Annotated in this window: 115 protein-coding genes (2 of these 115 only partly in view); 37 read left to right on the top strand and 78 right to left on the bottom strand. The window is 39.9% G+C overall.

Annotation, left to right across the window (positions count from 1 at the left end):
• Positions 1-859 carry the 5' portion of a TolC family protein gene (locus BLR37_RS06385; RefSeq protein WP_090766562.1) on the bottom strand. It extends 500 nt beyond the left edge of the window, so only the first 859 of its 1,359 coding nucleotides appear in the window; the start codon lies at positions 857-859; the stop codon falls past the left edge of the window.
• Between the two features lie 73 nt (positions 860-932).
• Here BLR37_RS06385 and BLR37_RS06380 point away from each other — a divergent pair, with 73 nt between their 5' ends.
• The 4 genes from BLR37_RS06380 to BLR37_RS06365 all read left to right on the top strand — a co-directional run bounded on the left by BLR37_RS06380 (position 933) and on the right by BLR37_RS06365 (position 7,914).
• Positions 933-1,589 carry a polysaccharide deacetylase family protein gene (locus BLR37_RS06380; protein ID WP_090766015.1) on the top strand — a complete coding sequence of 219 codons (657 nt, stop codon included), beginning with the start codon at positions 933-935 and terminating at the stop codon, positions 1,587-1,589.
• A gap of 157 nt (positions 1,590-1,746) precedes the next feature.
• Positions 1,747-2,376, top strand: a complete 630-nt coding sequence (locus BLR37_RS06375; protein WP_143009545.1) for a hypothetical protein — start codon at positions 1,747-1,749, stop codon at positions 2,374-2,376.
• 298 nt (positions 2,377-2,674) lie between these two features.
• Positions 2,675-5,440 (top strand): bifunctional aconitate hydratase 2/2-methylisocitrate dehydratase, encoded by a 2,766-nt coding sequence (locus tag BLR37_RS06370; RefSeq protein ID WP_039478958.1) that lies wholly within the window; start codon positions 2,675-2,677, stop codon positions 5,438-5,440.
• A 194-nt stretch (positions 5,441-5,634) separates the two neighbouring features.
• Positions 5,635-7,914, top strand: coding sequence for an aconitate hydratase (locus tag BLR37_RS06365; RefSeq protein ID WP_090766010.1), 2,280 nt, complete (start codon positions 5,635-5,637; stop codon positions 7,912-7,914).
• A 220-nt stretch (positions 7,915-8,134) separates the two neighbouring features.
• Here the strand turns inward: BLR37_RS06365 and BLR37_RS06360 are convergent, their stop codons facing one another.
• On the bottom strand, positions 8,135-8,578 hold the full coding sequence (locus BLR37_RS06360; RefSeq protein ID WP_090766007.1) for a putative signal transducing protein: 444 nt from the start codon (positions 8,576-8,578) through the stop codon (positions 8,135-8,137).
• A 107-nt stretch (positions 8,579-8,685) separates the two neighbouring features.
• Positions 8,686-10,023, bottom strand: coding sequence for a GH1 family beta-glucosidase (locus tag BLR37_RS06355; RefSeq protein ID WP_090766004.1), 1,338 nt, complete (start codon positions 10,021-10,023; stop codon positions 8,686-8,688).
• 100 nt (positions 10,024-10,123) lie between these two features.
• Here BLR37_RS06355 and BLR37_RS06350 point away from each other — a divergent pair, with 100 nt between their 5' ends.
• Positions 10,124-12,664 (top strand): PKD domain-containing protein, encoded by a 2,541-nt coding sequence (locus BLR37_RS06350; RefSeq protein ID WP_090766001.1) that lies wholly within the window; start codon positions 10,124-10,126, stop codon positions 12,662-12,664.
• Positions 12,665-12,687: 23 nt separating this feature from the next.
• Here BLR37_RS06350 and BLR37_RS06345 read toward each other — a convergent pair whose 3' ends face one another.
• The 5 genes from BLR37_RS06345 to BLR37_RS06325 all read right to left on the bottom strand — a co-directional run bounded on the left by BLR37_RS06345 (position 12,688) and on the right by BLR37_RS06325 (position 20,147).
• A complete protein-coding gene (locus BLR37_RS06345) occupies positions 12,688-13,185 on the bottom strand; it encodes a hypothetical protein (protein ID WP_090765995.1) in 498 nt (165 codons plus the stop codon).
• A 20-nt stretch (positions 13,186-13,205) separates the two neighbouring features.
• Complete coding sequence (locus BLR37_RS06340; protein ID WP_090765992.1) at positions 13,206-14,600, bottom strand: c-type cytochrome domain-containing protein; 1,395 nt, start codon at positions 14,598-14,600, stop codon at positions 13,206-13,208.
• Between the two features lie 7 nt (positions 14,601-14,607).
• A complete protein-coding gene (locus tag BLR37_RS06335) occupies positions 14,608-15,540 on the bottom strand; it encodes a sugar phosphate isomerase/epimerase family protein (protein ID WP_090765990.1) in 933 nt (310 codons plus the stop codon).
• A 346-nt stretch (positions 15,541-15,886) separates the two neighbouring features.
• Positions 15,887-17,398 carry a DUF1501 domain-containing protein gene (locus BLR37_RS06330; RefSeq protein WP_039474997.1) on the bottom strand — a complete coding sequence of 504 codons (1,512 nt, stop codon included), beginning with the start codon at positions 17,396-17,398 and terminating at the stop codon, positions 15,887-15,889.
• A 10-nt stretch (positions 17,399-17,408) separates the two neighbouring features.
• A complete protein-coding gene (locus tag BLR37_RS06325; protein WP_090765987.1) occupies positions 17,409-20,147 on the bottom strand; it encodes a DUF1553 domain-containing protein in 2,739 nt (912 codons plus the stop codon).
• 218 nt (positions 20,148-20,365) lie between these two features.
• Between BLR37_RS06325 and BLR37_RS06320 the strand changes: the two genes are divergently transcribed.
• Positions 20,366-21,250 carry an AraC family transcriptional regulator gene (locus BLR37_RS06320; protein ID WP_090765982.1) on the top strand — a complete coding sequence of 295 codons (885 nt, stop codon included), beginning with the start codon at positions 20,366-20,368 and terminating at the stop codon, positions 21,248-21,250.
• Between the two features lie 102 nt (positions 21,251-21,352).
• Here the strand turns inward: BLR37_RS06320 and BLR37_RS06315 are convergent, their stop codons facing one another.
• Positions 21,353-23,167 (bottom strand): MutS-related protein, encoded by a 1,815-nt coding sequence (locus BLR37_RS06315; RefSeq protein WP_090765979.1) that lies wholly within the window; start codon positions 23,165-23,167, stop codon positions 21,353-21,355.
• 42 nt (positions 23,168-23,209) lie between these two features.
• On the opposite strand from BLR37_RS06315, the gene rlmH reads away from it, so the two are divergent.
• Together rlmH and BLR37_RS25645 are read left to right on the top strand one after the other, a co-directional pair.
• Positions 23,210-23,683 (top strand): 23S rRNA (pseudouridine(1915)-N(3))-methyltransferase RlmH, encoded by a 474-nt coding sequence (gene rlmH / locus BLR37_RS06310; RefSeq protein WP_090765976.1) that lies wholly within the window; start codon positions 23,210-23,212, stop codon positions 23,681-23,683.
• A 67-nt stretch (positions 23,684-23,750) separates the two neighbouring features.
• A complete protein-coding gene (locus BLR37_RS25645; protein ID WP_279615730.1) occupies positions 23,751-23,876 on the top strand; it encodes a hypothetical protein in 126 nt (41 codons plus the stop codon).
• A 60-nt stretch (positions 23,877-23,936) separates the two neighbouring features.
• Here BLR37_RS25645 and BLR37_RS06305 read toward each other — a convergent pair whose 3' ends face one another.
• Both BLR37_RS06305 and BLR37_RS06300 read right to left on the bottom strand, forming a co-directional pair.
• Positions 23,937-24,476, bottom strand: coding sequence for a DUF5606 family protein (locus BLR37_RS06305; protein ID WP_039475015.1), 540 nt, complete (start codon positions 24,474-24,476; stop codon positions 23,937-23,939).
• A 135-nt stretch (positions 24,477-24,611) separates the two neighbouring features.
• Positions 24,612-25,073 (bottom strand): peptidylprolyl isomerase, encoded by a 462-nt coding sequence (locus BLR37_RS06300; protein ID WP_039475018.1) that lies wholly within the window; start codon positions 25,071-25,073, stop codon positions 24,612-24,614.
• Positions 25,074-25,307: 234 nt separating this feature from the next.
• Here BLR37_RS06300 and BLR37_RS06295 point away from each other — a divergent pair, with 234 nt between their 5' ends.
• The gene (locus tag BLR37_RS06295; protein WP_090765973.1) at positions 25,308-26,489 is read left to right on the top strand and encodes an asparagine synthetase B; all 1,182 of its coding nucleotides are present in this window, start codon (positions 25,308-25,310) and stop codon (positions 26,487-26,489) included.
• Between the two features lie 284 nt (positions 26,490-26,773).
• Complete coding sequence (locus tag BLR37_RS06290) at positions 26,774-27,505, top strand: outer membrane beta-barrel protein (RefSeq protein ID WP_090765971.1); 732 nt, start codon at positions 26,774-26,776, stop codon at positions 27,503-27,505.
• A gap of 85 nt (positions 27,506-27,590) precedes the next feature.
• On the opposite strand, the gene BLR37_RS06285 is transcribed toward BLR37_RS06290, so the two are convergent.
• From BLR37_RS06285 to lpxK, 3 genes are read right to left on the bottom strand one after another with little or no spacing between them, the layout of a single operon-like run.
• A complete protein-coding gene (locus tag BLR37_RS06285) occupies positions 27,591-29,600 on the bottom strand; it encodes a putative porin (RefSeq protein WP_244154607.1) in 2,010 nt (669 codons plus the stop codon).
• A gap of 1 nt (position 29,601) precedes the next feature.
• Entirely contained in the window at positions 29,602-30,417 is an 816-nt protein-coding gene (locus tag BLR37_RS06280) for a purine-nucleoside phosphorylase (protein ID WP_039475029.1), read from the bottom strand.
• A complete protein-coding gene (lpxK, locus tag BLR37_RS06275) occupies positions 30,389-31,450 on the bottom strand; it encodes a tetraacyldisaccharide 4'-kinase (RefSeq protein ID WP_090765968.1) in 1,062 nt (353 codons plus the stop codon). Before lpxK ends, BLR37_RS06280 begins: the two co-directional genes overlap by 29 nt.
• 189 nt (positions 31,451-31,639) lie before the next feature.
• Here lpxK and BLR37_RS06270 point away from each other — a divergent pair, with 189 nt between their 5' ends.
• Positions 31,640-32,779 (top strand): sterol desaturase family protein, encoded by a 1,140-nt coding sequence (locus BLR37_RS06270; RefSeq protein WP_090765966.1) that lies wholly within the window; start codon positions 31,640-31,642, stop codon positions 32,777-32,779.
• Positions 32,780-32,836: 57 nt separating this feature from the next.
• On the opposite strand, the gene BLR37_RS06265 is transcribed toward BLR37_RS06270, so the two are convergent.
• From BLR37_RS06265 to BLR37_RS06245, 5 genes are all read right to left on the bottom strand, one after another.
• A complete protein-coding gene (locus BLR37_RS06265) occupies positions 32,837-34,000 on the bottom strand; it encodes a carboxypeptidase-like regulatory domain-containing protein (RefSeq protein ID WP_090765963.1) in 1,164 nt (387 codons plus the stop codon).
• A gap of 316 nt (positions 34,001-34,316) precedes the next feature.
• The gene (locus BLR37_RS06260) at positions 34,317-37,364 is read right to left on the bottom strand and encodes an efflux RND transporter permease subunit (RefSeq protein ID WP_090765960.1); all 3,048 of its coding nucleotides are present in this window, start codon (positions 37,362-37,364) and stop codon (positions 34,317-34,319) included.
• Positions 37,365-37,474: 110 nt separating this feature from the next.
• Entirely contained in the window at positions 37,475-38,527 is a 1,053-nt protein-coding gene (locus BLR37_RS06255; protein ID WP_090765957.1) for an efflux RND transporter periplasmic adaptor subunit, read from the bottom strand.
• Between the two features lie 4 nt (positions 38,528-38,531).
• Positions 38,532-39,893 carry a TolC family protein gene (locus BLR37_RS06250; protein WP_090765954.1) on the bottom strand — a complete coding sequence of 454 codons (1,362 nt, stop codon included), beginning with the start codon at positions 39,891-39,893 and terminating at the stop codon, positions 38,532-38,534.
• A gap of 22 nt (positions 39,894-39,915) precedes the next feature.
• Positions 39,916-40,554 carry a TetR/AcrR family transcriptional regulator gene (locus tag BLR37_RS06245; RefSeq protein ID WP_090765951.1) on the bottom strand — a complete coding sequence of 213 codons (639 nt, stop codon included), beginning with the start codon at positions 40,552-40,554 and terminating at the stop codon, positions 39,916-39,918.
• A 284-nt stretch (positions 40,555-40,838) separates the two neighbouring features.
• Between BLR37_RS06245 and pruA the strand changes: the two genes are divergently transcribed.
• Complete coding sequence (pruA, locus tag BLR37_RS06240; RefSeq protein WP_090765948.1) at positions 40,839-42,473, top strand: L-glutamate gamma-semialdehyde dehydrogenase; 1,635 nt, start codon at positions 40,839-40,841, stop codon at positions 42,471-42,473.
• Positions 42,474-42,623: 150 nt separating this feature from the next.
• On the opposite strand, the gene BLR37_RS06235 is transcribed toward pruA, so the two are convergent.
• Together BLR37_RS06235 and BLR37_RS25085 are read right to left on the bottom strand one after the other, a co-directional pair.
• Entirely contained in the window at positions 42,624-43,385 is a 762-nt protein-coding gene (locus BLR37_RS06235; RefSeq protein ID WP_090765945.1) for a response regulator transcription factor, read from the bottom strand.
• 73 nt (positions 43,386-43,458) lie between these two features.
• Complete coding sequence (locus BLR37_RS25085) at positions 43,459-43,683, bottom strand: hypothetical protein (protein WP_143009544.1); 225 nt, start codon at positions 43,681-43,683, stop codon at positions 43,459-43,461.
• Positions 43,684-43,732: 49 nt separating this feature from the next.
• Between BLR37_RS25085 and BLR37_RS06225 the strand changes: the two genes are divergently transcribed.
• Positions 43,733-44,455: a DUF3667 domain-containing protein gene (locus BLR37_RS06225; RefSeq protein WP_090766556.1), complete on the top strand. Its 723-nt coding sequence runs from the start codon at positions 43,733-43,735 to the stop codon at positions 44,453-44,455.
• Between the two features lie 70 nt (positions 44,456-44,525).
• Positions 44,526-44,786, top strand: coding sequence for a hypothetical protein (locus BLR37_RS06220; protein ID WP_090765940.1), 261 nt, complete (start codon positions 44,526-44,528; stop codon positions 44,784-44,786).
• 57 nt (positions 44,787-44,843) lie between these two features.
• Here the strand turns inward: BLR37_RS06220 and can are convergent, their stop codons facing one another.
• The 3 genes from can to BLR37_RS06205 all read right to left on the bottom strand — a co-directional run bounded on the left by can (position 44,844) and on the right by BLR37_RS06205 (position 47,525).
• A complete protein-coding gene (gene can / locus BLR37_RS06215; protein ID WP_090765937.1) occupies positions 44,844-45,500 on the bottom strand; it encodes a carbonate dehydratase in 657 nt (218 codons plus the stop codon).
• A 2-nt stretch (positions 45,501-45,502) separates the two neighbouring features.
• Positions 45,503-47,110 carry a SulP family inorganic anion transporter gene (locus BLR37_RS06210; protein ID WP_090765934.1) on the bottom strand — a complete coding sequence of 536 codons (1,608 nt, stop codon included), beginning with the start codon at positions 47,108-47,110 and terminating at the stop codon, positions 45,503-45,505.
• Positions 47,111-47,234: 124 nt separating this feature from the next.
• Positions 47,235-47,525, bottom strand: a complete 291-nt coding sequence (locus tag BLR37_RS06205; RefSeq protein WP_233603735.1) for a hypothetical protein — start codon at positions 47,523-47,525, stop codon at positions 47,235-47,237.
• A 318-nt stretch (positions 47,526-47,843) separates the two neighbouring features.
• Between BLR37_RS06205 and BLR37_RS06200 the strand changes: the two genes are divergently transcribed.
• The 5 genes from BLR37_RS06200 (at position 47,844) to BLR37_RS06180 (ending at position 52,832) form a co-directional block, all read left to right on the top strand.
• Positions 47,844-49,385: an acyl-CoA carboxylase subunit beta gene (locus BLR37_RS06200; protein WP_208599608.1), complete on the top strand. Its 1,542-nt coding sequence runs from the start codon at positions 47,844-47,846 to the stop codon at positions 49,383-49,385.
• Between the two features lie 88 nt (positions 49,386-49,473).
• Entirely contained in the window at positions 49,474-50,661 is a 1,188-nt protein-coding gene (locus BLR37_RS06195; RefSeq protein WP_244154606.1) for an MFS transporter, read from the top strand.
• Positions 50,627-51,061 (top strand): GNAT family N-acetyltransferase, encoded by a 435-nt coding sequence (locus BLR37_RS06190; protein WP_244154605.1) that lies wholly within the window; start codon positions 50,627-50,629, stop codon positions 51,059-51,061. Before BLR37_RS06195 ends, BLR37_RS06190 begins: the two co-directional genes overlap by 35 nt.
• Positions 51,062-51,125: 64 nt before the next feature.
• On the top strand, positions 51,126-52,241 hold the full coding sequence (locus tag BLR37_RS06185) for a M42 family metallopeptidase (protein WP_090765924.1): 1,116 nt from the start codon (positions 51,126-51,128) through the stop codon (positions 52,239-52,241).
• Positions 52,242-52,430: 189 nt separating this feature from the next.
• Positions 52,431-52,832, top strand: a complete 402-nt coding sequence (locus BLR37_RS06180) for a PAS domain-containing protein (protein ID WP_090765920.1) — start codon at positions 52,431-52,433, stop codon at positions 52,830-52,832.
• Between the two features lie 15 nt (positions 52,833-52,847).
• On the opposite strand, the gene xth is transcribed toward BLR37_RS06180, so the two are convergent.
• On the bottom strand, positions 52,848-53,624 hold the full coding sequence (xth, locus tag BLR37_RS06175) for an exodeoxyribonuclease III (RefSeq protein WP_090765917.1): 777 nt from the start codon (positions 53,622-53,624) through the stop codon (positions 52,848-52,850).
• Positions 53,625-53,783: 159 nt separating this feature from the next.
• On the opposite strand from xth, the gene BLR37_RS06170 reads away from it, so the two are divergent.
• Both BLR37_RS06170 and BLR37_RS06165 read left to right on the top strand, forming a co-directional pair.
• Positions 53,784-54,239 carry a sigma-70 RNA polymerase sigma factor region 4 domain-containing protein gene (locus tag BLR37_RS06170; RefSeq protein ID WP_039475098.1) on the top strand — a complete coding sequence of 152 codons (456 nt, stop codon included), beginning with the start codon at positions 53,784-53,786 and terminating at the stop codon, positions 54,237-54,239.
• The gene (locus BLR37_RS06165; RefSeq protein ID WP_090765914.1) at positions 54,229-54,720 is read left to right on the top strand and encodes a hypothetical protein; all 492 of its coding nucleotides are present in this window, start codon (positions 54,229-54,231) and stop codon (positions 54,718-54,720) included. The genes BLR37_RS06170 and BLR37_RS06165 overlap by 11 nt, the downstream gene beginning before the upstream one ends.
• Positions 54,721-54,879: 159 nt before the next feature.
• On the opposite strand, the gene BLR37_RS06160 is transcribed toward BLR37_RS06165, so the two are convergent.
• The 5 genes from BLR37_RS06160 to BLR37_RS06140 form a co-directional block, all read right to left on the bottom strand.
• A complete protein-coding gene (locus BLR37_RS06160) occupies positions 54,880-55,398 on the bottom strand; it encodes an RNA polymerase sigma factor (RefSeq protein ID WP_039475102.1) in 519 nt (172 codons plus the stop codon).
• Between the two features lie 125 nt (positions 55,399-55,523).
• The gene (locus BLR37_RS06155) at positions 55,524-56,174 is read right to left on the bottom strand and encodes a response regulator transcription factor (protein ID WP_090765911.1); all 651 of its coding nucleotides are present in this window, start codon (positions 56,172-56,174) and stop codon (positions 55,524-55,526) included.
• Positions 56,175-56,214: 40 nt separating this feature from the next.
• Positions 56,215-57,291, bottom strand: coding sequence for a PAS domain-containing sensor histidine kinase (locus BLR37_RS06150; protein ID WP_090765906.1), 1,077 nt, complete (start codon positions 57,289-57,291; stop codon positions 56,215-56,217).
• A gap of 336 nt (positions 57,292-57,627) precedes the next feature.
• The gene (locus BLR37_RS06145) at positions 57,628-58,749 is read right to left on the bottom strand and encodes a Gfo/Idh/MocA family protein (RefSeq protein WP_090765900.1); all 1,122 of its coding nucleotides are present in this window, start codon (positions 58,747-58,749) and stop codon (positions 57,628-57,630) included.
• A 165-nt stretch (positions 58,750-58,914) separates the two neighbouring features.
• A complete protein-coding gene (locus tag BLR37_RS06140; RefSeq protein WP_090765898.1) occupies positions 58,915-59,340 on the bottom strand; it encodes a helix-turn-helix domain-containing protein in 426 nt (141 codons plus the stop codon).
• A gap of 281 nt (positions 59,341-59,621) precedes the next feature.
• Here BLR37_RS06140 and BLR37_RS06135 point away from each other — a divergent pair, with 281 nt between their 5' ends.
• The 7 genes from BLR37_RS06135 to BLR37_RS06105 all read left to right on the top strand — a co-directional run bounded on the left by BLR37_RS06135 (position 59,622) and on the right by BLR37_RS06105 (position 67,832).
• Positions 59,622-60,038, top strand: a complete 417-nt coding sequence (locus BLR37_RS06135) for a DUF1801 domain-containing protein (protein WP_039475113.1) — start codon at positions 59,622-59,624, stop codon at positions 60,036-60,038.
• A gap of 132 nt (positions 60,039-60,170) precedes the next feature.
• Positions 60,171-62,588, top strand: a complete 2,418-nt coding sequence (locus BLR37_RS06130) for an alpha/beta hydrolase family protein (protein ID WP_090765896.1) — start codon at positions 60,171-60,173, stop codon at positions 62,586-62,588.
• A gap of 291 nt (positions 62,589-62,879) precedes the next feature.
• The gene (locus BLR37_RS06125; protein ID WP_090765893.1) at positions 62,880-63,773 is read left to right on the top strand and encodes a DnaJ C-terminal domain-containing protein; all 894 of its coding nucleotides are present in this window, start codon (positions 62,880-62,882) and stop codon (positions 63,771-63,773) included.
• Between the two features lie 5 nt (positions 63,774-63,778).
• Positions 63,779-64,084, top strand: coding sequence for a chaperone modulator CbpM (locus BLR37_RS06120; RefSeq protein WP_090765890.1), 306 nt, complete (start codon positions 63,779-63,781; stop codon positions 64,082-64,084).
• A 95-nt stretch (positions 64,085-64,179) separates the two neighbouring features.
• A complete protein-coding gene (locus tag BLR37_RS06115; RefSeq protein ID WP_090765887.1) occupies positions 64,180-65,754 on the top strand; it encodes a helicase HerA-like domain-containing protein in 1,575 nt (524 codons plus the stop codon).
• A 111-nt stretch (positions 65,755-65,865) separates the two neighbouring features.
• On the top strand, positions 65,866-66,765 hold the full coding sequence (locus tag BLR37_RS06110; RefSeq protein ID WP_090765884.1) for a nucleotidyltransferase family protein: 900 nt from the start codon (positions 65,866-65,868) through the stop codon (positions 66,763-66,765).
• The gene (locus BLR37_RS06105; protein ID WP_090765881.1) at positions 66,756-67,832 is read left to right on the top strand and encodes a phosphotransferase enzyme family protein; all 1,077 of its coding nucleotides are present in this window, start codon (positions 66,756-66,758) and stop codon (positions 67,830-67,832) included. The genes BLR37_RS06110 and BLR37_RS06105 overlap by 10 nt, the downstream gene beginning before the upstream one ends.
• 414 nt (positions 67,833-68,246) lie before the next feature.
• Here BLR37_RS06105 and dnaK read toward each other — a convergent pair whose 3' ends face one another.
• Positions 68,247-70,148 (bottom strand): molecular chaperone DnaK, encoded by a 1,902-nt coding sequence (dnaK, locus tag BLR37_RS06100; RefSeq protein WP_090765877.1) that lies wholly within the window; start codon positions 70,146-70,148, stop codon positions 68,247-68,249.
• Positions 70,149-70,625: 477 nt separating this feature from the next.
• Between dnaK and BLR37_RS06095 the strand changes: the two genes are divergently transcribed.
• Together BLR37_RS06095 and BLR37_RS06090 are read left to right on the top strand one after the other, a co-directional pair.
• Positions 70,626-70,985: a DUF1304 domain-containing protein gene (locus tag BLR37_RS06095; protein WP_090765874.1), complete on the top strand. Its 360-nt coding sequence runs from the start codon at positions 70,626-70,628 to the stop codon at positions 70,983-70,985.
• Between the two features lie 102 nt (positions 70,986-71,087).
• The gene (locus BLR37_RS06090) at positions 71,088-71,663 is read left to right on the top strand and encodes a murein L,D-transpeptidase catalytic domain-containing protein (RefSeq protein ID WP_090765871.1); all 576 of its coding nucleotides are present in this window, start codon (positions 71,088-71,090) and stop codon (positions 71,661-71,663) included.
• Between the two features lie 183 nt (positions 71,664-71,846).
• On the opposite strand, the gene BLR37_RS06085 is transcribed toward BLR37_RS06090, so the two are convergent.
• On the bottom strand, positions 71,847-73,049 hold the full coding sequence (locus BLR37_RS06085; protein WP_090765868.1) for a class I SAM-dependent methyltransferase: 1,203 nt from the start codon (positions 73,047-73,049) through the stop codon (positions 71,847-71,849).
• 289 nt (positions 73,050-73,338) lie between these two features.
• On the opposite strand from BLR37_RS06085, the gene BLR37_RS06080 reads away from it, so the two are divergent.
• Complete coding sequence (locus tag BLR37_RS06080; RefSeq protein WP_090765866.1) at positions 73,339-75,075, top strand: GMC family oxidoreductase; 1,737 nt, start codon at positions 73,339-73,341, stop codon at positions 75,073-75,075.
• 12 nt (positions 75,076-75,087) lie between these two features.
• The gene (locus BLR37_RS06075) at positions 75,088-75,720 is read left to right on the top strand and encodes a gluconate 2-dehydrogenase subunit 3 family protein (protein WP_039475164.1); all 633 of its coding nucleotides are present in this window, start codon (positions 75,088-75,090) and stop codon (positions 75,718-75,720) included.
• Positions 75,721-75,857: 137 nt separating this feature from the next.
• Here the strand turns inward: BLR37_RS06075 and BLR37_RS06070 are convergent, their stop codons facing one another.
• From BLR37_RS06070 to BLR37_RS05905, 34 genes are all read right to left on the bottom strand, one after another.
• Entirely contained in the window at positions 75,858-78,827 is a 2,970-nt protein-coding gene (locus tag BLR37_RS06070) for a glycoside hydrolase domain-containing protein (RefSeq protein WP_244154604.1), read from the bottom strand.
• Positions 78,828-79,062: 235 nt separating this feature from the next.
• Complete coding sequence (gene rplQ, locus BLR37_RS06065) at positions 79,063-79,602, bottom strand: 50S ribosomal protein L17 (protein ID WP_039475167.1); 540 nt, start codon at positions 79,600-79,602, stop codon at positions 79,063-79,065.
• Positions 79,603-79,706: 104 nt separating this feature from the next.
• Positions 79,707-80,699 (bottom strand): DNA-directed RNA polymerase subunit alpha, encoded by a 993-nt coding sequence (locus tag BLR37_RS06060; RefSeq protein WP_025145205.1) that lies wholly within the window; start codon positions 80,697-80,699, stop codon positions 79,707-79,709.
• Positions 80,700-80,784: 85 nt separating this feature from the next.
• Positions 80,785-81,393 (bottom strand): 30S ribosomal protein S4, encoded by a 609-nt coding sequence (gene rpsD / locus BLR37_RS06055; RefSeq protein ID WP_039475172.1) that lies wholly within the window; start codon positions 81,391-81,393, stop codon positions 80,785-80,787.
• A 62-nt stretch (positions 81,394-81,455) separates the two neighbouring features.
• Positions 81,456-81,845 (bottom strand): 30S ribosomal protein S11, encoded by a 390-nt coding sequence (rpsK, locus tag BLR37_RS06050; protein WP_039475175.1) that lies wholly within the window; start codon positions 81,843-81,845, stop codon positions 81,456-81,458.
• A gap of 166 nt (positions 81,846-82,011) precedes the next feature.
• Complete coding sequence (rpsM, locus tag BLR37_RS06045) at positions 82,012-82,389, bottom strand: 30S ribosomal protein S13 (RefSeq protein WP_010599886.1); 378 nt, start codon at positions 82,387-82,389, stop codon at positions 82,012-82,014.
• Between the two features lie 70 nt (positions 82,390-82,459).
• On the bottom strand, positions 82,460-82,576 hold the full coding sequence (rpmJ, locus tag BLR37_RS06040; RefSeq protein WP_010599887.1) for a 50S ribosomal protein L36: 117 nt from the start codon (positions 82,574-82,576) through the stop codon (positions 82,460-82,462).
• Position 82,577: 1 nt separating this feature from the next.
• On the bottom strand, positions 82,578-82,796 hold the full coding sequence (gene infA, locus BLR37_RS06035) for a translation initiation factor IF-1 (RefSeq protein WP_010599888.1): 219 nt from the start codon (positions 82,794-82,796) through the stop codon (positions 82,578-82,580).
• Between the two features lie 71 nt (positions 82,797-82,867).
• Complete coding sequence (gene map / locus BLR37_RS06030; RefSeq protein ID WP_090765863.1) at positions 82,868-83,653, bottom strand: type I methionyl aminopeptidase; 786 nt, start codon at positions 83,651-83,653, stop codon at positions 82,868-82,870.
• Positions 83,654-83,661: 8 nt separating this feature from the next.
• Complete coding sequence (gene secY / locus BLR37_RS06025; RefSeq protein WP_090765861.1) at positions 83,662-85,002, bottom strand: preprotein translocase subunit SecY; 1,341 nt, start codon at positions 85,000-85,002, stop codon at positions 83,662-83,664.
• 7 nt (positions 85,003-85,009) lie between these two features.
• Complete coding sequence (gene rplO, locus BLR37_RS06020; RefSeq protein ID WP_039475451.1) at positions 85,010-85,456, bottom strand: 50S ribosomal protein L15; 447 nt, start codon at positions 85,454-85,456, stop codon at positions 85,010-85,012.
• Between the two features lie 105 nt (positions 85,457-85,561).
• On the bottom strand, positions 85,562-85,741 hold the full coding sequence (rpmD, locus tag BLR37_RS06015) for a 50S ribosomal protein L30 (protein WP_039475181.1): 180 nt from the start codon (positions 85,739-85,741) through the stop codon (positions 85,562-85,564).
• A gap of 4 nt (positions 85,742-85,745) precedes the next feature.
• Positions 85,746-86,264: a 30S ribosomal protein S5 gene (rpsE, locus tag BLR37_RS06010; RefSeq protein ID WP_039475184.1), complete on the bottom strand. Its 519-nt coding sequence runs from the start codon at positions 86,262-86,264 to the stop codon at positions 85,746-85,748.
• A 17-nt stretch (positions 86,265-86,281) separates the two neighbouring features.
• Positions 86,282-86,635 carry a 50S ribosomal protein L18 gene (gene rplR / locus BLR37_RS06005; protein ID WP_039475186.1) on the bottom strand — a complete coding sequence of 118 codons (354 nt, stop codon included), beginning with the start codon at positions 86,633-86,635 and terminating at the stop codon, positions 86,282-86,284.
• Between the two features lie 5 nt (positions 86,636-86,640).
• Positions 86,641-87,198 (bottom strand): 50S ribosomal protein L6, encoded by a 558-nt coding sequence (gene rplF, locus BLR37_RS06000; protein ID WP_039475188.1) that lies wholly within the window; start codon positions 87,196-87,198, stop codon positions 86,641-86,643.
• A 19-nt stretch (positions 87,199-87,217) separates the two neighbouring features.
• Positions 87,218-87,616, bottom strand: coding sequence for a 30S ribosomal protein S8 (rpsH, locus tag BLR37_RS05995; RefSeq protein ID WP_039475190.1), 399 nt, complete (start codon positions 87,614-87,616; stop codon positions 87,218-87,220).
• Between the two features lie 152 nt (positions 87,617-87,768).
• The gene (gene rpsN, locus BLR37_RS05990; RefSeq protein ID WP_039475193.1) at positions 87,769-88,038 is read right to left on the bottom strand and encodes a 30S ribosomal protein S14; all 270 of its coding nucleotides are present in this window, start codon (positions 88,036-88,038) and stop codon (positions 87,769-87,771) included.
• Positions 88,038-88,604 (bottom strand): 50S ribosomal protein L5, encoded by a 567-nt coding sequence (gene rplE, locus BLR37_RS05985; RefSeq protein WP_086003386.1) that lies wholly within the window; start codon positions 88,602-88,604, stop codon positions 88,038-88,040. Before rplE ends, rpsN begins: the two co-directional genes overlap by 1 nt.
• On the bottom strand, positions 88,601-88,939 hold the full coding sequence (rplX, locus tag BLR37_RS05980) for a 50S ribosomal protein L24 (RefSeq protein ID WP_039475195.1): 339 nt from the start codon (positions 88,937-88,939) through the stop codon (positions 88,601-88,603). The genes rplE and rplX overlap by 4 nt, the downstream gene beginning before the upstream one ends.
• A gap of 1 nt (position 88,940) precedes the next feature.
• Positions 88,941-89,309 (bottom strand): 50S ribosomal protein L14, encoded by a 369-nt coding sequence (gene rplN / locus BLR37_RS05975; RefSeq protein WP_008244575.1) that lies wholly within the window; start codon positions 89,307-89,309, stop codon positions 88,941-88,943.
• A 1-nt stretch (position 89,310) separates the two neighbouring features.
• A complete protein-coding gene (gene rpsQ / locus BLR37_RS05970) occupies positions 89,311-89,565 on the bottom strand; it encodes a 30S ribosomal protein S17 (protein ID WP_010599901.1) in 255 nt (84 codons plus the stop codon).
• Between the two features lie 13 nt (positions 89,566-89,578).
• The gene (rpmC, locus tag BLR37_RS05965) at positions 89,579-89,791 is read right to left on the bottom strand and encodes a 50S ribosomal protein L29 (protein ID WP_039475207.1); all 213 of its coding nucleotides are present in this window, start codon (positions 89,789-89,791) and stop codon (positions 89,579-89,581) included.
• A gap of 72 nt (positions 89,792-89,863) precedes the next feature.
• Complete coding sequence (rplP, locus tag BLR37_RS05960; RefSeq protein ID WP_010599903.1) at positions 89,864-90,286, bottom strand: 50S ribosomal protein L16; 423 nt, start codon at positions 90,284-90,286, stop codon at positions 89,864-89,866.
• Between the two features lie 40 nt (positions 90,287-90,326).
• Positions 90,327-91,163, bottom strand: coding sequence for a 30S ribosomal protein S3 (gene rpsC, locus BLR37_RS05955; protein WP_039475210.1), 837 nt, complete (start codon positions 91,161-91,163; stop codon positions 90,327-90,329).
• Between the two features lie 7 nt (positions 91,164-91,170).
• Complete coding sequence (rplV, locus tag BLR37_RS05950) at positions 91,171-91,533, bottom strand: 50S ribosomal protein L22 (RefSeq protein ID WP_039475213.1); 363 nt, start codon at positions 91,531-91,533, stop codon at positions 91,171-91,173.
• Positions 91,534-91,540: 7 nt separating this feature from the next.
• Positions 91,541-91,807, bottom strand: a complete 267-nt coding sequence (rpsS, locus tag BLR37_RS05945) for a 30S ribosomal protein S19 (protein WP_010599906.1) — start codon at positions 91,805-91,807, stop codon at positions 91,541-91,543.
• Complete coding sequence (gene rplB, locus BLR37_RS05940; protein ID WP_039475216.1) at positions 91,807-92,631, bottom strand: 50S ribosomal protein L2; 825 nt, start codon at positions 92,629-92,631, stop codon at positions 91,807-91,809. The genes rpsS and rplB overlap by 1 nt, the downstream gene beginning before the upstream one ends.
• A 20-nt stretch (positions 92,632-92,651) precedes the next feature.
• Complete coding sequence (gene rplW / locus BLR37_RS05935) at positions 92,652-92,942, bottom strand: 50S ribosomal protein L23 (RefSeq protein WP_025145221.1); 291 nt, start codon at positions 92,940-92,942, stop codon at positions 92,652-92,654.
• A 1-nt stretch (position 92,943) separates the two neighbouring features.
• The gene (rplD, locus tag BLR37_RS05930) at positions 92,944-93,573 is read right to left on the bottom strand and encodes a 50S ribosomal protein L4 (RefSeq protein ID WP_090765858.1); all 630 of its coding nucleotides are present in this window, start codon (positions 93,571-93,573) and stop codon (positions 92,944-92,946) included.
• A gap of 4 nt (positions 93,574-93,577) precedes the next feature.
• Positions 93,578-94,195: a 50S ribosomal protein L3 gene (rplC, locus tag BLR37_RS05925; RefSeq protein ID WP_090766547.1), complete on the bottom strand. Its 618-nt coding sequence runs from the start codon at positions 94,193-94,195 to the stop codon at positions 93,578-93,580.
• Positions 94,196-94,367: 172 nt separating this feature from the next.
• Positions 94,368-94,763 (bottom strand): DUF1634 domain-containing protein, encoded by a 396-nt coding sequence (locus BLR37_RS05920; protein WP_090765854.1) that lies wholly within the window; start codon positions 94,761-94,763, stop codon positions 94,368-94,370.
• Complete coding sequence (locus BLR37_RS05915) at positions 94,763-95,596, bottom strand: sulfite exporter TauE/SafE family protein (protein WP_090765850.1); 834 nt, start codon at positions 95,594-95,596, stop codon at positions 94,763-94,765. Before BLR37_RS05915 ends, BLR37_RS05920 begins: the two co-directional genes overlap by 1 nt.
• A gap of 185 nt (positions 95,597-95,781) precedes the next feature.
• Positions 95,782-96,465 carry a hypothetical protein gene (locus tag BLR37_RS05910; RefSeq protein ID WP_090765848.1) on the bottom strand — a complete coding sequence of 228 codons (684 nt, stop codon included), beginning with the start codon at positions 96,463-96,465 and terminating at the stop codon, positions 95,782-95,784.
• Positions 96,466-96,609: 144 nt separating this feature from the next.
• Positions 96,610-97,866, bottom strand: coding sequence for a prephenate dehydrogenase (locus BLR37_RS05905; protein ID WP_090765845.1), 1,257 nt, complete (start codon positions 97,864-97,866; stop codon positions 96,610-96,612).
• Positions 97,867-98,037: 171 nt separating this feature from the next.
• Here BLR37_RS05905 and BLR37_RS05900 point away from each other — a divergent pair, with 171 nt between their 5' ends.
• Positions 98,038-98,649, top strand: a complete 612-nt coding sequence (locus BLR37_RS05900) for a hypothetical protein (RefSeq protein WP_090765841.1) — start codon at positions 98,038-98,040, stop codon at positions 98,647-98,649.
• A gap of 282 nt (positions 98,650-98,931) precedes the next feature.
• Here BLR37_RS05900 and BLR37_RS05895 read toward each other — a convergent pair whose 3' ends face one another.
• The 4 genes from BLR37_RS05895 to dgt all read right to left on the bottom strand — a co-directional run bounded on the left by BLR37_RS05895 (position 98,932) and on the right by dgt (position 104,437).
• Positions 98,932-99,819, bottom strand: coding sequence for a PorP/SprF family type IX secretion system membrane protein (locus BLR37_RS05895; RefSeq protein ID WP_090765838.1), 888 nt, complete (start codon positions 99,817-99,819; stop codon positions 98,932-98,934).
• 4 nt (positions 99,820-99,823) lie between these two features.
• On the bottom strand, positions 99,824-100,327 hold the full coding sequence (locus BLR37_RS05890; protein ID WP_090765835.1) for a T9SS type B sorting domain-containing protein: 504 nt from the start codon (positions 100,325-100,327) through the stop codon (positions 99,824-99,826).
• A 5-nt stretch (positions 100,328-100,332) separates the two neighbouring features.
• A complete protein-coding gene (locus tag BLR37_RS05885) occupies positions 100,333-102,813 on the bottom strand; it encodes a hypothetical protein (RefSeq protein WP_090765832.1) in 2,481 nt (826 codons plus the stop codon).
• Positions 102,814-103,093: 280 nt separating this feature from the next.
• The gene (gene dgt, locus BLR37_RS05880) at positions 103,094-104,437 is read right to left on the bottom strand and encodes a dGTP triphosphohydrolase (RefSeq protein ID WP_090765830.1); all 1,344 of its coding nucleotides are present in this window, start codon (positions 104,435-104,437) and stop codon (positions 103,094-103,096) included.
• A gap of 137 nt (positions 104,438-104,574) precedes the next feature.
• Here dgt and BLR37_RS05875 point away from each other — a divergent pair, with 137 nt between their 5' ends.
• Positions 104,575-105,222, top strand: a complete 648-nt coding sequence (locus BLR37_RS05875) for a hypothetical protein (RefSeq protein WP_090765827.1) — start codon at positions 104,575-104,577, stop codon at positions 105,220-105,222.
• An 89-nt stretch (positions 105,223-105,311) separates the two neighbouring features.
• On the opposite strand, the gene BLR37_RS05870 is transcribed toward BLR37_RS05875, so the two are convergent.
• Entirely contained in the window at positions 105,312-106,082 is a 771-nt protein-coding gene (locus BLR37_RS05870; protein WP_090765824.1) for an SDR family NAD(P)-dependent oxidoreductase, read from the bottom strand.
• A gap of 17 nt (positions 106,083-106,099) precedes the next feature.
• The gene (locus tag BLR37_RS05865) at positions 106,100-108,709 is read right to left on the bottom strand and encodes an MGH1-like glycoside hydrolase domain-containing protein (RefSeq protein WP_090765822.1); all 2,610 of its coding nucleotides are present in this window, start codon (positions 108,707-108,709) and stop codon (positions 106,100-106,102) included.
• A gap of 152 nt (positions 108,710-108,861) precedes the next feature.
• On the opposite strand from BLR37_RS05865, the gene BLR37_RS05860 reads away from it, so the two are divergent.
• Positions 108,862-109,242, top strand: coding sequence for a hypothetical protein (locus BLR37_RS05860; protein WP_143009543.1), 381 nt, complete (start codon positions 108,862-108,864; stop codon positions 109,240-109,242).
• A gap of 11 nt (positions 109,243-109,253) precedes the next feature.
• The gene (locus BLR37_RS05855) at positions 109,254-109,448 is read left to right on the top strand and encodes a hypothetical protein (protein ID WP_039475258.1); all 195 of its coding nucleotides are present in this window, start codon (positions 109,254-109,256) and stop codon (positions 109,446-109,448) included.
• A gap of 315 nt (positions 109,449-109,763) precedes the next feature.
• On the opposite strand, the gene BLR37_RS05850 is transcribed toward BLR37_RS05855, so the two are convergent.
• The 5 genes from BLR37_RS05850 to rpsL form a co-directional block, all read right to left on the bottom strand.
• Complete coding sequence (locus BLR37_RS05850; RefSeq protein WP_143009542.1) at positions 109,764-110,057, bottom strand: hypothetical protein; 294 nt, start codon at positions 110,055-110,057, stop codon at positions 109,764-109,766.
• Positions 110,058-110,105: 48 nt separating this feature from the next.
• A complete protein-coding gene (gene rpsJ, locus BLR37_RS05845) occupies positions 110,106-110,411 on the bottom strand; it encodes a 30S ribosomal protein S10 (protein WP_008244591.1) in 306 nt (101 codons plus the stop codon).
• Between the two features lie 141 nt (positions 110,412-110,552).
• Positions 110,553-112,667 (bottom strand): elongation factor G, encoded by a 2,115-nt coding sequence (gene fusA / locus BLR37_RS05840; protein ID WP_090765813.1) that lies wholly within the window; start codon positions 112,665-112,667, stop codon positions 110,553-110,555.
• A 129-nt stretch (positions 112,668-112,796) separates the two neighbouring features.
• Positions 112,797-113,264 carry a 30S ribosomal protein S7 gene (rpsG, locus tag BLR37_RS05835; RefSeq protein ID WP_025145241.1) on the bottom strand — a complete coding sequence of 156 codons (468 nt, stop codon included), beginning with the start codon at positions 113,262-113,264 and terminating at the stop codon, positions 112,797-112,799.
• Between the two features lie 17 nt (positions 113,265-113,281).
• On the bottom strand, positions 113,282-113,695 hold the full coding sequence (gene rpsL / locus BLR37_RS05830) for a 30S ribosomal protein S12 (protein WP_008244597.1): 414 nt from the start codon (positions 113,693-113,695) through the stop codon (positions 113,282-113,284).
• Between the two features lie 336 nt (positions 113,696-114,031).
• Between rpsL and BLR37_RS05825 the strand changes: the two genes are divergently transcribed.
• On the top strand, positions 114,032-114,970 hold the full coding sequence (locus BLR37_RS05825) for a DUF6438 domain-containing protein (protein WP_090765810.1): 939 nt from the start codon (positions 114,032-114,034) through the stop codon (positions 114,968-114,970).
• Here BLR37_RS05825 and BLR37_RS05820 read toward each other — a convergent pair.
• Positions 114,954-115,343, bottom strand: partial view of a hypothetical protein gene (locus BLR37_RS05820; protein ID WP_090765807.1) — the 3' portion only. It continues 66 nt past the right edge of the window; 390 of the gene's 456 nt are visible here — the last part of the coding sequence; its start codon lies beyond the right edge, outside the window; the stop codon is at positions 114,954-114,956. The two genes, BLR37_RS05825 and BLR37_RS05820, sit on opposite strands and share 17 nt — an antisense overlap.

Raw genomic sequence — 115,343 nt, 5'->3', positions numbered from 1 at the left:
GTGAATATGCACCTTTTGCTACGGCAATGCCCTGTTTTGCGGCTAGCGATCTTAAATTAGCCAGCTTAATATCCGGAAAAATATTTAATGCATTATTGTAAATTTCTTCTGCACTCACGGCATTCGAAGCTGCTTTAATATTATCAATTAAAGGCGCTTGCACCACAAATTTTTGACTGGGTTGCATTTCCATTAACTGCCCTAAGGTTAGGTAGGAAATAGCAAGTGCATTTTGGGCATTTGTTAGGTTAAGTTCTGCAGTAGCAGCCTGAGATTTAGCCTGAGAAACATCGGCCAATGTTTTATTACCTGCATCAAGCAAAGCATTTTCGCGGGCCAGGGTTTTTCTGGCAATATCCAATTGTTCTTTAGAAGCACGTTCCAGATCGGTATTATACAACACCTGTAGGTAGGCATTAACAACATTTAAAATCAAATCATTTTTAACCTTTTCTATGTTGCTTTTATCGGCATCCAAAAGAATTTTGTTCTGTCTGATCTGGTTTATTTTCGTGAAACCCTGAAATACATCAACATTTGTACTTAAGTTACCACTGGTATATAATGATGTTTGATTGGTAACCTGGAAAGTTGTTTGATCCAAACCACGTCCAAATGTTAAATTCGGATTTACACTGGCGTTTAAATTTGGATAAACTGAATATTTTGATTGTGTTAAATTTTCCTCAGAAATAGCAGCGCTGAATTGAGCTTGTTTAATTGTCAGGTTATTTTTTAAGGTATTTTCAACAGCTTGCTGGATGGTGATTACTTGTTGGGCATTGACAATATTGACAAAACCGAGCGCAGCAACAAAAGTAAAACCGGTAATTAACTTCTTCTTGGTAAACATCTTCATAATTTGTTTCAAATCTATATAAACAACTTTAATAATTTCAATCTGTACAGGCATTTACTAACTTTGAGCTTAAATGTACCTGATCAAATCACCGCTTCTGCTAAAATGGTATTATCCATCATTGTTATGGAATAAATCCCGCACCGAAAAAGTTATTTATCTGACCTTTGACGATGGACCCATACCCAATGTTACAGATTTTGTATTAAAAACTTTAAAAGTCTTTAACGCAAAAGCTACATTTTTTTGCATCGGCGATAATATTGTAAAACATCCCGAAGTTTTTGAACGCTTAAAAGCCGACGGACATGCCATTGGCAACCACACTTTCAACCACTTAAAGGGCTGGAAAACCGACAATAAAACCTATCTCGAAAACACGCTAAAATGCCAGCAACTTACCCAAACCAATCTCTTTCGTCCACCTTACGGGAGAATCAAAAAGAGCCAGGTTCGGAGTTTGGAGTCGTTAGTTTGGAACCTGAACCCCAACGCCAAACTCCAAACTGAAAACTCCCAACTGCAAATCGTAATGTGGGACGTACTCAGCGGCGATTTCGACGTTAATCTTTCGCCCGAAAAATGCTTCCAAAATGTGATTAAACATACCGAAAATGGTTCTATAATTGTTTTTCACGATAGTTTAAAAGCATTTGATCGTTTGGCATACGCACTTCCAAAGGTTTTAGCCCATTTTACCGAAAAGGGTTTTACATTCGCTACGCTTTAGCCATTGCTATGCCAGAAGTTGCAGCGCTTACGCTAATGAGCTATAACAGGCTTTTAACCAGCTCATCAATTTTCTGCTGTTCAAAAACGGACAAAACTGTACGGAATTGAACGGTTATGGAAATCTACCACTTCAGGCATCAAATAAAAAAAGATTTATGAAACAATTTCGATTAATGCTTTATGTTTTAGTGTCCTCTTTTTCAATTTATTTTTTATCATGCCAAACTAAGCCGGATAAAAGTTTTGAACGCATTCCGGATAAGCTTTTAAAAACTGAAGATCTGATTAAGGGTATTTTACCAACAAGGCAATATGAATACTGGGCATGCTTTCGCCAAGATATGGGAGGAGTGCGTAATCCACAAACTGAAATCATTACTTCAAAAGGTAATATCTCAAAATTAATGAACATCAAGTTTAATACACCTAAATCTGGTTTCAAAAATCAAATGTGGCGCGGTTATTATTACATTGCATATATAGAAAAAGACAGCGTAAATTTAGTGACAAATGAGAAGCAGTTGATCCGGTTTCTGACTTCTGTCAACTCAATTGAAGAGGCATTACTTATTGCCAGCATTAAAGGCTTTGATGTCGATCATAACCGCCCCATTGGCAGCTCTTTCAAAAAAGTTAAAAACGGTTACGAATTGTACCTCGTAAAATTTCATAAATGCACAGTAAAAACTGAACCATTTAAAGTTTACATTGATACTCTGGGGAATTTAAAAGCAAAAAGCCTGGGCTTTTATTATGATGTTGATAGTAATACCTGTTTAGATTAATCATTCTTCTACTTTACAAAAGTTAAGATGAGGTAATAAATTTGATTGATTTTCCCAGAAGGTTTATCGTTTTTTATGACTTGCCATTAACATCAATTTTCGTAGTTTAGAACAATTCCAAATTGCGCAATTACCTGCTTTAATTCCATTTAAAGCTTGCTTTTTATTATTTTTGTTTTATCCAAAAATTCATTTTTTTGGGTTGATAACCACAAATTAATTACAAATAATAGTATTCTTTTGGGAAAGGTGTATTTTATTACGCAAAACTTAGCGAAAAAAGAATAAAATATCTAAGATGAGTATTTATAACGATTATATCCAGGAGATTGAAGAGAGAAAAAGCCAAGATCTTCACCCTAAACCTATTGATGGCGCCGAATTATTGAGCGAAATCATCGATCAGATTAAAAATGTAAATAATTTTAACAGGGCAGATGCTGTTAATTTTTTCATATACAATACCCTGCCGGGTACCACAGCTGCAGCGGGTGTTAAAGCCCAGTTTTTGAAAGAAATTATTGCAGGTGAAACTGTTGTTGCTGAAATTACACCTGATTTTGCTTTCGAACTGTTATCGCACATGAAGGGTGGTCCTTCTATTAAAGTTTTATTGGACATCGCTTTAGCTGACAATGGCGATAAAGCTAAAAAAGCAGCTGATGTGCTTAAAACACAGGTTTTCTTATACGATGCAGATACCGATCGTTTAAAAGAGGCTTACAACAATGGTAATGCCATTGCCAAAGAAATATTAGAAAGTTACGCAAAAGCCGAATTCTTTACTGAATTACCTGCTGTTGCCGAAGAAATTAAAGTAGTAACCTTTATTGCTGGTATTGGCGATATTTCTACCGATTTATTATCTCCGGGTAACCAGGCGCACTCACGTTCTGATCGTGAGTTACACGGTAAATGCATGATTACGCCAGAAGCACAACAGGCCATCAGAGACCTTCAGGCACAACATCCTGATAAAAGTGTAATGCTGGTAGCCGAAAAAGGCACCATGGGTGTAGGTTCTTCGCGTATGTCGGGTGTAAACAATGTGGCTCTTTGGACAGGTAAACAATCAAGTCCGTATGTTCCCTTTGTAAACATTGCCCCAATTGTGGGTGGTACCAATGGTATTTCGCCGATTTTCTTAACAACAGTTGATGTAACCGGTGGTATTGGTATCGACCTTAAAAACTGGGTAAAGAAAACTGATGAGAACGGCAATGTGGTACGCAATGAAAACGACGAACCGGTTTTAGAAGAGGTATATTCAGTAGCAACCGGAACTGTGCTAACGATTAATACCAAAACCAAAAAATTATATAACGGAGATCAGGAGCTAATTGATATCGCGAAAGCATTAACTCCTCAAAAAATGGAGTTTATCAAAGCCGGTGGTTCTTACGCTATCGTTTTCGGTAAAAAAATCCAAACATTTGCGGCCAAAACTTTAGGTATCGAAGCTCCGGTTGTATTTGCTCCGGCTAAAGAAGTTTCTGTTGAAGGACAGGGCTTAACAGCTGTAGAAAAAATATTCAACAGAAATGCGGTAGGTTTAACACCAGGTAAAGTACTACATGCTGGTTCTGATGTGCGTGTAGAGGTGAACATTGTAGGTTCGCAAGATACTACCGGTTTAATGACAGCTCAGGAATTAGAGGCCATGGCTGCTACAGTCATTTCTCCGATTGTTGATGGTGCTTACCAGTCAGGTTGCCACACTGCATCTGTTTGGGATAAAAAAGCGCAAGCCAATATTCCTAAACTGATGAAGTTTATGAATGATTTCGGTGTAATTACTGCTCGCGACCCTAAAGGTACTTATCATTCAATGACCGATGTTATTCACAAAGTATTGAACGACATTACTATTGATGAATGGGCAATCATCATCGGCGGTGACTCGCATACCCGTATGTCAAAAGGTGTGGCTTTCGGTGCCGATTCTGGTACTGTAGCATTAGCACTGGCCACTGGCGAGGCTTCTATGCCAATTCCTGAGTCGGTGAAAGTAACCTTCAAAGGTGCCATGAAAGAGCACATGGATTTCCGTGATGTGGTTCATGCTACGCAATTGCAAATGTTGCAGCAATTTGATGGCGAAAACGTATTCCAGGGCCGTATCATCGAGGTACACATCGGTACTTTACTGGCTGACCAGGCCTTTACCTTTACCGACTGGACTGCGGAGATGAAAGCCAAAGCATCTATCTGTATTTCTCAGGATGATACTTTAATCCAATCGCTGGAAATTGCTAAAAACCGTATTCAAATCATGATCGACAAAGGTATGGACAACCATAACCAGGTGCTTCAGGGATTGATTAACAAAGCAAACAAACGTATTGAAGAAATTAAAACGGGTATTAAACCTGCTTTAACACCAGATGACAATGCTAAATATTATGCCGAAGTAGTAATTGACCTGGATTTAATCAACGAACCGATGATTGCCGATCCGGATGTAAATAACGCCGATGTATCTAAACGTTATACTCACGATACCATCAGAGATTTAACTTACTACGGTGGCGATAAAAAAGTAGACCTTGGTTTCGTAGGTTCTTGCATGGTACACAAAGACGATTTAAAAATCGTTTCTCAACTGTTAAAAAACGTAGAGAACCAAACCGGTAAAGTAGAATTTAAAGCGCCATTGGTAGTTGCTGCTCCTACTTACAATATTATTGATGAGTTGAAAGCAGAAGGCGACTGGGAATACTTACAAAAATACTCTGGATTTGAGTTCAGCGATGCACTTCCTAAAAGCGTAGCCCGTACCGAATATGAAAACATCATGTATTTAGAGCGTCCGGGTTGTAACTTATGTATGGGTAACCAGGAGAAAGCTGCTAAAGGCGATACCGTAATGGCTACTTCTACACGTTTATTCCAGGGTCGTGTGGTAGAAGACAGAGATGGTAAAAAAGGTGAGTCTTTACTGGCTTCTACACCAGTAGTTGTACTTTCGGCTATCTTAGGTCGTATTCCAAGCATCGAAGAATACAAAGTAGCGGTAGAAGGCATTAACTTAACCAAGTTTACCCCTATCTCTACAAAACAGTAGGAAACAAAAAAACATATTAATTGTTAAATAACAGAAGAGGCTATCCGAGACAATCAGGTAGCCTTTTCTTTTGCAGAAAGTATTGCATAGAATGGTTTTAAATAACAGATTATGACAAATCTTAAAAATAACTGTGTTTAAAATTGTTTAATTTAGATAGTACCTTATTGACAATAATTATAAAAAATTAAAGTATGGCTTTTGATATAGACATGATTAAAAAGGTGTATGCAAACTTTGGTAGCCGCGTTGAGGCGGCACGTAAAGTTGTAGGCAGACCTTTAACCTTATCTGAAAAAATATTGTATGCACACCTTTGGGATGGAGATCCTAAAACGGCATTTAAACGTGGTGCTGACTATGTAGATTTTGCACCAGACCGCGTAGCGATGCAAGATGCTACAGCCCAAATGGCTTTATTGCAGTTTATGCAGGCGGGGCGCCCGCAGGTTGCGGTTCCTTCAACCGTGCATTGTGATCACTTAATCACGGCTAAAGAAGGTGCTGCCATAGATTTACCTCATGCCAGAACAGAAAGTGCAGAAGTTTTTGATTTCTTATCATCTGTATCCAATAAATATGGTATCGGTTTCTGGAGACCAGGAGCAGGTATTATCCACCAGGTTGTTTTAGAAAACTATGCTTTCCCCGGAGGGATGATGATTGGTACCGACTCGCACACGGTAAACGCCGGCGGTTTAGGCATGGTAGCCATTGGCGTTGGTGGTGCCGATGCCTGCGATGTAATGGCTGGTTTACCATGGGAGCTAAAATTCCCTAAGTTAATTGGGGTAAAGCTAACGGGCAAATTAAACGGCTGGACTGCCGCAAAAGATGTGATTCTGAAAGTTGCGGGTATTTTAACCGTAAAGGGCGGTACCGGAGCAATTGTTGAATATTTTGGCGATGGTGCTACATCAATGAGCTGTACCGGTAAAGGTACCATTTGTAATATGGGGGCCGAAATTGGTGCAACCACTTCTACTTTTGGTTACGACGAAAGTATGGAGCGTTATCTGCGCGCCACAAACAGAAACGAAGTAGCAGATGAGGCCAACAAAATTGCAGCTTATTTAACCGGCGACCCTGAAGTTTATGCCGATCCTGAAAATTACTTCGATCAGGTTATTGAGATCGATTTAGATACTTTAGAACCTTATTTAAATGGTCCTTTTACACCAGATTTAGCTACTCCGGTTTCGCAAATGAAAACTGAAGCGGAGAAAAATGGCTGGCCTTTAAAAGTAGAATGGGGCTTAATTGGTTCTTGTACCAACTCTTCTTACGAAGATTTATCGAGAGCAGCTTCTATTGCCAACCAGGCTATTGCCAAAGGTTTGGTAACCAAAGCTGAGTTTGGTATTAATCCAGGCTCTGAGCAAGTACGTTACACTGCAGATCGCGATGGTTATTTAAAAACTTTCGAAGATTTAAATGCGACGATCTTTACCAATGCCTGCGGACCATGTATTGGTATGTGGGACCGTACAGGTGCAGAGAAAGCAGAAAAAAACACCATTGTACACTCGTTTAACAGAAACTTTGCTAAACGTGCAGATGGTAATCCGAATACTTATGCTTTTGTAGCTTCGCCAGAAATGGTTGCCGCCATTGCCATTTCGGGTAATTTAGGTTTTAACCCACTAACCGATACTTTAACCAACGATAAAGGTGAACAGGTTAAATTAGACCCTCCTACCGGTTACGAGCTACCAACCAAAGGTTTCGCTGTAGAAGATGCAGGTTTCCAGGCACCGGCTGCCGATGGTTCAAAAGTACAGGTTTTGGTTTCGCCCACTTCGCACCGTTTGCAATTGCTGGATCCGTTCGCTCCATGGGAAGGTACCGACCTTAAAGGCCTAAAACTATTAATAAAAGCTAAAGGTAAATGTACTACCGACCACATTTCGATGGCTGGTCCTTGGTTAAAATTCCGTGGTCACCTGGATAACATTTCTAACAACATGTTAATCGGTGCAGTAAATTATTTTAACGATAAAACGGATACTGTTAAAAACGAATTAACCGGTGAGTACGGACCTGTTCCGGCTACACAGCGCGATTATAAAGCCGCTGGTTTAGGTTCAATTGTAGTGGGTGATGAAAATTACGGTGAAGGCTCATCACGCGAGCATGCAGCAATGGAACCTCGTCATTTAGGTGTACGTGCGGTATTGGTTAAATCTTTTGCCCGTATCCACGAAACCAACCTTAAAAAACAAGGTATGCTGGGCTTAACCTTTGCCGATAAAGACGATTACGATAAAATCTTAGAAGACGATACGATCGACATTTTAGGCTTAACGGAGTTTGCTCCTGATAAACCGTTAACATTGGTATTGCACCATGCTGATGGCACTACCGAGCAGTTCCCGGTTAACCACAGTTACAATGCGCAACAAATAGACTGGTTTAAAGCTGGTGGTGCGTTAAATATCATCAGGGCTGAAGCTGCTGCAAAAGCTGCACTTTAGTCGGAAAGTCTGGAGTCGGAAGTCCGAAGTCTGGATGTAAAATATCAATCCCGTTCTGTTAAATCAGAACGGGATTTTTTGTTTTTGGTCAGTAAAAGAAGTAGAGCAAATTAAACACCCCGTCCTTACGGACACCCCTCTTGCAGAGGGGAATTACATCGCGCATAAAAAAGCAGTCATTCACGCTCTGCGGTTAAATTGACGGTGTAAAAAAATAGAATTACACTCTTTCAAACTCATTTCCACAATCATAACAGTGGTAACATTTATTGGCCTGAATTGGTGTAGTAAGGGTTAAAAAAGCCAATATAGTTGCCCATACACTGTGTTTTTTATTGGTAGCCATGCCATAGCTTACGTTTTTAGATCCGCAATTGGTGCAGTCAACAGCGCTTACTTCTTCTTCTGTTTCATCAGCTTCATCTGCATATTCGTAAACCATGTTGCTGTGATCTTCGGCCAGCAAAGTATTAATGGCTTCCACATCACGCTCAAAAACAATCAGTTTAACGCCGCCTATGGCCTGGTTATAAAGCGGCTGAATGGTAGAAACATTTTCATCGGCCAGAAAGCATGAAAAACCACTGTCTTCCAATCTGGCTTTAATAATATTGGCCTCGATGGGATTGTAATAGGTACTGTAAACTATGGTTCTGTCGTTCATGAGTGAGTTTTATGGTTAGCGAAAATTTTAAGTCTCTGTTAAGATAAAGATTTCCAGCATTTGTTACCAAAAACTTACTTGTAATATTTAGATAGCTTCCCAAAAGTCTAAACTTTTAAAAACTCCTGCCACCAATAGCCAGAGTACTTTATCGTTCGTTTCTGGGTATGAAAATCGGTATAAACCAAACCAAAGCGTGCATTAAAACCTTCTGCCCACTCAAAATTATCCATCAGTGTCCAGGCCATATAACCGGTAATGTTAATGCCTTCGTTTTTAGCCTTTAGCAGTGCGGCCAGGTAAAGTTTAAAATAATCGATGCGCTCAGCATCAACAATATTTCCATTACTTAGCTTATCGTGATAGGCCGCACCATTTTCGGTAATCATGATGTTTTTAATATTGGGATAGCTGGCAAACTGTTTTACAATATTGTAAAAGCTATCGGCATTTATTTCCCAACCCATAGCGGTATGCGGCTTTTTCCGGCCTTTGGCTTTCACTTCCCAGGCCTGTATTACCGGGATAAAGGCATTGTATTTTACGGTTAAAGGAAAATAATTTTGCAGGCCGATAAAATCAAAATCAAACTTCATCCTGTCCTGCAGTCGCCAGGTACCATATTCCATCTGAAATTTCTCGAGCACATCCCAATCGGCAGTTGGAAAGCCCACGCCCTGGGCAGGCTCAACAAATAAACGGTTCATTAAACAATCTACCCTTTTGGCAGCCAGTATATCGTTATCACTCTGGGTATAGGGAAGTATTTCGGAGCAGGAATAGGTTGTACCAATATTGGCTTTGGCTACCTCAGCACGTAAAATTTTACCACCTTCGGCCTGTGCTAAGGCGGTATGCAAAACTGCGGGAAAGAAATTGCTTAGACCCGTTTTACCAGGCGCATGTACACCCAGCATATAGCCCAGAGAAGTGTAACCAAAAGGTTCGTTCAGTACAATCCAGTTTTTTACTTTATCGCCATATTCAAGTGCACAAATGCTCACAAAAGCATTAAAGGCAGCATTAATGCTAAAGCTGGTCCAGCCGCCTTCATCTTCAAGCGCCTGGGGTAAATCCCAATGGTAGAGCGTAACATAAGGAATAATGCCCTGAGTAAGGCATTCATCAATCAGGTTATGGTAAAAGCGAATGCCTTCCTGATTAATTTCCCCCCTGCCCAGTGGTAAAATCCTCGACCAGGCAATTGAGAACCTGAACACCTTAAAGCCAAGCAGTTTTACCAGTGCAACATCCTCCACATAGCGGTGATAGAAATCGCAGGCCGGATCTAATTTATGGTTTCGTTTTATTTTACCGCTTTTTGCCGCAAAGGTATCCCATATAGAAGGCCCTTTGCCATACTGGTTTGTTGCACCTTCTATTTGTGCCGCAGCCGCAGCCACACCCCAGGTAAAGTTCTGACCAAAATCGCTTGCCTTAATCATTTGCTATGCATTAGTTGCCATAAGTTGCAAGTTTAATATTAACAAATCATTAACAATCAAAATGATTCGAAATGAATGCAATTTTTAATATTTTTACGATATGCGCTTTTCATTACTTCTCACGTTTTTGGTATCACTAAATCTTTCTGTCTTTGGAAAGTTTGCACCTCCTGTGAATGATGAACTGATAAACGCCATCAATATTACCAATACAAGTGCTTATTGTAGTGGTGATGCCGAATTTAACAATCTGGAAGCCACTTCAAGTAACTATAATAAAGCTTTAAGCTGGCCTGCCGTTGGCAAAGATGTTTGGTTTAAGTTTACGGCATCTAAATTCGATGTAAATATTTCTGTTACCGGAAAAATCAATGCTAACGATGCAAATACTTTAGTTAATCCCCTGGTTGCCCTGTACTCATTTGATGCCACAACAGGCTCTATAAGCGAGCTCCCCGGCACGGTGGCCACATCAAATAATGTTAGTTCGTTATACAAAGGCGCTTTAAGCGTGGGACAAGTTTATTATGTTAGGGTAAGCGCGAATAATGATGCGACCGGTACTTTTAAACTTTGTATCGATAATTATTTCCCACCCATAAAACCAGGACAGGATTGCGGAACGTTTTCGGTACTGTGCACAAAAGAAACCTTTACCCAGTTAAATGTTAGCGGTACGGGAGCAAATAATCACGAATCAGCCGGAACTTGCCTGGGTACAGAATCTAACTCTGCCTGGTATATGTTTAAGGCCGCCAAACCCGGCGATTTTACTTTTGTAATAACGCCAACAGTTACCACGAACGATATTGACTGGATTTTTTATGATTTAGGAGTGAATGGCGATTGTAGTAAAATAAGTGCCGCAACTGCCATACGTTGTGCATCGGGTAGTGGCGTAACTTGTAGCCCTTCTTATTATAAAACCGGATTGAGCATGACAGAAACCGATTTAACCGAGTCATCTGGCTGCCCACCCGGTCAAAATGGTTTTGTAAAATATGTCGAGCTTGAGCAAGACCATGTTTACGCCATACTTATTGATAATTTTTCTTCAGGAAACAATGGTTTTACCTTAGAATTTGATGGTACCGCTGATTTCGCAGGCCCAACTGCCGAAATTGATGTTCAGAAAATAAATCCCTGTACGGATAGTCAGGCCTATATTTTTGAAAGTAAAGCCACTAATTTCGCTTCCTTAAAATGGTCGTTTGGTGAGGGGGCAAGTTTGGCATCGGCTAACACAGCCGGTCCTTTTACCATCACTTATAATACCCCGGGAGAGAAGGTTGTAGTTTTAGAAGCAAAGGGTACAAATGGCTGTAATGTAGTAACTACCCAAACTTTTATTGTAGCAAATACACCTGCTAAACCAGCGATAACCGCTTCAAAGGTTAATTTATGCCAGGGAGATGTGTTAAAGTTATCAACGCCGTTTTTAAATTTAGCTACCTACCACTGGTCGGGGCCAAATGGTTATACTTCTGAAGTTCAAAACCCCGAAATTCCGGCCACAGGACCGGAAATAATTGGCACATATAAGCTTTACGTTCAGGTTGGGGATTGTGTGAGTGAGGTAAATTCTGTCGATATTTTATCTGTCGATTTAAAGCCTGAAGCCGAATTTTCAATTGTTGTTAACAATAAATGCGAGCCAGATCAGACCTTCTCGTTCGTTAACACTTCTAAAAATTATACAAAACTCACCTGGGATTTTGGCCCGGACATAAAAAGCCAGCTGGCCACCGCTAACGACAGTAAAATTTTAACTTTTGCATCAACCGGGCTTAAAACAATCACTTTAACGGTTGAAACCAATAATGGCTGTATTTCTACGGTTAACAAAGATATTTTGGTTGAAATAAAGCCCGAAAAACCTGAGATTAGCATGAATCAACCTTTATTTTGCATTAAAGATGTGATCAGGTTATCGGTACCCGAACAGGCTGGCATAACTTATGCCTGGAGCGGACCAAACAATTATAGCGCAACCACAAATGCGATAGAGATTCCCATTACAGACTTTAATCAGGCAGGAAGATATGAGGTTGTATTAACCTCAGGAACCTGTAGCTCCGACCCTGCCAGTATTATTGTTCCACCTATTGCCAAAATTCCGGTTGCTAATTTTTATACCGACCCCACCTTTAATACCAAATTTGCGGCTCCCATCCCTATAACGTTTACCAATACATCGCTTTATGGCGATTTTTTTGAGTGGAATTTTGGCGATGGCCTTATTTCAACAGAACAAAACCCTACACATATATTTCAAAGTGAAGGAGTATTCAGCATTACTTTAACTGCATTTTCTAAAAATGGCTGTTCAAATTCAGTTACCCAGGGCGATTTAACCATCAAAAAAAATGCATCTACATTTGTTCCAAACGCTTTCTCTCCAAATGGCGATGGGATTAACGATGAATTGATTATTGGTATAACCAACCTCAAGAAATATTGTGTTCAAATTTATAACCGTCTGGGTAACCAGGTTTTCTTTACCGATAACATATTTGAAAACTGGAATGGTACTTTTAAAGGCAATCCGCTACCTGTTGGTGTGTATTATTACGTAATACTTGGCACTAACATCGCCAATAACAGTGTTAAATATTCGGGTTCGGTAACGTTGATCAGGTAATCAGATTTAATCAGTGACACAGTTTATTGAATAAACCCACCTTTTAATACCTCAGAGCTACCTTTTAATACCCCGGAGGTACCTTTTAATACCTCAGAGATACATTTTAATACCTCAGAGATACATTTTAATACCTCAGAGATACATTTTAATACCTCAGAGGTACATTTTAATACCTCGGAGATACCTTTTAATACCCCGGAGGTACCTTTTAATACCTCAGAGCTACCTTTTAATACCTCAGAGATACATTTTAATACCTCAGAGGTACATTTTAATACCTCGGTGATACCTTTTAATACCCCGGAGGTACCTTTTAATACCTCAGAGCTACCTTTTAATACCTCAGAAGTACCTTTTAATACCCCGGAGGTACCTTTTAATACCTCAGAGGTACCTTTTAATACCTCAGAAGTACCTTTTAATACCTCAGAGGTACCTTTTAATACCCAGGAGGTACCTTTTAATACGTCAGAAGTACCTTTTAATACCTCGGAGATACCTTTTTTGCCGGTTTTCAACCGGCAAGGTTATCAAATAACTATGGGGCTTTAATCACAGCTGTATCTTGTGCCAGCATGGGTACTTTATAATTACCGCTATCTAAACTTACTTTAGGCAATAGTTGCTTTATTTTCAACAAATCGGCTTTGTTTACATTGGTTTGGTACAAGTAGAGAAACTTCAGGTTTTTGAGCTTCTTAAGTTGATTAATGCCACTTAAAGTAATCTTTGTACCTACGAGACTGAGCGATTGCAGCTGATCTAAATCTTTAAGCTGCGCTAATCCGGCATCGGTAACGGCCGTATAGTTTAAGCTCAGCCGGGTTAAGTTTTTACAATCTTTAATTACTTCGAGTGTTTGATCGGTAACCTTTCCATTTTCTAATTTAAGCCAGATTAACTGCTTTTTTATCAATTTGATTAAATCCTGAACCTCTTTGCCCATCGAAGTGGCATTGATAAAGTTGGCAGATAGGTAATTGGTATTTTGGGCCACGGGGAAAACCGAAATGCCCAGATTGGTAAATTGCTGTAATACTTTGCTATCAACTGCATCTACCTCTTCAACCGGGATTTCGCTTGCTTTAACTTCTCCACCCACCGTTTCGCCTTTTTGCAATGCCGCCAAAACAGGTTTTATCATTTCGGGTTGAGGCAATTCTTTAAATTTCTTTTTAAAATCTGCCCCATTATCAATCCACCATTTTAATAAGGTAATTTCGTTGGGCGTAAGTTGTGGTTTCTCTTTTGGCGCCATGTGGTCTTCATCTGTCAGTGGCAGCAGTAACCTTTTAATCAGTTCGCTTTCATCGGCTTTGCCCTTTACCAGTGTATGTCCGTCTTCGCCACCTTTCAAAATAAATACTTCCTGATCGAGCCTTAATTTGCCTTTTTGTTTTTCGCTTCCATGGCAGCTGTAACAACGGCTTTTAAAAAGTGGTTGAATGGCATGCTGATAAACAAAAGCTTCCTGCACATTGGCAATAGGTGGAATAGCTGCACCACCTTTTGCACCATCTGATTTTAAGGGCGCAGTTAAATAATCGGCGCCATGGGTTAAAGAGCCACCTAAATGCCCGGTAATAGAAATCAGGATGATTAAAATGCCGCTAATGCTTCCCAGCACCATGTTAGATTTTACCTTCCGGTAAATAATTAGCAAAATGAGTGATAAAACTGCCACACTAATGCCCATCCATTGGTGATTGCTCACAAGTTTGCCGTCGTAATCTCCGCCATTGGCCAAAAAATATCCGGTAAGACAGGAAACAACAGCGCTAAGCATGCCCAGCAAAAGCATGATGGGGAGTGCAGGCCTTAAACCGGCGAATTTCGTCTTAAATGACAAAATGATACAAATACAGGCAAGCAGTAAGATCCCGATTGGAAGGTGTACAAAAACCGGGTGAAAGCGACCGAAAAACTCTAGCATCTTTTAATTATTGGTATCTCTTTCTTAATAAATTCATCATGTGCACATTAATTGCCCATTGATCGGCAACAGGTTGGCGGGTATAGGGCAAGGTAGGCATATAATCGGCCGGACCAAACTCGGTTAGTATGGTCATACGCTCTCCATTTTGTTTTTTACGCGCAATCACCTTATCCCACCAGGCCAAATGGGCTTCCAATACTTTAGTCCATTCGGGTGCCCGCGGATCGTTAACCTGTGGTCCTTCAGGATGGCCAACACGTGAATGGATATGATCTGTTTTCTCTAAAATAAAGTCGATAGTTTCTTTCTGATCGCTCAGTAAACTTTCGTGTACGTTACACCAGTGCGAAATATCTAAAGTAAATCTTACTTCCGGATTTTTTTCTGCAAAATTTCTAGCAATAGGCGCTGCAAACATCATCCGGCCACGGTGCGTTTCGTGGTAAATGGGAAGACCTGTAGATTTTCTTTTGGCGGTTACATAATCAATAATTTGTTTATTTTCTTCGTAACTGAAATAATCTTTACCCGAATGGCAATTGATATACACCGGCTTTTGATAGGTGTTTGCACAAATGGCATCCAAGCTGCTTTTGAAAGAAGCTAAATGCTCTTTAATATTGGTTTGCGATCCGGCACACAAAAAACCTATTTCTAATTTATGCTTTTTTACGGCATCGAAAAGTTCTTTTACAGCATTGGCTTCGCCTGGCCACCAAACCTCAATGCCATCATAACCTTCTTTTTTGGCTGCAGCACAAAATTCATCTCTTGTACCTGCAAAGCCCCAATCGGTTTGCATAAACAATAGCTGGTAACCTGCCTTTGCATTTACGCGCGTAGCTTCGCTTGCATGGATGTTATTAATAGGCGCCAAAAATGAGGCTGCAGTTACAACCGCCGTATTTTGTAAAAATTTTCTTCGGGTTTGAGACATATTTTATTGGTTCATTTGTTTAGTTGTTCATTGGTTCACTTTTATTCGTTCACCAGTTCATTAGTCATTAGTTCATTAGTCATTGCAAATTGCTTATTGATTATTGGTACTTACAAACTGTTAATTGCCAACTGAAAACTGGTAACTGCAAATTGCTTATTGATCATTATCCCTCCCATCGTCATTGCGAACAGAAGGGTTGGAGTATGTGCGTAGTGTGAAGTAATCTATTATTCGTTCACTAGTTCATTAGTCATTGGTTCATTCGTTATCGCCCTATTGAATATTGGTTATTGATTATTGGTAGTTGTTAACTGTTAACTGTAAATTGTTAATTGGTTACGCCCTAGGCCACAATCTCCGAAATCACTTTCCCCCCTACATCGGTTAGCCTGAACGGGCGCCCCTGGAAAGGATAGGTAAATTGCTCGTGGTTAAAGCCCAGCTGGTTTAAAATGGTAGCCTGAATATCAAAAGCATCAACCTTACCACTGATAGCACTGTAACCAATTTCATCAGTTTCGCCGTGGGTAAAGCCTTTTTTTATACCGCCTCCGGCCATCCAGATGGTAAAGGCTTCGGTATGGTGATCTCTGCCTTTAAACGGATTTTGTATCCCGTTGCGGTTTTCCATCATTGGCGTACGACCAAATTCGCCGCCCCAAACCACCAGCGTTTCTTCTAAAAGACCCCGCTGTTTTAAATCGAGTAGCAAAGCTGTAATTGGCCTGTCGATACTTCTGCATTTATTTTTAAGCCCGATGTTGAGTGAGTTATTCGGATTATCGCCATGCGCATCCCAACCCCAATCGAACAGCTGAATGTAGCGTACACCTTTTTCTACCAGTTTACGTGCAAGTAATACGTTATTGGCAAAACAAGATTTTCCGGGTTGTGTACCATACATTTCGTGAATGTAAGCTGGTTCATCGTTAATATTCATCACTTCCGGTGCCGAAATCTGCATACGGTAAGCCATTTCATATTGAGCTATCCGCGATAAAATTTCAGGGTCGTTATATTCCTGATATTGCTGTTCGTTGGCTTGATTGATGGCATCTATAGAGGCTTTCCTCAAATCGCGGTTCATACCATCGGGGTCTTTAATAAACAGTACCGGATCGCCCTCGCTCCGGCATTGTACGCCCTGATAAACGGAAGGCAAGAATCCACTGCCCCAAACGCTTTTTCCGGCATCGGGGAAACTGCCACCACTGGTAAGCACCACATAACCGGGCAAATTCTGATTTTCAGAACCCAAACCATAAGTTACCCAGCTACCAATACTTGGCCTGCCCAAACGTGGCGTTCCGGTATGCACCAATAGTTGCGCGGGCGCATGGTTAAACTGATCGGTTTTTACCGCTTTTAAAAAGCTAACATCATCAACCATGGTAGAAAAATGCGGCAGGTTATCGCTCACCAAAGCACCAGACTGACCATGTTTGGCAAAGTTGGCTTGTGGCCCAAGCATTTTAGGTACACCGGTAATAAAAGCAAATTTCTTTCCTGCCAACAACGATGGCGGGCAATCCTGGCCATCCATTTTCATCAGTTCGGGTTTAAAATCGAATAACTCTAACTGCGAAGGTGCGCCAGCCATGTGCAGGTAAATTACACTTTTGGCCTTGCCCATCATGGGTGGCGATTTTGGCAACAGCGGATGCGCGGGGTCGTAAGCAATTTTAGTTTGCGGACTGGAAAAAAGATTACCACAACTACCCAGCAGCGAACCCATGGCTAAAGCCCCTAAACCCATTGCGCTTTCTTTTAAAAAATGTCGTCTCGAATGCAGTCTCGCATTGGCCTCTTGTGCCTCTTTAAGTAATCTGTGTGCGTTTAGCTCGTCTCTTGTCATAACCGGTCACTTAATTTTTGGTAACTACCTCATCCAGGTTTAACATGGCATTGGCCACTAAAACCATCGCAGCTTCTTCTGGTTTAAATTTCTTCTGCTTATCGCCCATAAATGCCGATGCATCTGTTGCATTCTTTCTAAATGCCTGAAGAGCTTTTGCATACAATTCTTCAAATACTTTTAACCTGTTTTGCGGAATAGTTTTATACAACATCAATTCATATCCTTTCGAAATTTTGGCTGCATTGGTATTTCCGCCTATTTTTTCCATCCGCAAGGCTAGTTTTCTGGCCATATCGATATAAACGCTATCGTTTAGGGTTACCAGAGCCTGCAACGGCGTATTGGTGCGAATACGCCTTGGGCTGCAAACCACTCTCGATGCGCCATCGAAAGCAATAGCTGATGGATATGGTGCGGTACGTTTCCAATAAGTATATATGCCCCTACGGTACTGATCTTCACCTCCGCTGGTGCGCCATTTTGCACCGTTGTATGGCGAAAACCATATCCCTTCGGGTTGCCATGGCATTACCGGCGGACCATACATTTTATTGCTTAATACACCACAAACAGATAAACTCTGATCCCTGATCTGTTCGGCACTCAACCTCACCCGCGAACCACGGGCATAAAACTTATTAAAAAGGTCTTTTTCTTTTAGCTCTTCAGTTACTTTACTATCCTGGCGATAGGTAGCCATCATCACCATTTCTTTGAGCATCTTTTTAACACTCCAGTGGTATTGGTGCATAAACTGATAAGCCATAAAATCGAGTAATTCCTGATGGGTGGGTGCCATACCCTGCGTACCCATATCTTCTAAGGTTTCTACTAAACCCGCGCCGTACAACTGCTCCCATAAGCGGTTTACCATGGTTCTCGATACCAGCGGATTTCGTTTATCGGTAAGCCACATGGCAAGGCCCATTCTGTTATCGGGTGCATTTTTAGGCATGGCAAAAGCCAGTGAATTAGGTACTCCTACTTTTACTTCTTTACCTTTCGAAGTCCACGCTCCGCGTTCGAACACATAGTTTTTACGCTTCATGCTTAGTGGATTTTCGACCATAACAGGAGTTGTGGGTACCTGTGCATCCATCAAATCGGTAAAGGTTTTCTTTCTGGCTAAATATTCTGGTTTATCTTTTCCGGGAAACTGTTTGGTAAAATAAAACCAATCGAAGTAAACCATAAACTCATCGGGATTTTTTACCGAAGCATTGCTGTATTTCAGATATACATCGTGTACCCCACTTTGCTTAGGAAAATCGACAGTTACATTTTGGTAGCCCTGACTTTGCGGCACTTTCCACGATTTAAGCTCAGGCCCATTGGGTGAACCCAAATGCAGGCTCATGGTACCACCTGGCTTACTGCAGTTGTAACGCAATATCAGTTCATCAACACCTTCGAGGTTAACCGATTTTAACCTGGCCGATGAGCTATTTTTAAAGAACAACGCAATGTTATGATTACCAATTACCGAATTCATCAGCTCATCGGCCGTGGTAGAGTTAATGGCTGGCTGTCCGGTTTTTAAAAACAACTCAACCTCAGCGGCCCTTTCTTTACCGGCTACCGTTTTTACCCAACTGGTTAGCTGATTGAGTTCATTTTTCAGACTGTCGTTAAAATTTTTAAGCAAAGGGTATTCTGCCGATACATCTTCATCTCTCGTATTGTTAAAGTAGGACATGAATTTATAATATTCATCATGCTTAAAAGGGTCGTAAGGATGGCTGTGGCATTGTACGCAAGAAAAAGTGGTACTCATCAATCCCTCCCAGGTGGCATTTACCCGATCCAGCACCGCCGCAGTTCTAAATTCTTCGTTATTGGTTCCGCCTTCATCATTAGTTGGGGTATTGCGGCTAAATGCAGTAGCGATATATTGTGCATCAGTTGGATTGGGAAATAAATCGCCCGCAATCTGATCAGTAATAAACCTATCATAAGGCATATCTGCATTGTATGCTTTAATTACCCAATCGCGATAGCTCCAGATATTCCGGTTTGGATCGCTTTCGTAACCTTTAGTATCTGCATAGCGGGCAACATCAAGCCACATGGAAGCCCAGCGTTCGCCAAATTTTGGTGAGGCCAGTAAGCTGTCGACCAAAATATTGTAAGCTTTTTCTTCATCTTTGCTGTTCAGGTAAAATTTGGCCAGTTTATCCGACGGATAGGTACCAATCAGGTCTAAACTTACTCTACGGAGTAAAGTAGCCTTATCAGCAGTTTTGGCTGGTTTCAGCTTGTTTTCTTCGAGTTTGGCAAAAATAAATTTATCCAGATCATTGCGTACCCAGTCATTATCTACATCAGGCACTTCAGTTGGTTTTACACTAATATAGGCCCAGTGGTTACCCCATTTTGCTCCTTGCTTAACCCAGTCGCTCAGTATGTCAATTTCATCGCTATTTAAAGCAGGGTGTTTGTAAGGCATCCTTTCTTCCGGATCGTTAGATTTCAGGCGTTTAATAAATTCGCTGTCTTCCGGATTACCGGGGATAATGGCTGGTTTACCACTTTTGGTTTTAGCCAAAGCCTCTTCTCTAAACAGCACGCTGAAACCACCCTGTTGCTTAACGCCACCATGGCAGGCTATGCACTTTTTATTGAGAATGGGCTTAACCTGCGAATTAAAATCGATTGCTTTCTCAGCAGAAAAAAGTGAAAAAGCAATTAAACCGATCACAATTAGCGTAAAAGCTGATGCAAATAGTATTTTCCTCTTCAATAACATTTGTGTGTGTATTTAATACAGAAACTTATCCGCGGTAAAGCCTGCCGTTTAAATAGCTGAAATTACTATGGGAACTTATATCTGGTTAAAATAAATAAGGGCCTAATCCCTTTTAAATCAAAGGTCAATATAAATATAAAATACAAAAATGCATTAACTTGCGCAAAAGATGGATTATATTACTTTTGTAAAGCCAAATCAATGCCTTCAAATACCTGATGAAAAAACAACCGATTAGAAAAAAAGATGGGTTTGAGGACCAAAAATCTATTATTGTTCCGCGAAATGTGTTAGCTAAACAATGTATTGGTAATGAGATTATCAACAATCTTTATATTACCAATATTGGATATTACCCCAAAGCACAGAACCATTACCGGAAAAGAATTAACGGAGCCGAACAGCACATTCTGATTTATTGTTTTGAAGGCAAGGGAAACGTTTGCCTGGAGCAGGTTAATTATCCCGTTGAAGCCGGTAATTTTATCGTTATTCCGAAAAAAAAGGAACATGTTTACGAAGCCGATCCTGTTTTACCATGGACAATTTACTGGTTTCACTTTTCGGGCCCAGGGGCCGATCTGCTGGTAAGTCAAATGCAAAACCCTAAAGCTTATGGTGGTTTTAGCGAAGAAAGGAATACCCTTTTCAATACCATTTACAGCCGTTTGGAAAGAGGCTTTAGCCGTGAGCATATGATTTATGCCAATTTGTGCTTTCATCAGTACATCGGCGAGTTTATTTATGCCGACAAACACCTTGCAAACGATAGGGAGCTTGTACCGGATAAAGTGGAAGAAACCATCGATTTGATGCGCAACAATATTGAAAAGATGATGAGTTTGAAGGAAATGGCACTGGCGGTTTGCCTCTCCCCCTCACACTTATCGGCCATTTTTAAAAAGAAAACCGGCACCTCACCTATTGATTATTTTAACCAGCTCAAAATCCAGAAAACAACACAATACCTGCTTTTTACCAACCTGAGAATTAATGAAATTGCACAGAAAATCGGTATTAACGATCCCTACTATTTTAGCCGGCTTTTTTCGAACGTGATGGGAATTTCGCCCAAACAATACCGTGATAACAGGTTTAGCTAATCATGCTGTTAGCGGTTATTTATACTTTTCTGCCCCAGATGTTATTAATGAATCATTACGAATAACCAACTAAACTACAGACAATTAGCAAATCACACCACGTTAATCTAAAGTAAGCCCAATCTGTTTGAGTAAAATGGCCGCGTTAAAGGTTTTGCATGGGCCTTGTTTCAGCAGGTAGTCAAATTTCATTTCGCCATGGCTAATCTGGATATCGAAATGGAAGTTGCGTACCGTAGTTGGATAATCGTTAATCAGATCTGCCAGCTGTAAATCGTGCGTAGCAAAGAGTGCTGGTGTTTTTTCGGCAATCAGTTTTTCAACAAAAACTTTCGAACCCAGATATTTATCACGGCTGTTGGTTCCGCGCAGCATTTCATCAATCAATACCAAAGTATCTTTATCGCGCACCACATTTTCTAAAATCATTTTCAGGCGATTTAGCTCTGCTTTAAATGTCGAGGTGCTTTCGTTCAACGAATCTTTAATCCGCATGTAGGTGTTAATCGAAAAAACAGATAACTGGAGGTTGGTGGCACAAACCGGTGCACCCGAATAGGCCAAAACCATATTAATACCCAGCGTACGCAGGAAAGTACTTTTACCAGCCATATTCGAGCCGGTTACAATATCAACCGTTGGGTTTTGGTTTACATGAAAATCATTATCTACCCTTAACTCGCGACGGATAAGCGGGTGGCCTATCTGTTCGGTTTTTAAGGTAAACTGCTCCATTACTTCAGGGAAAATCCAATCTGGCTGGTTATAAGCGGTAGTAGCCAGTGAAATCAGTTCTTCAAAATCGCCCAGGTGGTTCAACGCAGCAATTACATCTTTTGATGAAGATTTATACCAAATATCAAGATTGATGCAGCATTTTAAATCCCACAGTAAAAGTGCATTCAGTATACCTCCTACCAGGATATTGAGGCGGGCATCAAAGTTCTGGATAATTTTAGACAGGCTTTTAATTTCCTGGCTTACGGGAATACGCGAATCAAATAAATCTAAAATGTAAGCACTTTTCCAGTTTTGATTTTCTGTCCACAAAATGGCACTGGCATAGCCATTTAACAAGCCGGAACTGCCACCGAAACTATAAAATACCTTATTAATTTTTGCGCTAAGCAATACATTCCAGCCGGTGTGGATGACAAACACCAATGCCAGTATTTTCCAAAAAGCACTGCTGATGATAATGGCAGCCAAAATTAAACCAAAAGTAACAAAGGGTACCAGCTTAACATAAAAGCGCAAAAATTTACCTTTCGCAAATTCCAGTTGTGGCCCCAGCTGCAGTTTGAGCTGTAGTTTAATTTGCTCTATTTTATCGGGATCGTAACCATGCAAATTGGCCCTGAAACTATAGGTCTCCTCAATTTTAGTGATTATTTCTTTTACCGCTTCTTGCCGGCTTAAAATGTTATCGCGTGTCGATTTATTGGCCAGTTTTTTCGCCAGCACATCGTTACCGTTTTTGGTACTGCAGCGATTTAAAAGCGCAAATAAAGATGCTTTCCCAAAAATATCGAGATCAGAAGTGTATGGGTGGGCTTCAGACTCGAATGCTGTACCATGATCGTAACCGTTCTCCTGACCGTTTAAAACATTCCATTCGTTCTGATACACCCACAATAATTGTTTTTTGTAATCAATTTCGAGATCGAGCTTGCTTTGCTTACGTACCACATAAGCAAAAGCAATTACAGGTAACAATAAGGCGATCTGTATCAGGGTTCGAAAGCCATCATCAGCAGAACGCACCAATAAAACAAAAAATAAGATCTCGGCCAGGAACAAACCTACCCGTACCAGAGAAAGTTTGTCGATTAATTTTTTGGTCTGATTGATACCATCAGTAACCGCCTTAATTTTTTCACTGTAACCCGATATGATCTGCGCTTGTAATTTTAACATTATATTTGAATCTCGAAATTCTAAAGATAGGGAAAATATTAAATGAAGATTACACTCATCGCCATCGGCAAAACCGAAGATAAATATTTAATAGAGGGGATTGATAAATACATTAACCGCTTAAAACATTACATTAACTTCAGTTTTTTGGCAATACCTGATGTAAAAAATGTAAAAAACCTGAGCGAGGCGCAACAAAAAGCCAAAGAAGCCGAACTGCTGCATAAACAGATCAACAATAGCGATATGGTAATTTTGCTGGATGAGAAAGGGAAGAAATACTCGTCGGTTGAGTTTTCCAATTATTTAAACAAACAGATGATTGGCAGTGTTCAGCATTTAATCTTTATTATTGGCGGGCCTTACGGATTCGACGAGAGTATTTACAAGCGGGCAAATGGTTTAATTTCGCTATCGGATATGACTTTCTCGCACCAGATGATCAGGTTGTTTTTTGTAGAGCAACTTTACCGCGGATTTAGTATTTTGAAGGGCGAGCCTTATCATCACGCTTAAAGGAAGATGAAAAGGTGGGTGAATATGGAAAAAGGAAATAAAAATCATCATTAAATAAAAAGAAACAATGTTACTAGATAAATATAAACGGGAATACAGGTACAAAAGTAACCAGGGCGGCAGCAACAAATACTTATGGATCAGCATTATTATTTCGCTGATTATCGGTGGTTTAATCTGGTATTTCGGGTAAGCGCATAAAAAAACACCAGACAAAATGCCTGGTGTTTCTTATCCTTTTGCAATAAAAAGCTTAAACGCCTTTTTTGCTGGTCATATTTGCTTTTTTAGCCGGGGCCGAAGTTTTAGTAGTTGCTTTTGCACTGGCAGATGCCTTAGCACCGGTAGCTTTTACTTTTTTATCAGCTGTTTTTTCTTCAGCTAATTTAACCTCTGCAGCTGTTCCTGGTGTTTCAGGAGCTTCTTCTGTAAACAAAGGAAGATCTTTAAGCAAGTTATACCAGGTAATAATTTTCTTCATATCCGAAGCATAAACTTTCTCCTGATCGTGGCCTGGGGCTACTTCAAGAAAATAAGCACGTAAATCGCCTTTTAAATCAGGTGTGCTTCCTTTAGCCGAAATTTTGGCAAAAATATCAGCCAGTTTAATTTCTTCTTCTTCACCATAAACCGTAATATCTTCTAACGAAGCTAATTTGGTGTTGGTGATGTTGGCTACAATTTTAGTTTTTTGCGCATCTAAGCTTTCTAAAATGTAACCTACTTTATTTTGTCCAACCAGTTTAAATAAACCCGGTCTGCCAGATACGGCAACAATTCCTCTTAAGTTCATATGTGTATGTGTTAAGCGGCCAGCGGTTGGCGTGTAGCGTTACAAAACTTCAGACCAAACGCTTAACGCGTTAATATTTTGCTTGGTGCGAAGTGCAGAGAGCGCTATGCCCAAAGCACTTGGCGCTTTGCTTTCTTAATCTTCTAAAACTTCAATGTTTACAATCTTATCGCCCTGACGGATATCATCAACAAGATCTACATTTTCGATAACTTTACCAAAACAAGTGTGGTTGCGATCTAGGTGTGCAGTGTTTGTTCTGCTGTGGCAGATAAAAAACTGTGAACCACCGGTATTGCGGCCAGCGTGTGCCATTGATAAAACACCACGATCGTGATATTGGTTATCGCCATCTAATTCGCAATCAATTTTGTAACCCGGACCACCAGTACCAGCTAAATGTGCAGTAGCAGGGTCTTTTGAATTCGGACAACCACCCTGAACCACAAAGTTTGGAATTACACGGTGAAAAGTTACTCCATCATAAAAGCCTTCTTTAGCTAATTTTTTAAAGTTTGCAACGGCTTTTGGCGCATCGTTATCGTAGAATTCTACGGTCATTTCGCCTTTTTCTGTTTTTATTATTGCTTTACTCATCTTAATATCGGTACTAATTTTTATAAATCTGTCCACTTAAAAGCACGAAGTTTTTTAAGTAGAGGGCAAAAATAACAAAATTGTATAACTTATAACACCATTAAATTTTTCTATCCAGTATAAATGAGGTATTTTAGTATTTTAAGTAATTCGGTTTTGGCAAAGAAATATTATATCCTCCTCATCTGTCTGCTCTTCGCTACGGGGCTTAAGGCTTCATCGTTGTTAATTTACATGGATGAAGACCAGAAGAACCACCTTAAAGCGTATGGTATAGCTTATTGGACCATTAGCAAACAAGTTGAAGTAGATTGGCTTTTAAATTACCGTGGAGGCAGTTTTCTGATCAAATACAATAAAGCTGTAGAGGATGAACTAAAAATCAGAGGCGTATCTTACGAGGTAATGGCCGATGGCAAGGTGGTGAGTCTGTTAAATGAAATCAGCGATCCATCAGTTAATATGGAAATGGTAAAACTGGAGAAAACCCCAAAAATTGCCGTTTACTCGCCCAAAAGTAAATTACCCTGGGATGATGCTGTTACCCTGGTTTTAACTTATGCCGAAATACCCTACGATGTAATATACGATGATGATATTTTGCAGGATAAACTGAGCAAATATGATTGGCTGCACCTGCATCACGAAGATTTTACAGGTCAGTATGGCCGTTTTTGGGCCAATTTCAGGTATGCCACCTGGTACCAGGAAGATGTAAAAAACCAGGAGGCTTTAGCTAAACGGATGGGCTATAAAAAGGTATCGGAAATGAAACTGGCCGTAGCCAAACACATTAAAGAGTATTGTGCCGGCGGTGGTTTCCTTTTTGCCATGTGCTCGGGTACCGATAGTTTTGATATTGCACTTGCCGCCGAAGGGGTGGATATTTGTGCCCAGATGTTTGATGGTGATGCCGCCGACCCAAATGCGCAATCGAAACTTGATTTTAACAAGGCATTGGCTTTTCAGAATTTCAGGCTCGACAACAACCCGATGAATTATGAATTTTCGGACATTGATGTTACCCAAACGCGCACGCTAAATCAAACCAACGATTATTTTACCCTCTTCGATTTTTCGGCCAAATGGGATTTGGTGCCCACCATGCTTACTCAAGACCACGACAAGGTAATTAAGGGATTTATGGGACAAACCACTGCCTTTAAGAAAAGTCTGGTTAAAACAAGTGTAACCGTTTTAGGCGAAAATAAAGGTGCTGCAGAGGTTCGCTACCTGCATGGCGAAATTGGAAAAGGCCAGTTTACCTTTTATGGTGGCCATGATCCGGAAGATTACCAGCATGCTGTAGGCGATCCGCCAACCGATTTAAATCTGCACCCCAACTCGCCCGGATACCGCCTTATTTTAAACAACGTACTTTTTCCTGCGGCTAAAAAGAAACCGCAAAAAACATAATTTCTGCAATAAGCAATTCTGGCATTATCCAATTCGGGCTTTAAACTACTTGCTTTATGCCCCGTATTCCTATTCTGTATACAATAGGGAACAAAATTCCTTTGCGTAGCGCAATACCGTAATTATACCAAATCATCACAAATACCATACTGTAAACCAACACCTTACAAACCGAATTGTAACACACTTGATACTTTGGCACAGCTTTTGGAAATGAGGTTAGTAATTAACAACAGGTAAAAAGCCTGATTTTTTAAACAAGATCTTTCTAAAAGAAAAATATTATGAAAAAGTTATTATTAAGTGCATCGGTTATTTTATTGGCAACTGGTGCTTTCGCACAATCAACTACGGGTACAACTTCAAGGTTCGGTATTAAAGCCGGAGTTAACTTAGCTAAAATTCATTCAAGTGGAGATAATGAATCTCTCTACAATGACAATGCTAAAAACAATGTTGGTTATAACGTTACTGCTTTCGGAGATTTTGGTGTGGCCAATAACTTCTTTATCCAGCCTGGAATTTCGTTGCAAAACAAAGGGGTTAAATTTGAAGGCACCAGTAGTGCAACTGTAGGATCTACTACTACAACTACTACTTCATCCGTAAAAACAAATGTAATGGCTATTGAAGTACCGGTTAATGCGGTATTTAATATTCCAACCGGCGATGCTGGTGCAGTGCAAATCAGTGCAGGTCCTTACATCGGATTTAATATTTCTGGTAAAAACAAAGGAAATACCACCACTACCACGGTAAATAACAACACCAATTCGAGTGTAACCAGTACCAGCAGTAATGACAGGGATTTAAGCTTCGGTAGCGCAAATGATAAAGATCAGAGCACTACAGATTTCGGAGCAAACTTTGGCTTAGCTTATCGTACTTCATCAGGTTTCTTGGTAGGTGCTAACTATGGTTTAGGTTTATCTGATCTGACTCCAAAAGACAGACAGGCTAACAGCAATAAATTTACCAACCGTGTGCTTGGATTTACGGTAGGTTATTCTTTCTAAGCAATAAAAAAATACCTATGAAAAACAAAAAACCTTCCCGATGTAATGTCGGGAAGGTTTTTTTTATGCTTTTTGATCGGGTTGCCTAATCGTAAAAGTTCCAGCTTACACCAAATTTCAATAAGGCATCCTGCATGGGGTAACGATTTACGGTAAAATACCCTTTTTGGAAAAGACCTTGATTTACGAAATCGTATTTAACAAAAATATTAGCCCGCCGTAAATTGGCCTTAAAAAAGACATCCACAATAGGCTTTGATGGCAAATTAACCGGATTAGCTTCATCAATATAAAATTGCGCAGTAGCCGGCGAATATAAATAATTGGCATACTCAGAATTATACCTTACATCAAAGCCAATATTTGCTTTCAGTACCTTAAAAAAGGTATTATTGAAATAAATACTGTTATAAGTATAAATTTCAGGCGTTCTTAAAACAGCGTTTTTATCTGTTTTTTGGTAGGCTATATAATTCTCTAATGCGAATTTACCAAAACGCCATTTCTTTGATACATCAATTCTGATTAAACTGATATCGGCAGTAGCCTGTTTAGGTAGGATAGCAGTTGTTCCGTTACTGTGATCGGCACCAAAATACAGGTAATTACTGGTTAAGAAATATCTTGCACCGGCAATAAGGTCGTATTTATCGTTAATGTAGTTGAAAGACAGGTTCAGGATTTTAGTATTTTTAAAATCGTTATTCGTCCATTTGTAGTGGTTTCCGTGGTAATAATCGTAAATCGCAGCTGGGCTTTGGTTTTGTGCATAAGCCCCCAGCTCTATGCGGCCAATGGTTTTACCCAAAAGGATTTTACTTTTGGCTTCATACAGATAATCGCCTGCATTTTCGCCCTGCAGAATTTGCTGTAAATCTAAATTAAAATCGACGTTGGTTGAGAAACGATAGCCCGCAGCACCCAAAACGGTAATGTTCTGATAGTAGGCACGGCTTTGCTCATAGCTGGTACCATCCAGTTTAAGCCCCAAAAATTCATGCTTGAAATATTCGTGCCTGATCCCTGCATCAACCTTTAGCTCATTTTTAATTACCGATGAGTTTTTAGGTCTTAAAAAGAAGCTGTAAATAAACTCATTTTTAATGTGCAGCACACGGGTCGAATCGTTGGTAAAAGTAGTGCTGGCAATTCCAGGGGGCAACACATTATTTATGTCACTTTCATTTTTTAAAAAATCGTAGGTATTGTTATTGTATTCAAAAGTGTGGGTAACCTTGTTGGTGGGTAAAACAGCATTATTGGCATTGGCAGAGGTATCGATGCGGCCAACATAATAGGTCTGCTTTAAAAACAAGGTGTTTTTCTTGTAAATATTTCGCGATGCTGAAAGATTTACCGGCTCGGCCTCCCTGCTGATTGTTGCATAATCGGGATTAAATATCTGATTGGCAGAAGTTACCGATCCGTTTTCATAAGCACGCATGTTATTAAAAATTGCCGAAGCCCACATGTTATAGCGTTTGCTTGGCGATTGGTACCAGGAGAATACGGCCACATTTAAGTTATCGCCCCGTTGCCTGGCATAAAACCCTTTCGAATCGGCGCGGTTAAAGTTTACACCCACATTCCAGTTGCGCTTAATATTTTGTGTATGAATAGCCCTGAAAAGCTGTTCTTTCTGTCCGGCACTTACAAAATACAGGCTGGTAAAGGGCGTCCGGGCCTGATAGTAGATGATATCTTCGGGAGTTAAGGCGTAGTAATCGAGCGAATGGAAACCTGCATCGAAACCTATGCGCTTGCTGGGCTCAAAAAGCAGCGGTCGGGCAGCAAGCCCCATGTTACCATTGCTAATGGTTGGGTGGGTGGGCTGTAAAAGCGGACTGTAATTCTGAATGTTTACCGTTGATGTATCCAATGGCAACAGGACAATGCTATCTTTAGTTAAAGAAAGCTTGGTAAAACGAATATATTTCGCTGTAAAAACTACCGTATCGTTACCCCCATCCAGCTTTTTCCTAACCGAATCAAGTTCTTTATTGGTACCTACGCTCGTTTTTAAATCTTGTGCAAAAGCTTTATTGATGCCCAAAAGCACTACAATCAAAAAACAGATCTGAACAATATTACGCATTTTACAGTTCGGCAATTAAGCGGGTTAAAATTTCGGTCATTTTAGGCTCGGCTTTAGCTGCAGCCTCTAAAATTTCGTCTAAGTTAAAAGGTTGTAAATCTTCAGGGAAACCTTCGTCGGTTAATACCGAAATGGCAAATACGGGTAAGCCGGCATGGTTGGCCACGATTACTTCGGGCACTGTGCTCATTCCTACGGCATCGGCACCAATTAAACGCAGGTACTTATATTCGGCCTTGGTTTCTAAATTAGGGCCAGAAACGGCTACATAAACACCTTTATGGCATTTAACATCTACATCTTTGGCAATTTCTAGAGCTTTAGCAATGATGGCGCGCTTATACGGCTGGCTCATGTCTGGAAAACGTGGCCCCAGTTCGCTTTCGATCAAACCCCTTAGCGGGTTATCTGGCTGCAGGTTAATGTGATCTTCAATAATCATCAAATCGCCCTTTTTAAACTCGGGGTTTAAAGAGCCCGCAGCATTCGAAACAATCAGGTTTTCGATCCCTAATCCTTTCATTACACGCACAGGAAAAGTAATTTGCTGCATGCTGTAGCCTTCGTAATAATGCAGGCGACCTTGCATGGCTACAATTTTCTTTCCGTTTAAGGTACCAAAAATGAGTTTACCGCTGTGAAACTCTAAAGTAGAAATCGGAAAATTAGGGATATTGGAATACATGAGCTGGTGCTCTACCTCAATATCTTTTACCAATCCGCCTAAGCCAGTGCCTAAAACAATGCCAATTTCGGGTTTAAAGTTCTCTGTTTTACGTTTTATATATTCAACGGTTTCTTCTATTGCTCTTAACATAATTTAAAATGAGTTCGTCAAAGGTAATCTTATCTTCTTCAAATAATTCAACCTCGATGGGTAAATAATATACAGGTAAATTTACCAGTAAATCCTCAAATCCGGTAGCTCTTAAACGTTTGCTATCCTTTTCTGTTGTGATGATGATTTTTTCTTTTTTTGTCACAGCCACAAAAGCTGTTTTTAACTTGCTGATATCGGCTTGCTTAAAAGCGTAATGATCGCGAAATGCTTGATGCTTGATAGTCTGTGTGTATTTTTGCAGTTCTTCGATCAAAGGTTCGGGATTGGCAATACCGGTAAGCAGAAAAACTTCAAAATCTTTAATCGATTCAAGCGGCATGATTTCTTCGTGGTACAGGTGCTGTAACTGGCCATATTTTAAATAAGCATGCAGCACAGGCTGGTTATTATCGGGTTGTAATTCGTTTATCGATGCTTGCTGGGCAACATGTAAAAAGGGCACCGGAGATTTGGTAACCAAAAGCACATCGGCTCTTTTGCGCGAAGCGAAAACATCCCTTAAATTCCCTGCAGGCAGCAAAAACTGTAGGGTGCCCAGTTTCCTGAACTCAAAAAGCAAGATATTAAAACCCGCTTTAATGGCGCGATGTTGAAAAGCATCATCCAGAATAATAACATCGTGGTTATTTTGCAACTGCCTTACTCCTGCCACGCGATCTTCACACACTGCTACGGTAACCTGCTTAAATTTTTGGTAATATTGTAAAGGTTCATCGCCAATGGTTTCGGCTGTAGCGCGGTGATCAGCCAGAATAAAACCTTTCGTTTTACGCCCATAGCCCCTGCTTAAAATAGCCACGTTATAACCATCCAGCAGCCTTATTAAATATTCGGTTGTTGGCGTTTTTCCGGAGCCGCCAACAGCCAGGTTGCCTACACAAATTATTGGCAAATTGAACGATACACTCCGCATAATGCCCCAATCATAAAGCTTTTTCCGGAGTATAACGGCCATAGCATAAACCCATGAAAAAGGAAGCAGCAGAAGACGTAAATAATTAACTAGCATAGTGTCGTGTTTTCAAAAATACTGATTATTTAAAAAAGAACTGCATTGCTTTTGGCAATGCCTGCTAAATGAACCTGTGGTGGTTAAAAATGTTTGCCAAATCTCACCCATTTTTGAACACAGGTGTGATTTAAATTGATAAGCCTGAATTTTATTTTTATACTTGTTGTTCTATCAAAACATAAATAAATGTCTCCAAATAAACGCTTAGTAGTTGGTCAAGGTCAGATTAGCGGCTACATTTCTATATTTTTAGCCGTTTTGGCTTTACTCGGCATCCTTTGTTTTCATTATCCCGAGAAATTGACAACCCCCGAATTCCGAGAAATTTACACCAAAGACAGTGTCGAAGTTATGATGCTGGGCGGGGTAATTGCGGCTTTCTTCTTTTCGGCACTAAGTATCGTTTTAAGCAAAAAACTAAAGTGGGCCTGGCCTGGTTTTTTACTGGCTGCTTTTGCTGTATTATTGGGTGCCGTGACTGTTGAAGGCCGGGATGTTGCCAAATCAAACTGGCATTTTGGCCTAGACTGGATGATTTTGGATTTACTGTTAATGGTGGCTATTTTTGTTCCATTGGAATTGTTTTTCCCAAAAAACACCAACCAGACTAAATTCCACGAAGAGTGGCGTACCGATCTAACCTATTTTGTAGTCAGCCATTTATTTATCCAGTTTTTTGGTATTGTTACGCAAAAACCTGCGGTGTTGTTTTTTGGCTGGATGGGTTTAGATAAAATCCATACCTGGGTGCAAAGCCTGCCATTTGCCCTGGCCTTGTTCCTGGCGTTCTTCAGTACCGATCTTTTCCAGTATTGGGCGCACCGTTTTTTCCATACTAAAGTAGCTTTGTGGCGTTTTCATTCTATTCACCACTCTACCCAGAACATGGATTGGCTTGCCGGAAGCCGCACACACTTTATCGATATCTTTTTTACCCGTGCCATGACTTTCATCCCTTTGTATATCCTGGGTTTTTCGTCAACTGTGTTTAATGTTTACATCATTTTTATTGCCATTCACGCGGTTTTAATTCACGCCAATACGCGCATTAATTTTGGTCCGCTCAAATATATCTTCACCACACCGCAATACCACCACTGGCACCATTGCGAAGACCCCAAATATTATGGGCATAACTTCGCTTCGATATTTCCATTTATTGACATGATTTTTGGCACCTATTATTTACCCGGAAAAGAATGGCCAGCCGGAACAGGTGTGCATGAAGCGGCCTACCCGAAAGGATTTGTGAAACAAACCATTTATCCTTTTACCAAAAGCCCATTCGATACGGATTTGAATATGGAAGAACGGAGTGACAGATAAGCTTATTGCATGATTAATGTGGTGGGGTGCAGACACCAACCGCTAAAGAAGTAATAACTAAAACTGCAATTCAATAGGTTTATCTGATTTATAGGTTTCAACAATAATTGCCGGAATGCTTAAATGGTGCCTTTGGTACAGTGCCTGCCAAAATTCTGCGTCATTTTTCTTTGGGTATTTATAAAAATCCTGCCTTAATTTAACTGTTGAGAAATTATTGCTGTTCTTCTGCAAGGGATCAATATCATCTAAAAAAATAAGTTCCATTTCTGCCGAGGGCTCTCCCATTGAGAATAATCCGGCCACTACATTACATTTTAAATAGGTAGAAGCCAGGTACGACTGGCCATTTTTCAGATCATAATTTTGCCTGTTTATCCAAATCATGCTTTTATTAATGGTTGCCACATTACTTTCCATACCTTTGATCAAGTGTCCGTCGACAGTAATATACACCCAGCCATTACGGCTCCTGTACGCCAGATTTTTGACTTTATTGAAATAAATTTTATAGCACTTTACACCTTCATATTCTACCTGACCTTCAATTTCATATTCGTTATCTTCATTTAAAAGATTATCGTTTAAGTTGGTTACAAAATAACACTTAAGTTCAACCCTTAAGTCAACCGCGTAGTTAACCTGAAAATTACCTGAAGTGCCTCCCCTTAATTTATCGAGTCTTCTTAATCCGTTTAATTGTAAGCGTATGTCATTTTTATACTCATCGGTATGTAGATCAAAAACACCTTCGGCAAAGGTTTTGTATTTTCCATCTCTGACCAGGTATTGCCTGCAAATCAGATTTTTGCTTACTACACCAGTATCGCCCAGGTGAGCTACAGCGTTTTTAATCAAAGTTTGCACAAAAGTTGGTGAGTAGATTTCTACATCGTTTAGCCTAATATATTTATCTTTTAATTTAACTATAAAATCGGCGTTAGCTGTACTTTCATCAACCCTCACTGAGTGGTTCTCATAGCCCACAGAACTAAAAGAAAGCAACTGACCTTTGCCTAGCGAATCGATTTTAACACTAAAATTACCCTCATTATCGGTTAACGCAATCAATATCTGATGATGATAGATAGACACTGATTCGAGACCTTTATTACCTGCGTTAAGCACACGACCCTTAATTACCTTTTGGGCAAAAACATTACTTAAGCAAAAAAATAAAAACGAGAAAAATAGCAGGAAGTATTTGGAGAGGTGGCGCATTTAGATTTTAATTTAGTTTCCCTAAAGTATCAATAATTTAGAGATATGCACTTAATTATTTGCCGTTTAACTTACAGCCGCCCGATCTCGACATTGCTTATCACACATCATTTCCCTGTAGTTACTGGAGTGGTTTAAACCCGGTTGAAGCGGAAATACTTTTTGTTCCGCTGGTATTAAAAGAATACTTCTTCCCCCTACATTATCAATAACGCTCAGAAAAGCACTTAAACAAAAAGATTGAAGCAAAAAACGGGGCTGACATTCCTATAAAATGCCAGCCCCTGCTTTTCAAAATATATTGAATTACACTCTTTTAGCTTTCTACCTTTGGCGGCATTAATTTATAAACCACCGGTGTTACAATCCGCGATAAGAGCGTAGAACTGATTAAACCACCAATCATTACGATGGCCAGTGGCGAAATAAGCGGGTTGCTGGAAAGTGCGATAGGCAACAAACCCCCGATAGCTGTAAAGGTAGTTAAGATGATGGGCAGGAACCTGATCTCTCCAGCTTCTTCAATGGCCTGGTTTAAAGGCATTCCTTCGGCGCGCAACTGATTGGTAAAATCGACCAGCAAAATTGTGTTTTTCACTTCAATACCCGCCAAAGCCACAATACCGATAGTTGCCACAAACGACAAGGAATTGCCTGTAACCATTAGTGCCAATACAGCCCCCACAATACCCAGTGGAATAACCGAAAGTACAATAAGCGTACTTTTAAAGGTTTTAAACTCTAGCACCAGCACCGCAATAAAAAGAAAAAGGGTTACCAGCAATATACTGCCAAAACCTCCAAAAGATTGGTTCCGGCTCTCAATTTCGCCGCCCATTTCGAAGGTATAACCATCGGGCAGTTTAAGGTTTTTCATCTGCGCTTCTACATCCTGAATCACTTTATCATTTAAAAAGCCTTTCTGTACAAAAGCATTTACCGAAATGGTACGGGTTTTATTGTAATGGTTAATGCTTAAAGGCGAAGTTTCGAGTTTTAACGAAGCCACCTGCAGTAACGGAATGGATGTGCCCTGGTTGTTATTGATGTATAGGTTATTGAAAACAGTTAAATCAGGATAAGATGGACGTTTGGTGGTAAGCAGGATATTGTAATCGTCGCCGTTAGATTTAGGATTGATAAATTTGCCTACTTCCAAACCGGCTACTGCCATCCGAACGGTACGGTCGATATTAACGGTAGGAATGCCCAGTGCCTGTGCTTTGTCTTTATTGATATCGACTTTAATATCAGATTTTAAGTTTTTAAGCGGATTGTTTACATAAATGGTGCCGGCAGTTTTAAGCAACATATTTTCAACCCGGCCACCAATACTTCTTAAAGTATCTAAATTATCGCCCAGTAAACGTACTTCAACCGGTGAAATAATAGGCTGTCCCTGTTCAAAATCTTTAACTTCTACTTTTGCACCCGGGTATGGCGTCCATTTTTTGCGTAGCATTTCGATAATCTCAATTTTACGATCGGATTTAATATCAGGTTGCAGCAGCACAAAAAGTTCGGCAAAATCTGTTCTTTCATTTTGAGGCAATACGTTATAATAAATCCGTGGATTACCTTTCCCCACATTAGATGCAAAATACCTGACTTCAGGAATCTTTTTCAATTCCTTTTCAATGGCTTTAGTAACCGAATCGGTATAATTGAGGTTCGATTGCAAAGGGGTAGAAATATTGATCAAAAACTGTGGTTTTTCTGATGCCGGAAATAAGCTAAAACCAATAACGGGAATAAGCATAATAGAGCCTGCAAAAATGGCTACCGCAATTACAATGGTTAAAACAGGTTTAGCAAGTGCCTTATCGAGTAATTTGGAATATGAGCCGTGGATAATTTTCTGTAAAGTGCGCAGAAAAATATTGCCATTGGCATCGGCATGTGGTTTTAACAGTTTGCTCGATAAAAAAGGTACTACGGTTAATGCCACTAACATTGAGGCAATAACCGAGCAGATTACGGCTACGGGTAAACTCCTGATAAATTCGCCCGAAGCTTCGGGTAAAAACATCAAAGGCATAAAAGCGATAATGAGCGTGGCGGTACACCCCATTACAGCCATTCCAATTTGTTTGGTGGCTTTCAGTGTAGCTTCCAACCGGCTATGCCCGTCGCGCATCCATCGTTCGATATTTTCGACTACCACAATACTATCATCAACCAGCAAACCCAGCGATACCACCAGGCCAACAATACTCAACTGGTTTAAACTAAAACCCAAAACACTCAACAAAACCACACCGATTGCTAAAGAAAGTGGAATAGAAACCATTACCACAATTGAAGCCCGAGTACCCAAAGGTAAAAGCGTAACCAAAACCAATAAAATGGCAATCATAAAATCGGTACCTAAACCACCCAAACGGCTGTTTACATTATCGGCCTGATCGAACACTAACTGCTGATCGATATTGGCAGGCAAAGTTTTCCTGAATTTCTCGATTACCGGCAAATAGGCTTTTTGGGCCGCGGTAATGTTTCCACCCGATTTTTGTGCAGCTACCACAAAAACACAACGGTGTCCGTTTAAGCGGGTAATGTCTTTTTCCTGCGAATAATCGAAATACACATTGGCTACATCTTTTAAAGCCGTGTTTTTACCGTTGCCACTAAAAACCACTGTATTTTTAATTTCATCGATATTCTGATAGTTACCGCTGGTTTTAATGTTGAACGATTTGGTGCCAGCGTTTACACTTCCACCGGGGATATTGGCCACTTCACTCTGAATGGCACTGGCAATAAAGGTGACCGGAATGTGCAACTGCGCCAGTTTTTCGAGGTTTAAATCTACCCGAACCAACTGATCTGGCAAACCCATAATTTCTACATTTTTCAAGAACGGGATTTTCTCGAGCTCCGACTGTAAATCTTCGGCTTTTGCTTTCAGTTTATCGCGCGAGGCATTTTCCGATACCAGTGCTATCTGCAATACATTTACATCAGAAGGGGAAACTTTTTGCACCTCCATGCTATAAATTTCCTGAGGAAGATTGGCACGCTCGCTGTTTACCTCACGTACCAGTTCCTGGTATTTATCGTCGACATTTACGGCATATTTATACTCTACAAAAAGTACAGCCAAGCCGTCGCGGATAGTAGTTTTAATGTTCTTGATATCATCCAGGCCATAGATGGTTTTCTCTAAAGGCTTTACTACCAGCTCTTCCATATCCTTCGGACTTGCCCCAGGATACACCACCACCACAGGATAATTTGGTGCATTCATATCGGGATCTTCCGACCGTGGCATGTTGAATATAGTGGTAATGCCCAGCGCCAACACCATGAGTACCATGATGAGCGTAAACTGGTAGTTTTTTACAGCGTATTCTGATATTTTCATCTTCTTAGCTATGGTTTATATTTCTTTTCCGTCGTAAGGGTGATTTCACAGATTTGAGTGATTACACCGATTTTCAGATTGCTTTCAGCTTTGGTCTTTAGTCCTTCAGCTTATTTTACCACCTTAATCTTCGAACCATCGGTTAAATAAGCACTACCCGAAACAATTAAGCCAGCTGCATTTTCTAAACCTCCGGTAATACTGATTTTATCGTTCTGGATAGCTCCTAACTGAACCTTTACTTTTTGGGCCGTTTTATTATCGTTTGTAATAAAAACATAGCCTTCATTTTCGCCACCATCTAAAAGGGCATCATAAGGAATGGTGTAGCCGCTACTTCTTTTGGTTGGAATAATGGTAGCCTTACCGAACAAACCTGCGGCAAGCCCCTGAATTTTTGCATCGCTTAAACTCAGCTCTACGCCAAAAGTTCCACTTTGGGGGTCGATGCCCTCCGCCTTACGACTTACTTTTGCAGCTAAACTTTTGTCAGGTAAAGCATCCGTAGTAATGGTGGCATCATCGCCTGTTTTTAAAGCTGCCCATTGCGTATCGCTTAAACCAACTTTTAAAATCCATTTACTTTGTTTTGCACCGTTTATTTGTAAAACCGGGGTTCCTGGTCCTACTATCTGACCATCGTTAGCCAGTTTTTTAAGCACATAACCACTGCTTGTAGCTCTGATTTCGGAATAGTTTTGATTAAATTTTACGGCATCCAATTGTTGTTTAGCTACCTGTAGTGCAGTTTTGGCATTTTGCATTTGCTCTAAAGTAGCCACACTATCTTTATACAGTTTGCTTGCCCGGCTGTAATCACGTTCGGCTTTTTGGTAAGACAGGTTAACCTGCTGCACCTGCGCCGAAATTTCCGTCTGATTTACTGTTGCCAGCAACTGTCCCTGATGCACAGCATCGCCTTCTTTCACCAGAATCCGGTTAATGATGCCTCCGTTTTTAAAAGACAGGAAAGTTTCATCGTTGGTGGTAAATTGTCCGGAAGCTGCAATGGCATGACTGGCATCTTCTACCTGAAGCGGCATTACTTTTACAGGAACAGTATCCTGATTACCAACACCGGCAGTATCGGTTTTATGGTTACCGCAGGCACTTATGGTGAAAACCGCAGCAAGCAGGGTTGAGTAAATAAAGATCTTCTTCATAAAATTAATTTATTGAATAGGTTGCGGTTTCGCGTTCCACATCGGCCATTGCCGACAAAACTTTATACCGGTTTATATTAACTAATAATTGGGCCGCTGTGTATTGGTTACGGGCATCGATGGTTTCGATAAATGAGTTTGTACCCGCTTTATACCCTTTTTCAATGAGGCGCTGATAACTGGAAGCCGCCTCGAACTGTTTGAGCGAAGACTGATAAGTTTGGTAAGCAGCCTTTAAATTATTTTGTGCTGTTTTAGCCGAAAGATTGAGCTGTTGCGCAACTAAACTGGCATTTAGCTCGGCATTTTTAAGATCGAGATTGCTTTGCCTGATTTTAAAATTATTGCGGTTTCCGGTAAAAATCGGAATATCGAGCTGCAAGCCAATCATATAATAACGGGTATTGTCGTTAAAATGAAAACCTTCCGATTGTGAGCCCAGATCCACAAAACCACCCAATTTTGGCACTGCAAATTGCCGGTTCATTTTAAGTGCGGTTCTATTGATGCTGATGAGCTGATCTAAAGCCTTTAATTCTTCTCTTCCACCGGTTACCGATAAATCGGCAATGAGTGCTGTGGCTTTGTTCAAATCTGCCTGGTTATCAAAATTTGCATCAATCTTTTCGCCACCATCGCGGTTTAAGAGGAAATTAAAATACATGCAGGCATTGGTTACCTGCTGCTCAGCGGAAACGAGTTGGGCATTTACATTTTCTACCTCGCTCTTTGAACGCAATACATAGGCTGGTAAACCTTTGCCTCCATCGAGTAATTTTTCGTTTACCCGCAAACCTTCGCTGGCCAGTTGTAAACCCGATTTATAAATATCAACCGCCTGCAAGGCATTCTGATAATTGTAGTAGGCCGTTTTAATGCTGCGTACCAAATCGCGTTTGTAAATCTGCACTTCAAATTCCTGCAAGCTTACCTGCTGTTCTGAAATTTGTTTGTTATAACCCAAATCGGTATTAATAATGGGCACCGTTGTACGCACTTTAGCATCATAATAATTCTTGGGTAAGAAGTTGATGCTCTGGTTTTCCAATAGCGGAAAATTATTTGTTTTGGTTAATTGATTCAGCGTAGTATAAACGGGATTTAACAAATCGCCGAGTGGCAGCGGGATGTTACGACCACCATCAGCGGTAGACCATGTGGTAGAAAAAGCAACAGTTGGCAGATATAAACTCCTGGCTGTTTTTAACGCCAGTTGAGCTTTATCCAGCGAAATGTTTTTCTGTTGTAAAACAATGTTGTTCTTAAAAGCTTCGGCAACATAACCATCCAGCAACTGTTGCGCATTAGCCTTCGAAACACAAACCATAACCGAGAAAAACAGCAAACTAAATAACTTCGTTCTCATAATTAACAGTGTTAATTTAATGTTATTTTAAACTATTCAACATAGCGATAAAGCCCTCAAAAGTTTTCTCCAGCCAGTCGCCTTCCTCTAATATATGGGCTTTAGTAGTAGCCATGTGATCGAGGTGCCCCTGCAACTTTAAGCTGCACAAACCATGCATTAACGACCATACATTAAGCGCAAAGGTGGTGGTATCGAAACTGGTAAAGTAACCTGCAGCCTTGCATTGATCAACCGTCATAATTAAGGCAGTAAAGGCTTGCTCGCCCTCCTCCCACTCTTCGTCATGGCAGTGCGCCTTAACAAATTCGATGGGTTCCTTCATGATAAACATGAGTTCATAAAAGTCGGGATTGTTTAGCGCAAAGCTCATATAAACACGCCCCATAGCCTTTAAACGCTCAAAAGGCTCACTTACATGCTGCAAAACGCCAAACTGCGAACCCAATAATTTAAAGCCTTCCTGATGCAGGGCATACATGATATCGGCCTTGTCTTTATAGTACAGGTAAATGGTAGTCGGGCTGAATTCTATTTTCTCCGCAATCTTTCTGATTGAGGTGGCCTCGTAGCCATCCTTTAAAAAAAGTTCCTTCGCCGCATCCAAAATCCGCTGACGTAAATCTTCCTTATGCTTCTCTTTACGCTCTTTTATTCCCATGATAAAACAATTACAGTGCAAACATAATTAACACTGTTAATAAAATGAAATTATTTTAGAAATATTTTTATTTGAGAAAGAGTCGGTTGAAATATTTAAGCCATCAAATACTGAATCCGACACACCATTACACCATTAACTAAATCTTAACCAAAACTCCTATGAATTTAACCCGCTCTTAATCCACCTCCTTTACTCAAACGTTTGCCCTATTTTCTTTACAGAATAATGGAATGGCCTATGTTAAAAAGCAGTATCTTTGCGCAACTCATAAAAAATACACTATGCTTAAAGGATTTTTTAACGTACCTACCCCGGTAAACGAACCCATTTTAAACTACGGACCAGGCAGTAAAGAGCGTGCTCTTTTAAAAGAAGCATTGGCCGAAGCCCGCGCACACCAGCAAGACATTCCGATGTATATTGGTGGTAAGCAGGTTCATACTACCAAAAAAGGTAAAGTTGTTCCACCTCACGATCATCAACATATTTTAGCCCAATACAGCATTGGCGATAAAACGCACATTGCACAAGCTATTGATGCTGCTTTAGCTGCTAAACAAGACTGGGAAAACCTGGCCTGGGAGCACAGAGCTGCAATCTTTTTAAAAGCTGCCGATTTAATTGCCGGTAAATACCGTTATAAATTAAATGCAGCTACTATGCTTGGCCAAAGCAAAAATGCTTATCAGGCAGAAATTGATGCCGCTTGCGAGCTGATCGATTTCTTACGTTTTAACGTAAGCTACATGGCCGATATTTACAAGCAACAACCTCCGGTGTCGCCACGCGGAAGCTGGAACCGTGTGGAGCAACGCCCTTTAGAAGGTTTCGTATTTGCCCTTACTCCTTTCAACTTTACTGCAATTGCAGCGAATTTGCCTGCTTCTGCAGCCATGATGGGTAACGTAGTAGTATGGAAACCTGCCGATACACAAGTATATGCAGCTAACCTGTTGATGGAAATTTTCCGCGAAGCAGGCTTACCTGATGGTGTGGTAAATTTGGTTTATGCCGACGGACCAGAAACCGGTGATGTAATTTTTAACCACCCTGATTTTGCAGGTATTCACTTTACAGGTTCTACCAAAGTATTTCAGGAAATCTGGAAAACCATTGGTACCAACATTCATAAATACAGATCGTACCCACGCATTGTAGGCGAAACAGGTGGTAAAGATTTTATCCTGGTTCACCCATCTGCACAAACTAAAGTAGCCAGCACAGCTATTGTTCGTGGTGCTTTTGAATACCAGGGACAAAAATGTTCGGCAGCTAGTCGTGTTTACATTGCAGAAAGCCTTTGGCCTGAAATTAAAGAACAAATGTTAGCTGACCTGGCTACCTTTAAAATGGGTGGTACAGAAGATTTCACCAACTTTATTAATGCGGTAATTGATGAGCGTTCGTTTGATAAACTGGCTAAATACATCGATCAGGCTAAAAAAGACAAAGGTGTAGAAATTATTGCGGGTGGTAACTACGATAAGAGCAAAGGTTATTTTGTTGAGCCAACTATCCTTGTGGTTGAAGATCCAAAATACACCACCATGTGCGAAGAATTGTTTGGCCCGGTATTAACGGTTTATGTTTATGCCGATCAGGATTTTGATTCGATTTTAGAGGTAATTGATACCACTTCACCATACGCTTTAACAGGTGCCTTAATTGCACAAGACCGTTATGCAATCGAGAAAGCAAGCCATGCATTACGCAACTCAGCTGGTAACTTCTACATTAACGATAAATGTACTGGTGCAGTAGTTGGTCAGCAGCCTTTTGGTGGTGCCAGAGGTTCTGGTACAAACGATAAAGCGGGTTCGATGATCAATTTATTGCGTTGGGTTTCTCCACGTACGATTAAAGAGGTTTTCGAATCGCCTACTGATTACCGTTACCCATTCTTAGCTGAAGATTAATTCAGGCTAAGCATTACATTATAAGAAAACCTCCGGAAATCCCGGAGGTTTTTCTTTTTATTAATGTGTCATCCTGAGCTTGTCGAAGAATCTTTGCTAAATTTCAATGCATCAAGTGAAGGTTACCAAAAATTACCTCTCATCCAAAAATCAAATCACCTTATTATTTACCGCGTAAGAAAGCGCCTCAACAATATTACTAACCCCAAAATTCTCAAATATCCGCCTCCGGTAATACTTAACGGTATCAGGAGATACAAATATTTTATCAGCAATCTGATTAATGGTTAAGCCCTGTGCGTACAAACGTAAAACCTCAAGCTCGCGCTCTGTAAGCTGCGGTTTTACCTGCTTTTTCCACAGCTGGCTGTTTAAGTCCAAATGCCAGATCTGATCGGAGCCCTGTTTATGGATTGCCGCGTTGCCTGCTGTTTTATTAGCAGAAATGGAGACTACGCAAAACGCTTTCCACATTTTCCCTTCTGCATTGAGAAAAAGTGGCGTAAGTTTATGATTGATCAATGTGGATTTGCCGTTTTTATTCTGCAAATGAAAATCGTAAGTGATGCTGTATTGCTTTTTTTCGCCAATGGGCAATTTCTCAAAAAAATCGAATCCGGTTTCGTTAATCAGATCAAGCAATTGCAGATCTTTTTCAGGCACGTTGTTAAAATAAAAACCATACCCCATTTCCATTACTTCGGCTACGGTATGGCCACAAAGAAAAAGCGGATTACCCGATACATATTCGAATTTCATTTCGGCATAATCGATAACATATACGCTTTGGTAAGTTAGCTTTTCGAATGCACTAATGGCTTCCAGATAGTTCTCCAGCTGGAGCTTATCTTCGTAGCTTACCTTTTCTATTTTATTTTTAGTCAGTAATCCTGTATGGTTATCGGCTTTCATGGAACATCTAAAGTAACAAAATTACACTAAAGTGTAGTCTCGAATCGGTTTACATTGCTGAATTTTGTGCTTATTACAATCTCATTATGGCAACCGAAGAATCAACTAAACTAACCCTTACCGAACTCAGTAAAAACAAAGCAAAATTAAAGGCAATACTTGCTGCAGGTGCAATTGTCTGGCTGTTTTTGTTGTTAGCAGTAATATACCTTTTCATATATAAATCTAAATCGGCTATCCCATTTTTACCTATCCTTATTGCTGTGCCGCTTACATTTTTACCGGCAATGAACAGCATGGCTCAGATTAATAAAGAAATAAAATCACGCAATCAAAACTAATTGGCCATGATAGCGATTTGTACCAGCTGCCAGCAGGACATACCCGAAAATTACTGTACCAAATGCGGTGAACCAGCAATCCTTAAAAGAATTGACCGGCAATACATTCAGCATGAAATAGAACATGTGCTGCATTTAGAAAAGGGAATATTTTATACAATTAAAGAATTATTGATCAGGCCAGGACAAACTATCCACAATTTTATATCCAATGACAGGAGCAGATTGGTAAAACCGGTTGTATTTGTTGTTGTAACTTCTTTAATTTATACGCTGATCAATCACTTTTTCCATATTGAGGAAGGTTACTTTAATTTCGACAAAACCACAACTGCAGCCATAAACCCGATTAATGAGTGGGTGCAGAGTCATTATGGTTATGCCAATATGCTTATGGGCATATTTATGGCCTTATGGCTGAAACTCTTTTTCAGAAAATATGATTATAATTTCTTCGAATTACTCATTCTTCTGTGCTTTTTACAGGGAATGGGCATGCTGATTTTTGCCATTTTTGCGGTACTTGAAGGGCTCACCCATGTTCACCTTTTGCAATATTCGGCTATGCTTTTTATGGTTTACTTTTCATGGGCCGTAGGGCAATTTTTCGATAAACACAAATACATTAATTACCTAAAGGCACTTGGCGGCTATATTTTAGGGGTAATTACTTTTACAGGCTGTACGCTGTTGTTAGGAGTGTTGATATACGCGGTTACCAAACATTAAGCCTGCCAGCAGGAATATAAAACCAATCTGTTTTTGCAGTGTTTTGATATAAACACCTCAGCTACAGATCATGGAAAAGCAAAAAGAAAAAAACGAAAATCTCGGCAATAAAAATATCGATAATACGGCTGATAAGAGCAATATGCCCAATCAACAGGTTCCCCGCCACCGCAGCAACGATAAAGAGAAAAAGAATACGGTTGAGACCGAAGCCGGTAACCTGGGCCGCGATTTCGGAATGGGAGATTTTGGTTCTGAAGAAGCCAGAACTGATGCCGAAAAAGGCAATAAAGGTCATGCAGGTAATATGCCTAATACTTCAAAAAAATAAAGCCCGGATAAATCCGGGCTTTCCTAACAACTAAAAAATAACATCTAAAAGATGCTTTTAACTTACCTTAAAAGCAGCCGCCACATCATCAAGACCTGTGCTGGTTACTTTAAGATCTTTAATTAGTCCTGTTTTTAAGCTGTACACCCAGGCATGAACGGCTAATTCCTGGCCATTTGCCCACGCACTTTGTACAATAGAAGTGTTCATCACATTCGATGCACCTTCAATAGCATTTAACTCTACCAAACGGTCGAAACGTTGGTCTTCATCTTTAATGGTAGACATTTCGCGTTCGTGTGTACGATAAACATCGCGAATGTTTCTTAACCAGTTATCAATAATACCTACTTGTTTGTTGCCCAGGGCAGCCTTAACACCACCACAACCATAATGACCACACACAATTACATGTTTAACTTTCAAAACATTAATCGAATAGTCCAGTACCGAAAGTAAATTCATATCGGTATGCACCACCACATTGGCAATGTTACGGTGTACAAAAACATCGCCTGGTTTAGTGTTTGTAATCTGGTTTGCGGGCACACGGCTATCCGAGCAGCCAATCCACAATACCGGTGGGCTCTGTCCTGCCGAAAGTTTATCGAAAAATGAAGGATCATTATCGATCATATCTTTAACCCAGTCTCTGTTACCCTGTAACAGGCTATCGTATGTTATATCTTGTGTTTCAATTGTTTTAGCGCACATAATTATAATTTATTTATATCTTCTTCTACTTTAATATTTAATTTTGGAACAGCGTAATGCTTCTGAATGTTTTCGAGGGTTACAATAATCCCTTTGGTATAGGCATTATGCTTGTAATTGAATATCGTTTCCAAAACATCCGGATCAATAAAACGGGCATTGGTACCATCAATAATTACATCTGTTTCTTTAGGGATATTTGTTAAAACTACCTGTATTGCAGCTTTATTTAAAAAAGAAACCTCTTCGGCCAGTTTAATCCTGATATGCTTTTTGTCGCCTTCGTTGGTAACGCGGTAGAAAAACGGATTACGCATATTGGTACGCAATAAATAGAATACCGAAATTAACATACCGATAGCCACACCTTTAAGTAAATCGGTAAACAGAACGGCTAAAATAGTTACTACAAACGGAACAAACTGATCCCATCCCTTGTGGTACATGTGTTTAAATAAGCTTATTCTGGTTAATTTATAACCGGTCATTAAAAGAATAGCAGCCAAACAAGATAAGGGGATCATATTGATTAATTGCGGAATAAACAATACCGAAAGCAACAACCATGTTCCGTGGAATATCGCCGACATTTTGGTTCTTCCACCTGCATTTACATTGGCCGAACTTCTCACAATTACTGCAGTTAATGGTAAACCGCCCAGCAGCCCGCTGGTCATATTTCCAACTCCCTGGGCAACCAATTCCCTGTTGGTTGGCGAAACACGTTTAATTGGGTCAATCTTATCTACCGCTTCTATACTCAGTAAAGTTTCTAAACTCGCCACTACTGCAATAGTTACAGCCACAATGTAAACATCCTTATTGGCCAGCGCAGAAAAATCGGGCATGGTAAATAAACCCAAAAACTCAGAAAAACCATTTACTACAGGGATTTTTACAATCTGATCGGGTCTTAACTGATAAGCCGTTCCGGAGAAAATAAGGCTTGCAATTACACCCATAACCACTACGAGTAAAGGCGCAGGAATGATGCTAAGTTTCTTAAACTTTGGCCAAAAGAGCAGAATGGAAATAGATAACACACTAATGACTACCGCGGCCAGACTAAAATGGCTGAGTGCAGCAGTTATAGCCGAAAAAGTATTTTCGTGGTCTTGTTGTAAGAATCCCTCGTCGCCACTAAAGTCAGAATCTACGCCTACAGCATGTGGAAGTTGCTTAAGGATCAGAATCAAACCAATAGCAGCTAACATTCCTTCAATCACACTCGAAGGAAAATAGTTACCAATCGTTCCGGCTTTTATTAAACCCAAAATAACCTGCAGTGCCCCGGCAAGAAAAACAGCCAGTAAAAAGGTTGGATAACTGCCCAAAGAGGTTATTGCCCCTAAAACAATTACAGTTAAACCTGCGGCGGGTCCGCTTACGCTTAACTGAGATCCACTAACGGATGCCACTACAATACCACCTATGATTCCGGTGATTAAACCGGCAAACAAAGGGGCACCTGAGGCAAGCGCAATACCTAAACACAGCGGCAAAGCCACCAAAAAAACTACAATACTCGAGGGTAAATCCTTCTTTAAATTCTTTTTAAGAAAATATTTCTTCACATCCGTGCCTGAAAAGGCCGGGTTAAACTTTTGCATAACAATAAAATTATCTGGTAAATTTTAACGAATAAAATCGTGTGGAAAACCAAAATGCTATAACCTGACCACTACCTAAATGCAGCCTGCATCAGGTAATGTAAAATGGTTTATCCTGAAAAAACTAGATAAAGTTAGGTGGAGGTGTTGGAACAGTTGGGTGATATGGATCTACATACCGCTTAAAATGCTCTATAAAACTGCTCTTCAAAAAGAAATGGCTTGAAGAGAACTCGTAAGCAAAAATAGGATGATTAAGTTCGATAAGTTTGAAATCGGTAAATTTCGCAGTGTCTTTGGCGGCATCCTTTCCGCCTTCATGCTCTAACTCAATTTGCATGATTACTGCGTTCATAATTTCCTTATCAATGCTTGTACAAAATACCGGCGCACCAGAAATGCCCATCTTCGCCATGAAGATAAACATGAATGAGGCAACGATTAAATATTTGTACTTCCTTAAAAACATCGATTGATTTCTAATCTTATTCTAATGTGATGTTACAAAAATAAACGGATATTTGGTTTTTCAATGCTTAAAGCTGTAAAAAAAATGTAATATACTAAAAATTGACGGCTGTTTTGTCGTAATCTTAAACCTTACAGACTTTAAAAACCTGAAGATTTAATTATTCTTCAGCCCAAAACAACGCTGGCATTTCTATAAAATTACATGCTCCTACCCTTGCAATACCGGCGTTAATTTTTAAATTTAAAATCTCATCGTATGGCAATGGATAAAAAAATAGCATTACTTCAGGATAAAATAAAACAGGCAAACCTTGGCGGCGGACAAGCCAGAATAGACAGTCAGCATAAAAAAGGTAAACTTACCGCCCGCGAGCGGATTCACTTTTTATTAGACGAAGGCAGTTTTGAAGAAATTGGTATGATGGTTACCCACCGAAGTACCGATTTTGGTATGGAAGCCGAAAAATACCTGGGTGACGGTGTGGTTACCGGCTATGGCACCATAAACGGACGCTTAATTTATGTATTCTCTCAGGATTTTACCGTGTTTGGCGGATCTTTATCCGAAACACATGCCGAGAAAATCTGTAAGCTGATGGATATGGCCATGAAAAACGGCGCACCTTTAATCGGCTTAAATGATAGTGGTGGTGCGCGTATCCAGGAAGGTGTGGTTTCTTTAGGTGGTTATGCCGATATTTTTTATAAAAATGTTCAGGCATCAGGGGTAATTCCTCAGCTATCGGCCATTATGGGCCCATGCGCAGGTGGTGCGGTATATTCGCCTGCCATAACCGATTTTATTTTGATGGTTGAAAATACCTCGTACATGTTTGTTACCGGCCCCAATGTAGTTAAAACTGTAACGCACGAAGAAGTAACTTCTGAAGAACTGGGCGGCGCAAGTACGCATGCAACAAAATCAGGCGTTACGCACTTTGCCTGTGCCAACGAAATTGATGCCATTAACCATGTAAAAAAATTGCTCAGCTATATGCCTCAAAACTGCGAAGAAATAGCCAGTCATTTGCCTTACCAATCTGCTGATGAAACCCGCCCGGAACTCAATAACTTTATGCCGGAGAATGCTTCGCAACCTTATGATATGCGCGAAGTCATTTCAACCGTGGTTGATCCTGATAGTTTTTTAGAAGTACATGCCGCCTATGCCGAAAATATTGTAGTGGGTTTTGCCCGATTGGCTGGTCGCAGTATCGGTATTGTAGCCAACCAACCTGCCTATTTAGCTGGGGTATTGGATAGCAATTCTTCTAATAAAGCTGCCAGATTTGTTCGCTTTTGCGATTGCTTTAACATTCCGCTACTGGTATTTGAAGATGTACCAGGCTTTTTGCCTGGAACCGATCAGGAATGGAATGGCATTATTAACAACGGAGCTAAGTTATTGTACGCCTTTAGCGAAGCAACCGTCCCACGCATTACCGTAATTACCAGAAAAGCTTATGGAGGCGCTTACGATGTGATGAACAGCAAACATATTGGAGCAGACATGAATTATGCATGGCCAAGTGCCGAGATTGCGGTAATGGGTGCAAAAGGTGCTGCAGAAATTATCTTCAAGAGAGAAATTACCGCATCAGAAAACCCCGAAGAAAAATGGCTGGAGAAAGAAAAACTTTACTCTGATATTTTTGCCAACCCTTACCGCGCTGCCGAACGTGGTTTTATTGATGAAGTAATTGAGCCAGCCCAGACCAGGGCAAAGTTGATAAAAGCTTTTAAAATGTTAGAAAATAAGGTTGTCAATAATCCGAGGAAAAAACACGGAAATATACCTTTGTAAAATAGTCCATCGTCATAAGTCCATCGTCTGATAATACATTCATACAGATCCTTTAGGCTCAAGACATAGGGCTTAAGATTTAAGACTAATGGAGATTAATCAAAAATTATCAAGAACCGACATTATCCTGATGGCCTTTTGTACAGGCCTTATTGTTGCCAACATTTATTATTGCCAGCCTCTGGTCGTATTAATTGCCAAAGATTTTAACCTTACCGAAACAGTAGCGGGCCGGATTACTTATCTTACCCAAATTGGTTACGCTTTAGGACTTTTTCTGCTTGTACCGCTTGGCGATATGTTTGAGCGAAAAAAACAGATTCTCCTCATTACTGGCCTTGCTATTTTTGCTCTGTTACTCGCTGCCGTTTCGCACACTTTCTTTGTGCTGGAAATTGCCTCTGTACTCATTGGTGCCTGCTCCATTGTACCGCAGCTTATTTTACCTTTGGCAGCAAACCTGAGTAGCGACGAAAACCGGGGCGCAAACATTGGCATGATTATGAGCGGTTTGCTGGTGGGCATCCTGGCATCAAGGGCCGTTAGCGGAAGTATTGGCTATTGGTTAGACTGGCGGGCAGTTTATTACATTGCCGCAGCCATTTGCGCTTTATTAATCATACTCATGGCCAGGCGTTTCCCCCAGAGTTACCCTAACTTTAAAGGTACCTACCGGGAATTAATGCGCTCTATGTTTGGCTACATTAAAAGCCAGCCTGCTTTAAGAGAAACCTCCATTATTAACTTTTTAGCCTTCGCTATTATCAGCGCCTTTTGGACCACCATGGTATTATTCCTGGCCAATCCGCCATTTAACTTTCAAACCTTACAAATTGGTTTGTTCGGTATTGCCGGTGCTGCAGGTGCTTTAGCGGCGCCGCTTGTTGGTAAATTAAGTGATGGCGGCAATCCACGTAAAAACCTGATGATAGGCTTTATCCTTCAGCTTGTAAGTATGGCCCTGTTTTATTTCACAGGCAGTCATTTATACTTATTTATCATCGGGATTATATTAATTGATATTGCGCAGCAGGCCATTCACGTAACCAACCAAACCCGCATTTACACCTTAATACCTGAAGCCCGAAACAGGTTGAATACCATATTTATGTCGGTAAGTTTTATAGGTGCAAGTTGTGGTTCAGCTTTAGGTTTATGGCTCTGGGGACAGGGTGGCTGGGCTTTATTCTGCTACGGCATGACAGGTATTACCATAATCAATATCCTGATCTATAAATTTTATGGGCAAAGAAAGTTTACCAATGGTTCAAATTGAGCAGATATTCCCGTCGCTAACCTGGCGTATCCGTCACGAAGCCATGTATCCCGATCAGCCTTTTGATATTGTTAAGCTGAAAGATGATTTTGAGGGCATTCATTTTGGGCTATATGCCGATCATAAACTAACCGGCGTGGTTTCGCTGTTTTATGAAGGCGATGTTTATCAGTTCAGAAAACTAGCGGTACTGCCATCTGCACAAAAACTAGGTTATGGCTCGCAATTGATGACCTATATGATTGATTTTTGTAAAATTCAAAAAGCGACAAAACTATGGTGCAATGCCCGTGTACAGGCTAAAGAATTTTATTTTAAATTTGGCTTCCACGAAACCGATAAAGTCTTTTCAAAAGATGGAAATGATTTTGTGATAATGGAAAAAGAATTCACGCATTAATTGACAAAGATAGCAAAACGCATATCGCCATGCGCTTTGCAGTTTGCTATAAAACAAATATCCTATGGCTAAGAAAAAAGACGACGACAAGAAAAAACATGTAAGTGTAGTCACTAAAAAATCGTTACAGTTTTTAGAAGAATACATCAATAACCCTGCTCCTACCAGCTACGAGTGGGAAGGCCAGAAAATCTGGTTAAACTATTTAAAACCCTATATCGATGAGCATTTTATTGATAATTATGGTACGGCAGTAGGCGTAATCAATCCGAAAGCTGCTTACAAAGTGGTAATTGAGGCACATGCCGATGAAATTTCGTGGTATGTAAACTATATTACTGCTGACGGTTTAATTTACGTAATCCGTAACGGTGGTTCAGATCATCAGATTGCACCTTCAAAACGGGTAAATATCCACACCGAAAAAGGTTTGGTTAAAGCTGTTTTTGGCTGGCCGGCTATTCATACCCGTCATGGCGAAAAAGAACAAGCCCCTGAGCTTAAAAACATTTTCTTAGATTGTGGCTGTACCTCAAAAGAAGAAGTAGAAAAACTGGGGATCCATGTGGGTTGTGTTATTACCTACGAAGATGAGTTTATGGTGTTAAACGACCGTTATTATGTTGGTCGTGCATTAGATAACCGTGTAGGCGGTTTTATGATTGCCGAAGTTGCCCGTCTATTAAAAGAAAACAAGAAAAAACTGCCTTTCGGCTTATACATCGTTAACTCGGTACAGGAAGAAATTGGCTTACGCGGGGCAGAAATGATTGCACAACGCATTAAACCTAATGTGGCCATTGTTACCGACGTAACACACGATACTACCACGCCAATGATTAATAAAAATACCCAGGGCGATTTATCTGCAGGAAAAGGACCAGTGGTTTCTTATGCCCCAGCAGTACAAACCAATCTGAACAAATTATTGATCAAAACGGCTGAGAAAAACGATATTCCATTTCAGCGCCAGGCTTCATCACGCTCAACCGGAACGGATACTGATGCATTTGCCTACTCGAATGGTGGCGTACCTTCGGCATTAATCTCTTTACCGTTACGCTACATGCATACAACTGTAGAAATGGTGCACAAAGAAGATGTAGATAATGTAATCAGCCTGATTTACCAAAGTTTATTAAACATAAGCGATGGTCAGGATTTCAGGGAATTTAAATAACAGATTCAAGAAATAAATTTACAAGGAGTTAGGTCTTAAACTTAACTCCTTTTTTTGTGCAGTAAGAAATTGAACTAACTTGATAAGGGCAATTGACTTAAAACTTACAGGATTACACTTTTTTATATTATTGCCCAAATTATCTCTACATTGTTTTAATTATATTTATCAGATAGTTTATTCAATTTTATGAGATTAAACCATAGGACACTGGATCTTTCACTAATTTGCGACGGGCATTGGGATGTGGTTTTTAATCAGCTTGGACTGGGTTTTTGGGAGCTAAGTTTGCCAACATGTACCCTCCGATCGAGCACATCATTTAAAAAGATTTTTGGCTACCCGGCCGATAGGGTCTTAACTTACGAAACCATATTGGGCTTAATCCTGCCCGAAGACCTGGACCGTGTTCAGGATGATATCGAACTAACCGTATCTAACGAGCAGGGTATTTTTCATTCGGTATACAGAATTCGCCGTCCGGATGGAGAAATCAGGTGGCTCAGAGCAGACGCGATCATGTCGCAACCCGACGGCGAATCTTTAAAACTGGTAGGCACTACATTAGATATAACCGATATGAAGAAATAGTATTTCTTTTATCAATTATTCTGCTTTTAAGGTGATCCAAACCGGGCCATGATCGCTGGTTTTTTCCCAACCTCTTACCTCCCTGTCAACTCCTGCAGAAATTAAGCGCTCACTGGCCGTTGGACTCAGCAAAAAATGATCGATCCTTAAGCCTGCATTACGGCCATAAGCATTACGGAAATAATCCCAAAAGGTATAAATGGTTTCATCAGGATATAACTTTCTAATGGCATCTGTCCAGCCCTGAGCCAATAAATTTTTAAAGGCCTCACGCGTTTCCGGTCGGAATAGGGCATCTTCTACCCAGCGCTCAGGCTTATAGGCATCCAGCTCAGTCGGAATCACATTATAATCGCCTGCTAAAATTACAGGCGTACCACTTGCCAAGAGTTTAGCCGCATGCGCTGCAAAACGCTCAAACCACTGTAATTTATAATCGAACTTGGGTCCGGGTGCAGGGTTGCCATTGGGTAAATAAAGGCAACCGATAAGTACGCCATTTACAGTTGCTTCGATATAGCGGCTCTGTAAGTCTTCCGGATCGCCATCTAAACCTCTCCTTGATTCTTTTATCTCTAAATTCCTGGCCAAAATAGCTACACCATTCCAGCTTTTTTGCCCATGCCAGATGGCGTTATAACCTGCATCCTTAATGGCCTGTTCCGGAAATTTTTCTTCAGGTGCTTTTAATTCCTGCAAACAAACCACATCAGGCTGTGTTTCTTCCAGCCAGCGCAATAAAACAGGCAAACGGCCATTTACGCCGTTTACATTATAAGTAGCTATCTTCATGTTATAAATCTCTGTAATAATATTTGAAAACAGAACCCTTGCACTTAATTTGTTTCAAAACCTTTACCTTTTTAAATACTTTTATTTAAAATAATTAAAGGTAATTTAAATTTTAGCACTTATCTTGCGCGTTAATTCTAATTACACCACTCAATACCTATGCCGAAAGCAGTTTTAAACGTCCCGTCTGCCGAACCCAAGGATATCCGTTGGTTTTATGACAAGTATGCCGCCATGCTGCTTGGTTATATTAATGGCATTGTTCAAGATCACCGAAAATCGGAAGATTATCTGGTTTCCATTCTTACCGCTTTTACAGCAGAATTTGGAACAACTGAAAAAAGCCAGCTGAGCATTTGGCTGGAGCTGCGCCAATATGCACAAAGCAAACTGGCAGTGCTTACCGAAAAACATCATTCCTTAACTCCGGCTCATGTAAACAGCAATGGAAACCTGGATTTGTTAGACGATTTGCAAAAACAAATTTTTTGTGCAGTATATTATCACGGAAAATCGATTTCGCAACTGGCTACCGCCTTTAGCAGCGAAGAAGATGAAATCCGCAATCAATTGAAACGATCAATAGATAAAATGAGGAGGAGCCGTGGAAATTAAAAGGATTATAGAAAGTGGTTTAATGGAAACCTATGTAATGGGTATTGCCACAGAAGAAGAGGTCCAACAGGTTTTATTGCTAAAAAAAGAATATCCTGAATTTAAGGATGCACTTGAAAACCTGGAAATGGATATGGAAGTTCTGGCACAGGGAATGGCTATTATGCCTCCCGCCGGTACTCTTGAAAAAATTGAAACCGAAATAAACGAAATTCAGCGCCGTAGCCAGGTGGTGCAAAAAATTGTAGTTCCAAACACCGGATCAGAAAGTGGCAGGGCCGACAAAGAAGAAAAATACATTGAAGTAGAAGCTGAGTCGAATCAGATGCGTGTAAATAAAGCCTGGAAATGGGTTTTTATTGCTGTATTTATTTTAGGAAAGGTATTTTTGGCCGGGGCTATATATTTTTATCTCGAAAACAGGCAGGCCCGCGAAGAGATAAAAGAGTTAAAATTAGAATTGAAACAAAAAATAAAATAAAAGGAGGTTTATTTTAACCGAATTTTAAAACCAATACTAAACTGAAATGTTTAGTTGTTTGATTCATTCATGTTTGAGCGCATGTTTGAGTTTAGATATAGGGATAGACTAATTAGTCTGTCCCTTTTTTCTTCACCATGCTTTTTCGCTCAAATCGCTTTAAGCCACCATATCAGCCTTATAATTTTTGAGCATCTTTTTTAAGAGTCCCCTGGCCACATGTATTTTGGTTTTTACGGTACCCAGAGGTATATCCAGCTCTGCAGCGATTTCATGGTATTTATACCCTTCAAAATATCTGCAAAAACAGAAACGGCAATCTTCGGGCAGGGCATTTAACGATCGCTGAATATCTTCCATCATAAACTTGGCACTTCCAGCGTTAGCTGAGGCACTTGGTGCAAGTTGTACGGATGTTAAATCTTCTTCCTGCTGTATCATTTCATTTTTGCGTTTCACCTTATAATAATGGTTTAGAAAAGTATTTTTTAAAATGGTAAAAAGCCAGGCTCTTACATTACTGCCCAGTTCGAACTTCTCCGAAAAGCGAAAAGCTTTCATAAAAGTATCCTGAACTAAATCTGCTGCATCATCTTCGTCACGTGTGTAAGCCAAAGCACGGTCAAAAAGTGGCTGCCTGTATTGGTAAATGTCGCAATTGAAATTTAAGGTTTCCATACTTGTTTTTGGGGATGGTGTAAGTACTGAACAAATACAGCAGCATTGTGTTATTTGTAGAAATACCCGATTTTTTACGGTTTATTTAAAACGGCAAAAAACAGCCCCAAAAATGGCCTGAATTGCTAGGCAACATAGCCGTTTCGCATGGCAAAACGTACGAGTGAAGCCGAGTTTTTGGTGCCGGTTTTACTAATCAGCGCCTCTCTCTGGCTCTCTACAGTGCGCCTGCTCAGGTACAATTTATCAGCAATTTCCTGGTTGGTGAGCCCATCTGCAATGAGCTTTAACACGTTAATTTCGCGTTCAGAAAAGCTGATTCCGTTGCTCATATTTTGGGCCAGCATGTTAAGTTGATTGTTGAAACGTTCCAAAATTGAGATACATAAATCAGAAGAAAGGTAGCGTTTTCCTTTCATTACATGTTGCAAACAAAACAAAAGTTCGTCTTCTTCAATATCTTTGGACAGGTAAGCAAAAGCCCCTGACGTAAAGGCATTTGAAGCATATTTTTCATCGTCTAAAATCGACAAAACAACCACTTTTACCGGGTATCCTTTTGCTTTTATGGTACTGGTTAGTGCTATGCCGTCGAGCTTTGGCATTACAATATCTGATAAAATAATATCAGCTTTTATTCCCTTTTCAAGAAGATCCAAAACGGCTGAACCATCTGATACTTCTGCTATAACTTTGATGCCTTCATATTTTTCAATAAGTGCTTTAAGTGAAGCCCGGATAATATTGTGATCATCCGCAAGAATAATGTTAATCATAATTCAAATATAACTTACGGTATTTTAAAATTAAAAACGCCTACTTCGGGAGCTCAATATAGAAGGTGGTTCCGACACCAACTTTACTGGTAAACCAGATTTTTCCCCGATGTAATTCTACAATGGCCTTAATTATGCCCATCCCAAAACCACCCGATTCTTCACCCTTCAAACCCGACCGCAAGGTTTGGGGTAAATGATCAAAAAGTCCTGCCTGAAGTTCTTCCGGAATCCCGATACCATTATCAGTTACACTAATCAGCACTGTATTTTCATAGGCTTCGGCATGCAAACCAATAAAACCATCCTCGGCGGTAAATTTTAATGCATTTGAGATGAGGTTATTGATAACCTGCAGAAATTTCATGGTATCTAAACGCAGGTAAATGGTTTCTGCCGAACTGGTAAACTGTATGTTTTTTGTTCTGCCCAGTTTAGAGCGTTTGTAAAAACGAACTACGTCTCTTAGCTCCCAAACCAGATCGGCCCGCTCCTTTCCTATTTCTATTGCCGATGATTTTAAGAACTCACGGTTAATCATGCTTCGAACCAATAACAGGTTGCGTGCGCACATATCTTTAATGAAAGCCAAAGCTTCCATTACTTTCAAATCACCAGTATTGGTCAGGCTGTTTTCTATTGATGAAGCTGCAAGTTTTATCATCCCGAAAGGCTCTTTTAAATCGTGGGCCAAAACTTCGAGGGTAATATTCTTACGGGAGTTAATCTGCTCAATATGAATTTTATTATGCCTCATTATTGTAGTATCTTCTACAATACCTAATAAATATAAGCTTGTGCTATCTGTGAGGGTAAAAACGCTTGTACGCAGGTACTTTTCGTAGTCATTAAACAATAACCTGAATTCGTATTTCTTTTCAGTTTTACTTTCCAGGCTTTCTTCATAACACGATACCACGTGATCGGCATCTTCGGGATGAATATTTTTTAAAAGCAGGGCCGGTTTTTCAAAAATATCGTCAAGAGGTAACTCCCAAAGTTTAGCAATTGAATCGTTGAGATAGACGAACCGACTCGTCTTAAGTTCAAAAATAAAATATCCATCGGCAGATAAACTGCCTAGCTGACAAAAGATAGCTGTATCGATTTGAGCCATAGTGTACTAATTGGATGATTACCGGGCGTTGAGGAGACACTTCCTCATGGTATAATTACAAGACAAACACTAAGCTGGCTAAAAAGTTTTTACCCGATCAAAAAGACCGGGTGAGAAAAGATCTGATGTATTTTTGAGATATTAACATTTTCCACAGGATGTGCATAATTATTTCACATTTCAAAACCAACAATTGCTTAAATTGTTATCATAATAACACGACAAAAAAGTCCTGTGAGCGGGAGATCCGCGGAGGGCAGGCACACCATAAAAAGACCAAAAATCTTTCATCAATAGCCATCAAACCGGTGGCTATTTTTTATTGAGGATCGGGCACTATTTTAACATTACTTTTTTACCCGTTTTGGCCGAAATTTTAGCAGCCTCGAGAATTTTGACTACGGTTATGTTATTCTTTAGTGATGACAAATCATTACCTGGATCGATATCACCTTTTAAAACAGCCGACAAATAGCTTAAATGATTAGCGTACACCGGGGCTAAAGGTTGCGCTTTATATACCTGATAATCGCTTTTACCCTTAATTTTACTCCTTAAATCTTTTTCATTAACCGCCTGAAGGTACCCTGTTGTACCAAACACTTCCATATCTTTAATGCTAAAAGGCCAGTTCCATGAGGCTTCTATAATTCCGGTAGCGGTTGGGTATTCAAGTAAAATGGTGGCCTCATCATCAACTTTCGGGTAAACATCGGGTTTAATCTGATGCGTGATGGCTGTAACTGAAATGGGCAATTGTCCATCCATTAACCAGGTCATAAGGTTAGCGCCATAGCAACCAAAATCAACCAGTGCACCTGCTCCGTTTTTATCCGGATCGGTTAACCAGCTTAAAAATTCCTTGCTTACCCCTATTTCTTTTGGACCCTGATGCCCATCGTGCACAATTATTTTACGCAATGGTCCAATACTGTTGGCAGTTTTAATATTTTTATAAATTTCCTGATTACTTGGGTACCAGGTTGTTTCGTAATTGGTGAACACCTGCACCTTATACTTGCTGGCCAGGGCGGCTATCCGTTCGGCTTGTTTTACCGAAACTGCTAAAGGTTTTTCTACCATTACGGGTATGCCCAATGGTGCAGCTGCTTCTACAACGGCCAAATGATCGCTTATGGCATTATAAGCCAAAACCACATCCGGTTTTTTACGGCTGAGTAAATCGGTAAGGTTCTGATAAAATATACTATCTGGTATCTTATAACGGGTTTTAAACCTGTTTACCAGTTCGGGATTACTTTCGGCAATGCCAATGATATTCACTTCGGCCTTTTGGTAACTGTTCATGATTAGGTAAACATGATCATGATTCAGCCCGGCAATGGCCACATTTAATTTTTGCTGCGCGTACACAGAAAGAGAAACTGGTAACAGACAAACGATAAAGCTAAGGGTGCGCAACAGCGACCTGAAAATGCAGTAAGATACCTTGATCATATTTTTCTAAATTGATAACCACCAAATTAGAAATTTATGAAGGGCTTAATACAAACCATTTAAAATATTACAAGTTCGGGATAGGGAGATGGAAAAGAAAAAACTTAAGGGACGATTTAGTTCTTCATTTAATAAAACATTACAACTTAAAGTGTACTGATGATGCTATTGGTACAAAAATGTTTCAGATCTTCTGTTCCTTAACGGAAACTCTTTGCTAACCTGATCATTTTCATGTGCTTCTTCTGTTACTAACAAATCGTTGTACTTTTCTAATAAGTGAATGTACTTATTCATCCAAAAATATACAGAATTTGAATCTGAACTGCTTTGTTTGCCGGTTTCGGCAGTTTGGCCTGTAGGTTCTGAACTGTACTTGGGAAAGGCTTCCGGAAAGGATGAAGAAAGATCCTGACCTAATAATTTGCCCACCTGCCAAATTACTTCGTGTCCAATTCTGTCTTGGCCAAACCAGTTGTAAATTGTTCTGCGGCTTACATTAAGCTTCCTAGAAAGCTCACTGATGCCCATGCGATCTCTGCGCACTAAGCGCTCAAGAATTTCTCCTTGTTTTAGTAGTGTTGTTGTCATTGAGATAATTAATTTTTAATTAAAAAATAATTAAATCATATATCGGGGACGATTGACAGGTTAAATGTAAGAATAAGTGTGTAACGTTGTATAAAAAGTGTTGATTTTTTGACATTTGTCAAATTACTTCAGCAAAATTGTGTGAAGTAAGTGTTAACCTTCCCTTATTTATATTCAATATAATAATAAACAATACATTACCTGTAAAATATTAGTACTCATACTGTTTCTTAAGAATGGAAATTAGCTATTAAACCCTTATATTCATCATAAAAAAAGATATGGCACAGAATAAAACCACCGAAAATGAGTTAAGTGTTACTGACTTTATCAATACCGTACCAATTGAAACCAAACGCACAGATTGTTTTGCCTTATCGCACATTATAACCGAAACAACAGGCTTTAAAGCTAAAATGTGGGGCACTGCTATTGTTGGTTTTGGAAGCTATCACTATAAGTATGAAAGTGGCCGCGAAGGTGATGCTCCCCTGGTTGGGTTCTCGCCGCGTAAAGATGCCATAGCACTTTATCTATCAGCTCATTTTAAAAACCGCGATGAGCTGCTGGCCAGATTTGGCAAACATAAAACAGCCAAAGCCTGCGTTTATGTAAAAAAAATGAGCGATATCGACATTCCGGTACTCAGGGAAATGATCCTCAATTCTGTAGCACATATCCAAAGCTTGTATCCTTAAGCTTTTCAAAATGCTGGTTAAGGCTAGCCAACCTTCATGGCTTTATTAAATGATGTAAATAAGAAGTTACGCTGTACATCCTTATTTTTTACAATATTTGATCATTCCTTATTTCGAACAAACTAACTGGAAATGATTAAAAAATTACACCTCTATTTATGGATAGCGGGGGCCTGCATTTCACTGCAAGCAGCTGCGCAGGATGCGGTAAGTTACCGAACCCCGCCAAAAGAAATTGCCGATTTATTGCTGGCCAAACCTACGCCAGGTGTGAGCATAGGCGGCAAAGCCGAATGGATCTTATTCAGCGAACGGAATTCTTATCCATCGGTAGAAGAGCTGGCCATGCCAGAATATCGTATTGCCGGTTTAAGGCTAAACCCCAACAATTATTCGCCGAGCAGGCAAACTTATATTAATAATTTTAGCCTTAAAAACATCAAGTCTAACCAGACTTTTCCGGTTACAGGCTTGCCCACACCTTTGTTTGCAGGCAACGTCAGCTGGAACCCATCTCAAAACAAAATTGCCTTTACGCAGACCACACAAAAGGGAGTTGATCTGTATATAATTGATCTGGCAACCAAAAAAGCGACAAAAACCAATAAAACCTATTTAAATGTGGTTTTAGGAAGTGGTATTACCTGGTTAAACGATAATACTTTAATTTACCGTACCGCAACCAAACCTGCAAGTGCAGCACCGGCCAAACCATTAATGCCTAAAGGGCCAACCATACAACAAAACCTGGGTAAAGCAGCACCGAGTGTAACTTATCAGGATTTAATTAAATCGCCTTTTGATGAGCAATTGTTTGAGTTCTTTGCTACTTCGCAGCTGGTAAAAAATACTGCAGGGACAGAAACGCCCATAGGCAAACCTGCTATTTATGGTTCAGTTAGCTTATCGCCAGATAAGAACTACATGCTGATTGAAACCATTCGCAAGCCATTTTCTTATCTGGTTTCGGCATTTGGTTTTCCATCAACTGTTTCCATTACCGATTTAACAGGTAAAACGGTTAAAGTAATTGCCGAACTTCCCTCATCAGAAGGCACGCCATCAGGCTATGATAATGCCCAAAACGTACCACATGGGTTTGACTGGCGCGATGATGAAGCGGCAACACTGGTGTGGTCTAAACCTTTAGATAGCGGCTTAATTAAAAAAGACGTTCCTTATCACGATGCCGTATATGCCCTAAGTGCACCATTTACCGGCACAGAAAAAGAACTGTTTAAAACCAAAACACGTTTCCGCGGTATACAATGGGGCGATGCTAACCTGGCCTTAATTATGGAAGGCCTGCGCAGTAAGCAAACCATTACTGTAAGCCGTTATAACCCAACAACTGGTGCTGTAGAAGAATTATACAGCAGAAACCAAACCGATGCCTATGGCAATCCGGGTTCTCCGGTAACGGCTAAAAATAAGTATGGCCGTCAGGTGATTAAAACTGTAGATAACGGTACAAAATTACTGTTGAATAACCCGGTTGGCTCTTCAGAAAAAGGAGATTTGCCTTTTCTGGCTAAGTTTGACCTCGCTACTAAGAAAAATGAAATTATCTGGCGCAGCGCCGAAGGAACCTTTGAGTATGTAAGTGAAGTAATTGATCCTGACAAACTGGTGTTACTTACCCGTAAGGAAAGCCAGAAACTGGTTCCCAATTATTTTATCAAAAACCTGATACTCCGCGTTGCCGACAGGCCGATAACGGATTTCAGCAATCCATATCCATCTTTAGCAGGTATTACCAAAGAAAAGATTTCGTACAAGCGTGCCGATGGAGTTGATTTAACGGGCGATTTGTATTTACCAAAAGGATACAACAAGGAAAAAGACGGTCCTTTGCCTGCTTTGATCTGGGCTTACCCACGCGAATTTAACTCTGCTGCAGATGCAGCTCAAATCCGTGGATCGAAAGATAAGTTTACCACCATTAGCTGGGCTTCGCCTATATTTTGGGTAACCCGTGGTTATGCTGTTTTAGATAATGCCGAAATGCCTATAGTTGCCAAAGACGGTAAAAAACCTAATGATACTTTTGTAGATCAGCTACAGTTAAATGCCGAAGCGGCCATTAATAAACTGGCAGATTTAGGTGTAGGCGACAAAAAACGCATGGCTGTTGGCGGCCACAGTTATGGTGCTTTTATGACCGCTAATTTACTGGCCCATACCAATCTTTTTGCAGCAGGTATTGCGCGTAGCGGTGCATACAATCGTACGCTAACCCCTTTTGGCTTCCAAAACGAAGAACGTACCTACTGGCAGGCGCCTCAATTGTACTATGAAATGAGTCCATTTAGTTATGCAGATAAGATTAAAACACCTTTGTTATTAATCCACGGCGATTCTGACGATAATCCCGGCACCTTCCCGATTAACAGTGAGCGTTTGTTTAACGCCATTAAAGGAGCAGGTGGCACTACCCGTTTTGTATTTTTACCTTACGAAGCCCACAGTTATCGCGGCAAAGAAAACCTGTTACACATGTTGTGGGAGCAAGATCAATGGTTAGAAAAATATGTAAAAAACAAAAAATAAATTTCTCTCTACCTTTATCGATTAAAGTGCCTCCATGTGAGGCACTTTTTTTGTTATTTTTTCCCGTGGTGTCAGATATTTCTATCTGACACTGATCACATTCCAAAATCCAATATTTCAGCGACCATCTGTCAGCTGGTAACAACTGACAGCACATCTAAGAATACTCCTGTCCTCGCGCATCACGCCAAGCTCATTGTCCTCTGCACCTTGCTCAATGCCATTTCGCTTTAAAACCTTACATTTATACTATATCATTGAACATTAGCCCTACTTATTTGTTAAGCCATTATGGACTACATAGACTATTATAAAATTCTCGATTTAAAGAAAGATGCCACAACCGAGGATATTAAAAAAGCATATAGAAAATTAGCCCGGAAACACCATCCCGATCTTAATCCAAACAACGAGGAAGCCAACAAAAAGTTTCAGCAGATTAACGAAGCCAATGAGGTGTTAAGCGATCCTGAAAAGCGGAAGAAATACGATAAATATGGCAAAGATTGGCAACATGCCGATCAATTAGATGCCCAGGAACGGCAACAAAGGCAATATCAATCGCAAGGTGGAGGTTACGGTAGTAGTAGCTACAGTGGTGGATTTGACGGAGGAGATTTTTCCGATTTCTTTTCATCAATGTTTGGTGGTGGTGGCCGAAGTAGCAGGAATTCACCTTTTAAAGGGCAGGATTATAATGCCGACCTGCAGTTAAACCTGCTCGATGCCTACACTACCCACAAGCAAACATTGACCGTAAATGGCAAACAGGTGCGGATTACCATCCCTGCGGGTGTAGAAAACGGGCAAAAAATTAAATTGCCGGGCTATGGTGCACCCGGAGTAAACAATGGCCCTCCAGGCGATTTATACATCAAATTTAGCATAACCGATGATCCTAAATTTAAGCGGAAAGGCAACGACATTTACATACAGGAAGAAATAGATTTATACACGGCCATATTGGGTGGCGAAAAAATTATAGATACCCTGAATGGTAAAGTAAAATTAAAAGTACCGGAAGGTACGCAGCCCGATGCCACTTTACGTTTAAAAGGAAAAGGTTTCCCGGTTTATAAAAAGGAAAACCATTTTGGCGATTTATACATCAAATGGCAGGTTAAATTACCTACCGGGCTAAATCAGGAGCAAAAAGAACTATTCGAAAAACTCTCTAAACTTTAAACATCATGGAAAATAAGCTAATTCCAGTCGAAGAAATTTGCGCTTATCATCATGTAGAGATTAATTTTATCCAGTCTCTCGAAGATTTTGGTTTGATTCATACCACTATAAAAAAGGAAGCAACCTTTTTACCTATAGCAGAATTAACAAAACTAGAGCAATGCCTGCGCCTGGCCCAGGATTTAGAGATCAATCTCGAAGGCATTTATGCCGTTTCACATCTGCTCAATCAGGTACAGGACATGCAGGATGAAATACAGGCGCTTAAAAACGAAATTAATTATTATAAGCAACTTAACCAGCAACATTAATCAACCGTTTGTGCAGAAATTTGCATTAAAAGTGCATACCAAAACACAACCTTTTTAAGATTAGTTTCTTAAATTGGCGGTCTAATTTTATAAAAATGAGCGATTTGTCTTCAAAATTCATCGAAAAAATAAAATCATCCTATGCCCCAACGGGTTCGTACATTTATTTAGGCGCCGGAATTTTAGACGGACAGGTTTACAGTGAAGCCGAGGTTAATTTATCATTAAAAATGATGAACAGGCATGGTTTAATTGCTGGTGCAACGGGTACAGGTAAAACCCGTACACTGCAGTTACTTGCCGAACAGCTATCAGATGCCGGCGTTCCTGTTTTTATGTTAGATGTAAAAGGCGATTTATCCGGATTAAACCAACCCGGTACTGTTAACCCCAAAATAGAAGAAAGGGCACAACAGTTAAACAAACCTTTTAGCCCGACCGGCTTTCCTATCGAAATTTATTCGCTTTCGGGCAAAATGGGGGCACAAATGCGGGCTACCGTATTGGAATTCGGGCCTACCCTGCTTTCCAAAATTTTAGATTTAAACGACACCCAGGCTGGCGTTATGGCCGTTATCTTCAAATATGCCGATGATAACAAAATGCCGATTATCGATTTAAATGATTTAAAGAAACTCGTTTCTTATTTATCTGAAGGTGCTGGTGCAGCTGAAATTAAAAGCAGTTATGGCAGCATTTCTACAGCTACATCGGGCACTATTTTAAGAAAAATTGTAGCCATTGAACAACAGGGCTTAGGTGGCATGTTCGGCGAAAAATCTTTTGATATTGAAGATCTTTTCGAACGTGTAGATGGTAAAGGAACCATCAGTTTATTAAATATTGCCGATGTTCAAAACCAACCTGTTTTATACTCTACCTTTTTATTGAGTTTACTGGCCGAGCTTTTTGACACCATGCCCGAGGTTGGCGATCTGGATAAGCCTAAACTTATTTTCTTTTTCGACGAAGCCCACCTTTTGTTTAAAAACTCATCAAAAGCTTTCTTAGAGCAGGTTGAAACCATTATCAGGTTAATCCGTTCAAAAGGGATCGGGGTTTTCTTCTGTACACAAGCCCCTACCGATGTACCTGAAAGTGTTTTAGGTCAACTGGGTAACCGTGTACAACATGCTTTAAGGGCATTTACGCCAAACGATGTAGATGCTTTAAAGAAAACTGTAAACACCTACCCTAAATCTGATTTCTACGAAATAGACAAAATTTTAACTTCGTTAGGTACTGGACAGGCTTTGGTTACCGTACTTAATGAGAAGGGTATTCCGACAGAAGTTTCGGCTACCATGCTTACACCACCAAGGGCAGTAATGGGGCCGCTTACTGCTGCCGATTTTGATCAGGTGGTGCATGCCAGCCCAATGTTTACCAAATATAAAGACCCAATAGACCCGGAAAGTGCCTACGAAATATTAACCAAACGCATTAACGAACAAGCTGCTGCTGAAGAACAGGCGAAGCAGGAAGTAGAAGCGCAAAAACAAGCCGAAGCAGAAAGTAAACCTAAACCTGGCGAAAAAAGTCTGGTAGAACAGGTAATGGGTGCTACCATTACCCGCCAAATCGGTAAGGAAATTGTACGTGGTATATTTGGCATGCTTACCGGTAAAAAAACAAGATCAAAGTCTGGCGGCGGACTCTTTGGGTTCTAAAAAACAAATAATTAAGTTTATAAACATTCAAATTGCTATTTTCGCACCATGAGCTGTGCAGGATTTTAATGCTAATCACCTTTATCCCTAAAATAAATTAACAATAAATAGATGAAACCCACCCTATTAATATTGGCTGCTGGTATGGCAAGCCGCTACGGAAGTATGAAACAGATTGATGGCTTTGGTCCGAACGGCGAAACCATTATTGATTACTCCATTTATGATGCAATTAATGCTGGCTTTGGCAAAATTGTATTCATCATTAAAGAAGAGTTTGTAACGGAGTTTAAAGCTATTTTCGAACCAAAACTTGCCGGAAGAATTGAAACTGATTATGTTTTTCAAAACTTCGATTTAAAACAGTTTGGTATTGAAGAAGAAATATACAGAGAAAAACCATGGGGTACCGCACACGCCATCCTTTCGGGTAGAAATGTAATTAAAGAACCTTTCTGCGTAATCAATGCTGATGACTTTTATGGTTATGATGCCTTTAAAAAAATGGTTGATTTCTTAACTACCGAAGTTACCGATAGCAACTACTCCATTATCGGTTATCAGGTAGGCAATACACTTTCTGAGTTTGGCGCAGTTTCGCGTGGGGTTTGTAAAGTAGATGCTGCCGGCAATTTAGAAGAAATTGTAGAGCGTACCAAAGTTTACCCGAAAGATGGCAATATCTTTTATGAAGAAGATGGCGAAGAGTTCCCGTTAAGTTTTGATACTCCTGTATCGATGAATTTCTGGGGTTTTACACCTGCTGTTTTCAAAATTACTGAAGATATGTTCAGAGAATTTGCAATGGCTAATAAAGATAAACCTAAAGCAGAGTTCTTTATCCCCTTAATTGGCGAAAATCTGGTAAAAAGCAATACTGCTACCTTTAAAGTTGTACCAACTACCAACAAATGGTTTGGCGTAACCTATAAAGAAGATAAACCTTTTGTTCAGGATTGCATTGACCAATTGGTTAAAGACGGAACATACCCTGAAAAATTATGGGACTAAATTTAGCTGACGAAGTTTTAGAAGCTTACGGATACGCTAAAGAGAATATTACGATTACACAAATAGGTACGGGTTTAATTAACCGTACTTATTTGCTTTCGCCTTTTACTGAAGAGCATAAATACATCCTTCAGAACATCAATACTGAGGTTTTTACTTCACCACAAACCATTGCCAGCAACCTGCGGGCAATAGCCGATTACCTGAGTTTTGCTTACCCCGATTATCTTTTTATTAAGCCTGTTGCTACTACCAAAGGCGAAGAGATGGCTTATATCCAACACGAGTACTGGCGGATGCTTCCTTTTGTACCCAACACCATCTCTTTAGATGTTTTAGCAGATCCAAAGCAAGCTTACGAAGCTGCCAAACAGTTTGGCAAACTGAGCAGGTTACTCGATAATTTCGATGCCAGTAGTCTGCAGCCAACTATCCCCGGCTTTCACGATCTGAGCTTGCGTTACCAGCAATTTAATGAGGCACTTAATCAGGCTAATGATGGCCTAAAGCATGAGGCAGCAGCACAAATTGAAAATGCGATAAACCACAGGTACATTTTAGATTACTACCTTTCTTATACCCACCGGAAAGATTTCCCAAACAGGGTAATGCACCACGATACCAAAATAAGCAACGTTTTACTTGACGATGAAAGCTATGAGGGTATTTGTGTGATTGACCTGGATACCATTATGCCCGGTAAGTTTATTTCTGACCTGGGCGATATGATGCGTACTTATCTATGCGCATACTCAGAAAACGAAACCGATTTAACCAAGATTAAAATCCGTTTGCCTTATTTTGAGGCCATGATAAAAGGCTATTTAGCCGAGATGAAAAGTATTTTAACCGAAACAGAAAAAGAGCTGATCTTATTCTCGGGTAAATACATCATTTACATGCAGGCCCTGCGCTTTTTAACCGACTTTTTAAACGACAATAAGTACTATCCTACCGATTATCCCGCACAAAACCTTGATCGGGCTAAAAACCAGTTTAAATTGCTTTCCGAAATCGCCGTAAACGAGAAGGAATTGCAGGATATTATAGAAGATAATTTGGTTTAGATATTATTCGTCACCCTGAATTTATTTCAGGGTCTTAATTGTTGAAAAGATGCTGAAATAAATCCGATACCTATCGGATCAGCATGACGATAGCAACATATAAACCTCCGCTATTCAAACCATCCCCAAAAGCATTACCCTCTCTTTCCTAAACCCGACAGCAGCGACAGCTCCGATTTTTTTATGAGGGCTATAGCGAGTGGCGGGGCTACATTTTCCGAAAAGTACAGAACCGTCCGTTTTCATATTATTTTGAACCTTATAAGACATTTTAAATACTTTCCCAAACCTCGCAGGTTTTTAAAACCTGCGAGGTTTATTGATCTAAAGCAAAAAAGCGTTCCTGAAATAATCAGAAACGCTTTTATTTTATGCTCCCAAGACTCTCGACTCAGGACTAAAGACTCAAGAGACTTATTTCTCTTCTTTTACTTCTTCAAAGTCAACGTCAGTAACGTTATCGCCACCCTGAGCTTGTCCGTCAGTTTGTGGTTGTTCACCACCCTGAGGCTGCTCACCGGCTTTGTACATTTCTTCTGATGCTACGTTCCATGCAGCTTGTAATTCAGCCGAAGCTGCATCGATATCTGCAAAGTTACGTGAAGAGTGTGCTGCTTTTAATTTCTCTAAACCAGCTTCGATAGGTGCTTTTTTATCAGCAGATAATTTATCACCAAATTCTTTTAACTGTTTCTCAGTCGAGAAAATTAAAGCATCAGCTCCGTTAATTTTATCAGCTTCTTCTTTTTGCTTAGCATCGTCTGCAGCATTAGCTTCAGCTTCTTCTTTCATTTTTTTGATCTCAGCATCAGTTAAACCTGAAGATGCTTCGATACGGATTTTTTGCTCTTTACCAGTAGCTTTATCTTTAGCACTTACGTGTAAAATACCGTTAGCATCAATATCAAAAGATACTTCTACCTGAGGCACGCCACGAGGTGCTGGTGGAATACCATCTAAAATGAAACGGCCAATTGTACGGTTCTGAGCAGCCATTGGACGCTCACCTTGTAAAATATGGATTTCTACTGAAGGCTGGTTATCAGCTGCAGTTGAGAAAGTTTCCGATTTTTTAGTTGGGATAGTTGTGTTCGACTCAATTAATTTAGTCATTACACCACCCATAGTTTCGATACCTAATGATAAAGGTGTAACGTCTAATAACAATACATCTTTCACATCACCGGTTAATACACCACCTTGAATGGCAGCACCAATAGCTACTACCTCATCAGGGTTAACACCTTTGCTTGGCTCTTTACCAAAGAAAGCTTTAACGGCTTCCTGAATTGCAGGGATACGTGTAGAACCACCTACTAAGATAATTTCGTCGATATCGCTTGTGCTTAAACCAGCGTTTTTCAATGCAGATTTACAAGGATCGATAGTACGTTTAATTAAGCTATCAGCCAATTGCTCAAATTTAGCACGTGATAAAGTACGTACCAAGTGTTTAGGGCCGCTAGCGTCAGCAGTAATGTATGGTAAATTAATTTCAGTTGAAGTGGTGCTAGATAACTCGATTTTAGCTTTCTCAGCAGCTTCTTTTAAACGTTGTAACGCCATTGGATCTTTAGAAAGGTCCATGCTGTTTTCTGATTTAAACTCTTCAGTTAACCAGTCGATAATGATGTGGTCAAAGTCATCACCACCTAAGTGTGTATCACCGTCAGTAGATTTTACTTCAAAAACGCCATCACCCAATTCCAATACAGAAACGTCATGTGTACCACCACCACAGTCAAACACAACAATTTTCATGTCTTTGTGTGCTTTATCCAAACCATAAGCTAAAGCAGCTGCAGTTGGCTCGTTAATGATACGTTTTACAGATAAACCTGCAATTTCACCAGCTTCTTTAGTAGCCTGACGTTGTGCATCGTTAAAATAAGCAGGTACAGTAATTACCGCTTCAGTAACTTCCTGACCTAAGAAATCCTCAGCAGTTTTTTTCATTTTCTGCAAAATCATTGCAGAAATCTCCTGAGGAGTGTATTTTCTGTCGTCGATTTCAACACGTGGAGTGTTGTTATCGCCTTTTACTACTTTATAAGGTACACGTCCAGCTTCTTTCGCACTTTCGTCGTAGCTGTTACCCATAAAGCGTTTAATCGAATATATCGTTTTGGTTGGGTTGGTTATAGCCTGACGTTTAGCAGGCTCGCCAACTTTACGCTCACCGTTTTCTGCAAAAGCAACAATAGACGGTGTAGTACGTTTACCCTCACTGTTTGCGATAACTACAGGCTCGTTGCCCTCCATTACGCTCACGCAAGAGTTTGTTGTTCCTAAGTCTATTCCAATAATTTTTCCCATTGTATTTTTATTTTCTCTTTTTAAAAGTATTATAATTTCTACTCCTATTAAACAATGCTTGTGCCAATTGGTTTTTGGCAGATAATATGAACAAAAAACTGATAAAATGTAAAAAAGAACCAGACTTGATACTGACAGCATGACAGAAAAAAAGCGAAAAGACTAAAGACTAAAGCTGAAAGACTAAATTGAAAAGCGGACGATCAAAATAAATTCTTAAAATCATTAGAAAATTAAAGCCAATAGTTCTTCGGGAGATTCAGCCCCGTGCCAAAGGTACTCCTTTGGAGCTATCCGCTTTATCCCGATTTTACATCGGGATGCCTGCTCCTATCTGGTTCAGGTCACAACAGCACTCAGGCCTGCCGGACAGAGCGCATAAAACCTAACCGCAATGAAAATGGATTGGGCTAAATGCGGCCAATGTTTTATATCTTTAATTATCTAAAAATGGTGTAATCATATAATCTAACAATAATGCAGATAGCAGCACAAATCATGATCGGGCTTGTTGCCTTTATTCACATTTACATCCTTTGGCTCGAAATGTTCGCCTGGACAACCAAAGCGCCTAAGGTTTTTAAAACCATCCCTAAAGATTTATTTGCCCCGACCAAAACACTTGCTGCCAACCAGGGCTTATACAATGGCTTTTTAGCAGCAGGTTTAATCTGGTCGCTATGTATAACCGATCACCATTGGCGCCTATATGTAGCGATATTCTTTTTAACCTGTGTAATTATTGCCGGTATTTATGGTGCTGCAACAGCCAGTAAGAAAATTTTGTATGTGCAATCCATCCCTGCACTCATTGCTATTATTTTATTGCATTTGTAACCCTGTCTTAGCGGCTGGTGTCCTCACCAGCCGAAATAACTGGTCCTATTGGTTGGTGTCGCACCAACTAAAGCTTTAAATCCAACGCTCATTAACTAATCAATGCAAAAATTATCCGCTCTCCTCCTCTTATTTACCCTGTTTGGTTTTAAGCCTGACGCAAACAAAAAAATAAGTGCCGATAAAATTAATGAGGCCTTAGCTTTCTGTAAGAAAAATAACATGGATACTTCTATTGCCATTATGGTTGATATGAGCATCCATTCCGGTAAAAACAGGTTCTTCGTTTACGATTTTAAACAGAAAGCAATTACTGTAGAAGGCTTGTGTGCCCATGGCGTTGGTGGCGGCAGCACGCCTACCAAAGTAATTTTCAGTAATAAAGTGGGGAGTTATTGTACTTCATTGGGAAAATATAAGGTAAAGGGCCGTGCATACAGCAACTGGGGCATTAATGTGCATTATAAAATGTATGGCATGGAAGAAAGCAACAACAATGCCTTTAAAAGAATTGTGGTTTTACATTCGTATAGCCCCGTGCCTGATCATGAAATTTATCCGCAAACCCTGTTTGGCCAAAGTGCTGGCTGCCCGGTTTTGGCAGATGCTGTAATGCGAAAAATAGATGCATTGTTAAAAACTAAGAAAAAATCAGTACTGTTATGGATTTATTCTTAGTGACCAACTAAACAAGGCGATCGTCACCCTGAACTTGTTTCAGGGCCTATCTTGCAAAGAGATTTATCTTTTAAGTCGGTGAGACATTAATCAATAGCGTTCCATTTATTTTTCTAAATGTAGGATAGATGCTGAACTAAATCCGATAGCTATCGGATCAGCATGACGATGAATTTTGTTAAACTACAACTCCAGCAACCTTTCCAAATGATGGTAATCAATGCCAAAATATGCTTTGCTCGCTTTAATCTTCTCTAAAATCTCTGCTTGCTTTTCGCTTTCAGCTTTGGTCTTTAAGCTTTCTGCTCTCTTTACCCCTACTACAAGCACATTCTTCGGTGTATGCGCGTCGGATATAAACTCGAAAACCTTGGTTTTATAGCCAAAATATTCTAAAATTAAAGCTCTTATTCCATCCGTAACCATCTCTGCCTGGCGTTCTAAAAAGATGCCGTATTTCGTTAAAAAAGAAACATCATTTTTCGCTTTGTTTTTCTCCATTTCCCTGCGGATTTGTTTGTGACAGCAGGGTGCAACCACAATCAGCTCAGCATTGGCTTTAATACCTTTAAAAATAGCATCATCGGTCGCAGTATCGCAGGCATGTAGCGCAATCAGCAAGTTTACATCGTTTGCCTGATAATCTTCAATAGTTCCTTGTACAAAGCTCAGTTGGGCAAAATCAGATTTAGCGGCAACCTGATTGCATAAATCGACCATATCCTGGCGGTATTCTACGCCAATCACTTCCGTTTCCAGTTGCAGAACCGAATGCAGGTAATCGTAAAGTGCAAAAGTTAAATAACCTTTACCAGAGCCCATATCGGCAACCTTTTTAATGGTGCCTGCAGGTAATTCCTTAATTAAGGCGCTTAAAATCTCGATATAGTGATTAATCTGACGGAATTTATCCTGTGCATTTTTAAATACCTTTCCTTCCGCATCGGTAATTTTCAATTCCGTTAAATAAGGTTTCGAATCTGCCTTAATCAATCTCACTTTTTCCTGATCATGGCTGGCCGATGGCACCGCTTTACCCGATGCTTTGCTCTCTCTGAGCACCACTTTCCCGTTATTCAATTCTTCGAGAATCAGATCTTTTTCGGTGGTAAATAAGGTGCCTATTTTAAAGCCATTATCCAGGTAAGCCGTAACTAAACTAATGGCTTCATCCAGATTATAGTTTTTAACCACATCTCGGGTTTTATAACGATAGGTAAAAGCCAGTTTATCTTCGCGTTTAATCACCACCCTACGCATGAGGATTTGCTTTAAGGCTTCTTCTGTTCCTTTATAATTGCCAAAAGAAACCTTTACAAAAGTTCCGGCATTGAAACTTGCTTTTAAAGCGGCAATAAATTGTTCGGTATGGGCAGATACTGGCATTGGTAAAGTTTAAGCTGCAAAGATAATCAAGTTTACGGGCTAATGCATAGCCTTGAAATAATGTAACAATAGAGCGACCATACATGGAATTAATGGAAGAAGTAAAATACAAAAATGGGAATACCCCCTCTTTGAAAACCGCTGAGGCTGAATTAAACAAATGAATGACGTAATACGATTTAGAAACACATACAGCTTCATTATCTATATTGATTCCAAAGAAGACGATCGCTTTTATTTAAAAAAATTAAACTTTAGATTAGATGTATTAAACATCTAACCATTTTACATGAGTGACTTTCAGATAAAGAAATCGCCTACCGTTTACGATGCCATTATTGTTGGTTCGGGTGCCGGTGGCGGAATGGCTGCATACGTATTGGCACATGCAGGTCAAAAAGTTTTATTGCTCGAAGCCGGCCAAAACTTCGATCCACGATTAGATTCACACCAGTTAAAATGGCCCTGGGAGTCGCCCCGCAGAGGAGCAGGTACAGTCCGCCCCTTTGGCGATTTCGATGCTTCTTACGGCGGCTGGGAACTGGAAGGTGAACCTTATACCCAGAAAAACAAAAGTGAATTCGAGTGGTTCCGCTCGCGTATGCTGGGTGGCCGTACCAACCACTGGGGAAGGATTTCTTTACGCATGGGGCCAGACGATTTTAAACCTAAGGATGGCTTAACCGATAGCTGGCCAATTACCTATGCTGATGTAAAGCCCTTTTATGATAAGGTTGACCGCATGATTGGTATATACGGTACGGTAGAGGGCATAGAAAGCGAACCTGATGGAATCTTTATGAAACCACCAAAGCCGCGCTTAAATGAATTATTCATTAAAAAAGGGGCTGAAAAAGCAGGTGTAAAGGTAATTGCCGGGCGCGGTTCGGTACTTACAGAAGCATTGCCTAACAACAATGATCGTGCACCTTGTTTTTACTGCGGTCAATGCGGCAGAAGCTGTAAAGTTTACGGCGATTTTTCTTCATCATCATGTCTGGTAAATCCGGCTATAAAAACAGGTAACCTTACTGTAATTACCGATGCCATGGTACGCGAAGTAATTACCGATAAAGATGGTTCGGCAAAAGGTGTTTCGTATGTAAACCGCAAAGACCTGCAGGAATATCAGGTTAATGGCAAACTGGTTATTTTAGGTGCCAGTGCCTGCGAATCGGCAAGGATCTTATTAAATTCAAAATCAACTTCGCACCCTAATGGTTTAGCCAATAGCAGCGGCGTAGTAGGTAAATACCTGCACGACTCTACTGGAGCCAGTGTATCGGGTTTTTTACCGCAATTGATGGACCGGAAACGCTACAACGAAGATGGTCTGGGTAGTGTACACATTTACTCGCCGTGGTGGCTGGATAACAAACGCTTAAACTTCCCGCGTGGTTACCACATCGAATATTGGGGCGGCATGGGTATGCCTGCTTACGGTTTTGGAGGTGGCGTTGCCGAAATGAATGGCATGGTACCTGGCAGAGATGGCAAAATGAAAGAAGCCGGCGGCTACGGAAAATCGTTAAAAGATGATTATCGTCGTTTTTACGGTACTGGTGTAGGTATGGCTGGTCGTGGTACGGCAATAGCCAGAGAAAGCAATTATTGCGAAATCGATCCGAACATGGTAGATAAGTATGGTATTCCTGTTTTAAGATTTAACTATAAATGGGATAAAGATGAAATTCTTCAGGCCAAGCACATGCAGGAAACTTTCTTAAACATTATGAAAGAAATGGGTGCGGTGGTCACTTCTGAAATACAGGGAGGTGATACCAATTATGGCTTATTGAATCCTGGTAAAATTATCCACGAAGTTGGAACCATACGCATGGGCGATGATCCTAAAAAATCGGCACTGAATAAATACTGCCAGGCACACGATTGTAAAAACCTGTTTGTGGTAGATGCAGGTCCGTTTGTACAGCAAGGCGATAAAAACGCCACGTGGACTATCCTGGCACTTTCTATGCGTACTGCCGAATACATTTTAGCTCAAAAGAAAAAACAAAACATTTAAAAGAATTACAACATGAACAGACGTGATTCCATAAAAGCATTGGGTTTAACCGCCATTAGCACCGCAGTGATCCTGGAGGCTTGTAAGCAACCCGAAAATAAAACAGAAGCGGTTGCAACCGAAGAAACAGCAAAAGATGCCGGCAGGGAGCAATGGGAAGTAGACCGTGATAAAAACCTGAAAGCAGAAACATTTTTTACCAAGCACGAGATGGCAACGATTACGGTTTTAGCTGATATCATTATCCCTAAAGATGATGTTTCCGGCAGCGCATCGGATGCCAAAGTACCCGAATTTATCGAATTTATTGTAAAAGATATTCCGGAGCACAAAGTACCTATGCGTGGCGGCTTAAAATGGCTGGATGTATATTGTTTCAATAAATTCCAGAAACCGTTTATAGAGGCCTCAGCCGAGCAACAGATTTCAATTGTAGACGAAATTGCCTACCCTAAAAAAGCCAAACCGGAAGTAAGGGCAGGCGTAACATTTTTTAACCGCATGAGAGATTTAACTGCATCGGGCTTTTACACCACCGAAATGGGCGTTAAAGATATTGGTTATGTAGGTAACGCACCAAACCAATGGGCGGGCGTGCCTGCCGATGTATTGAAGCAATACGGCATGGAAAATGTGAAAGTATAATTTATCCATTAAAAAAATAGGTCAGGGTTTAAACCCTGACCTATTTTTTTGTTATCGCACCGGTACGTGTCTCCACGTACCGAAAATTACATGTCCAAATGCATGGTTCGTGCAGACACAAACCATGGCACGTAGTATTACTCCACAATCAGAATCAAACCTTTTCCTTTTTCAACGGGAACCGATTTTCCATCCGCATAATTACCCGCCGTTTGAAATTTATCAATTGCCGGAGCGGCTATTTTAACCCTGGCAGCATCCAGTCCTAATTTTGCCCAATCAATAGTTAAATTAACCTTTGTATCGCCTTCGGCCCAGCTGGCTAAGGCCACCATGGTTTTTCCTTGTTTTTTGTAAACGGTAGCTAAAACTTTTGGATTATCTGTTTTAACCGGGCAGTTTTCGCTCCAATAACCAATCATTTCAGAACCTTTAATTCCGAAATTATCCCAGGCTTTCCACAGCGGTCTTGGGTCGCTCTTCTCCGACCAACCTAAACGGCTTGTCATGCCATAAATCATCCCACGCCATGGATTTCCATCATCCTGCAACATTTCGCCCATTAAACCAAATGGAATACCACTCACTTCGGTTAAGAAGAAATCGGGGTTGTTTTTTTGATAATCGAAATACTCGCCAAACCATAAACGGTTCAGGTAAGGGAAATGCTCCATGTATAAAATGGCGCTGTTGTTAAAACCATCGCTCTTGTTGTACTGGTTGGCCGAGTGCAGATCGATAATGCCCGGATGGTCATTTTGGGTTAATACACGCTTAATCCGCTTCATCGTAACACGGTCGAAAGCCACATCATCTAAATAAACACCATCAATACCTACGTTATTTACCAGCCAGTTCATCCCCTCCACGTAGTAATTGTGCCAACGGTTCATTCCACTGTTAATTACAGCAGCATCTTTAATTTCGGGTACAAACCAGGCGGCAATGTAATTAGAATCTAAATGCTCCTGTAACCAGCTAAATCCTCCCCCCTTTCCAGGCGAATATACTTCTGTACCCAGGCTTCTTAAAGCAGGTAATTCATAAGCGTGGTTAGAAAGCTCACGAACGGTATTATAGATTTTAACCTTCAAGCCTTTGCTGTGTGCATCGTCGATATAACTTTTCATCTTTTTCCATTCGATAAACGGATAATTGATCCACGGGTTGATCGGCGTAGCATGGTGGATATTTACCACACTTGCACCAGCAGTTTTAATGGCATCTAAATCGCCATATTTATGGTAAAAACGGTTATCCCATTGAAAATCGGTATCGAGCAAGTGAAAAGGCGTAATTAACAAGTTAAAATTGTAATACAATACATCGCCTTTTTTCATGCTTCTTGCACCGGTAAAGTTATCGGCCAGCATCGAACTGCCTTTAACATTAATCTGGATTCCACCTTTATCTTCGTTACCCCACGATTTAGGCAACAATAAAGGCTTCTGCAGGTAAAAATTGGTATTTAACGGACGAACATAGCGCTCATCTCTTAAATTGTAATACAGGCCGGCATTTACATTACCTATCCAAACGGCATCCTGGTTTTTATTGGCTACATCCCACTTCCATTTAACAGTATCTGGTCTTATACCTCCTTTTTCTCCCAATCCCATCAAGTATTTGGTCGAACCTTTATCAAACGGGATATGAAAATCGACATTGCTGAAATCTACATCTTTTAAGGCGGTAACCTTAACCACATAATGCACGTAACCATCAAATTCCAGGGCGCCTTCCAAATCCATTTTCAAATTTTCGGAAGTACTGGTGGCTGTCCATTTTACAGTACCTGCCGCTTTGCTGGTAATCTGCAAATTAGCAGGAACAAATTTTTCCTGTGTTTTTGGGGTATTAAAAAAGTGAAAGTGAATGGGTTCAGCTAAAATGTTGTTAGGCTTGTCGGTATAAGCCGTCATTTCGGCGTTAAAGAAAGTCTGGATTTGCTTAGGGAAGCCATCTGCATTAATCTCAAATTTACGACCTAAAAGCGAAATTACATTTCCTGCAACTGTTAGCGGCGTATAAGGTGCAACTACTGTGTTGGGTTGCGCCAAGGTTGAATTTAACCAGGTTAAACGGGTTTGTTTATCGGGCGATCCTACACCGTTATCGGCTAAAACCTGGTTGCCAACTGTAATTTTAGCGGCAATTACTTTCGATTTACCATTGGCTTTAACTACAAAATTACCAGTATATGTACCTGCAGCTGTAGCTTTAGGGATGTCAATGGTAATCCACATCGGCTGAACCTTACCCGAAGCTACATTCACCACTTCTACCAGCGGTTTATTGTCATAGCTTGTTCCTTTGGTATTTAAACAGTTAATAAATTTCGATGAGATAACTTTTCCAGCAGCTGTTTTTAGATCGCCAAAGCTTACAGTTAAATTGTTTAAGTCTTTTAAGGCAAATACCCCGAGTTGAAAAGCATAATTTTCCCCTTTGCTTGCTGTACCTGTAAAAGTACTGGCAGCTCCTCTCTGGATCCAGCGGTAAGGTAAATCGCTTTGCATTTTGATTGGAAACATCCTGTCCTCAGGAAACACCACAAAAGCATCTGTAGCGTATCTGGCTTTAACTACCGCTGTTTCTTTCGCTGTAGCAATCACTTCCATTGGATAGAAACTATTAAAGGCATCAACAGACTGGATCTCGACTACCGAAGTATTTACAGTTGTACGTTTAGCCTGGTTTAACCAGTTCTGATCAACCGGCTTTGGTTTTAAATAAACACCTTTAGGATAATTGCTTCTACCCTCGTTTTTATAAGCCAGGTAATACACATAGTACTTTCCTGCGCCTGAAGGCTGAAAATAAATATCAGCACTTTCGCGGTTTAATTTATCAGTACCAAAAATGGCTACATTTTTACCATTTGCATCCTGAATGATGAGTCCCTTCGTTTCCGGATGTTCATCTCTTCTGCGCCAGTCAATTTTGGCATGTGCAACTTTGCCCGTACCCGAAAATTGAACCACTGCCCTATGGTTACCCAGCGAATCGGCATTCCATGAGTTGTTGCCATTGGCATATTTTAGTGTTTGTGCATGGAGAGCTGACTGCCACAAAAGGCAGGAGAATAGAAAAAACCTAAATTTCATGTTTAATTTGTTTGAAGCTAATTTATGCATAGCTGCTTGAAATAAAACCATGTAATGAAAAAATGAGACAAACGTTTGATCAAATTTACCCGTCATTGCGAGGAGGAACGACGAAGCAATCTTACAACGATCGCATTAAGATTGCTTCGTACCTCGCAATGACGATCAAAAGCATATAAAACAAAAAAGTCCTGCTCTTTCGAACAGGACTTTTTTTATTTTAAGGTGAATAAAATTATTCGCCTTTTGGTTCTTCAGTAGCTGGAGCTTCTTCAGCAGGAGCAGCTTCTGGTGCAGCCTCTTCAGCAACCTCAGCTTTCGCTTCAGCAGCTTTTTTAGGAGCAGCAGCAGATTTGCTTCTACCACGACGAGTAGTTTTCTTCTCTTCTTTAGCTTCTACTTCTTTACCGTAAACTTCGTTATAATCTACCAGTTCAATTAAAGCCATCTCAGCGTTATCACCCTGACGATTGTTTAATTTAATGATACGAGTGTAACCACCTGGACGGTTAGCAACTTTCTCAGCCACTTCGCGGAACAAAATAGTGATTACTTCTTTATCCTGTAGGTAAGAGAAAACTGTACGACGTGAGTGAGTGGTGTCATTTTTCGCTTTAGTGATTAATGGCTCAACATAAGTACGTAAAGCTTTAGCTTTAGCTAAAGTTGTAGTAATTCTTTTTGCTTTAATAAGTGAAGTAGCCATGTTAGCTAACATCGCTTTTCTGTGGCTGTCGGTTCTGCCTAAGTGATTAACTTTTTTACCGTGTCTCATTGTTCTTGGATTAAGTGTATACCGTCTCTGTCTCAGAGGGAATTATACACTGTTATAAATTATTTTATTCAACGCTTAGCGCTAAGCGCATGGCGCCATGCTTTTTACTCTTCGTCTAATTTAAATTTAGACAGGTTCATACCAAATGATAAACCTTTTGATTTTACAAGTTCCTGAATCTCTGTTAAAGATTTTTTACCGAAGTTTCTGAATTTTAACATATCAGCAACATCGTAAGAAACTAAATCAGCTAAAGTGCGGATATCAGCAGCTTTTAAGCAGTTTAATGCTCTAACTGATAAGTCCATATCTACCAATTCAGTTTTAAGGATTTTACGCATGTGTAAAATTTCCTCGTCAACTTCTTTAGTTTCTTCTTTAGCCTGAGATTCTAATACTAAATTCTCATCAGAGAATAGCATGAAGTGTTGGATAAGGATCTTAGCCGCTTCTTTTAATGCTTCTTCAGGATGAATTGAACCGTCAGTAGAGATATCCAATACTAATTTTTCATAATCCGTTTTTTGCTCAACACGAAAGTTTTCGATCGTGTATTTTACATTTTTCATCGGAGTATAAATCGAATCGATCGCAATAACACCTACAACAGCATCAGCAACTTTATTTTCTTCAGCAGGTACATAACCACGTCCTTTATTGATGGTTAATTCCACTTCCAAAGTAACAGATTTATCCATGTTGCAGATTACGTGCTCAGGGTTTAAAACTGTAAAGTTGTTAGAGAATTTAGTGATATCACCAGCTTTGAACTGATCCTGACCATTAACGATGATGAAAACTTTTTCAGAATCACCTGAATCGCCTGTTTTCTTAAAACGAACTTGTTTTAAGTTCAAGATGATATCAGTTAAATCTTCTACAACACCTTTCATGGTAGAAAACTCGTGAGAAACGCCTGAAAAACGAATAGTAGTAATAGCATAACCTTCTAACGAAGAAAGTAAAATTCTTCTTAAGGCATTACCAATTGTTACACCGAAACCGGGCTCTAAAGGACGAAATTCAAATGTGCCATCGAAATCAGTTGATTTCTGCATGATCACTTTGTCAGGTTTCTGAAATGCTAAAATTGCCATTTATAATTTTTTAAATTCGTTATTGAATATATAGTAACAAGAAAAAAGTTAATTACCCTTTTGAGGTAATTAACTAGCTTATTTATTACTTTGAGTACAACTCGATGATTAAGTTTTCCTTGATGTTTTCAGGAATCTCATCACGTTGAGGGTAAGTTAAGAATTTACCGGTTAATTCACCAGCGTTCCACTCTAACCATGCGAACTTGTTAATTGTTCTGCCTGCAACTGAGTTACTAATTGATTCTAATGATTTAGATTTTTCACGAACAGCAACCACATCACCAGCTTTTAACTGATATGAAGGGATATTTACAACTTCACCATTCACGGTTACGTGTTTATGGCTAACTAACTGGCGTGCACCAGAACGGGTTGTTGCAATACCTAAACGGTATACTGTGTTATCTAAACGTGCTTCTAATAACTGAAGTAAGTTATCACCGGTAATACCAGCACGAGAAGATGCTTTTTTAAACAAGTTACTGAACTGCTTTTCTAATACACCATAAGTATATTTTACTTTTTGTTTCTCCATTAACTGGATTGCATACTCAGATTGTTTTCCTCTTCTTTTAGACACACCGTGTTGTCCAGGAGGATAATTTTTTCTGTCTAACACCTTATCAGGACCGAAAATTGGTTCTCTGAATTTACGGGCGATTTTTGATTTTGGGCCTGTATATCTTGCCATTTTTTTTCTGTTTTTAAAGTATCATCCAACCTGTAGCTGGAGATTCTTAGCTTTAAAATTAATTAAACTCTTCTCTTTTTAGGAGGACGACATCCGTTGTGAGGAAGTGGAGTAATATCTTTGATAGATGTTACTTCAAGACCTGCTACCTGTAAAGTTCTGATTGCAGATTCACGACCTGAACCCGGACCTTTTACAAATACTTCAACTTTACGTAAACCTAAGTCAAACGCAACTTTACCGCAATCTGAAGCTGCTTGACCAGCTGCATAAGGCGTGTTCTTTTTAGAACCTTTAAAGCCCATTTTACCAGCAGAAGACCATGAAATAGTCTGTCCGTTGTTGTTTGTTAAGGTAACGATGATGTTGTTGAAGGTAGCATTGATATGCGCCTGACCAACAGGCTCAATTACAACGATACGTTTTTTTGTTACTTTTTTACTTTTAGCCATTTTCTTTTATTAGATGCTAGATATGAGAATTGAGATATGAGAATTGCTCTACCTCGGTACTTTATATCTAATTATTATCTTTAATCCAGATTGAGTAGAGTTGAAGATATGGTCTCATATCTACATCCGATAGCTATCGGATCTCACATCTCATATCTATCAATTTCTATTTAGTAGCTTTTTTCTTGTTAGCAACTGTTTTTCTCTTACCCTTACGAGTACGTGAGTTGTTTTTAGTACGCTGACCACGAGAAGGTAAACCTTTTCTGTGACGTAAACCACGGTAACAACCGATATCCATTAAACGTTTGATGTTTAACTGAACCTCTGAGCGTAAAGCACCTTCTACTTTAATCTCATCGTTAATCATAGTACGGATTGCTGATAACTCATCATCAGACCAGTCTTGTACTTTTTTGTTTAAATCGATTCCTGCAGTAGTTAAAATACGTTGTGCAGTTGTTCTACCGATACCATAGATATAGGTTAAACCGATCTCTCCTCTTTTGTTTCTTGGTAAATCAATACCTGAAATCCTTGCCATATTTATTGTTGTTTTGAAGTAATCCCGAACGGCGGGCCACCGTTGTACGGTAAATTACAATATTTTCTAATTACCCTTGACGTTGCTTGTATTTAGGATTTTTCTTGTTGATAACGTAAAGTTTACCTTTACGGCGAATAATCTTGCAATCAGCGCTACGTTTTTTAATTGATGATCTAACTTTCATTTTATTTGTATCTATAAGTGATGCGACCTTTTGTTAAATCATACGGCGACATCTCTAGTTTCACTTTATCACCAGGAAGAATTTTGATGTAGTGCATCCGCATCTTTCCTGAAATGTGCGCAATAATTTCATGTCCGTTTTCGAGTTCAACCCTGAACATCGCATTAGACAATGCTTCTCTTATTACTCCGTCTTGTTCAATTGAGGCTTGTTTAGCCATATTTTATTGATTGTTACTTAATTAGCTGCTTCTAAACAGGGTTGCAAAATTAAATAAAAAATTTTAATTATTTATTTTTTTTGTTGTAAAACTTCTTCTATAATAGAAAACGTCGATAAAACATCTGCTTTGCCCTTTTTTATGGCCACTGTGTGTTCAAAATGTGCCGATGGCTTATTGTCTTTACTCGTTACTGTCCATCCGTCTTTATGGAATTTAACACCGGCAACGCCTGCATTAATCATGGGCTCAATTGCAATCACCATTCCTTCTTCAAGTTTTGGTCCTGCCCCACGCTTTCCATAATTGGGAACTTCTGGTTTCTCATGAAGCTTTACACCTACGCCATGTCCAACCAGTTCTCTTACTACACCAAATCCATTAGTTTCTGCGTGGTGCTGAACTGCAAAAGCGATATCACCGATCCGCATGCCTGCTACTGCTTTTTCAATGCCTAACTCCAGGCAACGCTTGGTAACCTCAACCAGTTTTTGTTTTTCAGCATCAACCTCCCCTATGGAGAAAGTATAAGCCGAATCGCCAAAATAATTGTTTTTAATTACGCCGCAGTCAACCGAAATCAAATCTCCCTCCTGTATTACATATTCGCCCGGAAAACCATGAACAACCTGTTCATTTGGCGAAATACACAATGAGTAAGGGAAACCATTGTAGTTTAAAAATGCAGGGATTGCTCCGTGATCACCAATAAACTCATAAGCTAACTTATCTAACTGGATAGTAGTCATGCCTGCTTTTATCACCTTGGCCACTTCGGCTAAAGTTTTAGAAACAAGCATGGAACTTTCTCTTATTAACTCGATCTCTTCAAGAGACTTGTAATAAATTTTAGACATCCTTTACACTACAACGCAGCGTTGCTACTTGCAGCAGGTACACCTGTTCTGCCAGTAACCCTACCGGTTTTCATTAAACCATCATAATGACGCATCAATAAATAGCTTTCGATCTGTTGTAAGGTATCCAAAACAACACCTACCAAAATCAATAAAGATGTACCGCCAAAGAAGTGAGCAAACTCTTGTTTAATACCGAACTTAACCGCAATAGAAGGTAAAATAGCAATGATCGCTAAAAATACTGCACCTGGGAAAGTGATTTTAGAAATTACATCATCAATGAAAGTTGATGTTGCTAAACCCGGTTTAATACCTGGGATAAAACCACCGTTTTTCTTCATATCATCGCTCATTTGAGTTGGGTTAACTGTAATGGCAGTATAGAAGAAAGTAAAGGCAATAATTAAAAATGCGAACGTTAAGCTATAAGCCAACGATGTAGTGTTGCTGAACTGAATTAACCAAGAACCTTGTAATGAAGGAACAAATTGCATAATTGCACCTGGAATGAACATTAACGCCTGAGCAAAAATGATTGGCATAACACCGGCAGCATTAACCTTTAACGGAATATACTGACGAACACCACCAAACTGGCGGTTACCCACAATTTTCTTAGCGTATTGTACAGGTACTTTACGTACACCCTGAACAATTAAAATGGTGAACATTACAACTGCAAATAAGGCAACAATTTCTAAAACTAATGCTACCGGACCTCCACCTTCACTTGACGAACCCACACGTGCACTAAACTCCTGAGAAATTGCAACAGGTAAACGGGCAATGATACCAACCATAATGATTAGTGAGGTACCGTTACCAATTCCTTTATCAGTAATTTTTTCACCTAACCACATTACAAATAAGGTACCTGCCGTTAATACAAACGTAGATAACACTAAAAATAAAGTGTTTGGTAATAAAATAGCTTCTGGTGGAACTTGTGTTTTAACATAACCAACAGACTGAACGATTGTGATCGCTACCGTTAGGTAACGGGTAATCTGGTTCATTTTTTTTCTACCACTTTCGCCTTCTTTCTGCATTTTTTGGAAAGAAGGAACAGCAATACCCAATAGTTGCACCACAATTGATGCAGAGATATAAGGCATTACCCCCAACGCCAAAATAGACACACGAGAGAAAGAACCTCCGGCAAACATATCAAGTAAGCCTAAAAGTCCTGATTTTTCGTTATTGCCTAAAGCAGTTGCATCTACACCTGGTAAAACCACGTGAGAAACGAAACGGTATACCAAAAGAATTAAGAGCGTAAACAATATACGCTCTTTTAATTCCTGAATTTTCCAGATATTACTTAAAGTAGTAAATAGCTTCTTCATTTAATAATTACAATTTTACAATAGAACCACCTGCAGCTTCAATAGCTTTTTGTGCGGTTGCAGAAAACGCATGTGCTGTAACTTCTAATTTTGCTTTCACTTCACCACGACCTAAGATTTTAACCAAGTCGTTTTTTGAAGCTAAACCATGCGCCTGGAGAGCGGCGAAATCGATAGTTGTTAAGCTGAATTTTTCAGCTAAGTTTTGTAATACATCTAAGTTTACACCAACGTATTCAGTACGGTTGATTGGTTTGAAACCAACTTTAGGCACACGACGTTGTAAAGGCATTTGACCACCTTCGAAACCGATTTTGGTTGAGTGACCTGAACGAGAACCCGCACCTTTGTGACCACGAGTTGAAGTACCGCCACGACCTGAACCTGTACCACGACCAATTCTTTTGCTGTTTTTTGTAGAACCTTTTGCAGGTTTTAAATTACTTAAATTCATTTTTTTGAATTTGTGTTGCCCTTCGCTTTCACTAAACAGGTACAACGATTAAACATATATAAAGGTAATACGGATTTTACCCCATATTACCTTTAACTTTTTTTATTAGATTGCTTCGATAGCTACCAGGTGATTCACTTTACGAATCATACCGATAATTTGCGGTGTAGCTTCAACCTCAACACTTTGGTTCAATTTAGATAAACCCAAAGCCTGAACGGTTCTTTTTTGGCGCTCGCTTCTGTCGATAACGCTTTTTACTTGTGTTATTTTGATCTTAGCCATGATATTATCCGTTAAATACTTTGTTTAAATCAATACCACGGGTTTGAGCTACTGTATAAGCGTCGCGCATTTTAGTTAATGCATCAACAGTTGCTTTTACCACGTTGTGTGGGTTAGATGAACCTTTAGATTTTGCCAATACGTTGTGTACACCGGCACTCTCTAAAACAGCACGCATCGCGCCACCTGCAATTACTCCGGTACCTACTGCAGCTGGTTTGATTAATACAAAACCACCTGAGAATTTACCGATTTGTTCGTGAGGAACAGTACCGTTTAAAATTGGAACTTTTACCAAGTTCTTTTTGGCATCATCCACACCTTTTGCAATAGCTTCAGTTACCTCTTTCGCTTTACCTAAACCGAAACCAACAATACCGTTTTCATCACCTACAACAACAATTGCCGAGAAGCTGAAAGTACGGCCACCTTTGGTTACTTTGGCAACACGTTGTATACTAACCAAACGATCCTTTAATTCGATATCGGTGGTTTTTACTCTTTTTATATTAATAGTTGACATCTTACTTTTTCTTCAGATTAAAATACTAAACCAGCTTCGCGGGCACCCTCTGCCAACGATTTTACACGACCGTGGTATAAATAGCCATTTCTATCGAAAACAACTTGTTTAACACCAGCAGCAATTGCTTTTTCAGCAACTAATTTACCTACTGCAACTGATTGGTCGCTTTTGCTTCCTGTACCTGCAAAATCTTTTGATAATGATGATGCCGAAGCAATTGTTGTACCGGTTACGTCGTTAATTACCTGCGCATAAATCCCTTTATTGCTTCTAAATACAGATAACCTTGGACGCTCTTCCGAACCGGTAAGTCTTTTTCTGATCCCTTTTTTAATACGATCTCTTCTTGATAATTTTTTACCTGCCATGATTACTATTTTTTAGATGCTGATTTACCTGCTTTTCTTCTTAACACTTCACCCACAAACTTGATACCTTTACCTTTGTATGGCTCTGGTGCACGTAACGAACGGATTTTCGCTGCTACCTGACCAATCAATTGTTTGTCGATACTCTCTAAAATGATTTTAGGAGTCTGACCTTTTTCTGATTGCGTAGTTACTTTAATCTCTGCTGGTAACTGGAATACATAGTGGTGAGAATAACCTAAAACCAGGTCTAATGTATTACCCTGGTTTGTAGCACGGTAACCAACACCCACTAATTCTTGAGTTAGTGTATAACCTGCTGTAACACCAACAACCATGTTGTTAAGCAAAGAGCGGTATAAACCGTGTAATGCTTTGTGTTTCTTTTGATCTGATGGACGTTGAACTGTTAAAATTCCATCTTCCTGACTTACAGTGATATCTTTATCAACTGCTTGTGATAATTCACCTTTAGGGCCTTTTACAGTTACAACGTTATCGTTAGATACTGTAATGGTTACACCTGCAGGGATTGTAATTGGGGCTTTTCCTATTCTTGACATTGTGTTGTTCTCCTAAATATTAATAAACGTGACACAATACCTCACCACCAATGTTTAATTTGGCTGCTTCTTTATCGGTCATTACACCTTTTGAAGTAGATAAGATTGCGATACCTAAACCGTTTAATACTCTTGGCATATTTTCAACGCCTGCATACTGTCTCAAACCTGGTTTACTTACTCGCACTAATGTACGAATAGCAGGAACTTTAGTAATCGGATTGTATTTCAAAGCAATTTTAATGGTGCCTTGAACTGTAGTATCTTCAAACTTATAGTTCGCGATGTAACCTTTATCAAAAAGTACTTTAGTGATTTCCTTTTTAAGGTTTGATGCAGGAATTTCTACAACTCTGTGGTTGGCCTTAATGGCATTCCTTACTCTTGTTAAATAATCTGCTATTGGATCTGTATTCATTATTTATTGTTTTTGATAGTGGTTTCCTTCTGCTACCCAGCTGTGGGACCTGCTATCGGTTAAAATTCTTTTTCTAGTAATAAGACATAAGTATCAGGTATCAAGAAACCATTCCGTCTTGATACCTGATACTCTGTACTTGATACTTTATATTACCAAGATGCTTTTTTAACACCTGGTATTTTACCGTCTAGTGCCATTTCGCGGAATGTTACCCTTGAAATACCAAAGGTACGCATATATCCACGAGGACGACCAGTTAATTTACAACGGTTGTGTAAACGTACCGGAGATGAGTTCTTTGGTAATTTATCCAAACCCTCGAAATCTCCTGCAGCTTTTAATGCTGCACGTTTTTCAGCGTATCTAGCTACCAATTTTTGGCGCTTAACTTCGCGTGCTTTTACACCTTCTTTTGCCATTATTCTGCTGTTTTTTGATTTTTAAATGGTAATCCGAATTGTTTCAATAACTCAAGCGCTTCAACGTCAGATTTTGCCGAAGTTACGAAAGTTATATCCATCCCTAAAATTTTATTGATTTTATCTATATTAATCTCAGGAAAGATGATTTGTTCAGTAACACCTAAAGTGTAGTTACCTTTACCATCGAAACCTTTATCGTTAATACCTTTGAAATCACGGATACGTGGCAAAGCAACAGAAATCAAACGATCAAGGAACTCGTACATGTTGTTATCACGTAATGTTACGCGTACACCAACCGGCATACCTTTACGTAATTTAAAGTTAGAGATATCCTTTTTTGATTGTGCCGGAACCGCTTGCTGACCAGTAATGGTAGTCAACTCAACGATTGTAGTATCCATAATCTTTTTATCAGTAACAGAAAAACGACCTACACCCTGATTGATACAGATTTTTTCCAATTTAGGAACCTGCATAACAGTTTTGTACTGAAATTTCTCTTTTAATGCATTTACAACTTCTTCTTTGTATTTGCTTTTTAATCTAGGTGTAGCCATTATTTAATCTCCTCCCCTGAAATTTTAGCAACTCTAACGATTTTACCATCAGCGTTTAGTTTACGACCAACGCGGGTAGTTTTACCAGATTTTGGATCAACCAACATCAAGTTAGAAATGTGAAGAGCAGCCTCTTTTTTAATAATACCACCGTTAGGATTTGCAGCATTTGGTTTAGTGTGTTTAGCAACTAAGTTGATGCCTTCTACAATGGCTCTGTTTTTATCTGTTTGTACTGAAAGTACTTTTCCTTGTTGACCTTTTGAATCGCCAGCAATTACTTTAACTAAATCTCCAGTGCGGATTTTAAGTTTTGGTGTATTTACTTTGTTTCCCATTTTATAATACCTCCGGTGCTAATGATACGATTTTCATGAATTGTTTTTCACGTAGTTCTCTCGCAACCGGGCCAAAGATACGTGTACCTCTTGGCTCATCCTGTGCGTTCAATAATACAGCCGCATTATCGTCAAAACGGATATAAGAACCATCTTTACGACGGATTTCTTTTTTAGTTCTTACAACAACTGCTTTAGAAACTGTACCTTTTTTAATGTTACCCGAAGGTAAAGCGCTTTTTACGGTAACAACTATTTTATCACCAATTGAAGCATAACGTTTGCCGGTTCCACCTAACACACGAATTACCAATACTTCTTTCGCGCCGCTGTTATCAGCAACGTTTAATCTCGATTCCTGTTGTACCATCTTATTTAGCCCTTTCTAAAATTTGTACCAATCTCCAGTTCTTGTTTTTACTCAAAGGACGAGTTTCCATAATCAATACGGTATCACCGATACCGCATTCGTTTTTCTCGTCGTGAGCCATAAATTTGGTAGTTTTCTTTACGAACTTACCATAAATCGGGTGTTTCACTTTACGCTCCACGCTCACCACAACAGATTTATCCATCTTGTTGCTTACCACTAACCCGGTTCTTGTTTTTCTTAATTGTCTTTCCATGTCGACTCTCAAATTATTTGGTTTCAGTAGCTGACTCGCTGTTTTTCACTTTAGTCAACTGAGTGTTTAAACGGGCTATGTCTTTCCTTACTTTTGCAATACGCGAAGGATTTTCGATAGCTGAAATAGTGTGAGCGAACTTCAATTTTGATAAGTTCTCTTTTTCTTCCGCAATCTTAGCTACTAATTCTTCTTTTGAAAGCCCTGTGATTTCTGAATTTTTCATTTTTCTTTTCTTTTACGTTGAGTGTAGCGGTTATAATAAACAAGTATTTACAACATTCACCTCAACACTTTACTATGCTTCTACGTAATCTCTACGTACTACGAATTTGGTTTGGATTGGTAATTTCTGAGCAGCTAAGCGTAATGCTTCTTTAGCAACTTCTAAAGGCACACCTTCAGCTTCGAAAATTACACGTCCAGGTCTTACAACTGCTACCCAATACTCAGGAGCACCTTTACCTTTACCCATACGTACCTCAGCAGGTTTTTTAGTTACCGGTTTGTCAGGGAAAATTCTGATCCATACCTGGCCTTCACGTTTCATAAAACGTGTTACGGCAATACGGGCAGCCTCTATCTGGCGACTTGTGATCCAAGTTGCTTCTAAAGATTTGATACCGAAAGATCCGAATGCTAATTCAGCTCCACGAGAAGCTAAACCCTTCATTCTGCCTTTTTGCATCTTCCTGAACTTCGTTCTTTTTGGCTGTAACATTTTATTTTGTTCTAATCGTTAAACGATGTTAATAAATCAATTATTTACGAGGACCTCTGTTAGCGCCTGCGCCACCACCTCTGTTTGCACCACCCTGACCTGGGCGACCGCCTTGGTTTCCACCACGTCTGTCGTTCCCGCCACGGTTATCTCTTCCACCACCTCTGTTATCTCTTCCACCGAATGCTGGTTTCTCTGACTGGCCTTTTGGACCGTTATTTGTCGAACCGATGTTTGGAGACAAATCACGTTTTCCATAAACCTCACCTTTACAGATCCATACTTTAATACCGATTTTACCGTAAGTGGTTAAAGCTTCAGCTAAAGCATAGTCGATATCAGCACGCAAAGTATGTAAAGGCACTCTTCCTTCTTTGTACTGCTCAGTACGTGCCATCTCAGCACCACCTAAACGACCAGAAGTCATGATTTTGATACCTTCAGCACCCATACGCATGGTTGATGCGATAGAAGATTTCATTGCTCTACGGAATGAGATCCTTGCTTCTAATTGTTTTGCAACACCTTCTGCAACTAATTGTGCATCAAGTTCAGGGCGTTTAATCTCAAAGATGTTAATTTGAATTTCCTTTTTGGTTAATTTCTTTAACTCTTCTTTGATTTTATCAACCTCAGCACCTGCTTTACCGATTACGATACCCGGACGAGCTGTGTGGATAGTTACAGTGATACGTTTTAAGGTACGCTCAATAACTACTTTTGCAACACCGCCTTTAGCGATACGGGCAGAAAGGTATTTTCTTATTTTCTCATCTTCAACTAATTTATCGGAGTAGTTGTTGCCACCGAACCAGTTAGAATCCCATCCTTTGATAATTCCTAATCTGGCACCTATTGGATTTGCTTTTTGTCCCATTTCCTAATTAGTTTTGAGTTGTTTCTGTGTTTTTACTATCTACAATCAGCGTAACGTGGTTAGAACGTTTGCGAATTCTATATCCACGGCCTTGAGGAGCTGGACGTAAGCGTTTTAACTGACGGCCACCATCAACCATAATTGTTTTAACAAAAAGTTGACTTTCTTCAGGGCGGGCACCTTCATTTTTAGCTTCCCAGTTTTTGATAGCAGATAATAATAATTTCTCAACTTTTATTGCTGCTTCCTTGTTGGTAAACTTTAAAATGCTTAATGCTTTCTCTACACGTTCACCTCTGATAAGATCTACAACCAAACGCATCTTACGCGGTGAGGTTGGACAATTGTTTAATTTTGCTATTGCTTCCATTGTCTAATTATTTTTTCTTTTCAGCGTGTCCTCTGAATGTTCTGGTTGGAGCAAATTCTCCCAACTTGTGACCAACCATGTTTTCTGTTACGTACACAGGAATAAATTTATTACCGTTGTGTACTGCAAATGTATGATTAACGAAATCTGGTGAAATCATTGATCTGCGAGACCAAGTTTTGATTACAGACTTTTTGCCTGAATCATTCATAGAGTTTACTTTTTTCTCTACGTTATGGTCAATATAAGGTCCTTTTTTTATCGAACGAGCCATTATTTCTTCCTTCTCTCTATGATGTAACGATTAGAATATTTTTTAAGTTCTCTGGTTTTGTAGCCTTTAGCTAAAACGCCATTTCTTGAACGTGGGTGACCACCTGATGATCTACCTTCACCACCACCCATTGGGTGATCAACTGGGTTCATCGCTACCGGTCTAGTTCTCGGACGACGGCCCAACCAACGTTTACGACCTGCTTTACCTAATACTTCGTTTGCGTGATCTGAGTTAGATACTGCACCGATTGTAGCTAAACAAGTAACTAAAATTAAACGGGTTTCGCCTGAAGGCATTTTTAAAGTAGCATATTTACCATCGCGGGCAGCTAATTGTGCGTAAGCACCTGCACTACGAGCCAATTGTGCTCCTTTTCCAGGGTGAATCTCCACATTGTGGATGATAGAACCTAATGGAATGTTTGATAATTTTAAAGTGTTACCTACTTCTGGAGCTGCAGTATCGCCCGATAATAATACCGAACCAACTTGCAATCCTTCAGGAGCAATGATATAACGCTTCTCGCCATCAGCATAGTTTAACAATGCGATGCGGGCAGTACGGTTTGGATCGTATTCTACAGTAGCAACTGTAGCAGGAATATCGAATTTATCGCGTTTGAAGTCGATAATACGATAAGATTTTTTGTGACCACCACCGATATAGCGCATAGTCATCTTACCTGTATTGTTACGTCCACCAGACTTTTTTGATGATACAACCAATGATTTTTCGGGCTTGGTTGCTGTAATCTCCGTAAAGCTAGCACCAACTCTGAAGCGGGTACCTGGAGTAACTGGTTTAAATTTTCTTAAGCCCATAGTTATAATGAATTATTAAATTAAAGAGTTGCGTAATAATCTATTGTTTCGCCGTCTTTTAACGTTACGATTGCTTTTTTGTATTTCGGGCTACGGCCAGATACAAAACCTGCTTTAGTGTAACGAGATTTAGCTTTTCCATCAACAACCATGGTGTTAACTGCAACGATGGTTACACCGTACAATTTCTCAATAGCTGCTTTGATCTGGATTTTGTTAGCCTTGTGGTTAACGCTAAAAGTGAAACGGTTAGATTTCTCAGTTAAAGCTGAAGCTTTTTCGGTTAATATTGGTTTTTTTAAAATTTCCATATTACTTGGCAAACGCCTCCTCCAAAGTTTTAACAGAATCAGCAGTTAACACAAGTACTCCAGCGTTTAATACATCATAAGTATTTAAATCTGCTGCTGAGATTACTTTAGTTTTCTGAACGTTTCTGCTTGATAAATAGATATTATTATTTTGCGCAGGTAAAACCAACAAAGTTTTTTGAGTATCTACTTTTAAAGCAGCCAATAAACTTGTAAAGTTTTTAGTTTTAATTGTATCGAAGCTGAAATCTTCTAAAACTACCACGTTGTTATCTTTTGCTTTATAAGCTAAAGCCGATTTACGTGCTAATGATTTTAATTTCTTGTTCAATTTAAAACTGTAATCACGTGGCTGAGGACCGAAAACACGACCACCACCGTTAAATAACGGAGATTTAATGCTACCGGCACGGGCACCACCTGTACCTTTTTGTTTGTATAGTTTACGGGTCGAACCAGCAATCTCATTACGTTGTTTAGATTTGTGAGTACCCTGACGTTGGTTAGCCAAATACTGTTTAACATCTAAATAAATCGCGTGGTCGTTAGGCTCGATACCAAATACCGATTCAGGAAGTTGCACCTTGGCACCTGTTTCTTTACCTGAAATGTTTAATACTTTAACTTCCATCTGATTATTTGTCTAAGATTACGTAAGAACCTTTAGCTCCTGGAATGGAACCACTAACTACTAATAAGTTTTGCTCAGCGTAAACTTTCAAAACTTGTAAGTTTTGAATTTTCACTCTGTCTCCACCTGTTCTTCCTGCCATGCGCATTCCTTTGAATACACGTGATGGGAATGATGATGCTCCCAATGAACCTGGGGCACGTAAACGGTTATGCTGACCGTGAGTCTGCATACCAACACCGGCAAATCCGTGGCGTTTTACAACACCCTGAAAACCTTTACCTTTTGAGGTACCTACAACATCAACAAAATCGCCTTCTGCAAATGCATCTACAGTTACAACATCACCTAAGTTAAGTGCAGTTGTAAATGAGTTGAATTCTACCAGCTTGCGTTTTGGAGTTGTGTTTGCTTTCGCGAAATGGCCTTTTAACGGTTGAGTTGTGTTTTTCTCTTTTTTCTCATCGTATCCTAGCTGAACAGCTGAATACCCGTCTTTTTCTTCGGTCTTTACTTGTGTAACTACACAAGGCCCAGCTTCGATTACAGTACAAGGAATGTTTCTTCCTTCTGCATCGAAAATACTGGTCATTCCTACTTTTTTTCCAATAATTCCTGACATTTTATCTTTTCTTTTTAACACCCATCGAAGCAGTAGGGCTTCGTTCAAGGTGGTTGTACATCCCCCGAAAGGGACGGCAAAGATAGACAAGAATTATTAATTTTCAAATAGTTAGCGAAATATTTTTTCAAATAAATTGCTGATATGATGCGATTTAACTTTAAAAGTAGTGTTAATGTGCTAAACCACCATTTAAACTGATGGTTATAATCGCTAAAATGATAATTCCGATCAGCACGTAGAGGTAATCGCGTTCAACCAAAAAGCTAAAAATAGCGAACACAATCCGGGCTATTGGCGTGAATATCAGCATCAATATGCCAAACTGTACTACTGCATCGCCCTGTAAAGTAAGCACCCCTTTAAATATGGCCGAGATAGAAGAGAATTTGGCAAGTTCGGGTTTAAAAACTTTATAATCGGTAATTACACCTTTGTTATGGATCAGGAAAATTACCCCACCAACAAGTACAATCCCCATCGAAATAATTACGCCTGCACGCAAAAGCGTACCCAGTATCAATTGAATATCTTTATCCTTTATATTTTCTTTATTGGCTAAATTCATTACAATCCACTTATTCCTTTATAAATCATCTGCAATGCCAGAAATGCAACAACTACAGCAAACACAATTTTAAGTTTATCGGTTTTGGTTTTCAGTAAAACTTTCGAGCCTACTGTAGCACCGGTTAAAACTCCAATACAAACCGGCATGGCTATCCCCGGATCTATCTGGCCACGGTGCAGGTAAACCACTGCACTGGCTGCTGCTGTAACCCCCATCATAAAATTGCTGGTAGTAGTCGATACTTTAAAAGGCAGTCGCATAATATTATCCATGGCAATCACTTTTAAAGCCCCGCTCCCTATGCCAAGCAGACCTGATAAGGTTCCGGCAAAAAGCATCATAAAGAAACCACCCGGAATATGTTTTACAGCATAAGGATGATCTTCGCCCCTATCGGGATAAGAGCCGTTGAGTTTAAAAAACCTGGCCCATTTATCGGTATCATCTAAAGTGGTATGGTCTACTTTCTTTTTGAGGGTCATAATGGCCGAAAAAATGAGAATACAACCGAACAGAATGGCAATGTAGTTAGCATTTAAATAAACGGCCACAATTGCACCACAAATGGCACCTATGGTAGTGGCAATTTCTAAAAACATGCCGATGCGGATATTGGTAATTCCTTCCTTCACATAAGCCGCCGCCGAACCTGACGAGGTAGCAATAACGGAAACAATAGAAGCGCCAATGGCATAATGAATATCTACACCCAAAGCCAGCGTAAGTAAAGGAATAATAATTACTCCCCCGCCCAAGCCTGTTAACGAGCCCAATAAACCGGCTAAAAAAGCCCCCAATAAAACGATAATGGTAAACAGCAATACCGACATGCGGGCAAATATAATGTACTGTTTTTGGGGAAACGAAGGATTAAAGGAATAAAATAAAGTCTATATGATATATGGAATATGTAAAATGGAGGATGGAAAATGGAAGCTGGATGATAATTTTGAAGGAATAAGTTTCGAATAATTGAATGACAGACCCGGTAGTTAATTTCAGAGGAATTTCATCATTAGCAAATGCTAATGCCAGGAAAAACCTCATATTCATTATCAAACAAAAAGTTATATATGGAGAACTCATCCTTGTAAGGATTGTGATCTGCACCATGTGGATAACCTCCTTTTATTTTTCTTGACATTAGCAATCTATGGCTTACAAAATGGTAATCAGGAAAAATCTTTTTAATGATCTCTTTTAGCGCCGTAACCATTTGCTCACTCTCGGGCAAATTGGTCAATGCGGAAGAAACGGCGATTGACCTTAAAGGCTGTTGACCACTTAAACCGCTTTTAATATTTTGATGTAGGGTCATCTCTTCAAAAAATAAGGTATAATATTTAGTTAAAAGAGAGATCCTTAGTTTTAAATGATAAATTAAATGGATTTCAGGATATTCCTTTTTAGGCAGCTCTATTTCTATCGCATAATTCGGAAATTGCTTATGGTAACTCGTTCTGACTGTATAGTTTGGAAACGCCTGTTTAACCTCACCTGACAGTTCAGCGCACACCACTGGCATATCCCCAGCAATCAGTCGATTTATTTTTTCTGTTATGATATTGGTAAGATCCTGATATCCTTTATAAAATGTATTAGGTTCGCCTACGCCAATTGCGTAATAACGATAAATGGTCTTTACCAGATCGTAAAATGGGTTACTTTGATCCTGCTGGATATTGATGTTTGGAACCATTATTTATTTTTAACACTAATTAGATAAGATCTACTATTTTGATATTTCTACGGTCCTATTGCTGCCATTTAATTAAATATGGAAGACGTAAAATGTAAAGATGGAATATCAACCCTCATCCAGCTAACATTTTTCCATTTTACATTACTTACCCAACCTTTTAATCATTTCCGCACTCAAATCCCTGCCATCATTCAGCCGGTTGGCGAAAAATGATTTGGCCGCTTCAAAATGTGCTTTATAGCCGTTAATATCACCATAACCTATAATCGAGGCCCATTCGTGCACAGCCGTATGGAATTCGAGGTCATCGCCACGGATAGATTTATCGTACAAGGCCGTTTGGATCGATTCCTCGAGCATTTCCTTGTTTTTGAAAAGATATTCGGCAATACCCAACCTTAATTTAAAAGGCGGGGTTTGGCAAATCAGGTTATCATACGGATTTACGCCCATTTTATACCAGGCATACACCATACTCAGCAAACTTAAATGCGAATTGGGTTTTTGTTTATGGTCAGCATCCGAAAGACTGAATTCTTTCATGATGTTATCATCAAGCAGCAGCAGCTGGCGGCTTTCGTGAAAAACAAAATCGCGCGCAGCGTAAATTTTTTCTCTGAACTCGACTTCATTTTCGCAGATCATGAGTTTATAAAGCTCAGATTCGGCCTGGGCATAATATTTAACCTGCTTTTGTGCGTAAGGATTTAATATGGCCAAACCCGCATAAATGTGCGATTTGTAGCTAAAAATCCGCAGGGTGGTTAAAATCTTAACGTTATCGATCCCACCGGCATAGGCTGGATTATCCCAGGGAAAAAAACCAGCATTCTTCCACGCCGAGCCCATGCTTTCGAAACCCATGTGGGTAACAGCTTGCGTATCGGCCACAATGCGGTCGTGCTCACGATAATCGTCCATCTCGATAATGTTCGATTTTAGTGATTGATAAACTTCCAATGCCCGAGCATAAACTTCGTCTGTAGCGCGGTGGCGCACCACTACCAGGGTTTGCCCCTCCGGACTAAAAGCCGGGCCATGCAAAGAATGGCAGGTTACAATCTGGGTATCATGCGGAAGGTGTTTTTCAAAAGCTGCAATTTCGGGATGCTTAACCGATGTTTGGCCCGAAACAATTGCACCATACTTGGTAGAACGTGCAAAAGTAGCCACCACTTCATCAATTTTTTCGGCTTCAACGCAATAAATTATAAAATCAGATTTGCGCGCTACCTCATGGCCATCAATTAAAACTTCAATTCCTTTAGGTTCGAGCTCATTTTTTAAATCCGAAAAACGCAGGGGCATATCGGCCCCGCATACTTTATAACCAGCGTTTACAAACGATACAGCGTACAATTTGCCCATATCGCCTAAACCAATAATTCCTATTTGCATGAAACAAATGTAACCTATCGCAAATAATTTTATAATAAAACTTCGATAAAATTGTTATTTAACATGTTAAACACAAACATTTTTGTCTTTCATCCCTAAACTTCACATAAAATTATTACCCGGAAAATGGATAAAAATGTAGTTTTACACGATAACACCTATATTTAAACTATGCAAAAAATTAAACACACCCTATTGTTTTTAGGCGCTATGCTCTTTCTAAATGTTGCGTTTGCGCAAACTTTACCCGACACGACAAAGAATACCGACCCATCTTTAAATGGCCAGTATCAGTTCATGTTAAAGAAATCTAAAAGCTTTAACGGCGCAAGGCTGATTAACCCAAACCGGTTATCATCTTTATGGAAAAGTGTTAACGATACGCTGAGAAAGGAGCGCAAGCAATTGCAGGAGGCCAGGCAGGAAATTAAAGCCCAGGCTGGCAATATTTCGAGTTTAAAAGGCGAAGTAAGCGGAAAAGAAAGCTCGCTGGCTAATGCTACCGCTTCGGTTAATGAAATTAAGTTTTTAGGAATTTCTTTTGACAAGGGCACTTATAACACCATTGTTTGGACCATTATTATTGTACTGGGCCTTGGTTTGGCCTTTATTATTTTCCAATCGGGCAAATTAAGGCACGAAGCCAAATACCGTACAGAACTTTACCAGGAAGTGGCCGATGAATTTCAGGCGCATAAGGTAAAAGCCAAAGATAAAGAAATGAAACTGGCCCGCGAGTTGCAGGATGAGCGCAATAAATGGGACGAAGGCCGCGGCAGATAGGCAAGCCAAAGGATTGAATTTTGAATGATTGATTATTCAGTCACTCAAAATTCAATCATTCAAAACATAGGTCTCTCCATTCGTTACGCTCAGTCGGGATGACAATCTTTCTATTAAAAACTGTCACTTTCATTTGAAAAGCAGTGCTTGTGCTAATCGGTTGCGCCAGCCCCGCCATTCGCTATTTCCGGTGAAAAACCGGAACCGCTGCTGTCTGGTTTATTTTACTTCAGGCTTGCCTTGTAGGCTGCTAAACCCCGTCGCAAACCCTATCAACGATAGCTAATTCTTCAAGCTATACTTTAACCCTACCTCAAACTCTCCATTACTGTAATTCTGCATTTTTGAGGTATTGGTAGTGTACTGAAATAAAATCGAAAACTGATTCTTATAGTTGGCGCCAAAACCTCCGGTAAAACTGTTGGTGCTGTGGTATATGCCATTAAGCATTAATTTCTGATCTAAAAACTGAAGATTTACGCCTGCATCAAAAATACCATCGTAGTTCTGTACCCCGCGGTAAACCAGTTTGGGCTCAATGCTGTTAATCAACTTATCGGTAGTAAACTTATAACCTGCAGCCAGGAAATAGATAGACCGATCTACCACATTTCTGATCTGGTCTCTTTTAAAAAACCTTTTCAGATTAGGCAAAGCACCCTGAATAGTCAATTTATCTGTACGGTAAGCCGCACCAAAATCGCCATCCAAATATAATCTGCGGTCGTTAAAACTATTCAGCACATCATCATCCAGGTCGCCTTTTACCTTGCCAAAATCTACCCACTCATTCATAATCCCGGCCGAGAGACCGAAATCGATAAATTCTGTACCACCGTTTAAAGGTAAATGGTAAGCATAGGTTATCGTTGCCCTGGTACGGTTAATGGCTCCGGCACCTTCGTTATAAAAAAGTATGCCAAGGCCTACCTTATCATTTTGCAAACCATAATCGCCAGTTAAATATTGAATCCGGGGACCGCCCTCTACTCCAGTCCACTGGGTCTTTAATGCTGCGTTAAGGTTTAGTCCCTTTTCTATCCCTGCCATAGCCGGATTGGCCAAAAACTGGTTTTGATAATAAATACTGCCCATGGGGTTAAGCTGGGCTAATGCCGGTATTCCTAATAAAACCAACAGCCCTGTTATTATGCTTTTCCTGCTGCTCATGCCGTTACTTTTTATATAAAATAGAAATAAACCCTTTAACCGTACCTTCGCCACCTAAATCGAGGATGTAATAGTAGGTATCTTCGGAAAGTGCCGATCCGTTTACATAACCATCCCAGTTGTTCTTGTAGTTTACGGCAGAATAAAGCATCCGCCCTCCCCTGTCAAAAATGGTGAGCTTGTGGTTTGGATATTTGTCAAGGCCTTTAATAACGAAAAAATCGTTTTTGCCATCGCCGTTTGGGGTAAGAATGTTATTTACAATGCTTACCTCTGCCTGTGTATCGATAATTAAAAAGGGCTGCAAAAATCCTTGTGTTAAGCTGGTATTGCTCACCTGAAAAGTTTGCACAAGTGTCATTTCGCCAATACTGAAATCGTAGAGCTGGTTATTGATTTTACCTGAGCCACTGGCCGAATTAAGTACGTAAGGCAAACTCTGCGCCTTAACCTGAGCCCCAAAACAGAGCAACAGCAAAAAAACAAACAGGGAATATATCCTTTTCATCGTGCTTAATTTAAAGAGATCCACGATGAGCCATCGCTTTGGATGGTTAATGTTTTGTTGCCGGTAATCGTAGTAAGCGTTGTATCGTCGTCCATCGTAATGGCATTGTTTAAAGTAACATTGCCCGTTGATAGCGCTTTTACAATCACATAAATCCTGCCTTTGCAGGTAACCGGTCCGGGCAGGTTTAAAGTAACAGCCAAACCTGTATTTTTTAGCCTAACAGTATAATGACTGGCATCAAGTGTTAATGTTCCACCGGTGGTATAAGTTAAGATACTTGCCGAAACCGAACCATTTACATTGAGCGTGCTTGCATTTGCCGGCGCATAAGTAGTTGATGTAGCTGAGTTAGTGCCATTAAGCGTTAAAGTACCACCATCGGTAGTTATACTTCCAGCAATAAGCGGATAGGTGGTATTGGTATTGGCCACCATCAAAGTATTGTTCACACCGGTACTCGTACTGCCTGCATTGCTACCAATAAAAATATTGCCAGAACCATTGTTTTTTGATCCGGCTGCATAGCCTAAAGCAGTATTGTTATCGCCGTTACTGGCTTCTAATGCTAAACTCCCTATCGCTGTATTGTTAATTCCGGTACCGTTGGCCATTAAGGTATGAGTACCGAAAGCACTGTTATTAGAACCTACCGTACTAACACTTAAAGCCTGCGAACCAAAGCCACTGTTGTTAATACCACTGAAACTCCTCTGCAGTACCATATGACCAAAAGCACTGTTTTCGTAACCTGATATGTTTACCGAAAGTGCTTCTTTACCAAATGCACTGTTGTAAAAACCCGAAACATTGCTGGCAATGGTTTTATAACCATAAGAAACATTGGTTTCGCCCGAATTACCTAAACGACCAGATTTTTGCCCGTTTACCAGAAAGTTGATGGCCACATCATCGGTATTGCCTAAAAAATTATTGGTTTGATCGACGTTACCGGTATTTCCTTTTAATGCCCAGGCGTTGGCGTTGGCAAATAAGGTGCGACTAATGAGCTCGGGTTTACCAGTAACAGCATTTGTAATATATACTTTATTGGCATCGGCTACACCCGCCGTCGTTAATTTTGCCAATGTTACCGAGGCATCAGCAAGTTTAGGCGTGGTTACCGCACCATCTGCCAGTTGCAAGGTGGTTACAGCTGCGTCGTCGATATTGATATTTTTAACTTCTTTATTCCCGATTTTGATTGAGGTAACTGCCCCATCGGCCAGCTTTGGTGTAGTTACTGAACCATCTGCCAGTTGCAGGGTATTTACCGCTGCATCATCGATATTGATATTTTTAACTTCTTTATTCCCGATTTTGATTGAGGTAACGGCTGCATCGGCCAGTTTTGGCGTGGTAACCGAACCATCGGCCAGTTGCAATGTATTTACAGCGGCATCGGCAATATTTACATTTTTAACTTCTTTATTACCAATTTTTACAGAAGTAACAGCTGCATCAGCCAACTTAGGAGTAGTAATAGCCCCATCGGCTATTTTTAATGTGGTAACAGCAGCATCTGCAAGTTTAACGGTTGTTACTGCACCGGCATTGATATCAACCACCACATCTTTAAGTAATGCTGTACCGCCATTTGCACTTACCGATAAATCGGTAGAAGTTAAACCTTTTGCTCCTGCCAGTTGGGCAACATCTAAGGTAACTGGTTTCCAAACGGCGCCATCGAACAATAACACCTGATTATTAACCGGTGCGTTGGCACTTAAGGTTTTTCCCTGGATGTTGGCAAGAGTTGGATTTGGATAATTACCGGTTAAATCGCCACCTGCAACTCCGGTTGATGGTCCAACTGGCCCTGTGGCACCTGTATCACCTTTATCTCCCTTATCTCCTTTTACACCTTGTGGACCCTGAACTCCGGCAGGACCTGTAGCTCCTGTATCTCCTTTAACACCGGCAGGCCCTTGCGCACCGGTAGCACCAGTTAAACCGATAGGCCCCTGGGCACCTGTTGCTCCCGCAACACCTGCAGGTCCTTGCGGACCGGCAACGCCAGCTACACCTTGTGAACCAGCAGGACCTGTAGCTCCCGTATCGCCTTTTGGTCCGGCGGGGCCATTTGTTGCATATAGCGCGTAAGGAACGCTCAATAGCTGCGCAGTTCCAGCCAAACTGAAATTGGTTCCATTATCGGGATCGATTTCGACTTTAACAAATTTTAATCCACTGGCCCAGGTTACACCAGCAATAGTTCCACTCACTGAGGTTGCACCACTTGAGCCAATCGCTACCGCGTATAAACCGTAAGCGTTGGTTACAATATTCCTTACCTCGCTGTACTGTGCTGTTCCGCTTGATGATCCATCCAATATACTGATGCGCAAAGAAATGTTCTTATTGACCATTGGTGTGCCGTTGGCATTCCTGGCTGCTCCCTGATAGTTAAATTGTTTTGGTGCCTGTGCCTTAACAGTCAATGCCAGGGCAAAGCTCAGCAGTGTGATGAGTAGAAATTTTTTCATGAACCGGGACGAGATCTAAGTTGACAGGCCTGAAAAAATTATGGCCTTACGTTCAAATCTACAAATTAGTATATCCGGTGGGGGCTACTTTACACAAAAGACGATTTGCAAATACAATACAAATCGTAAAATACTGACAATCAACAAGATAAACAATATCTTATTTTGTAATTTTACACCAACACCCTATTTTCGCAATATTTATAGCGCAAAAACAGAAGAAAAAACGCCCCTAATAGAGGTTCAGGCTATAATTATATATCCCTGAAATTATTGGCAATTAAGTTTCTGACGGAAAAGATATGCCTTTAATATTGCGGTACAAATCGACCGCGTATAAATCTGTCATGCCCGAAACGAAATCGAGCACACTTTGAATAATCGAATAAATATCAGTTAAATCGGTATGGTATTGTTTAGGGATAAGCTTAACCAGCTTTTTATAGTAATGCGTATTGTTATGAATCAATGCAGGAACAAACTCTTCCAATAAGCCAGCCATAATTTTATAACCAGCAACTTCTTTTTGTATTACTGATGAGAAATTATAAATCCGCTCTACCGAAACCTTTTCAACTGCTTTCCAGGCCGACAAATAAGGCTCAGGAATCATATCGGTTAAACTCTGATTCAATTCACCTTTCAACAACCTTTCCTGCTCATTAAAAAATATACCCGCACATAAGTTGGTTAATGTATTGATCGCTTTAGCCCGCAATAAACCAATTTTAGCATCATCATCTTCGTAATCATTTTTCAGGCGATCTTCGATGGTTGTTGAATTGGCAAATGGCAATAGATAATTTTTCACTTCCTCATACGAAAGGATTTTTAAGCGGTGCGCATCTTCCAAATCGATGATGCTGTAACAAATATCATCAGCGGCTTCTACCAGATAAACCAATGGGTGGCGTTTGTAGATAAGATACTCATTATCTTCCTGTGCCAGCTGAAGTTCTGCAGCAATCTTTTTAAAACTTTCTTCTTCCGATTGAAAGAAACCATATTTTTTTCGATGCAACAAACCTTTTTGCTTACCAGCAATAGAGGCGCATGGATATTTGGCTATAGAGGCCAAAGTAGAATAGGTAAGCGCATAAGCATCATTCCCTTTCCCTTTGAGCGGGTGGGTAAGAATGCGGATGGCATTGGCGTTACCTTCAAAATTAATCAAATCGTGCCATTGCGCTTCGCTCATTTCATTCTGGTAAACCCTACCATCGCCATCGGTAAAATAGCGCGAAATTGCTGCTTCGCCTGAATGGCCAAATGCCGGGTTGCCCAAATCGTGGGCTAAAGCTGCCGCGGCCACAATATTGCCTACCTCGTTAATTAACGGAACTTCTTTAATCAGGCTGGGGTTATGCTCTTCAACACTGTTGAGGAAAATATTGGCCATAGAGCGGGCTACACTGGCTACTTCTAAACTGTGGGTTAAACGGTTGTGCACAAAAACACTTCCGGGCAAGGGAAAAACCTGGGTTTTATTCTGCAATCTTCTAAAAGGCGATGAAAAAATCAGGCGGTCGTAGTCGCGCTGAAAATCTGAACGTGCCCGATCGGTGCTTGCACCATACTGTTCCTGTCCAAACCTTTTATTCGAAAGTAAATATTTCCACTCCATTTATCTCTTAAACCTTTAAATTTTGGCGCAAGTTAAACAAAAACACTAAAAGGGTTAAGCATAAAATTTGAAGTAAAATTTATATTACAATTATTAAAAGATTATCTATATTCGGCTCAAATTAAACAAACAAAATAATGAAGAGAATCTTTTTAACGCTCGCTATCTTATGCTGCTTTACTATTTTAACAAAAGCACAATTTGAAGGCTCGAAGCAAATTTTTGAAAGTCCGAAACTAAAGGAAACGATCAAAGCACAAAAAATTGTAGCCATTTTACCTTTCGAGGTAAAAATATCCTACAGAAAGCAACCAAAAAACTTTAGTGCAGAGGCTAATAAAAGCCAGGAAGAGTCGATGGCAAAATCGATCCAATCCAGTATGTATACTTTTTTATTAAGAAGGGCATCCGATTATACTGTTTCATTTCAAGATGTTGATAAAACAAACATTTTATTGAAAAAGGCCGGTGTACTTGGAAAGTTAGATGAAACAACTAAAGATGAATTAGCCAAGATACTTGGTGTAGATGCCGTAATTGGCGGTCGCTTTGAAACAGAACAAAGCAAGTCTGAAGCGGGAGCAATTGCTTCTGCAGTTTTATTTGGTGGTTTTGGGGGGAAATCTGGTTCAGGAACAATGTTCTTAACCATAAACAATGGTGCTGATGGCGAGCTACTTTGGCGTTTCTTTAAAACTATGGATGACAATATCATGAGTTCTACCGATGATATGATTGAACGAATGATGCGGAAAATATCTAGAAACTTTCCTTATAAAAGTTAAACAGAAGGCAGATAGGAATATCTGCCTTTTTTATGTCAAGATAATTGTAAGTGCTTTACTCTTCTCTTCTGATACGTTTGCAGTATCCGCTACTGTTCCTCATAGTGATAAGTCAGTCCGCCATCCACAAAATAAGTAGAACCAGTAACATATTTCGCATCATCAGAAGCCAAAAAAGCCACGATACCGGCTACATCTTCGGGCGTACCCAGTTTTTTCATTGGAATATTCTCCAGTAACTTCCCTAATTTTTCCTCATCATTGAGCAACGATTTATTAATTGGTGTAGCAATGGCACCTGGTGCTACATTGTTTACCCTGATATTGAAGGGAGCCAGCTCTGTAGCCAAATTACGGGTTAGCATTTTCAACGCTCCTTTACTGGCGCAATAAGGTGCAAAATGCGGAAAAACAATTTCCTCATGCACTGAGCTCATGTTTACCACAACACCAGCTACCTTATTGGCGATGCAATGTTTAACAAAAGCCTGGGTACCGAAAAATACTCCTTTCAAATTGGTATCCATCACGAGATCAAAATCAGTTTCAGTAACCTCCCAAAAGTTGTGGTTCTTTTCAACCCCGGCATTGTTTACCAAAATATCGAGCCTGCTATAGGTTTGGATCGCCTGCGTAATCAGATGGTTTACCCCCATCACCTGACTGATATCTGCTTCTACAAAGGCAGCCCGCCTGCCCATTTGCTCAATAGCAGCAATCAGCTTTTCGCCACGTTCATCCAGTTTTCTTCCATTTAAAATCATATCGGCGCCCTCACTTGCCAAACGCAAAGCGCATGCTGCGCCAATTCCCTGACTACTACCGGTAACCAGTGCTACTTTATCTTTAAATCTTTCCATTATTTATGGTTAACTGACTATAAAAGGGCTACTAAGGCTGTCCAACCGGTTTGGTGACTGGCTCCTAAACCTGTTCCATTATCGCCATTGAAATACTCGTAAAACAAAACATAATCTCTAAAGTGTTCATCGTGGTTAAACTTTGCACACGCACCAAAAACAGGTCTTTCTCCTTTTTCGTTTTTTAAAAAGATATTTTTTAGACGTTTCCCCAACAAATCAGCTATTTCGGCGAGCGAAAAATAGTTATTGGAACCTGTAGGGTATTCTACCCTAAAATCGTCGGTATAGTATTCATGAAAATGCTTTAAAGCTTCAATCAGCAGATAATTAATCGGAAACCAAATCGGTCCCCGCCAGTTACTGTTGCCCCCAAACATTCCGGTATCGCTTTCAGCTGGAATATATTTAACGGAATAATCGTTACCGTTTAACCAGTAATTATAAGGCTCGGCTTCATATTTCTTAGAAATAGAACGCACCCCAAAATCAGACAGAAACTCAGTGGTATCGAGCATCCTACGCAATAACATTTTCATGCGGTGACCGCGTAACAGAGAGAACAAATGCTTATCGTTACCACTTTTATCGGCCCAATGGCTTACCAGCTGAACCAAATCCGGCCGTTGTTGCATAAACGTTTCTAGCCTGTTTTTAAGTTTGGGCAAATCTTTCCAATCCTGATCACTAAAAACGATTACGGCGAACATCGGGATCAATCCTACCAATGTCCTGATTCGCAACCTATCCCAACCTCCATCAGGTTTTCTTAATAAATCATAGTAAAAACCATCCTGCTCATCCCACAGCCCGATATGGTGTTCGCCCATATTATCGATCGAGCCTGCAATAAACAGGAAGTGCTCAGAAAACTTAATGGCCATATCTTCGTAAACAGGATTATGCAACGCCAGTTCGATACTTATCTGCAACATATTTAAAGCATACATGGCCATCCAGCTGGTACCATCAGCCTGCTCTAAAAATCCACCTCCAGGTACCGGTTCGCTCCGGTTAAATACGCCTATGTTATCCAAACCAAGAAAACCGCCTTCGAAAATATTATTGCCCTCGCTATCCTTTTGGTTTACCCACCAGGTAAAATTAAGCAGCAGCTTCTGAAAAACTTCTTCAAGAAATTTCAGATCACCAACACCTTTGTTCTTTTTATCGGTAAGGTAAACCTTATAGGTGGCCATGGCATGTACCGGCGGATTGGTATCCGTAAAATCCCATTCGTAAGCTGGCAACTGCCCGTTGGGGTGGATGTAGTTATTGTTTACCAGTAACCGGAGTTGCTGTTTGGCAAAATCGGGATCGATAGGTGCCAGTGCAATACAATGAAAGGCGAGATCCCAGGCGGCAAACCAGGGATATTCCCATTTATCGGGCATGAGAATAATATCGGCTGCCATAAAATGACTCCAGTGAAAGTTGCGCCCACAAGCCCGCTGTGCTGATGGTTTGGGTAAACCGGCATCCCCCTTTAGCCAGACATTTACATCGTAGTTATAATACTGCTTATTCCAAAGCAGGCCAGCCCAGGCCTGGCGTTGTAACTGCTGCTCCTCAACGCTACTCTTGTCTTTATACTTACCTGCATAAAACTCATCTGCTTCATTTTTTCGTAATTCAAAAATCCGGTCAAAATCTCCAAAGGGTTTTTCAATTGGCTTATCACACAACCTTAACTTAAAAGTAATACTTTGCTTTGCAGATACCTTTTTGTGGTAATGCACCGCCACCTTAGTTCCACTTTTAGTGGGATTTACTTTATCTTTTTCTCCGTTAACAATGTAATTATGGATACCATCTTTTACATAGGGTGAAGCATTGGCTGACTGATACAGGCGCTCATTATTGGTTTCGTTATTGGTGAATAGAAAATCAGGATCACCATCAACATAAGCATACATTTTCCCTTCCTTATCGGAATGAAAAAGCAGTTGATTTTCGCCAAGGTAATTGATAGTGGGCTTAGCTTCACTTCCTTCCCAACTCCAATTGTTACGGTACCAGAAATGGGGTAACAGGTGAATTTCGGCATCTTCGTTACCGCGATTAATAACCGTATATTGTATTAAAATATCTTCTCCCTCATTTTTCGCGTAACTGATAAATACATCGAAATATTTGTCCTGATCAAAAATGCCGGTATCCATCAATTCAAATTCTGCTTCGTTCCGGCTACGTCTGGCATTTTCTTCCACAAGCCGGGCATAAGGAAAAGCAGATTGCGGATATTTATACAACATTTGCATATAGCTATGCGTTGGTGTATTATCCAGATAATAATAAACCTCCTTTACATCTTCACCGTGATTTCCTTCGCCATTATTGAGTCCAAAAAGCCGCTCTTTCAAAATGGCATCTTTACCGTTCCAAAGGGCCAGCCCTAAACATAACAGTTGCTGATCATCGCTTATGGCAGCAAGCCCCTCTTCGCCCCATCTAAAAGCCTTACTCCGGGCCGTATCGTGTGTGGTATATGCCCAGGCATCGCCATTATTGCTGTAATCTTCGCGTATGGTTCCCCATTGCCTTTCTGATACATATGAACCCCATTTAAGCCACTTTGCACCTTGCTGGTATTGTGCGTTGATTCTTTTTTGTTCGGCATTTGCCATAGCGATGTTTTAATTAGGTAAACAATTTACAGGAGTTAAATATCAAATATTTAATGCATTTAAATATTAAATTTATGTCAGCAAAACACCAACAAAAATCAAACCTTTTACCTGATGGAGGGTTTTATATACACATATTTAATGTTAAGATTATGAAAACCAGCATCTATAATAAAGCAGAGCACCTGGAAGGTTATATTGGCAAGGAAGGTAATAGTGAAGAGAAATCGGAGGTACAGAAAGCTTACGAGGCCGGAAATGAGGGCAATGAGGTAACCAGCTTTGGCAGAGACACGATTGCCAAATACAACGCCGAAACCATGCACCTGGATAAAACAACACCGCGTGATGGTTTGGATAACACCGGCACGCAAGGTGCTGATTCTTTAAGCGACGATGCCTACAATAGTGCCGACAAGCACCCTACCCTAAAAAGTGCCGAAAGCCATACGGGCAGTTCGTCTGATGATTTTAAAACAAAAACGGGCATTAATGAATCCGATGAGGATCATGCGCTTGACACAGGAATATAAAGCATATAGCCATGGGATTATTAAAATACGCCATTTTAGGCGCGGCAGCAATTTACGGATTTAAATATGCTACCAGAAAAAGAAGTTCAGACGGCAAATCGATGGTAGATGATTTTAAGGTGAAAGCCACTCAATATCTCGACGATGTCAATGATTTTGGAGAAAGAATAAGACATGATTACAGACAAACCAGTGATCTATACTGACAAAATTTGAAATTTTACAGACACAAAAAATTGATATAAATCAAGATATTTATCTGATAGAGCTTGTAAATTCATCAGCTGTTTATGAAATTTGCAAGGCTATAGGATTCGCGACTAAGATTAACTAAACGATCATTAACAACTAAAATTTAAGGGCATTTGCTACTTGATTAACGCATTCAGTTGTGGAATTCTACTTAATTTCCATCTACCGGAAAAGCATTAAAGATTTAAAAGGGATTATTCTTTATGGATATTCCCTTTTTAATTTAAGTCCACTCAATATTGCATCAATATCTGTTAATAAGGTCTTCATTATTTTACGCCTTTGCTCTGATTACTTCTGCTACTGTTATCCACATCATCTTTATCAGAACCATTGTTTACTCTATGCTGAGGTGGATTTTCCATCCTGCTTTTTTCAAGCTCAGAAAAATCACCACCTTTTTGATTAGCCACTTCACCATGTGATGGCTGTTTTTTATTTACCTCTTTATCCGGATTGGCAAAATCCTGCCCAATTACTGATGGTTCGTTCTCTGTTTTTACTTGCTTTTTCATATCAATAGAACCAACGAAATATCCCTTTTGTTCTAAAAATACGGGCATAAAAAAAGTCCTGGTTTGCACCAGGACTTTCCGTTCTTTTAAAATCAATTAAACTTTGATTTCAACTTCAACACCGCTAGGTAATTCAAGTTTCATTAAAGCATCAACTGTTTTAGAGTTAGAGCTATAAATATCCAATAAACGTTTGTAAGCGCATAATTGGAATTGCTCTCTAGCTTTTTTGTTTACGTGTGGAGAACGTAATACAGTAAAGATTTTTTTCTCTGTAGGAAGTGGAATCGGACCACTTACAACTGCACCCGTAGGCTTAACAGTTTTTACGATTTTCTCAGCAGATTTATCTACTAAGTTGTAATCGTAAGATTTTAATTTAATTCTGATTCTTTGGCTCATCTTGTTTTTAATTATGGTTTCCTGTTAGAGCTATTAACAACAGAAACCGGATTTATCTTAGCGTGATTTCACCGATTTAAAGCATTACACCGATTCAAATATCGATCGGTGTAATCTTTTTAATCTGTGTAATCCTTTATACTAGTCTTCAGATTTAATTCTGCCTTTAGATTTAGCAACAACTTCGTCCTGAACGTTTTTAGGCGCTGGCTCGTAGTGGTCAAATTCCATTGTAGAAGTTGCACGACCTGAAGTGATGGTACGTAACTGAGTTACATAACCGAACATTTCTGAAAGTGGTACCAATGCTTTGATTACCTGTGCACCGTTACGGGTATCCATACCTTGTAACTGGCCACGACGACGGTTCATATCACCGATTACATCACCCATGTTTTCTTCAGGGGTTAAGATCTCGATTTTCATGATTGGTTCCATCAATGAAGGTCTACATTTAGGTAAAGCCTCACGGTATGCCATACGGGCAGCAAGCTCGAATGATAAAGCATCTGAATCGACTGCATGGAATGAACCATCAATCAAACGTACTTTCATATCAGGAAGCGGATAACCAGCCAATACACCATTTGCCATTGCAGATGCAAAACCTTTCTCAACTGAAGGGATAAATTCACGAGGAATAGCACCACCAACAATTTCGTTTACGAATTGTAAACCACCTTTTTCAAAGTCAGCATCAATTGGAGAGATAACCACTTTGATATCGGCAAATTTACCACGACCACCTGATTGTTTTTTGTAAACTTCGCGGTGTTCTGCAGTACCGAAGATTGCCTCTTTGTATGCTACTTGTGGCGCACCCTGGTTAACCTCTACTTTAAACTCACGTTTTAAACGGTCAATTAAGATATCTAAGTGAAGCTCACCCATACCAGAAATTACAGTCTGACCAGTTTCCTGATCTGTTTGTACTCTGAATGTAGGATCTTCTTCAGCTAATTTAGATAAACCCATACCTAATTTATCAACGTCAGCCTGAGTTTTAGGCTCAATAGCTAAACCGATAACCGGATCAGGGAATACCATCGACTCAAGAACGATTGGGTGTTTCTCATCACAAAGGGTATCACCAGTTTTGATATCTTTAAATCCAACTACAGCAGCAATATCACCAGCAGCCACATTAGGCACAGGGTTTTGCTTGTTTGCGTGCATTTGGAAGATACGTGAAATACGCTCTTTACTTTCTGAACGGGTATTGTAAATGTAAGAACCAGCTTCTAAGTTACCCGAGTAAACACGGATAAAGCATAAACGGCCTACAAATGGGTCAGTTGCAATTTTAAATGCTAAAGCTGCAAATGGCTCATCAATACTTGGTTTCAATAAAACTTCTTCGTTAGTATCAGGGTTAGTACCAGTAACACCTTCTGAATCTAAAGGTGAAGGCAATAACTCCATTACGTAATCCAACATGGTTTGAACACCTTTGTTTTTGAAAGATGAACCACAAACCATAGGAACAATTTTAGCATCTAAAACAGCTGCACGTAAAGCGTCTAAAACTTCACGCTCAGTGATGGTTTCAGGAGCATCGAAGAATTTCTCCATTAGAGACTCATCATAATCAGCAACTGATTCTAATAATTTCTCTCTCCACTCAGCAACCTCATCTAACATATCATCAGGAATTGGCACTTCAGTAAAGGTCATACCTTTATCGTGCTCGTTCCAAACGATACCACGGTTGTTGATCAAATCAACCACACCTTTAAACTGATCTTCAGCACCGATAGGTAATTGCAATGGAACTGCATTACTACCTAACATGTCTTTAACCTGCTTAACAACTTTTAAGAAGTCAGCACCAGAACGGTCCATTTTGTTAACAAAACCGATACGGGCAACATTATAGTTGTTAGCTAAACGCCAGTTAGTTTCTGATTGAGGCTCAACACCATCAACAGCAGAAAACAAGAACACTAAACCATCTAATACACGTAACGAGCGGTTTACCTCTACGGTAAAATCCACGTGTCCCGGTGTATCGATAATGTTCATGTGATAGTTCTGGTTTCTGTATTTCCAGTTAACTGTAGTTGCAGCAGAAGTAATGGTAATACCACGCTCTTGCTCTTGTGCCATCCAGTCCATTGTTGCAGCACCTTCGTGCACTTCACCAATTTTATGACTTACACCAGCATAATAAAGGATACGCTCAGTTGTGGTAGTTTTACCAGCATCAATGTGAGCCGCGATTCCAATATTTCTTGTAAATTTTAAATCTCTTGCCATGTTATGTTTTTGATTTATCTGATTTTAAATGATTGCACCGATTATGTAGAAACAAATCGGTGCAAATTATCTAATCAGTATAATCTTCTAATTAAATCTGTGTAATCTTACTAGTCTGTTAATCCTAAATTAGAATCTGAAGTGAGAGAACGCTTTGTTAGCCTCAGCCATTTTGTGCGTATCTTCTTTCTTCTTAACAGCAGCACCTTCACCTTTAGCAGCAGCTACGATTTCACCAGCTAATTTCTCTTTCATGGTTTTTTCACCACGACGACGAGCGTATAAAATTAACCATTTCATACCTAAAGCTGTTTTACGCTCTGGCCTAACCTCAGTTGGAACCTGGAAGTTAGCACCACCAACACGACGAGATTTAACCTCTACAGCTGGCATAATGTTAGTTAATGCACGTTTGAATACCTCTAAACCGTTTTCACCTGCTTTTTTCTCAGCAATTTCAACAGCATCGTAAAAGATTGAGTAAGCGATAGATTTTTTTCCATCGTACATCATGTTGTTTACAAAACGAGTTACCTGAACATCATTGAATTTTGGATCAGGAAGAATAATTCTCTTTTTTGGTTTTGACTTTCTCATTTCTTATTTCCTCCCGATTATTTCTTTTTACCTTTTGTTGGCGCCGCAGCTACTTGTCCTGGTTTAGGACGTTTAGTACCATATTTAGAACGACGTTGGTTACGACCAGCTACACCTGATGTATCTAATGCACCACGGATGATGTGGTAACGTACACCTGGTAAATCTTTAACACGACCACCACGGATCAATACGATTGAGTGCTCCTGTAAGTTGTGACCTTCTCCAGGGATGTAAGCATTCACCTCTTTACCGTTCGTTAAACGAACACGGGCTACTTTACGCATTGCTGAGTTTGGTTTTTTAGGGGTAGTGGTGTACACACGTGTACATACACCTCTTCGCTGTGGACAGCTGTCCAACGCTGGAGACTTACTCTTGAACTCCAGTGCTACTCTACCTTTTCTAACTAATTGTTGAATGGTTGGCATTGTGCTTTTTTATGTTTTTTTATTAAAAATTTACCGCTCCCCCGGCTTCTTTACAGATAGCCCATAAAACGGACTGCAAAAGTAGAACAATTCTTTTTAAAAATCAAGGGGTTAGCGTAAAAAGTTTTCAGTGGGCAATTGCCAGTTTTCAGTTGGAGATTAAGGAGTTGCGGGCCGGTTTGCGGTTTTAAGTTTTCAATTATCAGTTTTCCCGATTAATTCACATCAGACAATCGTCATGGCGTGCAGAGATGAACGTTTTTTTACTTTGTAAAAGATGTATGCAGTTTCTTTAAAAACACATTGCTAAAATGTAAATTCGAAAAAACGATTAACATGAATAATTACGCTCGTATACCATTAATTATCCTTTTATTTTTTAGCACTCATGCATTTTCAAATAAAATCGATTCGCTTAAAACCGACCAGGATGTTGAACGATTTCTTAAGCAAATAAATAAAGACTTTGCCAAAGACACTAATTTCAGCATACAAACAACAGAACAGCTTGCCAAAAACCTGGATTGTGAAGGGATTTTCCAAAAATGGAGGATGAAAAACTGGGAAAAAGTTGATATAACCAATGATGGCCTTACAGATTTAATATTTATTGGCTCTTGGAGTGGTTATTTTTCAGCTGCAGTAGTAGATATTGGCAGTAACAATTTTAAGTTTTACAGTTTTTCTAAAAATACTTTCGAAAATTGTGAGTTTGTAAAACCCACACGAATTGCTTCAAGAAATCACCTTAAAATATTTCGTAAAACGAATGAACCGGATAAAGCAAATAACCAACCATTCCAATATAAAAGCTTATTGGTTTTTGATACGTTGACTTTTAAGTTTAATGATTTTATTGAATTTAATGCACATGAGGCTAAAAAGGATGAAATCGAAGCGATTGAAATTAACACCAGTTATTGCTTTGGAACATGCCCGTCTTTTAATTTAAAGCTTGTTAAAAGCGGAATGGCTTATTATGAGGGCATTGGCTACACCAAACAAACGGGCAAATCAACAAAAAAATTATCTCCCGATACTTTTAATGAGCTAGCCGCCTTAGCCAATTATATCAATATTAAAAGCTTAAAAAATGACTACGCAGTAAACTGGACCGACGATCAGACAGCTACATTAAAAATTACATTTAAAGACAAATCAACAAAAGTTATTAAGGATTATGGTATGCAGGGAACTTTCGGCTTAAGCGCTATCTACTCCAAAATGATGACACTTGGTATTAACTGGCCAACATTACTCAATTACAATCCTTAAAACCATCTTTCAACAACTTTAATCTGGCTACCGCAGCCTCGAGTTCTTTAGGTGCTTTACCATACTCGTAGGTAATTTTATACTGTTTACCATCGGCATTAATCGCAATCCACTCGGCACCTCCATCTGCACAATCGGGGCAGCCAATGGTCTCGGGCAGGGCAGCAATTTTTTCCATGTTCAGTTCGTTTTTTATGGCGTTCACATCTGCTTCAGAAATGGTTTTGCTACAGGTTTTGGTATCGGTGGCCTGGCCGTTTTTTGATTTGGAAAAGGTGAGTTTCAAATCGCTGATGAACAGATTATTGGAACAATAGCCCACGCACATTCCAAATGAGGTACCGTAACTGATACTATTGAGATTATTAATCCG

This window comes from Pedobacter soli (assembly GCF_900101435.1).
Lineage (GTDB): Bacteria > Bacteroidota > Bacteroidia > Sphingobacteriales > Sphingobacteriaceae > Pedobacter > Pedobacter soli.
The sequence above is the reverse complement of the archived record's forward strand: the minus strand, read 5'-3'. Positions and strand labels throughout refer to the sequence as shown.

What these genes read in the sequence shown, in the direction of transcription:
- secY (WP_090765861.1), bottom strand. Translation starts at nt 85,002, where the DNA reads ATGAAGAAGCTATTTACTACTTTAAGTAATATCTGGAAAATTCAGGAA.
- BLR37_RS05850 (WP_143009542.1), bottom strand. Translation starts at nt 110,057, where the DNA reads ATGCCCGTATTTTTAGAACAAAAGGGATATTTCGTTGGTTCTATTGAT.
- BLR37_RS06155 (WP_090765911.1), bottom strand. Translation starts at nt 56,174, where the DNA reads ATGATTAACATTATTCTTGCGGATGATCACAATATTATCCGGGCTTCA.
- can (WP_090765937.1), bottom strand. Translation starts at nt 45,500, where the DNA reads ATGTGCGCTAAAACAATTGAAACACAAGATATAACATACGATAGCCTG.
- rplQ (WP_039475167.1), bottom strand. Translation starts at nt 79,602, where the DNA reads ATGAGACACGGTAAAAAAGTTAATCACTTAGGCAGAACCGACAGCCAC.
- BLR37_RS06110 (WP_090765884.1), top strand. Translation starts at nt 65,866, where the DNA reads ATGAAACCCACCCTATTAATATTGGCTGCTGGTATGGCAAGCCGCTAC.
- rplN (WP_008244575.1), bottom strand. Translation starts at nt 89,309, where the DNA reads ATGGTACAACAGGAATCGAGATTAAACGTTGCTGATAACAGCGGCGCG.
- rplF (WP_039475188.1), bottom strand. Translation starts at nt 87,198, where the DNA reads ATGTCAAGAATAGGAAAAGCCCCAATTACAATCCCTGCAGGTGTAACC.
- rpsN (WP_039475193.1), bottom strand. Translation starts at nt 88,038, where the DNA reads ATGGCAAAAGAAGGTGTAAAAGCACGCGAAGTTAAGCGCCAAAAATTG.
- BLR37_RS06160 (WP_039475102.1), bottom strand. Translation starts at nt 55,398, where the DNA reads ATGGAAACCTTAAATTTCAATTGCGACATTTACCAATACAGGCAGCCA.
- BLR37_RS06355 (WP_090766004.1), bottom strand. Translation starts at nt 10,023, where the DNA reads ATGATTAAGGCAAGCGATTTTGGTCAGAACTTTACCTGGGGTGTGGCT.
- BLR37_RS06120 (WP_090765890.1), top strand. Translation starts at nt 63,779, where the DNA reads ATGGAAAATAAGCTAATTCCAGTCGAAGAAATTTGCGCTTATCATCAT.
- BLR37_RS06235 (WP_090765945.1), bottom strand. Translation starts at nt 43,385, where the DNA reads ATGAAAGCCGATAACCATACAGGATTACTGACTAAAAATAAAATAGAA.
- BLR37_RS06210 (WP_090765934.1), bottom strand. Translation starts at nt 47,110, where the DNA reads ATGCAAAAGTTTAACCCGGCCTTTTCAGGCACGGATGTGAAGAAATAT.
- BLR37_RS06190 (WP_244154605.1), top strand. Translation starts at nt 50,627, where the DNA reads ATGGGCAAAGAAAGTTTACCAATGGTTCAAATTGAGCAGATATTCCCG.
- BLR37_RS06305 (WP_039475015.1), bottom strand. Translation starts at nt 24,476, where the DNA reads ATGAACTTAAGAGGAATTGTTGCCGTATCTGGCAGACCGGGTTTATTT.
- infA (WP_010599888.1), bottom strand. Translation starts at nt 82,796, where the DNA reads ATGGCTAAACAAGCCTCAATTGAACAAGACGGAGTAATAAGAGAAGCA.
- BLR37_RS06375 (WP_143009545.1), top strand. Translation starts at nt 1,747, where the DNA reads ATGAAACAATTTCGATTAATGCTTTATGTTTTAGTGTCCTCTTTTTCA.
- rpsL (WP_008244597.1), bottom strand. Translation starts at nt 113,695, where the DNA reads ATGCCAACCATTCAACAATTAGTTAGAAAAGGTAGAGTAGCACTGGAG.
- rpsS (WP_010599906.1), bottom strand. Translation starts at nt 91,807, where the DNA reads ATGGCTCGTTCGATAAAAAAAGGACCTTATATTGACCATAACGTAGAG.
- BLR37_RS06340 (WP_090765992.1), bottom strand. Translation starts at nt 14,600, where the DNA reads ATGCTAGAGTTTTTCGGTCGCTTTCACCCGGTTTTTGTACACCTTCCA.
- rpsG (WP_025145241.1), bottom strand. Translation starts at nt 113,264, where the DNA reads ATGAGAAAGTCAAAACCAAAAAAGAGAATTATTCTTCCTGATCCAAAA.
- BLR37_RS05895 (WP_090765838.1), bottom strand. Translation starts at nt 99,819, where the DNA reads ATGAGCAGCAGGAAAAGCATAATAACAGGGCTGTTGGTTTTATTAGGA.
- BLR37_RS06315 (WP_090765979.1), bottom strand. Translation starts at nt 23,167, where the DNA reads ATGTTAAAATTACAAGCGCAGATCATATCGGGTTACAGTGAAAAAATT.
- rplO (WP_039475451.1), bottom strand. Translation starts at nt 85,456, where the DNA reads ATGAATTTAAGTAATTTAAAACCTGCAAAAGGTTCTACAAAAAACAGC.
- lpxK (WP_090765968.1), bottom strand. Translation starts at nt 31,450, where the DNA reads ATGCTAGTTAATTATTTACGTCTTCTGCTGCTTCCTTTTTCATGGGTT.
- BLR37_RS05855 (WP_039475258.1), top strand. Translation starts at nt 109,254, where the DNA reads ATGGGATTATTAAAATACGCCATTTTAGGCGCGGCAGCAATTTACGGA.
- fusA (WP_090765813.1), bottom strand. Translation starts at nt 112,667, where the DNA reads ATGGCAAGAGATTTAAAATTTACAAGAAATATTGGAATCGCGGCTCAC.
- rpmD (WP_039475181.1), bottom strand. Translation starts at nt 85,741, where the DNA reads ATGGCTAAGATCAAAATAACACAAGTAAAAAGCGTTATCGACAGAAGC.
- BLR37_RS06085 (WP_090765868.1), bottom strand. Translation starts at nt 73,049, where the DNA reads ATGCCAGTATCTGCCCATACCGAACAATTTATTGCCGCTTTAAAAGCA.
- BLR37_RS06255 (WP_090765957.1), bottom strand. Translation starts at nt 38,527, where the DNA reads ATGAAGAAGATCTTTATTTACTCAACCCTGCTTGCTGCGGTTTTCACC.
- BLR37_RS06325 (WP_090765987.1), bottom strand. Translation starts at nt 20,147, where the DNA reads ATGTTATTGAAGAGGAAAATACTATTTGCATCAGCTTTTACGCTAATT.
- BLR37_RS06125 (WP_090765893.1), top strand. Translation starts at nt 62,880, where the DNA reads ATGGACTACATAGACTATTATAAAATTCTCGATTTAAAGAAAGATGCC.
- rplV (WP_039475213.1), bottom strand. Translation starts at nt 91,533, where the DNA reads ATGGAAGCAATAGCAAAATTAAACAATTGTCCAACCTCACCGCGTAAG.
- BLR37_RS06225 (WP_090766556.1), top strand. Translation starts at nt 43,733, where the DNA reads ATGATAGCGATTTGTACCAGCTGCCAGCAGGACATACCCGAAAATTAC.
- BLR37_RS06335 (WP_090765990.1), bottom strand. Translation starts at nt 15,540, where the DNA reads ATGTCTCAAACCCGAAGAAAATTTTTACAAAATACGGCGGTTGTAACT.
- BLR37_RS05900 (WP_090765841.1), top strand. Translation starts at nt 98,038, where the DNA reads ATGCAAAAAATTAAACACACCCTATTGTTTTTAGGCGCTATGCTCTTT.
- BLR37_RS06145 (WP_090765900.1), bottom strand. Translation starts at nt 58,749, where the DNA reads ATGATCAAGGTATCTTACTGCATTTTCAGGTCGCTGTTGCGCACCCTT.
- BLR37_RS06320 (WP_090765982.1), top strand. Translation starts at nt 20,366, where the DNA reads ATGAAAAAACAACCGATTAGAAAAAAAGATGGGTTTGAGGACCAAAAA.
- BLR37_RS06260 (WP_090765960.1), bottom strand. Translation starts at nt 37,364, where the DNA reads ATGAAAATATCAGAATACGCTGTAAAAAACTACCAGTTTACGCTCATC.
- BLR37_RS06095 (WP_090765874.1), top strand. Translation starts at nt 70,626, where the DNA reads ATGCAGATAGCAGCACAAATCATGATCGGGCTTGTTGCCTTTATTCAC.
- BLR37_RS06295 (WP_090765973.1), top strand. Translation starts at nt 25,308, where the DNA reads ATGGATGAAGACCAGAAGAACCACCTTAAAGCGTATGGTATAGCTTAT.
- rpsE (WP_039475184.1), bottom strand. Translation starts at nt 86,264, where the DNA reads ATGTCAACTATTAATATAAAAAGAGTAAAAACCACCGATATCGAATTA.
- BLR37_RS06185 (WP_090765924.1), top strand. Translation starts at nt 51,126, where the DNA reads ATGGCTAAGAAAAAAGACGACGACAAGAAAAAACATGTAAGTGTAGTC.
- BLR37_RS06290 (WP_090765971.1), top strand. Translation starts at nt 26,774, where the DNA reads ATGAAAAAGTTATTATTAAGTGCATCGGTTATTTTATTGGCAACTGGT.
- BLR37_RS06195 (WP_244154606.1), top strand. Translation starts at nt 49,474, where the DNA reads ATGGAGATTAATCAAAAATTATCAAGAACCGACATTATCCTGATGGCC.
- BLR37_RS05865 (WP_090765822.1), bottom strand. Translation starts at nt 108,709, where the DNA reads ATGGCAAATGCCGAACAAAAAAGAATCAACGCACAATACCAGCAAGGT.
- BLR37_RS06180 (WP_090765920.1), top strand. Translation starts at nt 52,431, where the DNA reads ATGAGATTAAACCATAGGACACTGGATCTTTCACTAATTTGCGACGGG.
- rpsJ (WP_008244591.1), bottom strand. Translation starts at nt 110,411, where the DNA reads ATGAGCCAAAGAATCAGAATTAAATTAAAATCTTACGATTACAACTTA.
- pruA (WP_090765948.1), top strand. Translation starts at nt 40,839, where the DNA reads ATGCTTAAAGGATTTTTTAACGTACCTACCCCGGTAAACGAACCCATT.
- BLR37_RS06265 (WP_090765963.1), bottom strand. Translation starts at nt 34,000, where the DNA reads ATGCGCCACCTCTCCAAATACTTCCTGCTATTTTTCTCGTTTTTATTT.
- BLR37_RS06130 (WP_090765896.1), top strand. Translation starts at nt 60,171, where the DNA reads ATGATTAAAAAATTACACCTCTATTTATGGATAGCGGGGGCCTGCATT.
- BLR37_RS06135 (WP_039475113.1), top strand. Translation starts at nt 59,622, where the DNA reads ATGGCACAGAATAAAACCACCGAAAATGAGTTAAGTGTTACTGACTTT.
- BLR37_RS06080 (WP_090765866.1), top strand. Translation starts at nt 73,339, where the DNA reads ATGAGTGACTTTCAGATAAAGAAATCGCCTACCGTTTACGATGCCATT.
- rlmH (WP_090765976.1), top strand. Translation starts at nt 23,210, where the DNA reads ATGAAGATTACACTCATCGCCATCGGCAAAACCGAAGATAAATATTTA.
- BLR37_RS06370 (WP_039478958.1), top strand. Translation starts at nt 2,675, where the DNA reads ATGAGTATTTATAACGATTATATCCAGGAGATTGAAGAGAGAAAAAGC.
- BLR37_RS06330 (WP_039474997.1), bottom strand. Translation starts at nt 17,398, where the DNA reads ATGACAAGAGACGAGCTAAACGCACACAGATTACTTAAAGAGGCACAA.
- BLR37_RS06105 (WP_090765881.1), top strand. Translation starts at nt 66,756, where the DNA reads ATGGGACTAAATTTAGCTGACGAAGTTTTAGAAGCTTACGGATACGCT.
- BLR37_RS06300 (WP_039475018.1), bottom strand. Translation starts at nt 25,073, where the DNA reads ATGAGTAAAGCAATAATAAAAACAGAAAAAGGCGAAATGACCGTAGAA.
- BLR37_RS06060 (WP_025145205.1), bottom strand. Translation starts at nt 80,699, where the DNA reads ATGGCAATTTTAGCATTTCAGAAACCTGACAAAGTGATCATGCAGAAA.
- BLR37_RS06270 (WP_090765966.1), top strand. Translation starts at nt 31,640, where the DNA reads ATGTCTCCAAATAAACGCTTAGTAGTTGGTCAAGGTCAGATTAGCGGC.
- dnaK (WP_090765877.1), bottom strand. Translation starts at nt 70,148, where the DNA reads ATGGGAAAAATTATTGGAATAGACTTAGGAACAACAAACTCTTGCGTG.
- rpsD (WP_039475172.1), bottom strand. Translation starts at nt 81,393, where the DNA reads ATGGCAAGATATACAGGCCCAAAATCAAAAATCGCCCGTAAATTCAGA.
- BLR37_RS05920 (WP_090765854.1), bottom strand. Translation starts at nt 94,763, where the DNA reads ATGAATTTAGCCAATAAAGAAAATATAAAGGATAAAGATATTCAATTG.
- BLR37_RS06285 (WP_244154607.1), bottom strand. Translation starts at nt 29,600, where the DNA reads ATGCGTAATATTGTTCAGATCTGTTTTTTGATTGTAGTGCTTTTGGGC.
- map (WP_090765863.1), bottom strand. Translation starts at nt 83,653, where the DNA reads ATGTCTAAAATTTATTACAAGTCTCTTGAAGAGATCGAGTTAATAAGA.
- rplC (WP_090766547.1), bottom strand. Translation starts at nt 94,195, where the DNA reads ATGTCAGGAATTATTGGAAAAAAAGTAGGAATGACCAGTATTTTCGAT.
- BLR37_RS06140 (WP_090765898.1), bottom strand. Translation starts at nt 59,340, where the DNA reads ATGACAACAACACTACTAAAACAAGGAGAAATTCTTGAGCGCTTAGTG.
- BLR37_RS05870 (WP_090765824.1), bottom strand. Translation starts at nt 106,082, where the DNA reads ATGGAAAGATTTAAAGATAAAGTAGCACTGGTTACCGGTAGTAGTCAG.
- BLR37_RS05825 (WP_090765810.1), top strand. Translation starts at nt 114,032, where the DNA reads ATGAATAATTACGCTCGTATACCATTAATTATCCTTTTATTTTTTAGC.
- rplR (WP_039475186.1), bottom strand. Translation starts at nt 86,635, where the DNA reads ATGGCAGGTAAAAAATTATCAAGAAGAGATCGTATTAAAAAAGGGATC.
- BLR37_RS06220 (WP_090765940.1), top strand. Translation starts at nt 44,526, where the DNA reads ATGGAAAAGCAAAAAGAAAAAAACGAAAATCTCGGCAATAAAAATATC.
- rpmJ (WP_010599887.1), bottom strand. Translation starts at nt 82,576, where the DNA reads ATGAAAGTTAGATCATCAATTAAAAAACGTAGCGCTGATTGCAAGATT.
- BLR37_RS06365 (WP_090766010.1), top strand. Translation starts at nt 5,635, where the DNA reads ATGGCTTTTGATATAGACATGATTAAAAAGGTGTATGCAAACTTTGGT.
- BLR37_RS05885 (WP_090765832.1), bottom strand. Translation starts at nt 102,813, where the DNA reads ATGAAAAAATTTCTACTCATCACACTGCTGAGCTTTGCCCTGGCATTG.
- BLR37_RS06170 (WP_039475098.1), top strand. Translation starts at nt 53,784, where the DNA reads ATGCCGAAAGCAGTTTTAAACGTCCCGTCTGCCGAACCCAAGGATATC.
- rplP (WP_010599903.1), bottom strand. Translation starts at nt 90,286, where the DNA reads ATGTTACAGCCAAAAAGAACGAAGTTCAGGAAGATGCAAAAAGGCAGA.
- rpmC (WP_039475207.1), bottom strand. Translation starts at nt 89,791, where the DNA reads ATGAAAAATTCAGAAATCACAGGGCTTTCAAAAGAAGAATTAGTAGCT.
- BLR37_RS06070 (WP_244154604.1), bottom strand. Translation starts at nt 78,827, where the DNA reads ATGAAATTTAGGTTTTTTCTATTCTCCTGCCTTTTGTGGCAGTCAGCT.
- rpsC (WP_039475210.1), bottom strand. Translation starts at nt 91,163, where the DNA reads ATGGGACAAAAAGCAAATCCAATAGGTGCCAGATTAGGAATTATCAAA.
- xth (WP_090765917.1), bottom strand. Translation starts at nt 53,624, where the DNA reads ATGAAGATAGCTACTTATAATGTAAACGGCGTAAATGGCCGTTTGCCT.
- BLR37_RS06075 (WP_039475164.1), top strand. Translation starts at nt 75,088, where the DNA reads ATGAACAGACGTGATTCCATAAAAGCATTGGGTTTAACCGCCATTAGC.
- BLR37_RS06280 (WP_039475029.1), bottom strand. Translation starts at nt 30,417, where the DNA reads ATGTTAAGAGCAATAGAAGAAACCGTTGAATATATAAAACGTAAAACA.
- BLR37_RS06090 (WP_090765871.1), top strand. Translation starts at nt 71,088, where the DNA reads ATGCAAAAATTATCCGCTCTCCTCCTCTTATTTACCCTGTTTGGTTTT.
- rplD (WP_090765858.1), bottom strand. Translation starts at nt 93,573, where the DNA reads ATGGAAGTTAAAGTATTAAACATTTCAGGTAAAGAAACAGGTGCCAAG.
- BLR37_RS05890 (WP_090765835.1), bottom strand. Translation starts at nt 100,327, where the DNA reads ATGAAAAGGATATATTCCCTGTTTGTTTTTTTGCTGTTGCTCTGTTTT.
- rpsQ (WP_010599901.1), bottom strand. Translation starts at nt 89,565, where the DNA reads ATGGAAAGACAATTAAGAAAAACAAGAACCGGGTTAGTGGTAAGCAAC.
- BLR37_RS06350 (WP_090766001.1), top strand. Translation starts at nt 10,124, where the DNA reads ATGCGCTTTTCATTACTTCTCACGTTTTTGGTATCACTAAATCTTTCT.
- dgt (WP_090765830.1), bottom strand. Translation starts at nt 104,437, where the DNA reads ATGGAGTGGAAATATTTACTTTCGAATAAAAGGTTTGGACAGGAACAG.
- rpsM (WP_010599886.1), bottom strand. Translation starts at nt 82,389, where the DNA reads ATGGCAAGGATTTCAGGTATTGATTTACCAAGAAACAAAAGAGGAGAG.
- BLR37_RS05860 (WP_143009543.1), top strand. Translation starts at nt 108,862, where the DNA reads ATGAAAACCAGCATCTATAATAAAGCAGAGCACCTGGAAGGTTATATT.
- BLR37_RS06250 (WP_090765954.1), bottom strand. Translation starts at nt 39,893, where the DNA reads ATGAGAACGAAGTTATTTAGTTTGCTGTTTTTCTCGGTTATGGTTTGT.
- BLR37_RS06380 (WP_090766015.1), top strand. Translation starts at nt 933, where the DNA reads ATGTACCTGATCAAATCACCGCTTCTGCTAAAATGGTATTATCCATCA.
- BLR37_RS05905 (WP_090765845.1), bottom strand. Translation starts at nt 97,866, where the DNA reads ATGCAAATAGGAATTATTGGTTTAGGCGATATGGGCAAATTGTACGCT.
- BLR37_RS06205 (WP_233603735.1), bottom strand. Translation starts at nt 47,525, where the DNA reads ATGGCGAAGATGGGCATTTCTGGTGCGCCGGTATTTTGTACAAGCATT.
- BLR37_RS25085 (WP_143009544.1), bottom strand. Translation starts at nt 43,683, where the DNA reads ATGCTGTTCATTGCCGGTAAAAATGTAAGCGGCACAGCAATAAGGATA.
- rpsK (WP_039475175.1), bottom strand. Translation starts at nt 81,845, where the DNA reads ATGGCTAAAAGTAAAAAAGTAACAAAAAAACGTATCGTTGTAATTGAG.
- rplW (WP_025145221.1), bottom strand. Translation starts at nt 92,942, where the DNA reads ATGGAAATTTTAAAAAAACCAATATTAACCGAAAAAGCTTCAGCTTTA.
- BLR37_RS06200 (WP_208599608.1), top strand. Translation starts at nt 47,844, where the DNA reads ATGGATAAAAAAATAGCATTACTTCAGGATAAAATAAAACAGGCAAAC.
- BLR37_RS05915 (WP_090765850.1), bottom strand. Translation starts at nt 95,596, where the DNA reads ATGTCGGTATTGCTGTTTACCATTATCGTTTTATTGGGGGCTTTTTTA.
- rplB (WP_039475216.1), bottom strand. Translation starts at nt 92,631, where the DNA reads ATGGGCTTAAGAAAATTTAAACCAGTTACTCCAGGTACCCGCTTCAGA.
- BLR37_RS06115 (WP_090765887.1), top strand. Translation starts at nt 64,180, where the DNA reads ATGAGCGATTTGTCTTCAAAATTCATCGAAAAAATAAAATCATCCTAT.
- rpsH (WP_039475190.1), bottom strand. Translation starts at nt 87,616, where the DNA reads ATGAATACAGATCCAATAGCAGATTATTTAACAAGAGTAAGGAATGCC.
- BLR37_RS25645 (WP_279615730.1), top strand. Translation starts at nt 23,751, where the DNA reads ATGTTACTAGATAAATATAAACGGGAATACAGGTACAAAAGTAACCAG.
- BLR37_RS06360 (WP_090766007.1), bottom strand. Translation starts at nt 8,578, where the DNA reads ATGAACGACAGAACCATAGTTTACAGTACCTATTACAATCCCATCGAG.
- BLR37_RS05910 (WP_090765848.1), bottom strand. Translation starts at nt 96,465, where the DNA reads ATGGTTCCAAACATCAATATCCAGCAGGATCAAAGTAACCCATTTTAC.
- BLR37_RS05875 (WP_090765827.1), top strand. Translation starts at nt 104,575, where the DNA reads ATGAAGAGAATCTTTTTAACGCTCGCTATCTTATGCTGCTTTACTATT.
- BLR37_RS06150 (WP_090765906.1), bottom strand. Translation starts at nt 57,291, where the DNA reads ATGGCTCAAATCGATACAGCTATCTTTTGTCAGCTAGGCAGTTTATCT.
- rplX (WP_039475195.1), bottom strand. Translation starts at nt 88,939, where the DNA reads ATGGGAAACAAAGTAAATACACCAAAACTTAAAATCCGCACTGGAGAT.
- BLR37_RS06245 (WP_090765951.1), bottom strand. Translation starts at nt 40,554, where the DNA reads ATGGGAATAAAAGAGCGTAAAGAGAAGCATAAGGAAGATTTACGTCAG.